Source organism: Cupriavidus sp. 01L415, from assembly GCF_056400065.1.
Genome location: NZ_JBFTSP010000022.1, coordinates 1 through 90921, shown reverse-complemented (window position 1 = coordinate 90921; position 90921 = coordinate 1). Strand labels below are relative to the sequence as shown.

Annotated in this window: 78 protein-coding genes, 1 tRNA gene and 1 rRNA gene; 28 read left to right on the top strand and 52 right to left on the bottom strand. The window is 65.7% G+C overall.

Annotated elements, in window-relative coordinates; all coding sequences use genetic code 11:
* Window positions 1–9 precede the first annotated feature (9 nt).
* The 3 genes from AC1DOX_RS23890 (at window position 10) to AC1DOX_RS23880 (ending at window position 4039) form a co-directional block, all read left to right on the top strand.
* Window positions 10–1401: a GntP family permease gene (locus AC1DOX_RS23890; RefSeq protein ID WP_477101522.1), complete on the top strand. Its 1392-nt coding sequence runs from the start codon at window positions 10–12 to the stop codon at window positions 1399–1401.
* A 168-nt stretch (window positions 1402–1569) separates the two neighbouring features.
* On the top strand, window positions 1570–2403 hold the full coding sequence (locus AC1DOX_RS23885) for an aldo/keto reductase (protein ID WP_441621611.1): 834 nt from the start codon (window positions 1570–1572) through the stop codon (window positions 2401–2403).
* A 25-nt stretch (window positions 2404–2428) separates the two neighbouring features.
* Window positions 2429–4039, top strand: coding sequence for an MFS transporter (locus AC1DOX_RS23880; RefSeq protein ID WP_441621609.1), 1611 nt, complete (start codon window positions 2429–2431; stop codon window positions 4037–4039).
* Window positions 4040–4052: 13 nt separating this feature from the next.
* On the opposite strand, the gene AC1DOX_RS23875 is transcribed toward AC1DOX_RS23880, so the two are convergent.
* Window positions 4053–4595 (bottom strand): hypothetical protein, encoded by a 543-nt coding sequence (locus AC1DOX_RS23875; protein ID WP_441621607.1) that lies wholly within the window; start codon window positions 4593–4595, stop codon window positions 4053–4055.
* Window positions 4596–4777: 182 nt separating this feature from the next.
* On the opposite strand from AC1DOX_RS23875, the gene AC1DOX_RS23870 reads away from it, so the two are divergent.
* Together AC1DOX_RS23870 and AC1DOX_RS23865 are read left to right on the top strand one after the other, a co-directional pair.
* On the top strand, window positions 4778–5377 hold the full coding sequence (locus AC1DOX_RS23870) for a BPSL1445 family SYLF domain-containing lipoprotein (RefSeq protein ID WP_092142162.1): 600 nt from the start codon (window positions 4778–4780) through the stop codon (window positions 5375–5377).
* Between the two features lie 166 nt (window positions 5378–5543).
* Window positions 5544–6494: a recombination-associated protein RdgC gene (locus AC1DOX_RS23865; RefSeq protein WP_441621604.1), complete on the top strand. Its 951-nt coding sequence runs from the start codon at window positions 5544–5546 to the stop codon at window positions 6492–6494.
* A 122-nt stretch (window positions 6495–6616) separates the two neighbouring features.
* Here the strand turns inward: AC1DOX_RS23865 and AC1DOX_RS23860 are convergent, their stop codons facing one another.
* On the bottom strand, window positions 6617–7261 hold the full coding sequence (locus AC1DOX_RS23860) for a hypothetical protein (RefSeq protein ID WP_441621602.1): 645 nt from the start codon (window positions 7259–7261) through the stop codon (window positions 6617–6619).
* A gap of 549 nt (window positions 7262–7810) precedes the next feature.
* Here AC1DOX_RS23860 and AC1DOX_RS23855 point away from each other — a divergent pair.
* A complete protein-coding gene (locus AC1DOX_RS23855; RefSeq protein WP_441621600.1) occupies window positions 7811–8767 on the top strand; it encodes a tripartite tricarboxylate transporter substrate binding protein in 957 nt (318 codons plus the stop codon).
* Window positions 8768–8952: 185 nt separating this feature from the next.
* On the opposite strand, the gene AC1DOX_RS23850 is transcribed toward AC1DOX_RS23855, so the two are convergent.
* The 7 genes from AC1DOX_RS23850 to AC1DOX_RS23820 form a co-directional block, all read right to left on the bottom strand.
* Window positions 8953–10140 carry a ribonucleotide-diphosphate reductase subunit beta gene (locus tag AC1DOX_RS23850; RefSeq protein ID WP_441621598.1) on the bottom strand — a complete coding sequence of 396 codons (1188 nt, stop codon included), beginning with the start codon at window positions 10138–10140 and terminating at the stop codon, window positions 8953–8955.
* Between the two features lie 70 nt (window positions 10141–10210).
* Window positions 10211–13144, bottom strand: a complete 2934-nt coding sequence (locus AC1DOX_RS23845) for a ribonucleoside-diphosphate reductase subunit alpha (protein WP_477101520.1) — start codon at window positions 13142–13144, stop codon at window positions 10211–10213.
* A gap of 518 nt (window positions 13145–13662) precedes the next feature.
* Window positions 13663–14256, bottom strand: a complete 594-nt coding sequence (gene ampD, locus AC1DOX_RS23840; RefSeq protein WP_441621594.1) for a 1,6-anhydro-N-acetylmuramyl-L-alanine amidase AmpD — start codon at window positions 14254–14256, stop codon at window positions 13663–13665.
* Window positions 14249–15901, bottom strand: a complete 1653-nt coding sequence (locus AC1DOX_RS23835) for a sigma-54-dependent transcriptional regulator (RefSeq protein ID WP_441621592.1) — start codon at window positions 15899–15901, stop codon at window positions 14249–14251. The genes ampD and AC1DOX_RS23835 overlap by 8 nt, the downstream gene beginning before the upstream one ends.
* Window positions 15902–15952: 51 nt before the next feature.
* Window positions 15953–17968, bottom strand: a complete 2016-nt coding sequence (locus AC1DOX_RS23830) for a sensor histidine kinase (protein ID WP_092142141.1) — start codon at window positions 17966–17968, stop codon at window positions 15953–15955.
* Complete coding sequence (locus AC1DOX_RS23825) at window positions 17965–18249, bottom strand: PP0621 family protein (protein ID WP_441621590.1); 285 nt, start codon at window positions 18247–18249, stop codon at window positions 17965–17967. Before AC1DOX_RS23825 ends, AC1DOX_RS23830 begins: the two co-directional genes overlap by 4 nt.
* A gap of 24 nt (window positions 18250–18273) precedes the next feature.
* Complete coding sequence (locus AC1DOX_RS23820; RefSeq protein WP_441621588.1) at window positions 18274–19212, bottom strand: cytochrome C assembly family protein; 939 nt, start codon at window positions 19210–19212, stop codon at window positions 18274–18276.
* A 106-nt stretch (window positions 19213–19318) separates the two neighbouring features.
* On the opposite strand from AC1DOX_RS23820, the gene ffh reads away from it, so the two are divergent.
* Complete coding sequence (ffh, locus tag AC1DOX_RS23815; protein ID WP_092142133.1) at window positions 19319–20710, top strand: signal recognition particle protein; 1392 nt, start codon at window positions 19319–19321, stop codon at window positions 20708–20710.
* A gap of 57 nt (window positions 20711–20767) precedes the next feature.
* Window positions 20768–21310 carry a hypoxanthine-guanine phosphoribosyltransferase gene (locus AC1DOX_RS23810; RefSeq protein WP_441621585.1) on the top strand — a complete coding sequence of 181 codons (543 nt, stop codon included), beginning with the start codon at window positions 20768–20770 and terminating at the stop codon, window positions 21308–21310.
* 24 nt (window positions 21311–21334) lie between these two features.
* On the opposite strand, the gene AC1DOX_RS23805 is transcribed toward AC1DOX_RS23810, so the two are convergent.
* The 4 genes from AC1DOX_RS23805 to AC1DOX_RS23790 all read right to left on the bottom strand — a co-directional run bounded on the left by AC1DOX_RS23805 (window position 21335) and on the right by AC1DOX_RS23790 (window position 25570).
* Entirely contained in the window at window positions 21335–21964 is a 630-nt protein-coding gene (locus tag AC1DOX_RS23805) for a LysE family translocator (protein ID WP_092142128.1), read from the bottom strand.
* A gap of 128 nt (window positions 21965–22092) precedes the next feature.
* A complete protein-coding gene (locus AC1DOX_RS23800; protein ID WP_441621583.1) occupies window positions 22093–23079 on the bottom strand; it encodes a 2OG-Fe(II) oxygenase in 987 nt (328 codons plus the stop codon).
* Window positions 23076–23843 (bottom strand): lytic transglycosylase domain-containing protein, encoded by a 768-nt coding sequence (locus AC1DOX_RS23795; RefSeq protein ID WP_092142122.1) that lies wholly within the window; start codon window positions 23841–23843, stop codon window positions 23076–23078. The genes AC1DOX_RS23800 and AC1DOX_RS23795 overlap by 4 nt, the downstream gene beginning before the upstream one ends.
* Before the next feature lie 5 nt (window positions 23844–23848).
* On the bottom strand, window positions 23849–25570 hold the full coding sequence (locus AC1DOX_RS23790) for a proline--tRNA ligase (RefSeq protein WP_441621580.1): 1722 nt from the start codon (window positions 25568–25570) through the stop codon (window positions 23849–23851).
* Between the two features lie 185 nt (window positions 25571–25755).
* Between AC1DOX_RS23790 and AC1DOX_RS23785 the strand changes: the two genes are divergently transcribed.
* Complete coding sequence (locus AC1DOX_RS23785) at window positions 25756–26427, top strand: RNA pyrophosphohydrolase (RefSeq protein ID WP_441621578.1); 672 nt, start codon at window positions 25756–25758, stop codon at window positions 26425–26427.
* Window positions 26420–27016, top strand: coding sequence for a CNP1-like family protein (locus tag AC1DOX_RS23780; RefSeq protein ID WP_092142113.1), 597 nt, complete (start codon window positions 26420–26422; stop codon window positions 27014–27016). The genes AC1DOX_RS23785 and AC1DOX_RS23780 overlap by 8 nt, the downstream gene beginning before the upstream one ends.
* 132 nt (window positions 27017–27148) lie before the next feature.
* On the opposite strand, the gene proB is transcribed toward AC1DOX_RS23780, so the two are convergent.
* The 4 genes from proB to rplU form a co-directional block, all read right to left on the bottom strand.
* A complete protein-coding gene (gene proB, locus AC1DOX_RS23775; RefSeq protein ID WP_441621576.1) occupies window positions 27149–28267 on the bottom strand; it encodes a glutamate 5-kinase in 1119 nt (372 codons plus the stop codon).
* Window positions 28268–28346: 79 nt separating this feature from the next.
* Window positions 28347–29444, bottom strand: a complete 1098-nt coding sequence (obgE, locus tag AC1DOX_RS23770; RefSeq protein WP_092142107.1) for an Obg family GTPase CgtA — start codon at window positions 29442–29444, stop codon at window positions 28347–28349.
* Between the two features lie 104 nt (window positions 29445–29548).
* Entirely contained in the window at window positions 29549–29809 is a 261-nt protein-coding gene (gene rpmA / locus AC1DOX_RS23765; RefSeq protein ID WP_092142104.1) for a 50S ribosomal protein L27, read from the bottom strand.
* 51 nt (window positions 29810–29860) lie between these two features.
* Entirely contained in the window at window positions 29861–30172 is a 312-nt protein-coding gene (rplU, locus tag AC1DOX_RS23760; RefSeq protein ID WP_006576525.1) for a 50S ribosomal protein L21, read from the bottom strand.
* Between the two features lie 583 nt (window positions 30173–30755).
* On the opposite strand from rplU, the gene ispB reads away from it, so the two are divergent.
* From ispB to AC1DOX_RS23720, 8 genes are all read left to right on the top strand, one after another.
* Window positions 30756–31685, top strand: a complete 930-nt coding sequence (gene ispB, locus AC1DOX_RS23755) for an octaprenyl diphosphate synthase (RefSeq protein WP_092142101.1) — start codon at window positions 30756–30758, stop codon at window positions 31683–31685.
* 27 nt (window positions 31686–31712) lie between these two features.
* Window positions 31713–31789: transfer RNA gene (locus AC1DOX_RS23750), tRNA-Pro, on the top strand.
* A 417-nt stretch (window positions 31790–32206) separates the two neighbouring features.
* Window positions 32207–33928: a type IV-A pilus assembly ATPase PilB gene (gene pilB / locus AC1DOX_RS23745; RefSeq protein ID WP_092142098.1), complete on the top strand. Its 1722-nt coding sequence runs from the start codon at window positions 32207–32209 to the stop codon at window positions 33926–33928.
* 29 nt (window positions 33929–33957) lie between these two features.
* Window positions 33958–35223 (top strand): type II secretion system F family protein, encoded by a 1266-nt coding sequence (locus tag AC1DOX_RS23740; protein WP_477101519.1) that lies wholly within the window; start codon window positions 33958–33960, stop codon window positions 35221–35223.
* Between the two features lie 3 nt (window positions 35224–35226).
* Entirely contained in the window at window positions 35227–36120 is an 894-nt protein-coding gene (locus tag AC1DOX_RS23735; RefSeq protein WP_441621571.1) for a prepilin peptidase, read from the top strand.
* Window positions 36121–36197: 77 nt separating this feature from the next.
* Complete coding sequence (gene coaE, locus AC1DOX_RS23730) at window positions 36198–36833, top strand: dephospho-CoA kinase (RefSeq protein WP_441621569.1); 636 nt, start codon at window positions 36198–36200, stop codon at window positions 36831–36833.
* A 263-nt stretch (window positions 36834–37096) separates the two neighbouring features.
* Window positions 37097–37855, top strand: a complete 759-nt coding sequence (zapD, locus tag AC1DOX_RS23725; protein WP_441621567.1) for a cell division protein ZapD — start codon at window positions 37097–37099, stop codon at window positions 37853–37855.
* Window positions 37856–37864: 9 nt separating this feature from the next.
* A complete protein-coding gene (locus AC1DOX_RS23720) occupies window positions 37865–38053 on the top strand; it encodes a DNA gyrase inhibitor YacG (protein WP_092142083.1) in 189 nt (62 codons plus the stop codon).
* Window positions 38054–38113: 60 nt separating this feature from the next.
* Here AC1DOX_RS23720 and AC1DOX_RS23715 read toward each other — a convergent pair whose 3' ends face one another.
* The 6 genes from AC1DOX_RS23715 to AC1DOX_RS23690 all read right to left on the bottom strand — a co-directional run bounded on the left by AC1DOX_RS23715 (window position 38114) and on the right by AC1DOX_RS23690 (window position 46876).
* Window positions 38114–40147, bottom strand: coding sequence for an OPT family oligopeptide transporter (locus AC1DOX_RS23715; RefSeq protein WP_441621565.1), 2034 nt, complete (start codon window positions 40145–40147; stop codon window positions 38114–38116).
* Window positions 40148–40210: 63 nt separating this feature from the next.
* Window positions 40211–40648 (bottom strand): NUDIX domain-containing protein, encoded by a 438-nt coding sequence (locus AC1DOX_RS23710; RefSeq protein ID WP_441621563.1) that lies wholly within the window; start codon window positions 40646–40648, stop codon window positions 40211–40213.
* On the bottom strand, window positions 40645–41547 hold the full coding sequence (locus tag AC1DOX_RS23705; RefSeq protein ID WP_441621561.1) for an ATP-binding protein: 903 nt from the start codon (window positions 41545–41547) through the stop codon (window positions 40645–40647). The genes AC1DOX_RS23710 and AC1DOX_RS23705 overlap by 4 nt, the downstream gene beginning before the upstream one ends.
* Before the next feature lie 69 nt (window positions 41548–41616).
* Entirely contained in the window at window positions 41617–42843 is a 1227-nt protein-coding gene (gene argJ, locus AC1DOX_RS23700; RefSeq protein WP_092142072.1) for a bifunctional glutamate N-acetyltransferase/amino-acid acetyltransferase ArgJ, read from the bottom strand.
* Between the two features lie 100 nt (window positions 42844–42943).
* Window positions 42944–45736 (bottom strand): preprotein translocase subunit SecA, encoded by a 2793-nt coding sequence (gene secA, locus AC1DOX_RS23695; RefSeq protein WP_441621559.1) that lies wholly within the window; start codon window positions 45734–45736, stop codon window positions 42944–42946.
* Between the two features lie 228 nt (window positions 45737–45964).
* Window positions 45965–46876 carry a M23 family metallopeptidase gene (locus AC1DOX_RS23690; protein ID WP_441621557.1) on the bottom strand — a complete coding sequence of 304 codons (912 nt, stop codon included), beginning with the start codon at window positions 46874–46876 and terminating at the stop codon, window positions 45965–45967.
* Window positions 46877–46979: 103 nt separating this feature from the next.
* Here AC1DOX_RS23690 and AC1DOX_RS23685 point away from each other — a divergent pair, with 103 nt between their 5' ends.
* Complete coding sequence (locus AC1DOX_RS23685; protein ID WP_441621555.1) at window positions 46980–47489, top strand: DciA family protein; 510 nt, start codon at window positions 46980–46982, stop codon at window positions 47487–47489.
* Between the two features lie 108 nt (window positions 47490–47597).
* Here the strand turns inward: AC1DOX_RS23685 and lpxC are convergent, their stop codons facing one another.
* From lpxC to coq7, 18 genes are all read right to left on the bottom strand, one after another.
* Window positions 47598–48515, bottom strand: a complete 918-nt coding sequence (lpxC, locus tag AC1DOX_RS23680; RefSeq protein ID WP_092142060.1) for a UDP-3-O-acyl-N-acetylglucosamine deacetylase — start codon at window positions 48513–48515, stop codon at window positions 47598–47600.
* A gap of 154 nt (window positions 48516–48669) precedes the next feature.
* Window positions 48670–49176, bottom strand: a complete 507-nt coding sequence (locus AC1DOX_RS23675; protein WP_441621553.1) for a peroxiredoxin — start codon at window positions 49174–49176, stop codon at window positions 48670–48672.
* A 385-nt stretch (window positions 49177–49561) separates the two neighbouring features.
* Window positions 49562–50752: a cell division protein FtsZ gene (ftsZ, locus tag AC1DOX_RS23670; protein ID WP_092142056.1), complete on the bottom strand. Its 1191-nt coding sequence runs from the start codon at window positions 50750–50752 to the stop codon at window positions 49562–49564.
* 164 nt (window positions 50753–50916) lie between these two features.
* The gene (gene ftsA, locus AC1DOX_RS23665) at window positions 50917–52149 is read right to left on the bottom strand and encodes a cell division protein FtsA (protein ID WP_477101518.1); all 1233 of its coding nucleotides are present in this window, start codon (window positions 52147–52149) and stop codon (window positions 50917–50919) included.
* On the bottom strand, window positions 52146–53036 hold the full coding sequence (locus AC1DOX_RS23660; protein ID WP_092142052.1) for a cell division protein FtsQ/DivIB: 891 nt from the start codon (window positions 53034–53036) through the stop codon (window positions 52146–52148). The genes ftsA and AC1DOX_RS23660 overlap by 4 nt, the downstream gene beginning before the upstream one ends.
* A gap of 44 nt (window positions 53037–53080) precedes the next feature.
* The gene (locus AC1DOX_RS23655; protein WP_441621548.1) at window positions 53081–54064 is read right to left on the bottom strand and encodes a D-alanine--D-alanine ligase; all 984 of its coding nucleotides are present in this window, start codon (window positions 54062–54064) and stop codon (window positions 53081–53083) included.
* Window positions 54061–55482: a UDP-N-acetylmuramate--L-alanine ligase gene (gene murC / locus AC1DOX_RS23650; RefSeq protein WP_092142048.1), complete on the bottom strand. Its 1422-nt coding sequence runs from the start codon at window positions 55480–55482 to the stop codon at window positions 54061–54063. Before murC ends, AC1DOX_RS23655 begins: the two co-directional genes overlap by 4 nt.
* Before the next feature lie 13 nt (window positions 55483–55495).
* Window positions 55496–56566, bottom strand: a complete 1071-nt coding sequence (gene murG, locus AC1DOX_RS23645) for an undecaprenyldiphospho-muramoylpentapeptide beta-N-acetylglucosaminyltransferase (RefSeq protein WP_441621545.1) — start codon at window positions 56564–56566, stop codon at window positions 55496–55498.
* Window positions 56563–57804, bottom strand: a complete 1242-nt coding sequence (ftsW, locus tag AC1DOX_RS23640; protein ID WP_092142044.1) for a putative lipid II flippase FtsW — start codon at window positions 57802–57804, stop codon at window positions 56563–56565. Before ftsW ends, murG begins: the two co-directional genes overlap by 4 nt.
* On the bottom strand, window positions 57801–59312 hold the full coding sequence (gene murD / locus AC1DOX_RS23635) for a UDP-N-acetylmuramoyl-L-alanine--D-glutamate ligase (RefSeq protein ID WP_441621543.1): 1512 nt from the start codon (window positions 59310–59312) through the stop codon (window positions 57801–57803). Before murD ends, ftsW begins: the two co-directional genes overlap by 4 nt.
* A gap of 68 nt (window positions 59313–59380) precedes the next feature.
* On the bottom strand, window positions 59381–60550 hold the full coding sequence (gene mraY, locus AC1DOX_RS23630) for a phospho-N-acetylmuramoyl-pentapeptide-transferase (protein ID WP_441621541.1): 1170 nt from the start codon (window positions 60548–60550) through the stop codon (window positions 59381–59383).
* A 15-nt stretch (window positions 60551–60565) separates the two neighbouring features.
* Window positions 60566–61975 (bottom strand): UDP-N-acetylmuramoyl-tripeptide--D-alanyl-D-alanine ligase, encoded by a 1410-nt coding sequence (locus tag AC1DOX_RS23625; RefSeq protein ID WP_441621539.1) that lies wholly within the window; start codon window positions 61973–61975, stop codon window positions 60566–60568.
* Entirely contained in the window at window positions 61972–63525 is a 1554-nt protein-coding gene (locus AC1DOX_RS23620; protein ID WP_441621537.1) for a UDP-N-acetylmuramoyl-L-alanyl-D-glutamate--2,6-diaminopimelate ligase, read from the bottom strand. Before AC1DOX_RS23620 ends, AC1DOX_RS23625 begins: the two co-directional genes overlap by 4 nt.
* Window positions 63522–65339, bottom strand: coding sequence for a peptidoglycan D,D-transpeptidase FtsI family protein (locus AC1DOX_RS23615; RefSeq protein ID WP_092142030.1), 1818 nt, complete (start codon window positions 65337–65339; stop codon window positions 63522–63524). Before AC1DOX_RS23615 ends, AC1DOX_RS23620 begins: the two co-directional genes overlap by 4 nt.
* Window positions 65336–65656 (bottom strand): cell division protein FtsL, encoded by a 321-nt coding sequence (gene ftsL / locus AC1DOX_RS23610; RefSeq protein WP_092142027.1) that lies wholly within the window; start codon window positions 65654–65656, stop codon window positions 65336–65338. Before ftsL ends, AC1DOX_RS23615 begins: the two co-directional genes overlap by 4 nt.
* Window positions 65653–66636: a 16S rRNA (cytosine(1402)-N(4))-methyltransferase RsmH gene (rsmH, locus tag AC1DOX_RS23605; RefSeq protein WP_441621534.1), complete on the bottom strand. Its 984-nt coding sequence runs from the start codon at window positions 66634–66636 to the stop codon at window positions 65653–65655. The genes ftsL and rsmH overlap by 4 nt, the downstream gene beginning before the upstream one ends.
* Window positions 66637–66643: 7 nt before the next feature.
* Window positions 66644–67072 (bottom strand): division/cell wall cluster transcriptional repressor MraZ, encoded by a 429-nt coding sequence (mraZ, locus tag AC1DOX_RS23600; protein WP_092142021.1) that lies wholly within the window; start codon window positions 67070–67072, stop codon window positions 66644–66646.
* 497 nt (window positions 67073–67569) lie between these two features.
* The gene (gene coq7 / locus AC1DOX_RS23595) at window positions 67570–68193 is read right to left on the bottom strand and encodes a 2-polyprenyl-3-methyl-6-methoxy-1,4-benzoquinone monooxygenase (protein ID WP_441621532.1); all 624 of its coding nucleotides are present in this window, start codon (window positions 68191–68193) and stop codon (window positions 67570–67572) included.
* Window positions 68194–68529: 336 nt separating this feature from the next.
* Between coq7 and AC1DOX_RS23590 the strand changes: the two genes are divergently transcribed.
* From AC1DOX_RS23590 to AC1DOX_RS23575, 4 genes are all read left to right on the top strand, one after another.
* Window positions 68530–69714 carry a porin gene (locus AC1DOX_RS23590; protein WP_092142015.1) on the top strand — a complete coding sequence of 395 codons (1185 nt, stop codon included), beginning with the start codon at window positions 68530–68532 and terminating at the stop codon, window positions 69712–69714.
* A 167-nt stretch (window positions 69715–69881) separates the two neighbouring features.
* The gene (locus AC1DOX_RS23585) at window positions 69882–70895 is read left to right on the top strand and encodes a Bug family tripartite tricarboxylate transporter substrate binding protein (protein WP_441621529.1); all 1014 of its coding nucleotides are present in this window, start codon (window positions 69882–69884) and stop codon (window positions 70893–70895) included.
* Between the two features lie 90 nt (window positions 70896–70985).
* Entirely contained in the window at window positions 70986–71492 is a 507-nt protein-coding gene (locus AC1DOX_RS23580) for a MarR family winged helix-turn-helix transcriptional regulator (RefSeq protein ID WP_441621527.1), read from the top strand.
* Complete coding sequence (locus AC1DOX_RS23575; RefSeq protein ID WP_441621525.1) at window positions 71489–71938, top strand: hypothetical protein; 450 nt, start codon at window positions 71489–71491, stop codon at window positions 71936–71938. The genes AC1DOX_RS23580 and AC1DOX_RS23575 overlap by 4 nt, the downstream gene beginning before the upstream one ends.
* Before the next feature lie 95 nt (window positions 71939–72033).
* Here the strand turns inward: AC1DOX_RS23575 and AC1DOX_RS23570 are convergent, their stop codons facing one another.
* From AC1DOX_RS23570 to AC1DOX_RS23555, 4 genes are all read right to left on the bottom strand, one after another.
* Window positions 72034–73716: a long-chain fatty acid--CoA ligase gene (locus AC1DOX_RS23570; RefSeq protein WP_092142003.1), complete on the bottom strand. Its 1683-nt coding sequence runs from the start codon at window positions 73714–73716 to the stop codon at window positions 72034–72036.
* A 186-nt stretch (window positions 73717–73902) separates the two neighbouring features.
* Window positions 73903–74568, bottom strand: coding sequence for a TetR/AcrR family transcriptional regulator (locus tag AC1DOX_RS23565; protein ID WP_441621523.1), 666 nt, complete (start codon window positions 74566–74568; stop codon window positions 73903–73905).
* Window positions 74569–74649: 81 nt separating this feature from the next.
* Window positions 74650–75786, bottom strand: a complete 1137-nt coding sequence (locus tag AC1DOX_RS23560; RefSeq protein ID WP_477101517.1) for an aminopeptidase — start codon at window positions 75784–75786, stop codon at window positions 74650–74652.
* Window positions 75783–77906 (bottom strand): molybdopterin-containing oxidoreductase family protein, encoded by a 2124-nt coding sequence (locus AC1DOX_RS23555; protein WP_477101516.1) that lies wholly within the window; start codon window positions 77904–77906, stop codon window positions 75783–75785. The genes AC1DOX_RS23560 and AC1DOX_RS23555 overlap by 4 nt, the downstream gene beginning before the upstream one ends.
* Window positions 77907–78250: 344 nt before the next feature.
* Here AC1DOX_RS23555 and AC1DOX_RS23550 point away from each other — a divergent pair, with 344 nt between their 5' ends.
* Both AC1DOX_RS23550 and AC1DOX_RS23545 read left to right on the top strand, forming a co-directional pair.
* The gene (locus AC1DOX_RS23550; RefSeq protein ID WP_441621517.1) at window positions 78251–79447 is read left to right on the top strand and encodes an ABC transporter substrate-binding protein; all 1197 of its coding nucleotides are present in this window, start codon (window positions 78251–78253) and stop codon (window positions 79445–79447) included.
* Between the two features lie 121 nt (window positions 79448–79568).
* Entirely contained in the window at window positions 79569–80885 is a 1317-nt protein-coding gene (locus AC1DOX_RS23545; protein ID WP_441621515.1) for an IS4 family transposase, read from the top strand.
* A 63-nt stretch (window positions 80886–80948) separates the two neighbouring features.
* On the opposite strand, the gene AC1DOX_RS23540 is transcribed toward AC1DOX_RS23545, so the two are convergent.
* From AC1DOX_RS23540 to AC1DOX_RS23520, 5 genes are all read right to left on the bottom strand, one after another.
* Window positions 80949–81986, bottom strand: a complete 1038-nt coding sequence (locus AC1DOX_RS23540; protein WP_441621613.1) for an ABC transporter ATP-binding protein — start codon at window positions 81984–81986, stop codon at window positions 80949–80951.
* A 47-nt stretch (window positions 81987–82033) separates the two neighbouring features.
* A complete protein-coding gene (locus AC1DOX_RS23535; protein WP_092141988.1) occupies window positions 82034–83032 on the bottom strand; it encodes an ABC transporter ATP-binding protein in 999 nt (332 codons plus the stop codon).
* A 16-nt stretch (window positions 83033–83048) separates the two neighbouring features.
* Window positions 83049–83978 carry an ABC transporter permease gene (locus AC1DOX_RS23530; RefSeq protein ID WP_441621512.1) on the bottom strand — a complete coding sequence of 310 codons (930 nt, stop codon included), beginning with the start codon at window positions 83976–83978 and terminating at the stop codon, window positions 83049–83051.
* Window positions 83979–83981: 3 nt separating this feature from the next.
* Window positions 83982–84959, bottom strand: a complete 978-nt coding sequence (locus AC1DOX_RS23525) for an ABC transporter permease (protein WP_092141982.1) — start codon at window positions 84957–84959, stop codon at window positions 83982–83984.
* Window positions 84960–85224: 265 nt separating this feature from the next.
* A complete protein-coding gene (locus AC1DOX_RS23520) occupies window positions 85225–86823 on the bottom strand; it encodes an ABC transporter substrate-binding protein (RefSeq protein ID WP_441621510.1) in 1599 nt (532 codons plus the stop codon).
* A gap of 49 nt (window positions 86824–86872) precedes the next feature.
* Between AC1DOX_RS23520 and AC1DOX_RS23515 the strand changes: the two genes are divergently transcribed.
* From AC1DOX_RS23515 to AC1DOX_RS23505, 3 genes are read left to right on the top strand one after another with little or no spacing between them, the layout of a single operon-like run.
* On the top strand, window positions 86873–87196 hold the full coding sequence (locus tag AC1DOX_RS23515) for a hypothetical protein (RefSeq protein WP_441621508.1): 324 nt from the start codon (window positions 86873–86875) through the stop codon (window positions 87194–87196).
* Window positions 87193–88386, top strand: a complete 1194-nt coding sequence (locus tag AC1DOX_RS23510; protein ID WP_441621506.1) for a M20 aminoacylase family protein — start codon at window positions 87193–87195, stop codon at window positions 88384–88386. The genes AC1DOX_RS23515 and AC1DOX_RS23510 overlap by 4 nt, the downstream gene beginning before the upstream one ends.
* A gap of 32 nt (window positions 88387–88418) precedes the next feature.
* Entirely contained in the window at window positions 88419–89447 is a 1029-nt protein-coding gene (locus AC1DOX_RS23505; protein WP_441621504.1) for a DUF2891 domain-containing protein, read from the top strand.
* Between the two features lie 22 nt (window positions 89448–89469).
* Here AC1DOX_RS23505 and AC1DOX_RS23500 read toward each other — a convergent pair whose 3' ends face one another.
* Together AC1DOX_RS23500 and rrf are read right to left on the bottom strand one after the other, a co-directional pair.
* On the bottom strand, window positions 89470–90453 hold the full coding sequence (locus AC1DOX_RS23500) for a DUF3047 domain-containing protein (protein ID WP_441621502.1): 984 nt from the start codon (window positions 90451–90453) through the stop codon (window positions 89470–89472).
* Between the two features lie 366 nt (window positions 90454–90819).
* Window positions 90820–90921: ribosomal RNA gene (gene rrf, locus AC1DOX_RS23495) — 5S ribosomal RNA — on the bottom strand; the annotation flags it as partial.

Here is a 90921-nt window from a genome sequence, read left to right as displayed (position 1 = left end):
GGAGACCTCATGTCTTTTGTTGTCGTGCTCGCCGCGCTGGCGTTCCTGATGTTTGCCGCCTATCGCGGACTCAGCGTGATCCTGTTCGCGCCGATCGCCGCGCTCGGCGCCGTGCTGCTGACCGATCCCTCGGCCGTCGCCCCGGTGTTCTCCGGCATCTTCATGGAGAAGATGGTCGGCTTCGTGAAGCTCTATTTCCCCGTGTTCCTGCTCGGCGCCGTCTTCGGCAARGTCATCGAGCTCTCGGGCTTTTCCGARTCGATYGTCGCCGCCGCCATCCGCTACATCGGCCGCTCGCGCGCCAATGCGGTCATCGTCGCGGTCTGCGCGCTGCTCACCTACGGCGGCGTGTCCCTGTTCGTGGTGGTGTTCGCGGTCTATCCGTTTGCCGCCGAACTCTATCGCCAGAGCAACATCCCCAAGCGCCTGATGCCGGGCGCCATCGCGCTGGGCGCGTTCTCGTTCACGATGGACTCGCTGCCGGGCACCCCGCAGATCCAGAACATCATCCCCACCACCTTCTTCAAGACCACCTCGTGGGCCGCGCCGGCGCTGGGCGTGGCGGGGTCGCTGTTCATCATCCTCGTCGGCCTGTCCTACCTGGAATGGCGCCGCCGCGCGGCCGCCGCGCGTGGCGAGGGCTACGGCACCAACCTGCTCAACGAACCTCAGCGCGTCGAGGGCGGCAAGCTGCCGCCGCCGCTGCTGGCCATCCTGCCGCTGGTGGTGGTGGGCGTGGCCAACTTCTGGCTCACGCGCATGATTCCGCTCTGGTATGGCGAGGCCAACAGCGTGTCGCTGCCGGGGCTGRCCAAGCCGGTGGAGACCAAGATCGCCAGCGTGACRGCRATCTGGGCGGTGGAGGCGGCGCTGCTGCTGGGYATCGTGGTGGTGCTGGTGACCGCGTTCGGCGCGGTGCGCTCGCGCTTTGCCGAAGGCACCAAGAGCGCCGTGGGCGGCGCGCTGCTGGCGTCGATGAACACCGCCTCGGAGTACGGCTTCGGCGGCGTGATCGCGGCGCTGCCGGGCTTCCTGGTGGTGAGCGACGCGCTGCGCAGCATCCCCAACCCGCTGGTCAACGCRGCGGTGTCGGTGAGCACGCTGGCGGGCATCACGGGCTCGGCCTCGGGCGGCATGAGCATTGCGCTGGCGGCCATGTCGGACGTCTTCATCCAGGGCGCGCAGGCCGCGCAGATCCCGCTGGAGGTGCTGCACCGCGTGGTGTCGATGGCCAGCGGCGGCATGGACACGCTGCCGCACAACGGCGCGGTGATCACGCTGCTGGCTGTGACCGGCCTCACGCACCGCGAGTCCTACCGCGACATCTTCGCCATCACCGTCATCAAGACGATGGCCGTGTTCTTCGTGATCGCCGTGTTCTACCTGACTGGTACGGTCTGAGCGTCAGGGCCTGAGAACCCGGGTCTGTGTGCACGGTTCCCTGAGCACCCCGCCCTCGCTGCAATGCTGACCCCGCCTTGTACTTCGCGGCAATGTTCACTAGTGTGAAAGGCTGGTGTGGCCCGCGCGCCGCCCGAGACACATGAGTCATTGCACTGGAGTCGATGCATGAAATACGTCACGCTCCCCGGCGGCGAGCGCGTTCCCGCGCTTGGCATGGGCACCTGGAATATCGGCGATGCCCGTTCCACGCGCGCGGAAGAAATCGCCACGCTGCAACTGGGGCTGGATCTCGGGGTACGTCTGATCGATACCGCCGAAATGTACGGCGAGGGTCTGGCCGAGTCGTTGATCGGCGAGGCCATCGCGGGCCGCCGCGACGATGCATTCCTGGTCAGCAAGGTCTACCCCCACAATGCCAGCCGCAAAGGCGCTGTCGCGGCATGCGAGCGCAGCCTGCGCCGGCTGGGCACCGATCGCATCGACCTCTATTTGCTGCACTGGCGCGGCGACACGCCCTTCGACGAGACGATGGAGGCGTTCCTGGCACTCCGGCAGGCCGGCAAGATCCGGCACTTCGGCGTCAGCAACCTGGACCTGGCCGACATGGAGGAGCTCACGGAAGTGCCCGGCGGGGATCAGGTTGCCGTGAACCAGTTGCTCTACAACCTCGGTCGTCGCGGGATGGAGTTCGACCTGTTGCCATGGCTGCGCGAGCGCAACGTGCCCGTCATGGCCTATTCGCCAATCGAGCAGGCGCGCCTGTTGCGCAACGCCGGCCTGCAACGATTTGCGCACGCGCACGGCATGACGCCGGCACAGGCCGCGCTGGCCTGGCTGTTGAGGACTGACGACGTCATTGCCATCCCCAAGACCAGCCATCGCGATCGCTTACGCGAGAACCTGGGTGCACTCGACGTGACGCTGACGCCCGCACAACTAGCCGAACTCGACCAGCTCTTCCCACCGCCACACAAGGCGCATCCGCTGGCGATGCTGTGAAACCCACGATACGCCGCAGCTGACCATGTCCACCACACCGCTGGCCCAGAGCCCATGCGACGACGCGGTGCTACGCGCCGGGCCTGACGCCACGCCATGTTCGCGCCGACAGGCGCCCTGGGTGCTGGCGGCGACGATCCTGGCATCGAGCATGGCGTTCATCGATGGCACCGTCGTCAACGTGGCGCTGCCCGCGTTGCAGCGCAACCTGGGTGCGAACCTGGCTGACGTGCAATGGGCCGTGGAATCCTACGCGCTATGCCTGGCGGCATTGTTGCTGGCGGGCGGCGCCGCCGGCGACCGCTTTGGCCGGCGCCGCGTGTTTGCGACTGGCGTGGCGATCTTTGCGGCGGCATCGGTCTGGTGCGGACTGGCGCCCACCATCGGCCACCTGATCGCGGCACGCGCGGTGCAGGGCATCGGCGCGGCATTGCTGGTGCCGGGAAGCCTGGCGTTGCTGTCCGCATCGTTCGACCCGGCCTCACGCGGCAAGGCCATCGGGACCTGGTCGGGCGCCACCGCGATGACGGCGGCGCTGGGGCCCGTGGCGGGCGGCTGGCTGATCGACCATCTGTCGTGGCGCGCGGCATTCCTGATCAATGTGCCGCTGGCGGCCGCGGTCCTGGTCATCACGCTATGGCGCGTGCCGGAGAGCCGCGCGCCGAGCCCGGGCGCGATCGACTGGACTGGCAGCGGGCTGGCCACACTGGGGCTCGGCGCCCTGGTCTACGGTCTGATCGAATTCCCGATGCTGGGAGGCCGGCATCCCCGGGTATGGGGGCCGATCGCCAGCGGTCTGGCGATGCTGGCAATGTTCGTATGGCTGGAGGCAAACCCACGCCGCAACGTCAGCCCAATCCTGCCGCTGACCTTGTTCCGCTCCGACCGCTTTGTCGGTGCGAATCTTCTGACATTCCTGCTCTATGCCGCGCTGGGCGGTGGACTCTTCTTCTTTCCCCTGAACCTCATCCAGGTACAAGGCTATTCCACGACCGCGGCTGGCGCGGCCTTGCTGCCGTTCATCCTGCTGATGTTCGTGATGTCCGGCTGGGCCGGCGGGCTGGTGGACAAGTACGGCGCGCGGCGACCGCTCGTGGCGGGCCCACTGGTGGCAGCCGTCGGCTTCGCGATGTTCGCGGTGCCAGGCATCGGCGGCAGCTATTGGCTGACCTGGTTCCCGGCGGTGCTGGTGCTGGGTCTGGGCATGTCAATCAGCGTCGCACCGCTGACCACGACCGTCATGAATGCGGTACCGCCTGGCGCCACGGGCGCGGCATCGGGCATCAACAACGCGGCCTCGCGCGTAGCGGGGCTGCTGGCCATCGCGGTGCTGGGTATCGTTCTGGTAGCGGCGTTTCAACCGGTATTGATCCGGGGCCTGGCCGCTACCGGCGCGCCACAAGAAGTCGTGCAGGCCATCTTGGTGCAGCGCCACAAACTCGCGGCAATCGACATTCCGACGCAGGTCGACCCGACGCTGCAGGCCGCGCTGCGGCATACCGTGGGCGAGGCCTTCGTAGCCGGATTCCGATGGGTGATGGGATTGTCCGCGCTACTCGCGGCGGCTGGCGGATTGTGTGCGTGGATCTTCGTGCACGACGACGACAACGCGCCGGCTCCAGCGCGTCATCCGTGACGACCTGTGGGATCTAGCGCTGGTTGGCCTTATATCGCTCGACTTCCACATAGCGCGTGAGGTAAGTACGCGCTTTCTCGCGCGTATCGGTCGTGACGCGGGCGGCAGCCTGACGGGCGCCGGCCTGACCGTGCGAGGAACTCATCTGCGCCGACAAGTAGGACTGGAAGGCGTCATGCATGACGCCAAGCTGGCCCTTGCAGGACTCCAGCGCGCTGGCGGCCACGTCCTTCGGCGCGGCCTTGCCCTTGACGCCGTCGTCGGCCTTGTCCTGCACACAATCCATGTACTTGGCGCGCTCGGCCTGCCATCCGGAATTCAGCGCAGCAGTTTCCTGTTTGGATTCCGCCGATTCCATCGTCGGTTGCGACGAGCAGGCGGCCAGCAGCAGCGCTGCGACGGGCACGCTCAGCGAGCCGAGCCTTGCGGCCAACCGGCGGCTGCCGCGCGGGCGATTGATGGATGCCCTGGCGTCAGCGGAAGTCGCCGGAATGACGGATGAAAGGGAAGCGGCCGACGGGGCCGAAGCGAGAATGGGGGCGATTTTCTTTTGCATCTTCAAAAGACTCGGTCATTTAAGGTGGGTTCCGGAGCTTTTCCGGCGAATTGCAAGAAAGTATGTCTGTGCCATGTCAGAGACTCTCCCAGGCCAAGTCAGACAAAATCGCATTTGCCTATGTGCTTTGCACGCCTATGCTGTAGAGGCGGTTGCAACACACGACCATCCTGGAGGAAATAATGAAACGTCGAACCTTCCTGTCCGGCGGCGGCGCTGGGCTTGTCAGTCTCTCCGGTTTGTCCCTCGGCGTACTGTCGCTCGCCGGATGTACCACCACGGGCCCCAGCGCAGCGACCGACAAGGCTGCCAAACGGCGCGAGATCGATGCGGGCGCCAACGATACGCTCAATCGCCTGTACACCTCGGTCAAGGGCTCCCATGACCTGGCCAACAAGGCGCGCGGCATCCTCATCTTCCCGAAGCTGCTGTCCGCCGGCTTTGTGGTGGGCGGCGAGTACGGCGATGGCGTGCTGCGCTCCGGCGGCGCCGACCGTGGATATTATCGCGCGATCTCGGGCTCCGTCGGCTGGCAGGTTGGCGCGCAATCCAAGGCCTTTGTGCTGATGTTCCTGACGCAGGACGCCTACGACAAGTTCGTCAGGAGCAATGGCTGGCAGGTTGGTGCGGATGCAACGGTGGCCCTGGCGACGATCGGTGCCAACGGCCAGCTGGACACCAACACGGCCCAGCAACCGATTGTCGGCTTCGCGCTGACCAATGCGGGCCTGATGGCGGGCCTGAGCCTGGAAGGCACGAAGATCTCGAAGCTCGATATCTGACGCGGTCACTGACCCCGCAAGCCCCGCTCTCGCCACCAAGGCAGGCGCGCATCGCCGGGACATCTGGTCTCGTGCGATGCGCGCTTTTTTCTGTCTCCCTTTCCGGATCGCCTGCCGCTCAACCGGGATAGAATTCGTCCCTTTCCATTCTCCTGGCCGAATTCTCATGTGGTTTAAGAATCTCCAGATTCACCGTTTTTCCGCCCCGTGGACGCTCAGCGCCGAAGACGTGGAAGCTTCCCTGGCCAAGCATGCCTTCTTCCCCGGCACCAGCCTCGAGATGCAGACCCAGGGCTGGGCGTCGCCGCGCGACAATGGCCAGTTGGTGCACTGCGTCAACCGCCAGATGCTGCTGGTTCTCCGCACAGAAAAGAAGCTGCTGCCCGCCACCGTGGTCAATCAGGTCACCAAGGCGCGGGCCGTGGAACTGGAAGAACAGCAGGGTTTCAAGCCCGGACGCAAGCAGTTGAAGGAGTTGAAGGAGCAGATCACTGAAGAACTGCTGCCGCGCGCCTTCAGCATCCGCCGCGACACCCGCGTGTGGATCGACCCCGTCAATGGCTGGCTGGCCATCGACGCAGCCGCCACGGCCAAGGCCGACGAAGTACGAGGCATGCTGTTCAAGGCCATCGACCCGCTGCCCGTGGTCGGCCTGCACGTCAACCAGTCGCCCGTCGCGGCGATGACGGAATGGCTCGCCACCGATACCGCCCCGGCCGGCTTCACAGTCGACCAGGAGATCGAGCTGCAATCGAGCGCCGAGACCAAGGCCACCGTCCGCTATGTGCGCCATCCGCTGGACCCGGAAGACCTGCGCCGGCACATCGCCGCCGGCAAGCGCTGCACGCGCCTGGCCATGACCTGGAACGACCGCGTGTCGTTCGTGCTGACCGACACATTGGCCGTCAAGCGCGTCGCCCCGCTGGACGTCATCAAGGAACAGGCTGATGGCACGCTGCATGATGAAGACGAGCGCTTCGATGCCGACTTTGCCCTGATGGCCGGCGAACTCGCCGCCATGCTGGGCGACCTGACGGACGCGCTCGGCGGCGAACGCAAGGCCGAGGGCGCGGCGGAAGCCCCCGCCCTTGCCACCGACGTGCGCAAGGCCGCCTGAGGCCTGCACACCCTGGACCCGCGCGCGCCAGCGTGCGGGTTCTCTCCATGGCTTCCCGGGCTCTCCGCCCGCTCTCCGCCCCCTCACTGGCCACTGACTGGCCCCCCCGCTCCGTCAGCCGCTCACGCCACCATCAGCACCACAGGCCGTTCCTGCAGCGTGGCACGCCCCCAGGCCTCCGTCACATCGGCCATGCGCATCGATTCCACCTCGACGGACAGATCGCCCTCCAGCGCGTGCAGCAGGATATCTCCGACGAACGTCTCCAGATGCGCGAAGGACGGATAGTTGGCCGGACCGCTGCCCATCAGCCTGAGCCGCGAGTCTCGCAGCGCCGCCGACGGCAGCGTCAGGCTGCCCGACACCTGTTCCGCCACCGATACCAGCCGGATACCCCGATCGTCCTCGATGGGCGGCCCCAGGTCTGACCGTACGAGAGCGGCCATCAGCAGCTCGACCGGATCGCCCCACAGGAAGTCGACGATCACGTCGATCCCCTCCGCTGCATAGGCCGAGAACGCCTGATGCAAGGCGGCGGGCGGCATGCGCAGGTCGATCGTCGCATCGGCGCCCAGCGTGGCCAGCGCGTCCTGCCCGCGCCCCGCGGCGATGATGCGGCCCGCGCCGAGCAACCGTGCGGCCTGGACTGCCATCCGTCCCGCCGCGCCGGTGGCACCCAGGATCAGCACGGTTTCGCCAGGCTCCGGATTCGCCTGCACGGCCAGGGGCATCCAGGCAGCCAGGGCGGGCCGCCGCGGCTGCGTCATCGAGTCCGTCCGGCACTGGCACCACCCATTCCGCCGGCGCGTATTCCGCCATGGCGCCGAACGGCTGGCGCGCGACCGTAAAGTAGACGCGCACGCCCTCCACGGTCTCGCCCACACCATCCGTGCCGCAGATCGCCGGCAAATCGAGCGGCATGCTGTGATGGCGGCTGGCGGCCGCCGCGAGGTCCACCGGGCTGATGGCCGCGGCGCGCAAGCGGACCAGCGTCTCGAGGTCGAACGGGTCGGGGTCGTCGAAGGTATCGAATCTCGGCGCGTCGCCCAGGCGGTGCAGGACTGCGGCTTGCATCGGTGAATCTCCTTGGTGGGCCTCCACCGCGCAGGTGATCGGCCGTTGAAACGTCCCCGGGACAGATGACGGTTGCCGACCATGTTAGGAAGCCGCGGCCTGACGGTCTGTGAGACCGTTCTGAAAACGCATGTTGTCGCTGCTGCAGCACTGCAGGGCACCGCGTGGGCAGCAACGACGCACGACAACCCCGTAGAATCTCCCTGGGCCACCCGAGCCCGAACAAGACAGAGGAGATTCCCGTGAAGACGTTGCGCCTGTTCGCCGCCGCCCTGCTGCTGGCGGCCACTTCCGCCCATGCCGCCTATCCGGATCGGCCCATCAAGCTGATCGTGCCATTCCCGCCGGGTCAGGCGACGGACATCTTTGCCCGTGCGCTGGCGGAGCGGCTCGGCAAGCAGCTTGGCCAGTCGGTGGTGGTGGACAATCGCGCCGGCGCGGGCGGCAACATCGGCATGGAAGTCGTCGCCAGGTCCCCGGCGGATGGCTACACGCTGGTCATGGCCGGCAGTGCGATGGCGATCAACCAGACGCTGTACAAGAAGCTCAACTACGATCCGCGCCAGGACTTTGCACCGATCTCGGGCGTGTTCTCCGTGCCGCTGGTATTCCTGGCGACGCCGGCGTCGGGCTTCACGTCATTGCACGACCTGATCGCCAAGGCGAAGACCGCGCCGGGCAAGTACAGCTACGCCAGTGCCGGCATCGGCGGCACGCAGCATCTCTCCGCGGAGATGCTCAAGGCGCAGACCGGCATCTTCCTGGTCCACATTCCGTACAAGGGCAGCGGCCCCGCCCAGGCGGATTTCCTCGGCAATCAGATTCCGCTGATGGTGGATTCCGTCACCGCCGCCATGCCATTGATCCAGTCGAAGAAAGCCGTGCCGCTGGCGGTGACAGTCGCGCAACGCGTGCCGCAGTTGCCGTCGGTGCCCACCGTGCGCGAGGAAGGCGTGCCGGGCTTCGAGGCGCTGGGCTGGGCCATCCTGATGGCCCCCGCCGGCACCCCGCCGGCCATCGTCAGCCAGCTCAACGCGGAGACGGTGAAGGCGCTGCAATCGCCAGAGCTGCAGAAGTTCATCACGGATCGCGGCTCCGAGCCGATGCCGATGACGCCCGCCGAGACCGGCAAGTTCGTCGACAGCGAGATCCGGAAGTGGTCGACGGTGGTGAAGCGGTCCGGCGCGTCGGCGGATTGAGCCGAAACGCAGCAGGGCAAGCCGGCTGGCCTGCCCTGTGCGATACAACACCGGTCGCCCGCGTACCCGGTCCCGGCGGTTATCGGGCGGGTCGGGATGCGGACCATGCTCCGGAATGAAAAACGGACTGCCAAGGCAGTCCGTTTCCAAAGGTGGCAGCGGCACGCGATGCCGTGCCAGCCTCATCAATCCCAGCTCAGCGCCCCGCCCGTCTGATACTCGATGACGCGCGTCTCGAAGAAGTTGCGTTCCTTCTTCAGGTCGATCATCTCGCTCATCCACGGGAACGGGTTTTCCTCGTTCGGGAACAGCTGGTCCAGGCCGATCTGCTGGCAACGGCGGTTGCAGATGAAGCGGAGGTAGCCCTTGAACATCGGCGCGTTCAGGCCCAGCACGCCGCGCGGCATGGTGTCCTCCGCGTAGCGGTATTCCAGGTCCACGGCCTTCTGGAACAGCTCCGTGATCTCGGCCTTGAATTCGGCCGTCCACAGATGCGGATTCTCCAGCTTGATCTGGTTGATCAGGTCGATGCCGAAATTGCAGTGCAGCGACTCGTCGCGCAGGATGTACTGGTACTGCTCGGCAGCGCCCGTCATCTTGTTCTGGCGGCCCATCGCCAGGATCTGCGTAAAGCCCACGTAGAAGAACAGCCCTTCCATGATGCAGGCGAACACGATCAGGCTCTTCAGCAGCTTCTGGTCGTTTTCCGGCGTGCCGGTCTTGAACGACGGATCGGTCAGCGTGTCGATGAACGGGATCAGGAACTCGTCCTTGTCACGGATCGACTGCACTTCGTGATACGCGTTGAAGATCTCGGCTTCGTTCAGGCCGAGCGACTCCACGATGTACTGGTACGCGTGCGTGTGGATGGCCTCCTCGAAGGCCTGGCGCAGCAGGTACTGACGGCATTCCGGCGCCGTGATCTGGCGGTAGGTGCCCAGCACGATGTTGTTGGCGGCCAGCGAATCGGCCGTCACGAAGAAGCCCAGGTTGCGCTTGATGATGCGGCGCTCGTCCTCGGTCAGGCCGTTCGGGTCCTTCCACAGGGCGATGTCGCGGGACATGTTGATTTCCTGCGGCATCCAGTGGTTGGCGCAGCCAGCCAGGTACTTTTCCCACGCCCACTTGTACTTGAACGGCACCAGTTGGTTGACGTCGGTGGAGCCGTTGATCACGCGCTTGTCGGCGGCGTTCACGCGGCGGGTGTCCTGCGCGGCGGCGGCGTTCGGATTGTTGCCGAGGATGCCGGACGGCTGCGTCGCCGACGGGGGCAGCGCACCCTGCTGGTCAGCGGTGACAGGGGTGGCAGGTTGCAGCGCGGGCTGCGGGGCAGCCTGCGGCGTGGCTTGAACGTCGTCGTCCCAGCTCAGCATGTTGGTGTTCTCCGTGAATTCTTTCAGCAGCCGTTCCCGCGCTGGCGGGAACGGCACATCGACTATTGGCTTACTGGCAGGCTTCGCACTCGTCGAAGCCGGCGTCGCCCGGGCGCATCGTGCAGACCGGACCATCGGCTTCCGGCATTGCCGGGGCCGCTGCCGGGGCGGTGGACATGCCACCTTCGCTGCCCGACGACACCGCGTTCAGCGAACCGCGCGACACGGTGGACTTCTCCACGTGCGTGGCGGCCATCGTGCGCAGGTAGTACGTGGTCTTCAGGCCGCGCAGCCAGGCTTGCTTGTACGTGTCGTCCAGCTTCTTGCCCGAGGCGCCCGCCATGTAGATGTTCAGCGACTGGGCCTGGTCGATCCACTTCTGGCGGCGGCTGGCGGCTTCCACCAGCCAGCTCGGCTCCACTTCGAAGGCCGTGGCGTAGATGTCGCGCAGGTCTTGCGGAATGCGGTCGATACGGGCCAGCGAACCGTCGAAGTACTTCAGGTCGGCAACCATCACCTCGTCCCACAGGCCGCGCTCCTTCAGGTCGCGCACCAGGTAGTCATTGACCACCGTGAACTCGCCCGACAGGTTCGACTTCACGTACAGGTTCTGGAACGTGGGCTCGATGCAGGCCGACACGCCGATGATGTTCGAAATGGTCGCGGTCGGGGCGATCGCGATGCAGTTCGAGTTGCGCATGCCGTGCTGCTTGATGCGGGCACGCAGGCTGCTCCAGTCCATCGACGACGACATGTCGACTTCCAGGTAGCCGCCGCGCTCTTCGGCCAGCAACTTCAGCGAGTCTTGCGGCAAGATGCCGCGATCCCACAGCGAACCCTCGTAGGTGCTGTAGCGGCCGCGCTCTTCGGCCAGTTCCGTGGAAGCTTGGTAGGCGTAGTAGCACACCGCTTCCATCGAGGTGTCGGCGAACTTCACCGCGGCGTCGCTGGCGTACGGCGTGCGCAGCACGTGCAGGCAGTCCTGGAAGCCCATGATGCCCATGCCGACCGGACGGTGGCGCAGGTTGGAGTTGCGCGCCTTGTCCACCGCGTAGTAGTTGATGTCGATCACGTTGTCGAGCATGCGCATCGCGGTGCGGATGGTCTTCTGCAGCTTGGCGTGGTCGAGCACTTGCGTACCGTCGGCCTGCTTCTTCAGGTGCGCCACCAGGTTCACGGAGCCCAGGTTGCAGACGGCGATCTCGCTCTCATTGGTGTTGAGCGTGATTTCCGTGCACAGGTTGGAGCTGTGCACCACGCCCACGTGCTGCTGCGGGCTGCGGATGTTGCACGGATCCTTGAAGGTGATCCACGGGTGGCCGGTTTCGAACAGCATGCCCAGCATCTTGCGCCACAGCTGCATGGCCGGGACCTTCTTGAACAGCTTCAGTTCGCCATTGGCGGCCTTGGCTTCGTAGCCCAGGTAGGCTTGTTCGAATGCACGGCCCACCTTGTCGTGCAGGTCCGGGCAGGTAGCCGGGGAGAACAGCGTCCATTCGCCGTTTTCCATCACGCGCTTCATGAACAGGTCCGGAATCCAGTTCGCGGTGTTCATGTCGTGCGTGCGGCGGCGGTCGTCACCGGTGTTCTTGCGCAGCTCCAGGAATTCCTCGATGTCCAGGTGCCACGTCTCCAGGTAGGCGCAGACCGCGCCCTTACGCTTGCCGCCCTGGTTCACGGCCACGGCCGTGTCGTTGACCACCTTCAGGAACGGCACCACGCCTTGCGACTTGCCGTTGGTGCCCTTGATGTGCGAGCCCAGCGCGCGCACGTTGGTCCAGTCGTTGCCCAGGCCGCCAGCAAACTTCGACAGCAGCGCGTTTTCCTTCAACGCTTCGTAGATGCCTTCCAGGTCGTCCGACACAGTGGTCAGGTAGCACGACGACAGCTGCGAGCGGCGGGTACCCGAGTTGAACAGCGTCGGCGTGGACGACATGAAGTCGAACGACGACAGCAGCTGATAGAACTCGATCGCACGGGCTTCGCGATCCTTTTCCTCGAGCGCCAGGCCCATGGCCACGCGCATGAAGAAGGCCTGCGGCATTTCAATGCGGACTTCGTCCACGTGCAGGAAGTAGCGGTCGTACAGCGTCTGCAGGCCGAGGTAGTTGAACTGGAAGTCGCGCGAGGCATCCAGCGCGGCGCCCAGGCGGGCCAGGTCGTACGTGGCCAGCTTTTCGTCGAGCAGTTCGGCCTGGATACCGCGGGCGATGAACTTCGGGAAGTACTCGGCGTACTTCGTGGACATCTCGGCCTGCGTCACCTCGGCGCCCAGGATTTCCTTGCGGATCGTGTGCAGCAGGATACGAGCGGTGACCTGGCTGTAGGCCGGATCCTTTTCGATCAGCGTACGCGCGGCCAGGATGGCCGAGTCGTAGACCTGCGTCATCGGCACGCCGTCGTACAGGTTCTTCAGCGTTTCCTTCAGGATCGGCTCGGCGCTCACGGCGTTGCCCAGTCCGCTGCAGGCGGTGTCGATCAGGTCATGCAGGGCCGCCAGGTCGAGCACACGGGTCGCGCCGTTGTCGGTCACGTTGAACGACACGCCGCCTTCCTGCACGCGGGCCACGGCCTGCGCGTTGGCCTGGGCGCGTTCCTGCGTGCGCTTTTCGCGGTACAGCACGTAGGCACGGGCCACCTCGTGTTCGCCCGAACGCATCAGCGCCAGTTCCACGTGGTCCTGCACGTCCTCGATGTGGAACGTGCCGCCGTTCGGACGGCTGCGCAGCAGCGCGCGCACGACGTTCCCGGTCAGTTGCTCCACCAGCTCGCGCACGCGCGCGGAGCCGGCGCCCTGGCCGCCGTTCACGGCCAGGAAGGCCTTGGTCACGGCCACGGCAATCTTGTTCGGCTCGAACGCCACCACGGCCCCATTGCGGCGAATGAGCTTGTAGTCCTGATAGTTGGCGCCCGCAGCGGCGGGGGTCTGCTGCGACGTACCGGCTGCTGCGCCGACAACGCCAGTCACGCCAGTGTTTTGTTGTTCGTTTTGGGCCGTTTGCATGAGGTAACTCCTGTTTTAACCCTTGTATTGAAGTGACAAAGTCCCTAGCAAAATGCGCTTCAGAAGACACTCGACTCGGCTGGGGCCGGGCGAGAACCAAACTGCACAGGCGTTCATTCTGCTAGGGACTCTTGCGATACCGCCGGCCATGTCGCTGCTGTGGCGTCAACGTCGCAAACTGCTGCGGCGCTGGCTTCACACCTAGGCCGGTTCCCCGGAAGTACTACTAGATATAGTGGTCACCGCGAAAAACTGGGCTAAGTATAGTGAAACGAAGATGAAAGACCAGTCTTGACAATCGCATCCGCGAGACAGTTCGCGACTGTGCGGCGGCGCCACATTCCCGCCAACCGCGCTACGGCAAGGGATCCCGGTTTCCTGTGCGCCACCGCACAAATTTTTTTAAATTTTTTTATCCAAAGTGGCCACTCGATAGGTGGCCCTGGCATGGGGTTTTCACAGGGCTGTCACGGTGTGCCCTGCCCCCATATGAGGCGTGCTGCACAAAGAGGGGACGCTCAGGGGCGAGGCTGGTACGGGAGTAGCGCCGGCGGCACTTGGGCGAGGCGCGCGAAGCGATTCCAGTCGAAATGCGGGCCGGGATCGGTCTTGCGGCCGGGCGCGATATCGCTGTGTCCGGCGATGGCCTGGACGGGATATGCCGTGCGGAGGGCGGCGACCAGTGCGGCAACAGTGTCGTATTGTGCCAACGTGAAAGGCTGATCGTCGGCGCCCTCGATCTCGATGCCCACCGAAAAATCATTGCAGCGCTGGCGACCGCAGAAATCCGATTGGCCCGCATGCCATGCACGTTGCGTGCACGCCACAAACTGGACGAGTTCGCCGGTGCGCGCGATCAGGAAATGCGCGGACACACGCACGTCGCGGATGGTCTCGAAGAACGGATCGCGCGTGATGTCGAGCCGGTTCTGGAAGAACGCCTCGATGTCACCGGTGCCGAACCGTCCCGGCGGAAGGCTGATGTTGTGCAGCACCACCAGGTCCACGGGCACGCCTTCGGGCCGGGCGTCGAAGTTGGGGGATGGCACGCGGCGCGCGGCCGGCACCCAGCCATCGGCGTCGGGCAGGTAGTCGCGCGGCGCATCAGCCATCGCGACCCTCCCCTTCGGCCAGCGATTCGCTATCGTCGCTGCCATCGCGCCCCTCGCGTCCTTCGCGCTCGTCGCGGATCCCGAGTTGCTGGATCCGGTAGCGCAGCTGGCGGAAGTTCAACCCCAGCAACGGCGCCGCGGCCGTCCGGTTGAAACCGGTCTGGCGGAGCGCGCGCTGGATCAGCTCGCGCTCCAGCGCCTCCAGCCGGGCCGGCAGATCGATCGGGAAAGTCACGTCGCGCAGCGCGTCGGCCATCGGGTCCGGCTCGGGAGCCGGCGCGCGGGCCGCTTCGGCCGGCGGCATCCCTGGCGCCGCTGGTGGCTGGGCGGCGCTGGCGACCGCGGACCAGGCCACGGCGCTGCCCCACGGATGGTAGGCGGCGGGTGCCGGCGCACTGGCTGGCGTGCCCGGCGGCAACAGGCTGGCGCGGTCCATGCCGGCGTCCAGCGGCCCGAGATCGGCCACCGCGATTTCCTCGGCTTCCGCGAAGGCGTAGGCGCGTTCGAGCAGGTTCTCCAGCTCGCGCACGTTGCCCGGGAACGGATAGGTCGACAACCGTGCCAGCGCGGCGCCCGACAGGCGCCGGGGGTGGGCGTCGCCATAGCGCACGGCCAGGTGCTCCAGGATCGCGTGCGCCAGCACCGGAATATCTTCGGCCCGTTCGCGCAGCGTGGGCATGCGCAGCTCCAGCACGTTGAGCCGGTAATACAAGTCCTGCCGGAACGCCCCGGCCGCCACCATCGCGGCCAGGTCCTTGTGGCTGGCGCACATCACGCGCACATCCACTGTGTCTTCCTTGCTCGCGCCGATCTTGCGCACGCGCCGCTCCTGCAGCGCGCGCAGCAGCTTGACCTGCATGGCCAGCGGCAGGTCCGCCACCTCGTCCAGCAGCAGCGTGCCGCCGTGGGCCGCCTGGAAGAAGCCGCCACGCTCGGCGTCCGCGCCCGTGAACGCGCCTTTGACGTAGCCGAAGAACTCGGACTCCATCAGCGTCTCGGGAATCGCGCCACAGTTTACGGCCACGAACGGATGGGCGGATCGCGCGCTGACTGCGTGGATGGCGCGCGCGGCGCGTTCCTTCCCGCTGCCGGACTCGCCGCTGATCACCACGGGCGCCATGCTGCGCGCCAGCCGCGATAGCGACCGGCGCACCTCCTGCATGGGTGCCGACAAGCCCGGCAGCAGCCCGGCGGCGCGATCCGCGGCCTCGGCCGCTTCCGCCGCCTCGGCGTTGACCACGGCGCCATCGGTTGGCGCGCGCTGCTGGCGGCCCAGCGCATTCAGGATCAGGGTGCGTAGCTGGTCCAGCGATACCGGCTTGGCGATGTAGTCGAACGCCCCGGCCTTGAGCGCATCCACGGCGTTGTCGGCGCTGCCGTAGGCGGTGATCACGGCCACCGGCGTGCGTTCCGGTGACGTGGACAACTGCCGCACGATCTCGATGCCGAGCCCGTCGCCCAGCCGCATGTCGGTCAGCACAAGGCAGTAGCGGCGTTCGGCCAGCCGCAGCCGCGCCTCGGCCAGCGATCCGGCCATCACCACGTCATGGCCCATCCGCCGAAGCGAGATATCGAGCAGCTCGCGCAGGTCGGCCTCGTCGTCGATGACAAGGATCGGGTCGAGGGCGGGCGGTCTGGCGGGCATAGAGGGCGTGGGTTTCGGCGTTGCCGGAAAGGGTTGCGGGCGCTGGGCGCGTTAGGCGGCGGTCACGACGTCGGGCGTCTCGATCCGCATGGTCAGCACGAAAGCTTTGGCCGGGAGTGTATCGCGTGCGCCGCCTGCCAGCAGCCCCGTGCGTTCCAGCAACGCTTCCAGGCCGATGGCGCCGTAGCGCACCTGGGCATCGTTGGCGCCGCAGAGCTCGCGCGCCATGAACAGGCCCAGGCCGGTGCCCTGCGCATTGCTGGTGAAGAACGGCTCGAACAGGCTGCGCTGCTGGTCGCGGGTCACCTCGGCGCCGTCGTTCCAGACAATCAGTTCGGCGTGATGCTGGTCCAGCGCGTGCGCCAGCATCCGGATCGAACCCGGCAGCCGGCTGCAATAGCGCCAGGCATTGTCGAGCAGGTTGCCCAGGACCTGCTGGAGCTGCGCGCCGTCGAAGATGACCGGGCGGTCCACGTCCACGATCAGCCGGATGGCGTTGGCATTGATGTCGGAACGGGCGCCGGCGCGCGAGCGCATCTCCAGCCGCCAGCGGTCCAGGATCTCGGGCAGCGCCTGGCTCAACTCCACGGCGCTGTGGCCCGTGCGCGGCCGGCGCGACAACTGCAGCACGTCCGACACCACCTGGTCCAGGCGCCGCACGTTGTCGCTGATGATGCGCAGCAGCCGCGCATCGATATTGCCCTCGCCCGCGCCGGAGTCCGCCAGCAGTTCGTTGGCCTGGCTGATCGCCGCGAGGGGATTGCGGATCTGGTGCGCCACGCTGGCCACCAGCCGGCCCATGGCCGCGAGCTTTTCCTGCTGAACCTGCTCGGCAATCCGTTCCCAGCTTTCGATATGGACCAGCACCGTATCGCGCATCTCGCTGCGCAACAGGGTCTCGTCCTCCGGGCTCCATGCCATCGCCTCGTTCTGGGCGATGGCCAGCCGCAGGCGCGCCGCGCCCTCGGGCGACAGGTCGTTCCAGCCGGCGGTATCCAGGGCGGCCGGCGAGGTCATGACGCCCGCCAGCGTGGAGCGCAGCCCGGCCAGGCCCGGCAGCACGAAGCGCAGCCGCAGGCGGGTGTGCAGCAGCGGGTTGCCGGCCGCCGACGGGCGCGATGGCAGCGGCAGCAACTGCAGGATGCGCGGCACATCGTCCTTGCGCCGGATCCAGTCGCGCAGCATTTCCATCAGCGGTTGCAGGCGCGCAATGCGGCGCAGGTCGAACAGCACGTTGTCGCTCTCGCCCGCGCGGACCTGGCCATCGCGGAGGCGCTCGTGCGGCTGCACGCCCAGCAGCACCACGGCGGCCGGGTTGGCGGCCACCACGGCCCCGTTGGCGCGCACCAGCATCACGCCGTCCTGCATGTCGTTGACCATCAGGCGGTTCACCAGTTGCTGCAACCGCAGCTCCTGCTCGCGCGCCAGCGCCAGCCGCTCCTGCGCGATCTGCCGGTTGGCCAGCATGTACATCACCAGCGCGGCGATCATGAACACCAGGCCGAACAGCCCGGACCCGAGCAGGTTGGCATCGGGTTGCCGGGCCAGCAAGGTCTGCAGGAACGGCTGGCCCATCACCACCAGCGCCGACAAGGCCGCCGTAAACAGTGCAAACAGCAGGCTCGTCAGCGCGCCCGCCTCCAGCGCGGGCAGCAGGAAGATCATCGCCATGCCTTCGCCATGGCTGCCGATCTGCCCCAGCACGGCGTAGATCGCCGTCAGCAGGAACATGTCCGTAAGGACCTGGCCGCGGACCCGCATGTGGAAATGACGCCGCCACATCGTGCCGATCAACGCCACCACCGCGATCGCGATGTAGGGCAGCACAACCGGCAGCGCCGCGGCGGTGCGGGCATTGGCGGCGACATTGACCACAGCCACGCCTGCCACCGACCGTTCCAGCGGCAGCCACGCGTAGCCGAGCAGCAGCAGCGCCACGGCCAGCCGGGTCCAGCAGAAATAGCGCAGCAGGCGCCAGTGGAATTCGGGCGGCTCGGGCTGCCGCCAGAGATCAACCAGCAGGCGCCAGCCGCTCAGGCGGGACCAGACCGATGCCCGCGGCCTCATGAGCGCGCGCCGCTATCGCCCTGGCCTGGCACATCGGGAAGATGGCTGCGGCGACAGTAGTGCAGGCCGTGCCAGGCAATGGCCTCGCCGCGCGGCAGGTGCACGCCGCACTGGGCGCACTGGACCATGGGCTCGCTATCGTCTGAATTGCCCGTGGCTCCCGAATTCGGCGCGGCGCGGCGCCGGGCCGTTGGCCGGTCGGCCGCCTCCCGTGCGGCGCGGCTGCGCAGCCACCAGAAAATGCCCAGCACGATAGCCAGAAGGATAAGGATTCTTGCCATGAAATGGCTCAGGGGCTCAGGGGTTCAGGAAAGGCGGTGCAGCACCACTTCGATCACGAAGCGGCTGCCCACGTACGCCAGCAGCAGGATGCCGAACGACGCGATGACCCAGCGCAGCGCGGTGCGTCCGCGCCAGCCGCGGAAATGCCGGCCGATCAGGATGCCGCCGAACATCGCCCACGAGATGATCGCGAATACGGTCTTGTGATCCACGCGGAATGCGCGGGCAAACAGCTGTTCGGAAAACAGGAAGCCGGACACGATGGTCAGCGTCAGCAGCACGAAGCCCGCCGCGATCAGGCGGAACAGCAGCTTTTCCAGCGTCAGCAGCGGCGGCAGCAGGTCCAGCCAGCGACCGAGCCACTGGCCGGACGCCGGCTCGCCCGCCAGCGGCCGGTTGAAGCCGTGCAGGCGCCGTTCGGCCAGCAGCATCAGGAACGCGTGGAACGCGGCCAGCGTGAAGAGGCCATACGCCACGTTGGCGATGATGAAGTGCAGCTTGAACAGCGGCCGTGCCGCGTAGCCCAGGATCTGCGCGCCCGGGAACGCCAGCGGGATCAGGCTCGCCAGCATCGCCACGGGGAAGACGATCAGGCCGAGCCCCGCCAGCGAAAAGAAGAAGCTCTCAATCCAGTAGATACCCACGCCCAGCCAGAGCATGGCGGAAAGGGCGAAGGCGAAGCCGAACACCATGCGGTCGGCCGGGAAGATCGTTTCGTGGAGCAGGATGCCGTGGCTGACCAGCGCCCCCAGAACCACGACATGCCACCAGGCAGGCTGACCTTCGCCACGGGCGCCGCCGGGCTGGGACATGAGCACCGCCGTGGCCGCGGCGCCGGGACGCCCCGGATGGCCGACCGTCGCCCCGCTGGCGGCCGCCAGCCGCGGATTGCGCGTTGCCCAGCCGTGAAAGGCCAGGCCGCAATAGAGAAGTGCCGTCAAGGCATACAGTACAATGGCCATTTGCGCAGTTTACCCTAGGGTCTGCCCCTGTGCCCTTGTCGGTGGATCGCCACCACAACGCCACGCGCGCCCCTCCCACAAGCCGAATTCCTCCCCCTTTCCTGCCATGCTGGATAACCTCACTCAACGCCTGGCGCGGGTCGTCAAGACCATGCGCGGCGAGGCCCGACTGACCGAGGCCAATACCGCCGAGATGCTGCGCGAAGTGCGCCTTGCCATGCTCGAAGCCGACGTGGCACTGCCGGTCGTGCGCGAATTCGTCGCCCGCGTCAAGGAAAAGGCGCTTGGCGAGGAAGTCGTCAGCAGCCTGACGCCGGGCCAGGCGCTGGTCGGCGTGGTGCAGCGCGAGCTGACCGCGGTCATCGGCGGCGACGAAGCCGTCAGCGGGGAAAAGTCTGCCGAGCTGAACCTGAACGTCCAGCCGCCCGCGATCATCCTGATGGCCGGCCTGCAAGGCGCCGGCAAGACCACCACGTCCGGCAAGCTGGCCAAGTGGCTGAAGGAAAACAAGAAAAAGAAGGTGCTGACGGTTTCGTGCGACGTGTACCGTCCCGCCGCTATCGCCCAGCTCAAGACCGTGTCCGAGCAGGTCGGCGCGGACTTCTTCCCGTCGCAACTGGACCAGAAGCCGGTGGACATCGCCCGCGCGGCGCTGGACTGGGCCCGCAAGCACTACCACGACGTGCTGATCGTCGATACGGCCGGCCGGCTGGGTATCGACGAGGCGATGATGCAGGAGATCGCCGCGCTGCACGCGGAACTCAAGCCCGTGGAAACGCTGTTCGTGGTCGACGCGATGCTCGGCCAGGACGCCGTGAACACCGCCAAGGCGTTCAACGACGCGCTGCCGCTGACCGGCGTGGTGCTGACCAAGCTCGATGGTGACGCCCGCGGCGGCGCCGCGTTGTCCGTGCGCCACATCACCGGCCGCCCGATCAAGTTCGTCGGCGTGGGCGAAAAGCTGGACGGGTTGGAGCCGTTCTACCCCGAACGCATGGCCCAGCGGATTCTGGGCATGGGCGACATCCTCGCGCTGGTGGAAGAGGCACAGCGTGGCGTGGACATGGATGCCGCCGAGAAGCTGGCCAAGAAGATCAAGAAGACGGGCGGCTTCGACCTGGAAGACTTCAAGGCCCAGATCGGCCAGATGAAGAAGATGGGCGGCCTGGGCAGCCTGGTGGACAAGCTGCCCGCGCAGTTCGCCCAGCAGGCGCAGGGCGCCAACATGGATCAGGCGGAAAAGCAGGTGCGCCGCATGGAAGGCATCATCAACAGCATGACGGCGGCCGAGCGCGCCAAGCCGGAACTGATCAAGGCCAGCCGCAAGCGCCGCATCGCGGCGGGCGCCGGCGTACCGGTGCAGGAGGTCAACCGCCTGCTGAACCAGTTCGACCAGATGCAAGGGATGATGAAAAAACTCAAGGGCGGCGGCATGATGAAGATGATGCGCCAGATGGGCGCGATGAAAGGCGGCATGAAGGGCCTATTCAACCGCTGATCGTTGTTGCTACCCTTCGATATCGCTTCCCCGCAAGACAAGAACAGGACAGACATCATGATGACCGTCGAACAGGCCCGCGAACTCTGGGCCAGCTCCGAGGAAATCGTCAGCGCCCAGGAGGTGCAGGACTCGCTGGACCGCATGGCCCAGGAAATCACGGAAAAGATGGGCGATGCCTTCCCGCTCGTCCTGTCCGTGATGGGCGGCGCCGTGGTCTTTACCGGCATGCTCCTGCCCAAGCTCCAGTTTCCGCTGGAGTTCGACTATATCCACCTGTCCCGCTACAACAACAAGACCGTGGGCGGCGAGATGCAATGGCGCGTGGCGCCGCGCGAATCCGTGAAGGATCGCGTGGTGCTGGTACTGGACGACATCCTGGATGAGGGCGAGACGATGGCGGCCATCCGCCAGCGGATCATGGACATGGGCGCCAAGGAATTCCACGCGGCGGTGCTGTGCGAGAAGACGCTCACCAAACTCAAGCCGATGCACCCGGATTTCTGCGGCTTCAAGGTGCCGGACCGCTATGTCTTTGGATGCGGCATGGACGCCAAGGGCTATTGGCGCAACCTCGGCGCCATCCGCGCGCTGGTTTGAAGCGGGGCCGACGCCCTTCGGCGCTCAAACCCCGTGGGGATGGGCGCCTAGGATCGGCCAGAGCGACAGCAACAGCAACACGGCCATCGTCACGTTGAAGACGCGCAGCACACGCGGCTGTGCCAGCCAGCGGCGCAGCGCGGCGCCGAATACCGCCCACGTCGCCACGCTGGGCAGGTTGATCACGGCGAACAGGCTCGCCATCCACAGCGCATTCACCCAGATATTGCCGTCCAGCACGTAGGTGCTGCACGCGCCCACCGCCATCACCCAGGCTTTCGGATTGACCCACTGAAAGGCCGCCGCGCGCAGGAAACTCATCGGCCGGGCCACCTCGCGATCCTGCACGCCGCCGGCGGTAGCCAGCTTCCAGGCCAGCCAGACCAGATAGGCCGTGGCCGCCACCCGGAGCAAATTCCAGGTCCACGGCAATGCCGTGAAGACTGAACCCAGCCCCAGCCCGACCAGCGCCACCATCACGGAAAAGCCGATGCTGATGCCCAGCAGGTGCGGCACCGTGCGCGCCAGGCCAAAGTTGACGCCCGAGGCCAGCACCATGGTGTTGTTCGGGCCCGGCGTGATGGAAGAAACCAGCGCAAACGCGCAGAAGGCAAGCAGCACGCCAGAGCTGGCGGCAAATTCGGGCAGAGCCATGACGGCGCTCCGGGAGATATGGGAGCGACCAGTTTATTGAGGCCAACCAATACAGTACCGATACACTTAGGCAGAAATGTACCGGTACGGATCTGGCAACCTCGCCGGCAATCGAACTTCCCTCCCGTTCAGGCCTTGCTGCGATAGGGTCGTTCGCGAAGCCACTTGGTGGCGATCCATTTCTCGCCGGCCTCCACCGGCAGGCCCGCGTGCAGGGTGCGATCGTCCAGCGTGCCGTCCGGCATCTGGTAGCTGAAGAAGACGGCATTGCCCTTGACGGGTGCCACTTCCAGCCCCAGACGCGGGAACGCCGTAGCGCCGCCTGCCGGCGGGCTGTTCAGGTAGATCACCAGCGTGGCGATGCGCTGGCCGCCGACGCGGAGTTGGCGCGCCTCGCCGGGACGTTGCGGGTTGAAGAAGTCGAAGTGCGGCTGATACTCGCCGCCCGGCTTGTAGTTGAGAATCTGCAGGCCCTCGCCGTGCTCGACCGGCACGCCGGTCACGGCGGCGATCCGGGCTTCGATGCGCTCGATCAGGGAGTGTTCGCCAACCTGGAACATCGCACCCATGCTGGTGCGGGCGTCGATCAGGTTCTCGTCGCCGGTATCGGGATTGACCACCGGCGATCGCTGCAACCGGCCTCGCGACAGCGCGACCAGCGCGTCGCACTCGGCATCGTTGAGCAGGTTCTGCAGCAGCAGGATGCGTGGCGCTTCCAGCGCAAACAGGATCGGGATCTCGCGATCCTGGTGGCGAAAGGTATTGCGGCCGGACGACGCCGATGCCTGCGCGGCAGGCGTGCTGACAGTGGCGGAGGTGGAAGCTGGCCCAGCGGTCCGGCCCACGGCAAGCGCCGGCGCGGTCGATGGCACCCTGCCTGCCGGCTTCGGCCGGTCGAGCGCCGCAGCCACGGTCGCCCGCGCGAAGGTGGCATCGTAGCCGGAGCGCAGCATCGACAACACCAGCGATTCGGCGTTGAAGCCCTGCTCGATATGGCGCGCCAGCCAGCGGTCCAGCTCCGGCGAGGACGCCCGGTAGCCGGCCTTGCCGGTGCCTTCGGACTGCACAGGTGTCGGCGAGAAAACCGAACGATCGGATCGGAAATCGCGCGTCATGACGGATTGGCCAGCCGTAACGGCGAGAACGGATTGCGCGCCGGGGATTCCGGCGGCAGCGCGCGGCGCGACGTCGCTGGCGCGGCGACCGCAGCCGCCGCTGCAGCGGGATCCGGATCGCCGGCAATCGTCACCGTGGATTCGGAATACTGCCAGCGCTTCCACGCCGCCAGCACGGCATTCGGATACTCGGGACGGCCCCGACTGCCGTTGTAGCGGCCAAGCGCCAGGAAGAGATCGCCGTTCTCGCGGTCCAGGTAATGGCGCAGGATCGTACAGCCGTAGCGCAGGTTGCTTTGCAGATGGAACAGCTTGCGGACGTCACCATCGCCAATGCTGCGCACCCAGAACGGCATCACCTGCATCAGTCCGCGCGCATCGGCGGAGCTGATCGCGTATTTCCGAAACCCGCTTTCCACCTGGACCAGCCCCAGCACGAGCGACGGTTCCAGGCCGGCGCGCTTGGCCTCGTAGTAGACCGTTTCGATCAGCTCGACGCGGATCTGCGGTTCGGGGATGCGGGCCTCCAGCCGGCGGGACATCTCGCCCAGCCACTTCAGATAGCCCAGGCGTTCCCCGCCCGATGCAAACGCCGGCCGCACCGGCCGGCCGTCGGCGATCGCCGCGGCCAGGGCGCCGCGCACGGAATCGGCCAGCGCCTCTTCCTTTTGCGCGCCGGCATGGGCAGTGGCCGCCACAACAAGCAGCAGCACGCTGGCCAGCGCTGGCCAGCGGCGACGGGTCGGCAGGCCGGATGCGCGCATCGGGATCAGTTGGCCAGCAGGTTGCGGACGTGACTGACCACGTCTGCAACGGCCACCGGGGTGGCCTGCGCATCGCGACGACCCTGGTATTCCACCTTGCCTTCCTTCAGGCCGCGGTCGCCCACGACCACGCGGTGCGGCACGCCGATCAGCTCCCAGTCCGCGAACATCACGCCGGGGCGCTCACCACGGTCGTCCAGGATCACGTCGACGCCGGCGGCCTGCAGTTCCGCGTGGATACGGTCGGCTTCGGCGCGCACTGCCTCGTTGCGGTCGTAGCCTACCGGGCACACCACCACGGCAAACGGGGCGATGGCGGCGGGCCAGATGATGCCGCGCTCGTCATAGTTCTGCTCGATGGCGGCACCCAGAATCCGGGTCACGCCAATGCCGTAGCAGCCCATCTGCATCGGCTGGGTCTTGCCGTTTTCGTCGAGGAACGTGGCGCTCATCGATTCGGAATAGCGCGTGCCGAGCATGAACACGTGGCCCACCTCGATGCCGCGGCAGATTTCCAGCGTGCCCTTGCCGTCCGGCGAGGCATCGCCCGCCACCACGTTGCGCAGATCCGCCACGAGCGGCTCGGGCAGGTCGCGCCCCCAGTTCACGCCGGTGTAGTGGTAGTCGCGGTCGTTGGCGCCACAGCAGAAGTCGCTCATGTTGGCGACCGTGCGGTCCGCCACCAGCTTGACGGGCTTCTTCGGGCCGATCGGGCCCAGGTAGCCCGGGGGCGAGCCGAACGTGTCGACGATCTCGTTTTCCGTCGCAAAGCGGAAGTCGGCCAGGCCGGGCACCTTCGACGCCTTGACCTCGTTCAGTTCATGGTCACCGCGGATCAGCAGCAGCCAGATCTCGGCACCCGCCTCGGTGTCCTTGGCCAGGACGATCGACTTGACGGTGCGCTCCAGCGGAATGCCGAGGAACTCGGCCACGTGCTCGCACTTGGACTTCTCGGGCGTCGACGTCTTCTTCAGGTCTTCGCCGGGGGTGGCGCGTCTGGCCAGCAGCGGCAGGGCCTCGGCGGCCTCCATGTTGGCGGCGTAGTCCGAGGTCGGGCAGTAGACGATGGCATCCTCGCCGGTGTCGGCGATCACATGGAACTCGTGCGAGCCCGAACCGCCGATGGCCCCGTTATCCGCCGCCACGGCACGGAACTCCAGGCCGAAACGCTGGAAGATGCGCACGTAGGCGTCGTACATGTTCTGGTACGAGGCTTTCAGGCCATCGGTGTCGCGGTCGAAGGAATAGGCGTCCTTCATCGTGAACTCGCGGCCGCGCATGATGCCGAAGCGCGGACGACGCTCGTCGCGGAACTTGGTCTGGATCTGATAGAAATTGACCGGCAGTTGCTTGTAGCTGCGGATGTCGCTGCGGGCGATGTCGGTCACGACCTCCTCTGAGGTCGGCTGGACGGCGAAGTCGCGCTCGTGGCGATCCTTCAGGCGCAGCAGCTCGGGGCCCATCTTGTCCCAGCGGCCGGTTTCCTGCCAGAGTTCGGCCGGCTGGATCACCGGCATGGACAGCTCCACGGCGCCGGCCCGATTCATTTCCTCGCGAACGATGTTCTCCACCTTGCGGATCACCCGCAGCCCGACCGGCATGTAACTGTAGATGCCGGCGCCCAGTTTCTTGATCATGCCGGCCCGCATCATCAGTTTGTGCGACACGATTTCCGCGTCGGCGGGGGCTTCCTTGAGGGTGGAAATGAAGAATTGCGAGGCTTTCATCCGTTGCTTTCTCGTAAGACCGGGCGCCGCCGGGCAGTACCCGGCCGCCGCGGTGCGGCATTCATTGGGCAGGACGCGCCTGAAACTGCGCTTGCCGCTCGGGGAAAACCAGCATTCCCGGCGTCAGGCCGTCTGGCGCGCTTCCTTTATAATCGTCGTAATTCTAAAGGATTCGAGGTGCAGTCATGCTCGATCGTGAAGGCTTTCGCCCGAACGTCGGCATCATCCTCATCAACGCACGTAACGAGGTTTTCTGGGGCAAGCGAATCGGCGAACACTCCTGGCAGTTTCCGCAGGGCGGCATCAAGTACGGCGAAACGCCGGAACAGGCCATGTACCGCGAGCTGCAAGAAGAAGTCGGCCTGCTTCCGGAGCACGTCAGGATCGTCGGTCGCACGCGCGACTGGTTGCGTTATGAGGTGCCGGACAAGTTCATCCGCCGCGAGATCCGCGGCCACTATAAGGGCCAGAAGCAGATCTGGTTCCTGCTGCGCATGGTCTGCCGCGATTGCGACATCCACCTGCGCGCCACGGACCATCCCGAATTCGACGCCTGGCGTTGGAGCCAGTATTGGGTCCCGCTGGACGCCGTCATCGAATTCAAGCGCGATGTCTACCAGATGGCGCTGACCGAGTTGTCGCGCTTCCTGCACCGGGGGCGCGCGCCGCTCAGCCCTTATGGTAACCACGGCCACCATGCCGGGCACGACCGGCATGGTGACGCTGCGCGCGCGGAGCAGACGGCCGTCGTCACGGTGACGGCCACGGCCGTGGTCACCATGCCAGTGGTCGCCCAGGACGCGTCTCTTGCTTCGCCGGCCAGCCCGGCAACTACCCAACGGAGTTCCGATGAATAGCTTCACCGGCCGGGGCGCTCGCGCCGGCCAGCCCGCCAGCCGCGCGCTGCGCGGTACCTGCCTGTTGCTGGCCGCCGCCTGCCTGACGCTTGCCGGCTGCAAGACCACCAGCAAGGGCATGCCCGAAGAGGAATCCCAGTGGATCAACCCGTTTGAGCCGAAGGATTTCAAGGAAGCCGAGACGCTGCTGCCCCCATTGCCCAAGGATGCGGACCTGATTCCCTTCTCGGTCAGCGGCACCGGTGACTTCCGCTTTGCCGTCGACGGCAAATCCATCGCCGTGGGCGCTGACAACGTGGTGCGCTACACCGTGGTCATCACCAGCCCGGGCGGCGGGCGCAATGTGAACTACGAGGGCATGCGCTGCGACGCTTTCGAGCGCAAGCTGTACGCCACGCTGCCGCAAGGCGCCACCGAGTGGGTACCGAACCGAAGCGAGGACCGCGATACCTGGTATCGCATGGAAACCCGCGCGCGCAACGCTTACTCCGCCACGCTGGCCAAGGATTTCTTCTGCGAGGGCCGCACGGTCGCCGGCAAGCCGGCCCAGATGGCGGCGGACCTGAAGGCACACGCGCCGAGCCGCTGAACCCGGCTCGACGGAAGTCGGACCATCCAAAACAAAACGGCGAGGCCTGCAGCCTCGCCGTTTTGCTTGGTGGCGCATCACCGGATAGCGTCCGATAGCGTCACGCCAGCGGTGCCGGTAACTATCGCACTTTCAGATCAGCACCAGGTTGTCGCGATGGATCAGTTCGGGCTCGTTCAGATGGCCCAGCACCGACTCAATCTCCGACGACGGCTTCCGGGCAATCAGCCGCGCCTCCGCGCTCGAATAGTTCGTGATGCCGCGCGCCACTTCGTGTCCCGCCGGATCGATACAGGCGATCACCTCACCGCGCGCGAACTCGCCCTGCACCTCCACCACACCGATCGGCAGCAGCGACTTGCCGCCACCGGTCAGTTTTTCCACCGCACCGCTGTCGATCACCACGCGGCCACGCAGCTGCAGGTGATCGGCCATCCACTGCTTGCGCGCGGTCAGTCGGCCCGTTGGCGCCAGCAATTGCGTGCCGATGGCCTCGCCCTCCGCCAGACGTCCCAGCACATCGGTCTCGCGGCCGGAGGCGATCGTGGTATGCGCGCCGGACTTTGCCGCGCGCTTGGCGGCCAGGATCTTGGTCAGCATGCCGCCACGGCCAATGGCCGTGCCCGCGCCACCTGCCATTGCCTCCAGTTCGGGCGTGCCCGCCAAGGCTTCGTCCACGAACCTCGCGTTCGGGTCCCTGCGCGGATCGGCGGTATAGAGTCCGCGCTGGTCGGTCAGGATCACCAGCGCATCGCCTTCGATCAGGTTGGTCACCAGCGCGCCGAGCGTATCGTTGTCGCCAAACTTGATTTCGTCGGTGACGACGGTGTCGTTCTCGTTGATGATCGGCACCACGCCCAGCGAGAGCAGCGTCAGTAACGTCGAGCGGGCATTGAGATAGCGTTCGCGGTCCGCTAGGTCGGCATGAGTCAGAAGCACCTGCGCGGTGCGGATGCCGTAGCGGCCAAACTGGCTTTCATAGACCTGCGCCAGACCCATCTGGCCCACGGCGGCTGCGGCTTGCAGCTCGTGGATTTCCTTCGGACGGCGCACCCAGCCCAGGCGTTGCATGCCCTCGGCGATGGCACCGGAGCTGACCAGCACCACTTCCTTGCCGGCGCCGCGCAGCTTGGCAATCTGGGCGGCCCAACGCGCGATGGCGTCGTGATCCAGCCCCTTCCCGTCGTTGGTGACCAGGCTGGAGCCCACCTTGACGACGATACGTTTTGCTTGGGCGATGACCGATTGCATGACGGGTATCCTGTCTCCGGGTGCCGTGTAATGCTGCTTGTTCGGGGAAAAACGTCGTGTCGGGCGCGGCAGCCGGGGGTCAGGCACCGCCGGCTTCGGGATCCACGTTGTGAAGCCGTTCGTCCAGACGGATATCCGGCTCAGCCAGCGCGGCGGCCTCTTCCGCCTTGATCGCGGCGAGGTGGTCCTTGATCGCGTAGATCAGCTCGCGGCAGCCTTCGCCGGTCAGGGCCGAGATATGGAACACCGGGCCCTTCCACTTGTAGCGCTTGACGAAATCCTTCACGCGTGCGGCGCGCTCGTCATCCGGCACCACGTCGAGCTTGTTCAGCACCAGCCAGCGCGGCTTGTCGTACAGCGTTTCGTCGTACTTCTTGAGTTCGTTGACGATCGCCCGCGCCTCGGCCACCGGGTCGACATTCTCGTCGAACGGGGCGATGTCCACGATATGGAGCAGCAGGCCCGTGCGCTGCAGATGGCGCAGGAACTGGTGGCCCAGGCCGGCACCTTCGGCCGCGCCTTCAATCAGGCCCGGGATGTCGGCGACGACAAACGACTGCTCGTGGTCGACGCGCACCACGCCGAGGTTCGGGTGCAGCGTGGTGAACGGATAATCCGCAACTTTCGGACGTGCGTTGGACACGTGCGAAATGAACGTCGACTTGCCGGCATTCGGCATGCCCAGCAGGCCAACGTCGGCCAGTACCTTCAGCTCGAGCCGGAGCATGCGGCGCTCGCCCGGCTTGCCGTCCACCTGCTGGCGCGGCGCGCGATTGGTACTGGACTTGAAATGCAGGTTGCCCCAACCACCCATGCCGCCTTCGGCCAGGCACACGGTCTGCCCGTGCTCGGTCAGGTCGGCGATGACCTCGCCGGTATCCATGTCGGTGATCAGCGTGCCCACCGGCATGCGCAGCGTGACATCTTCGCCGGCGGCGCCGTAGCAATCGGAGCCGCGGCCATTCTCGCCGTTGCGCGCCACGTGCTTCTTGGCGTAGCGAAAGTCGATCAGCGTATTGATATTGCGGTCGGCCTGCGCAAACACGCTGCCGCCACGGCCGCCGTCACCGCCATCGGGGCCACCGAAGGGCACAAACTTCTCGCGCCGGAACGACGCACTCCCGTTGCCGCCATTGCCGGCAATCGCTTCGATTCGGGCTTCGTCGATGAACTTCATGTTGGTCTTCCGTGTGGATCAGGCTGGCGCCATCAATACAGATAGATGCCAGAAATGAAAAAGCCCCGCAAGCTTTGCGGGGCCTTCGTGCTGCAAAGGCTGTATCAGGCCGCCGGAACGACGCTGACTTGCTGCTTCTTGGCAGGGCCTTTGACTGCGAACTGCACGTGGCCGTCCACCAGCGCGAACAGGGTGTGGTCCTTGCCGATACCCACGTTCTCACCAGCGTGCACGCGGGTGCCACGTTGACGAACGATGATGCCGCCGGCGTTGATGGCCTGGCCACCGTACACCTTCACGCCCAGACGCTTCGATTCCGAATCACGGCCGTTCCGCGTAGAGCCGCCGCCTTTTTTCTGTGCCATGTCTTAACTCCTGTTGACCTATTGCGATGCAAGCCTGTGTCCGAGCAATGCTCAGGCAACGATGGCTTCGATGCGCAGTTCGGTGTAATTCTGACGATGGCCCTGGCGCTTCTGGTAGTGCTTGCGACGGCGCATCTTGAAGATCTTCACCTTGTCGTGACGACCTTGGGAGATCACGGTAGCCTTGACGGAAGCCCCGCTCACCAGCGGCGTACCAAACTTGATTTGGTCGCCGGCGCCCACTGCGAGCACCTGGTCCAGCGTGATTTCTGCGCCAATGTCTGCCGGTATCTGTTCTACTTTAAGTTTTTCGCCAGCAGCAACCTTGTATTGCTTGCCGCCGGTTTTTACGACCGCGTACATTGTCGAACCTCTCGATGTGAATGAAACGTCGAATGCTGCCCCGGGAGTCCCCGGAGCCGGCGCCGTTTCCTGCGCCGTTTGAAAGGATCTCAGGCCGGCTGGCCGGGATCCCGCCCGTCAGTGGGTGGCGCGCATACAGGGCTGTATACGGCAAACGCAACCGAAGGAACCGGCAATTGTAAACCAGTTCCAGGAAAAGCGCAAAGAAAACAAGTAGATAGCCTGCCGGTGCGGAGGCAGCGGCGACCGGCGCACATGCCGGGGCACGGGAGTCAGGTCAGGTCGGCCAGCAGGAACCCGGCCAGGGCGGCAAACGCCACCCACCAGGCGGTGCGGCGGACATGCCGGCGGGATGCTTGTGGCTTGTCCATGCTGCAATTATAGGTGGGCACCCACCGTCCGGGCGACTACCGTGCGACGCACGCTTACATTGCCCGGAAATCACCCCGATATCTTCCCGCCTGCGCAAGCCGGCAGCCATGTGCACACCGCCATCGCATATAATCCTCCGGTTTTGCGTAACGGTGATTTCATCTTGTCCCAGTCTTCCGCCACTGCCTTGCTTGCCCCGGTCGCTGCCGACATGCGCGCCGTTGACGCCGTCATCCGTCGGCGCCTGTCGTCGGAAGTGCCGCTGATCGAGCAGATCGGCGAGTACATCATCGGGGCTGGCGGAAAGCGCCTGCGCCCGGTCATCCTGCTGCTCTCCGCCCGGGCATTCGGCTACGACGGCCATCGCCATCACGAGCTGGCCGCGGTAGTGGAATTCATCCACACTGCCACGCTGCTGCACGATGACGTGGTGGACGAATCCGAGCTTCGTCGCGGCCGCCAGACCGCCAATGCGGTGTTCGGCAACGCGGCCAGCGTGCTGGTTGGCGATTTTCTCTATTCGCGCGCATTCCAGATGATGGTGGAAGCCGGCAGCATGCGCATCATGGAAATCCTGTCCAACGCGACCAATGTGATCGCCGAGGGCGAGGTGCTGCAACTGCTGAACATGCACGACCCGGACGTCACCGTCGAGCGCTACCTGCAGGTGATCCGCTACAAGACCGCCAAGCTGTTCGAGGCTTCGGCCGAGCTTGGTGCAGTGCTCGCGGGCGCGGACCCGGCAATGGAAGAAGCCGCCGCCGAGTATGGCCGACGCATCGGCACGGCATTCCAGCTGATCGACGACATGCTGGACTACACCGCCAGCGCGGAGCAGATGGGCAAGAATGCGGGCGACGACCTGCGCGAAGGCAAGCCGACGCTGCCGCTGCTGCATCTGCTGGAACACGGCACCGCCGAGCAGCGCGAACTTGCGCGCGAAGCCATCGTGCAAGGCGGCACGGAACACTTTGATGCGGTGTTCTCCGCGATCCACGCGAGCGGGGCGCTGGAGGTAACCTTCGCGGCCGCGCAGCGCGAAGCGGAGGCAGCGGAAAGAGCGGCAATGCAATTTCCCTCTTCCCAACTGAAGGAAACGCTGATAGACTTGTGTGCTTTCTCGCTGCAACGACAATCCTGACGTCGCAACGCAGAAAAACAAGGAAATCGGGGTGTAGCTTAGCCTGGTAGAGCGCTACGTTCGGGACGTAGAGGCCGGAGGTTCGAATCCTCTCACCCCGACCAGATTTTCGGTGTTACGCGAGTCATCGCGATGCACCCAGCAAAAAAGCCGCACAGCAATGTGCGGCTTTTTTGTTTTTCACGCCCTCGTTTTCTCGAGGCGCTCCCGCGCTTCCTTTCGCACCCCCTCCTCCCGCCCCCCTCGTTTTCCCGGTGCTCATTCCACACGGCCCGCCACGCCCCGCGCCATCCTTCGTCGGCCCGCATCGCGCGCGTACTCCCTCCGTCAACAAGCGCCCCGCGCAAGTAGGGTTGCGGACCTGTCGCACAAACGCCAACGCGTACGCTGCCTCGCTTTACAAAAAGTGACCCCGGCGGCAAACTGCCCCGGTCCGGGACCCACGCCCCGCCGATCCCGCCGCAGTCAACCGCGCCGCCGTTCGATGTTTCGAACGCACGCATATCGCATCGTATTTCGCTATGACACTAGGCCTTGCGCTCGCACAGAGCCGGCGGATCGCACCAGCGCTGCTCGCCCAGCTGGAGCAATCGGCTCGGGAAAAGAAATCGCAGCTGATCGACGAGATCATCGGCAGCGGCACGATGTCCGCGCATGACGTGGCCATCTTCGCTGCCGACAAGTACCAGCTGCCCCTGCTCGACCTGTCGGAGTACAACCTCAACCGCGTGCCGCCCGCACTGGCCGGCAACCGGGAGTTCCACGCCCACCGCCTGCTGCCGCTGGGCCGGCGCGAAAACCGCCTGCTCGTGGCGCTTTCCGACCCCGCCAACCAGGCCGGCGTGGACGCGATCAAGCAGAAGTTCAACCTCCCGGTGGAAACCGTGGTGGTTGAGCACGACAAGCTGATGAAGCATGTGCGTGCCGCCGGTGAGGCGCTGGGCACGATGAAGAACATCTCGCCCACGACGCCCACCGCGCAGAAGATGATCGAATACGATCCGGTGGCCGCGGCCAGCGCCCGAAAGGGGCCGGGCAACGACATCGACGACGCGCCGGTCGTGCGCTTCCTGCAGAAGCTGCTGACCGAGGCGTTCCAGCGCGGCGCATCCGACTTGCACTTCGAACCGTTCGAATTCTTCTACCGCGTACGCTTCCGCGTGGACGGCGTGCTGCAGGAAGTCGCCCGGCCGCCGCTGGATATCCGCGACAAGGTCGCCACCCGGATCAAGGTGCTGTCGCGCCTCGACATCTCGGAAAAGCGCGTGCCGCAGGATGGCCGGATGAAGTTGCTCCTCTCGCTGCCCAAGGACAAGGAAGGCAAGGAAACCGTGGAAAAGGCGATCGACTTCCGCGTCTCCACGCTGCCCACGCTGTTCGGCGAGAAGATCGTGATGCGGATTCTGGAGTCCTCGTCCGACAAGCTCGACATTGATCAGCTCGGCTATGAGCCCGAGCAGAAGGCGCTGCTTCTGGAAGTGATCAAGCGTCCGTACGGGATGGTGCTGGTTACCGGTCCGACCGGCAGCGGCAAGACGGTGTCGCTCTATACGTTCCTGAACATGCTGAACCAAGGCGACATCAATATTTCCACGGCGGAAGATCCCGCGGAAATCCAGCTGCCCGGCATCAACCAGGTCAACGTGAACGACAAGGCCGGCCTGACCTTTGCCGCGGCGCTGAAGTCCTTCCTGCGGCAGGATCCGGACATCATCATGGTCGGCGAAATCCGAGACCTGGAAACCGCCGACATCTCCATCAAGGCCGCCCAGACGGGCCACCTGGTCTTGTCCACGCTGCACACCAACGATGCGCCGACCACGCTGACGCGCCTGATGAACATGGGCGTGGCGCCGTTCAACATCGCGTCGTCCGTATTGATGATCACCGCGCAGCGCCTGGCGCGCCGGCTCTGCACCTGCAAGCGTGCCGGCGATCTCTCGCGCGAAGTGCTGATGGACGCCGGTTTCAAGGAAGCCCATATCGACGGCACCTGGCAACCGTACCATCCGGTCGGCTGCGACCGTTGCAACGGCAGTGGCTACAAGGGCCGTTGCGGGATTTACCAGGTCATGCCGATCACGGAGGCGATGCAACAGATCATTCTCTCGCACGGCACCGCGCTGCAGATCGCCGAACAGGCGCGTCGCGACGGCGTGCTATCGTTGCGGGAAGCCGGCCTGCTCAAGGTCAAGCAAGGGGTCACGTCACTCGAAGAAGTGCTGGCCACCACCAATACGTAAAACAAAAGTCTTAGTCGAGGGGTCAAATCATGGCGACGCGCGCACCAGCGGCGGGCGCCCGGACGGCAGCGCCGTCGCGGGCCAAATCAGGGCGGAAGGCGCCCACGCAGTACATCTTCGAATGGGAAGCCAAGGACCGCAAGGGCAAGTCCTTCAAGGGCGAGCAGCGGGCCGAGAGCCAGGCGGAGGTCACCGCCACACTGCGCAAGCAGGGCCTCACCGTCGTCAAGATGAAGAAGCGCAAGGCGGCGCGCGGCAAGAAGATTACCGAGAAGGACATCGCGTACTTCACCCGCCAGCTGTCGACGATGCTCAAGGCGGGTATCCCGCTGCTGCAATCGATCGATATCATCGCGCGCGGCCACGCCAATCCCAATTTCACGCAACTGCTGGCCGAGATCCGCTTCGACATCGAGTCCGGCAGCAGCATGGCCATGGCATTCCGGCGCCAGCCGAAGTACTTCGACACGCTGTACTGCAACCTGATCGATGCCGGCGAGCAAGGCGGTATCCTGGACGCGCTGCTGGAGCGGCTCTCGCTCTATATGGAAAAGAGCATCGCGCTGAAGAGCCAGATCAAGTCCGCGATGATCTATCCGATCGCCGTGCTGACCGTGGCATTCGCCGTGACGGTGGTCCTGATGCTGTTCGTGATCCCGGCCTTCAAGGGCGTGTTCTCGAACTTCGGCGCGGCCCTGCCCGCGCCCACGATGTTCGTGATCAATATCTCGGACTTCTTTGTCCAGTACTGGTACCTGGTGGTTGGCCTGCCGATCGCCTCCATCATCACCTATGTCCGGGCGAGGAAATCGTCGGAGAAGGTGCAGCGCTGGCACGACAAGGCCCTGCTCAAGCTGCCGATCTTCGGCAGCCTGTTCCGGAAGGCCGTGATCGCACGCTGGACCCGCACGCTGGCAACGATGTTCGCGGCCGGCACGCCACTGGTGGAGTCGATGGAATCGGTGGCCGGCGCGGCCGGCAACTGGCTCTATTACGATGCCACGCGCGAGATCGAACAGGCCGTGCGGATCGGTACCAGCCTGACCAACGCCATGCAGGCCACGCACGTGTTCGACAACATGGTGCTGCAGATGACGCAGATCGGTGAGGAATCCGGCGCGCTGGACAACATGCTGCTCAAGGTGGCGGAGTTCTACGAGCGCGAGGTCGACGACGCCGTGGCAGCCATCTCCAGCCTGATCGAGCCGCTGATCATCGTGATCCTGGGCGTCCTGATTGGCGGCATGGTGGTGGCCATGTACCTGCCGATCTTCAAGCTGGGACAGGTGGTGTAAGGCATGCAGTCAGTCTTTGGCGCCGCTGGCGCCGCAACGCTGCCGGTGCTGGCGGCCCTGCCGCCGGCATTCCTGGTGGCAGTGGCCGGGCTGCTGGGCCTCGTGGTGGGCAGTTTTCTCAACGTGGTGATCCATCGCCTGCCCCGGATGATGGAGTACGACGAGGCCAATTACCTGGCCGAATTGCGTAATGAACCGCTGCCGCATCCAGGGCGCTACAACCTGATGGTGCCGCGATCGGCCTGCCCGCATTGCGGCCACCAGATCGCGGCATGGGAGAACATCCCCGTCATCAGCTATCTGTTCCTGCGCGGCAAGTGCTCGTCCTGCAAGGCGCCGATCGGCATCCGCTATCCGCTGGTCGAACTGGCGACGGCCGTGCTCAGCGCCCTGGCGATGTGGCACTTCGGCCCGACGGCTCAGGCACTGGCCGCGATCGTCATGGTCTGGGCGCTGGTCTCGCTGACGATGATCGACGCCGATACCCAGCTGCTGCCGGACCAGATCACGCTGCCGCTGCTGTGGCTGGGGCTGCTACTGAATCTCCAGGGCCTGTTCGCCACGCTGGCCGATGCCGTGATTGGTGCGGCGGCCGGCTACCTGCTGCTGTGGAGCGTCTACTGGTTGTTCAAGCTCGTACGCGGCAAGGAAGGCATGGGCTACGGCGACTTCAAGCTGATGGGTGCCCTCGGTGCCTGGTTCGGCTGGCAGGCACTGCCCGCGCTGGTGTTGCTGTCGTCGGTCGTCGGTGCGTTGTTCGGCCTGGGACTGCTCGTCGTGCGGCGCCAGGGCAGCGAAACGCCCTTCCCCTATGGACCATTCATCGCCGGCGCCGGCCTGATCGTCCTGTTCTTCGGCGCCGATGTGCTACCGCTGGGACTCGTGACCAGCCACTGACAGCACGCCGACAGGCCGCCAACGATCGCAAGCTGGTATCGTTGGCGGCATTCGCCACGATTGTTCAACACCGCCCCATGCTGGAAATCGGACTCACCGGCGGCATTGGCTCCGGCAAGACCCGCGTCGCCGACTTGTTCGCCGCGCGAGGCGCCGCGCTGATCGATACCGACCTGATCGCCCACGAGATCACGGCACCCGGTGGTGCCGCCATCGCGCCACTGGTGGCCGCCTTCGGCCCCGGCTGCCTGCGCCCGGACGGCGCAATGGACCGCGACGCCATGCGCGCGCTGGTTTTCTCCGACCCAACCGCCAAGGCCACACTCGAGGGCATCACCCATCCGCTGATACGAAGTGTGACCGAGGCGCGCGCCGTGGCCATCCGCGCCGCCGGCCAGCATCCGTACCTGATTTACGTGGTGCCGCTGCTGGTGGAATCGGGCAAGTGGCGCGGACGCGTCGGGCGCGTACTGGTGGTGGACTGCCACGAGGAGACGCAGATCTCACGCGTGATGGCGCGCAACGGATTCACGCGCGAGCAGGTGTTGTCGATCATGCACCGCCAGGCGACGCGCGCAGAACGACTCGCACAGGCGGACGACGTGGTCGACAACGATGGCCCACCCGACGCGCTGCCGCCACAAGTGGCCCGGCTGGATGCGCTGTATCGCGCGCAAGGCGCCGTGCCGGCGGCACCGGGCGGGGAAGAATAGCGGCCCGCGCGGGTTGCACGGGCCCTGGGTCCATCGCGGGCAAGTCCTGCACACGTCCCGAGTACGTCGCACGGCCACGTTGCATTTGTCCTCAGCGCCCGACTCGCATAGAATGCGCTGAACATGCCGGGAAATGAGCGCTTACTGACGGCTTCCGGCCTGTGTGCCACCTCCCGCGCGCGGGTGTTGCCGGCCACGGGCAGGCCCCGAACGCCCACCGGCTGAAACGACCCGCCAACCGCCGCGCCGCACGGACACCGCACTTGATCCTGTACGAATATCCTTTCAACGAACGCATCAGGACGCTCCTGCGCCTGGAAGACCTGTTCGATCGGCTGGATTATTTCCTCGTACAGGAACATCCCCAGCAGCATCACGTCGCCATCACCACGCTGTTCGAAATCATCGACGTGGCCGGCCGTGCCGACCTCAAGACGGACCTGATCAAGGAACTGGAGCGGCAACGCCAGGCGCTGTCGCCGCTGCGCGCCAATCCGCAAATCGACCAGGACGCGCTCGCCAATGTCATCACCGAGATCGAGCAGGGCATCGCCGCGCTGAACCAGACCGTGGGCAAGGCCGGCCAACTGCTGGCCGACAACGAGTGGCTCACGAGCATCCGCAGCCGCGCGATCATCCCCGGCGGCACCTGCGAATTCGACTTGCCCGCCTACTATGCGTGGCAGCATCGCCCGTCCGAGGATCGCCGCTCGGACATCCTCAAGTGGGCCCGCCCGCTGACTTCGCTGCGCATGGGTGCCTCCATCGTGCTGCGCCTGCTGCGTGAGTCCGGCCAGAGCGGCAAGGTGATTGCCACGGGTGGCAGCTATCAGCAGATGCTGTCTGGACGAAGCTATCAACTGATGCAGGTCTACCTGGATGAATCGCTGCTTGCATTCATCCCGGAGATGAGCGCCAACAAGTACATGCTGTGGGTGCGCTTCACCCAGCAGGACGGCGACATGCGGCCGCGTTCGGTCGACGCCGATATTCCGTTCCTGCTCAAGCTCTGTAATTTCTGAAGTCCGCCGATGCCCGCCGTCGTTAAATGTCCCACCTGCGGCAAGGATGTCGCATGGGTGCCGGAAAACAAGTTCCGCCCATTCTGTTCCGATCGCTGCAAGCAGATTGACCTGGGCGCCTGGGCGGCCGAGAAGTACGTCATCGGCGGCAAGCCCGGCGAGACGCCGCAGGATTCGCCGGAAGACGAGGAAGACTGAGGGCCTCGCCTCGCCTTCCTGCTGTCACCTTCCTGCCTGATATCGTGTCCGACCGCCCGCCTACCGGGCGGCAAGCACGCGCTGGCAGAATCCCACGCAAACCAGCACAAAGACCGCCAGGCCCAGCCATTGCGCGGTCGCGCCGAACCCTTCGCCGACCAGCGCCAGCGGCGCCTCCTTGCCTGACAGGCCAATCACCGCGGCCAGCGCCACACCCACCAGGCTCTCGCCGACAATCAGGCCGGAAGCCAGCAGCGTGCCGCGCCGTTCGGCATGCTCAACCGCCAGCTTCACGTCGTCGCCACGCGCAGCGGCACGTCGGCGCTCAGCGCGCAGCAGCCACCAGGACAGCACCGCCCCCACTACGAGTGCCGAACTGATCGTCGGCGGCAGATAGATGCCAATGCCCACAGCCAGCACGGGCAACCGGGCCACGCCGCCCCGGCGGCGCAGCATTTCGTCGATCGTGATCAGCACCACACCCAGCGCCACGCCGATCAGGATCATGGTCCAGTTGAGCTGGTGCGTGAAGATGCCCGTGGCGATGGCCGTCATGAGCGTGGCCTGCGGCGCGGCAAGGGCCTGGCCCGGATCCATGTCGGCCCTGGGCAGCGCGCCCGCGAAACCATAGGCGTGGTACAGCAGCTCCAGCACGGGCGGGATCACGGCCGCACCGACCGCGCAGCCGATCAGCAGGGCCACCTGCTGACGCCATGGCGTGGCGCCGACGATCCAGCCCGTCTTCAGGTCCTGCAGGTTGTCATTGGAAATCGACGCCACGGCCACGACGGCCGAGGTCGTGAAGATGGCCAGCGCGATCGCGAACTTGCCGCCCTCCGCCGTGCCGAGCAGGCCGTCCAGCGTACCGATGCCCAGGATCAGCAGCGAAACCAGGATCACGGCGATGATGCCGATTCCGGAAATCGGGCTGGCGGACGATCCGACCAGGCCGGCCATATAGCCGCATGCGGCCGCCACCAGGAAGCCGAACACGAACGCGAACAGCACAGCGCAGGCCACGAGGCGCCAGCTCGCCCCCGCATCCAGCGGTGCCAGGGCAAGGAAGTGACCGAACGTGATGGCCAGCACGACCAGCAGCACCAGCGTGATGACACCGATCCAGACGGCAGGCAGATCGCGCTGCGTACGCGGAACCGGACCGCCCTCGCCCACGCCGCTGCCGCGCAGCGCACCCATCGACGCGCGAATGCCCTCCATCATCGGCTTGAACAGCGTGCCGAGTGTCCAGATCGCCGCGATGCCGATGGTGCCGGCACCAATAAAGCGTGCCTGCGTACTCCACACCGACGTGCCAAAGCTGGCCAGCGTGGCGCCGGACGGCATCGGCGTGACGGCCGTGAGCCACGGCACGGCGATGCCCCAGGTCAGCGCCAGCCCTAGCAGCATGGCCAGCCCGCCGACGATGCCGACGAGATAACCAGCCCCGACCAGCGCAAGCGAGAATCCCATCGACAGCCGCACCACCGACGCCCCCGCTGCCAGCCACGCGTTGGCGCCCTCGGCCAGCACGCGCAGACCACCCGCGGCGAAGCTGAACACGCCCGCGGCCACGCCGCCCGCCAAGAGATCGGCCAGGCCGGTTGCCTGTTTCTTGCCGGCCGCATCGGCCGGGGCGGCGCTACCCACACGCAGGATTTCCGCGGCGGCCACGCCTTCGGGATACGGCAGGTCGCTCTTCACCACCATCGCATGGCGCAAAGGGATGCTGAAGATCACGCCGAGCATGCCGCCAGCGGCGCAGATCGACAGCGTCTGCCAGAACGGAAAGCCTTGCCAGTGCCCGAGCATGACCAGCCCCGGCAGGATAAAGATGATCGACGACAGAGTGCCCGCAGCGGACGCCTGCGTCTGCACCATGTTGTTCTCGAGGATGTTTGCGCCGGGGAAGAGCCGCAGCACGGCCATGGAGATGACGGCGGCGGGAATCGCGGACGAGAAGGTCAGGCCGACCTTGAGTCCCAGGTAGATGTTCGAGGCAGTGAACACCACCGTGATCAGCGCGCCCAGAATGACGCCGCGCAGCGTCAGTTCGGGCAGCGAAACAGCGTCATCGATGCGGTCAACACGTTGCATTGAGCCTCCAGTGTTTGTTGTTCAGGTTCTGGCGACGGGGGCGACGGGACTGCAAGTTCTGCGCTAGCGGGATTCCTCCGACAGCCATTCCACCACTGGGATCGTCGCCGGCAGCAGCGGCCCCACGGTCACGGGCACGGCCTGCCAGGAGAAGGCCTGGCCTTCGCGGCCGACGGGATCGCCGCGCCAATCCGTGACCTTGCAGAAGTAGAGCCGCACATAGGCGTGCGGATAGTCATGTTCCAGCGTGTGCCAGCGTTCGCAGCGGGTCACGTCGAGGCCCAGTTCCTCGTGCAGCTCACGCGCCAGCGCGGCCTCCACCGATTCGCCCGGCTCCAGCTTGCCGCCCGGAAATTCCCAGTAGCCCTCGTACGGCTTGCCGGCCGGCCGTTGCGCCAGCAGGAAGCGGCCATCGGGCTGGATCATCACGCCGACGGCCACCTCGGTTACCTTGCGTGGCTGCCCGTCGGTCGTCACGATCGTTTCCGACTTGGCGCTCATGCCTGGCTGCCATCCACGTCTGGCAAGAACGGCTTGCCGTGCTTGCCGCCCCAGTCGCGCGCGAACTGCCACGCCACACGGCCCGAGCGTGAGCCACGCTCGAGCGCCCAGACCAGTGCATCGCCGCGTGCGGCGGCAATGTCCTCCGCGCTGCAGCCAAAGTGCGACAGCCAGTGGCCGACGATGGCCAGGTATTCGTCCTGCTTGGGCGGATAAAACGACAGCCACAGGCCGAAGCGCTCGGACAGCGAGATCTTTTCCTCGACCACCTCGCCCGGATGGATTTCGCCATCGGCGGTGTGCTGGTAGGTCTCGTTGTCCTTCATGTACTCGGGCAGCAGGTGCCGGCGGTTGGACGTAGCGTAGATCAGCACATTGTCCGATTGCGCCGCCACGGACCCGTCCAGCGCCGACTTCAGCGACTTGTAGCCCGACTCGCCTTCCTCGAACGACAGGTCATCGCAGAAGATCACGAACCGCTCGGGACGCTGCGACACTTGTTCGACGATATCGCCGAGGTCGCCGAGGTCGTCCTTGTCGACTTCGACCAGACGCAGGCCATCCTTCACATAGGCATTCAGGCAGGCCTTGATCAGCGACGACTTGCCCGTACCGCGCGCGCCGGTCAGCAGCACGTTGTTGGCCGGCAGACGGGCCACGAACTGACGCGTATTGGCGACGATGGCGTCCTTCTGGCGCTCGATGTTCTTCAGGTCGTCCAGGTGGATCGGCGGCAGCTGGCGAATCGGCTGGAGGTAGCCAATGTTGCCAAACAGGCTTTGCCGCTTGCGCCAGCGGAACGCTACCGCCTCCTGCCAGTCCGCGTCGGTCAGTTGCGGCGGCAGCCATTGTTCGAGTCGGGCAAGGAAGGAGTCGAGGCGGGAGGCGAGGTCAGACATGGCGAGGCGCGAAAGCGAGAGATGACAGCTGGGATGCCGACCCGCGTGGCGGGCCGGCGGGGCAACGCATCAGGAACGATAGTCGGCGTTGATCGACACGTAGTCGTGCGAGAGGTCGCACGTCCATACCGTGGCTTCGGCATTGCCGCGGCCCAGGGCGATGCGCACCGTGATCTCGGCCTGCTTCATCACGCGCTGGCCATCCTCTTCACGATAGTCGGGATTACGGCCGCCGTCGCGGGCAACCCAGACATCGTCGAGCCACAGGTTCACGCGGTCCACATCCAGGTCGTTCACGCCCGCGTAGCCCACCGCGGCCAGGATGCGGCCGAGGTTGGGGTCCGATGCGTAGAACGCCGTCTTGACCAGCGGCGAGTGCGCAACGGCATAGGCGATCTGGCGGCACTCGGCCACATTCTTGCCGCCTTCCACGCGGATCGTCATCAGCTTGGTGGCGCCTTCGCCGTCGCGGACGATCATCTGCGCCAGCTCCTGCGCCAGCGCCGTCACGGCGTCGCGCAGCGCTGCAAACGCCGGGCCGTCGGCACGGTCGACGACCGCGCCCGACTTACCCGTGGCGATCAGCACGAAGGAGTCGTTGGTCGACGTGTCGCCATCGATGGTGATGCTGTTGAACGAATGGTCAGCGGCGTGCGAGACCAGCGCCTGCAGCACCGGCTGGGCCACGGCGGCGTCCATGGCGATAAAGCCGAGCATGGTGGCCATGTTCGGGCGGATCATGCCGGCGCCCTTGCTGATACCGGACAGTGTGACGGTCTTGCCGTCGATCTGCACCGTGCGCGACGCGGCCTTCGGCTGCGTGTCGGTGGTCATGATCGATTCGGCGGCGGCCAGCCAGTTGTCTGCGCGCGCGTTGGCGATGGCGGCGGGCAGGGCCGCGGTCAGGCGATCGACCGGCAATGGCTCCAGGATCACGCCGGTCGAAAACGGCAGCACCTGATTCGCCGCGATTCCGAGTTGTGCGGCCACGGCATCGCACGTGGCGCGCGCGGCCACCAGGCCCGGCTCGCCGGTGCCGGCGTTGGCATTGCCGGTATTCACCACCAGGGCGCGGATGCCCTTGCCTGCGGCCAGGTGCTCGCGGCAGACCTGGACCGGTGCGGCGCAGAAGCGGTTCTGGGTGAAGACGCCCGCCACGGTGCTGCCTTCGGCCACCCGGACCACCAGCACATCCTTGCGGTTGGCCTTGCGAATTCCGCCTTCGGCCCAGCCGAGCTCCACGCCGGCGACGGATTTGAGGTTTTCTGCCTGAGGCAGGGGCAGGTTGACGGGCATGTGCGTTTCCTCTCTGCTTTGACGAACATGCCCGCTTGCGCGGGCATGTTGCATTCGATGATGACTTCAGTCAGTGACTGTCAGGTGTCGCGGCTTGCGCTCAGCTCAGCTTGCCGTGGCACTGCTTGAACTTCTTGCCGGATCCGCACGGGCACGGATCGTTGCGGCCGACCTTGGGCATGCCGGCAAGGGCCACATCGCCGCCCATCGCTGCCATTGCCGCCGCGGCCGTGCTCCGGCGCGCCAGCGACGCGTCCTCGACCGGCTCGCCGCCTCCGGCAAACTCGTCGTGCTTGTACTGCACGTTCTCCAGGTGCGACAGGCCTTCCTCGATCTGCTCCGACGCCTGCTCCAGTTGCTCCGGCGACTGGATCTGCACGTTGAAGATCACGCGCGTGACCTCGCTCTTGATCACGTCCAGCAGACGTGCGAACAGCTCGAACGACTCGCGCTTGTATTCCTGCTTGGGATCCTTTTGCGCATAGCCGCGCAGGTGGATGCCCTGGCGCAGGTGGTCCAGCGCCGCCAGATGCTCGCGCCAGTGCGTGTCGATGCTCTGCAGCATGACCGAACGTTCGAAGCCGGCAAACGACTCGCGGCCCACCTGGCCGACCTTGGCGTCGTAGTGTTCGCGCGCCGCGGCCATGATCAGGTTCAGCAGTTCCTCGTCCTCGATGCTTTGCGCGCCCTCGATGGTCTTGGCCAGCGGCACGTCCAGGCCCCAGTCGTCGCGCAGGCGCGCTTCCAGGCCCGCGACGTCCCACTGCTCTTCCATCGTATCGGCCGGCACGTGGTCGCGGAACAGCTCCACCAGCACGCTTTCGCGCAGGTTCGCCACCATCTCGCCGACGTCCTGCGATTCCAGCACATCGTTACGGAGCTTGTAGATCTCCTTGCGCTGGTCGTTGGCCACGTCGTCGTATTGCAGCAGTTGCTTGCGGATGTCGAAGTTGCGGCCTTCCACCTTGCGTTGCGCGGATTCGATGGAGCGGGTCACGATGCCCGCCTCGATCGGCTCGCCTTCCGGCATCTTCAGGCGTTCCATGATCGCGCGCACGCGATCGCCGGCGAAGATGCGCAGCAGCTGGTCGTCGAGCGACAGGTAGAAACGCGATGAACCCGGGTCACCCTGGCGACCGGCACGGCCACGCAGCTGATTGTCGATCCGGCGCGACTCATGGCGCTCGGTGCCCACGATGTGCAGGCCGCCCGCCGCCTTGACCTGATCGTGCAGCGACTGCCATTCATCCTTGAGCTGGGCGATGCGCACGGCCTTCTCGGCATCCGACAGATTCGCGTCGGCTTCGATGAAGCTCGCTTGCTTTTCCACATTGCCGCCCAGCACGATGTCGGTACCGCGACCGGCCATGTTGGTGGCGATGGTGACCATCTTGGGGCGGCCGGCCTGGGCCACGATTTCGGCCTCGCGGGCGTGCTGCTTCGCGTTGAGCACCTGGTGCGGCAGCTGTTCCTTGTTCAGCAGGTCCGACAGGTATTCGGACGTCTCGATCGATGTCGTGCCCACCAGCACCGGCTGGCCACGGTCGAAGCAATCGCGGATGTCGCGCACCACCGCGTCGTAGCGCTCCTTGGACGTCTTGTAGATCTGGTCCTGCATGTCCTTGCGCTGGGCCTGACGGTTGGTCGGGATCACGACCACTTCCAGGCCATAGATCTCCTGGAATTCATACGCTTCCGTATCGGCCGTGCCGGTCATGCCGGCCAGCTTCTCGTACATGCGGAAGTAGTTCTGGAACGTGATCGTGGCCAGCGTCTGGTTTTCCTGCTGGACGGTCACGCCTTCCTTCGCTTCCACGGCCTGGTGCAGGCCGTCGGACCAGCGGCGGCCCGTCATCAGGCGACCCGTGAATTCGTCGACGATCACCACCTCGTCGTTCTGCACCACATAGTGCTGGTCGCGGTGGAACAGGCTGTGCGCACGCAAGGCTGCGTACAGGTGGTGCATCAGCGTGATGTTCTGCGGCGCGTAGAGGGATTCGCCCTCGCCAATCAGGCCCTGTTCCGCCAGGATCTGCTCGGCCTTCTCGTGACCGGCCTCGGTCAGGTAGACCTGGTGGCCCTTCTCGTCCACGAAGTAGTCGCCCGGCTTTTCCACACCCGTGCCATCGGCCTTCTCTTCGCCGATCTGGCGCTCGAGCAGCCGGGGAATGTGGTTCATGCGCTGGTACAGGTCCGTCTGGTTCTCGGCCTGGCCGGAGATGATCAGCGGCGTGCGGGCTTCGTCGATCAGGATCGAGTCCACTTCATCGACGATCGCGTAGTTCAGTGGCCGCTGTACGCGCTGCGACGGGTCATAGACCATGTTGTCGCGCAGGTAGTCGAAACCGAACTCGTTGTTCGTGCCGTAGGTGATGTCGGCGTTGTAGGCAACCTGCTTCTCGTCGTGCGGCATCTGCGAGAGGTTCACGCCCACCGACAGGCCGAGGAAGTTATACAGGCGGCCCATCCACTCGGCATCGCGCTGTGCCAGGTAGTCGTTCACCGTCACCACGTGCACGCCCTTGCCCGTGATGGCGTTCAGGTACACCGGCAGCGTGGCGGTCAGGGTCTTGCCCTCGCCCGTACGCATTTCGGCGATCTTGTTGTCATTCAGGACCATGCCGCCAATCAGCTGCACGTCGAAGTGACGCATCTTCATGATGCGCTTGCTGGCCTCGCGGCAGACCGCGAAGGCCTCGGGCAGCAGCGAATCGATCGATTCGCCCCCGGCGTGACGCTGACGGAACGTCTCGGTCATGCCGCGCAGCTCGTCGTCCGACAGTTTCTCGAACTTCGGCTCAAGCGCGTTGATCTGCGCCACCGTGCGGCGGTATTGTTTGATCAGCCGTTCGTTGCGGCTGCCGAAGACTTTCTTGAGAAGGCCCGTGATCATCGAGTGCTTTCACCTGCGCGCGTAGCCCGAAGCGACCCGGGGCGACGGCGCGAGGAATGGGTGGATTGGCGCGAAACGCCGAGTTTATCATGTGCCGGTGTCGTGGCCGGGGCCACGCCGGCACCGATTCTGCGCAGGAGCAACAGCCGCCCGGACATCGGCCGGGTACCTTGCGGGTCAGGTTGGGACAATGGAGCCGACTTCAATGTTCCGCGCGGCAACAAGCGGCTACCGGATTGCCGTGCGATCGGTCGGTGCCGACGCCGCGGCCGTCAGGAAAGCGGTCGGGTTACGTGGCACACCATTCACATGCACCTCGAAGTGCAGGTGCGACCCGGTCGATCGCCCCGTGCTGCCCACCCGGGCAATCAGCTGGCCGGGCCGGACCAGATCCCCCACTTTCACCAGCGACTTCGACGCATGCGCGTAGCGCGTCTTGAGCCCGTTGCCGTGGTCGATGTCGATCATGTTCCCGTATTCGTGGTGCCATTCCGCCGCAACCACGACACCGCCGGCCGCTGCCACGATCGGCGTGCCGGGCGGCGCGACGAAGTCGACGCCATCGTGCTGGGTACGCCGGCCGGAGAAAGGGTCGATACGGGCGCCGAAGCTGGAGCCATCGTAGCCTGCGGCCACGGGCATCACGCTGGGGATGCGGTGCTCACGAAGCTGGCGATCCATCAACGTCCCCTCGATCACGTCGAAGTAATCCACGCGGTGATCGGCCTGTTCGCCAAGGCGTAGCAGTTCGTCGCGCAGTTCTGGCAGCGTCAGATCGCGCGAAGTCCCGGCGGGCGCCGGGCCGCCCCGGGCGGGGCGGTGACGGAAATCGAAGTCTTGCGGCGCGATGCCGGCCAGGCCGGAGACCCGCTCGCCGAGGGCATCCAGGCGGACCATCTGCGCCTGGAGCTCGCCCACGCGGGCGGCCAGCACGGCCAGGTTTTCACGCAGATAGGCGTTGTCGCGCGCCTGCCGCGAAAGCTCGGGCGCCGCGCTGGCGCGTGCCAGGAGCCAGGTCAGGCCGGACGATGCGGTCGCCACGAGAGCGCACAACAGCATGCCAAGCAGCACGGCACGTGGCCGTGTGAGCTGGAAACGGAACACCCGCGGCTCGCGCGGATGGAGCACGATGATTTGCATGACCTTACCCCCAACGCAAAAAAGGGCCTGAACGGCCCCGGCGCGCATGCGGGCGTGGCATCCCGGCTCTCGGACGGGCGGGATTGCGCGCTAGAATGCGCGCATGCGCATGTTCACTCACCACGCTCTCCAGACCCCGGCTGCCAAGCCGCTCAATGATTGGCTGGCAAAGTCCGGGCCGGTCTCGGCGCTGATGCAGACGGCGCGTGAACTGGCGTCACTGGAAGCGGAAGTCCTGTCACTCCTGCCGCGAGGCTTGCAGGCCGGAATCGCGGTGGCCGGGGTCAAACACGACAACCGCGGCCCACAGCCGGAAGCGACATTGCTGTTGCTGGCCGCGCATGGCGCGGCGGCCGCGCGGGTACGGCAAGTGGTGCCGACCCTACTTACCCGGCTGCAACAGCGGGGATCGCAGGTTACCGCAATCCGTGTACGGGTACAACCTGAGGTCGGGCGCGGGGACTGGGACGCCCCCCCGGTGGAGCGCAAACCTCGCGCCGCCAACATGGCCCCGGCCGGGCTGGCCAGCATGGATGCACTGGCCAGGAACCTGCCGGAATCGCCGCTCAAGGATGCCGTGGAGATGCTGCTCGCCCACCACCGCGGCCGCTGAAGGCTCGACTGGCAAGCCGCCCGCGACACGAAAGACCCGCACCAAAGCAAGACGGCCTCCCGAAGGAGGCCGTTCTCGTTTCCGCGCCGGCGCCAGGCCGGGCGGCGATCAGGCAAATGCTGGCTGGATCTGCGGCAGGAATGCCGCGGGCGCTTCTTCGACCTTGTCGAACGTCACGAACTCATACGCTTCCTGGTCCGCCAGCAGCGCACGCAGCAGCTGATTGTTCAGGCCGTGGCCGGACTTGTTGGCAATGTACGCGCCGATCAGCGGATGGCCGACTACATACAGATCGCCAATCGCGTCAAGGATCTTGTGGCGGACGAACTCGTCGCCATAGCGCAGTTCTTCGTTATTGAGCATGCGATGCTCGTCGAGCACGATCGCATTGTCTAGGCTGCCGCCGCGGGCCAGGCCCATTTCGCGCAGCGCTTCCACTTCATGCGCAAACCCGAACGTACGGGCGCGGGCGATCTCGCGCACATAGCTGGTGTCGGCAAAATCGATCGAGAACGCCTGGCCAGTCTTGTCGACGGCAGGGTGGCGGAAGTCGATCGTGAACGAGAGCTTGAAGCCAAAGAACGGCTCCAGCCGGGCCAGCTTGTCGCCCTCGCGGACTTCCACGGCCTTCTTCACGCGGATGAAACGCTTGGCGGCAGGTTGTTCCTCGATGCCGGCCGACTGCAGCAGAAACACGAACGACGCCGCGCTGCCATCCATGATCGGGATTTCTTCGGCGTCGACGTCGACATAGAGATTGTCGATACCGAGGCCGGCGCATGCCGACATCAGGTGCTCGACAGTGGAAACACGCGCACCATCCTTCTGCAGCACGGACGCCAGACGGGTGTCGCCAATGGCCGAGGCGGCCACGGGGATCTCGACCGCCTCGGGCAGGTCGACGCGGGTGAACACGATGCCGGCATCGGTCGGAGCCGGTCGCAGGGTCAGCGTCACTTTGCGACCCGAGTGCAAACCGATGCCGACCGTCTTCACCAGGGATTTGATGGTGCGCTGCTTGAGCATGACAGCCTCAACTATTATAAAAAGCTATTGGGCACAAATTCTAATAACGCAATGCTACCACTGCTCTGTGTATTGCGCTGCACCACTTTGTTTCGGGGTGTTATTCAGCGCCACAAAAGCATCTTTTACATCACTTTGTGCCCGATCAATCGTGTCAGGCGCGCAACGCCTGCAAGACGGATTCGGCGCTGCTGACCTTGAATTCGCCTAGGGCTTCCACGAACAGGTGCGTGACGACGCCGTCGTCGAGCACCATGGCGTAGCGCTGCGCGCGCACGCCCAGGCCGCGCTGGCTCAGGTCCTGGTCGAGGCCCAGGGCCTTGGCCCACTGTGCCGCGCCATCGCCCATCATGCGGACCTTGTCGCCGGCCTTCTGCTCACGGCCCCACGCGCCCATGACAAAGGCGTCGTTGACCGAATGGCACCAGATTTCGTCGATCCCTGCCGCGCGCAGCTCGTCATGCAGCTTCACGTAGCCGGGCACATGCTTGGCGGAGCAGGTCGGCGTGAACGCGCCGGGAAGACCGAACACCACGATCTTGCGGCCCTTGACCAGCTCGGCCACGGGGAACGCATTGGGGCCCAGCGCGCAGCCCTCGGTCTCGACATCGAAGAACTCGTACAGCGTTGCGTCCGGGACGCGTTGGCCTACAGCGATCATGGTATGGTTTCCTCCGTAAAAACCCTGCCTGCATCATAGGGGCGGATCCCGCCTCAACCAAGCGGGATCGCATTCAGGTGCTCAGGAAACACCTTGCTACAAAAACGCCGCGCGGCACGTCCTGAGACGCGCCGCGCGGGCGACTGCACATCCCGCCGCGGGAAGGCGGGAAACCAGTCCGGGGAGGCGGCCGATGGCCTGCCTGTCCCGGCAACGGGATGCGGGCTGACGTACTCCAGCGCGGGCGCGCGCAGCCGGGCACGCTGACGGGTTGCGTCAGTCCGGGCGAATGCCGAGCGGATAGGGAGCGCTCAGGCGTCGCCGAAAGGACCTTGGACAACCTGCCAGGCGTGCGGCCGCTGCCGCCGCCCTGCCGGGGCCCAACTCAGTCTGCCTGCTTGCGCAGGAAGGCCGGGATGTCGTACGTGTCCACACCCTTTTCTTGCAGCGCCGCCACGTGGGCGGATGCCGATTCCCGCGAGCTGCGCCATACCGCCGGCGTGTCCAGGCCGCTGTAGTCCGGGGTCGCATGCGCCGGAGCCGCGGTCATCCCGCCCATCATCTGCACCGGGATGTTGTCCGTGCCAGTCTTCAGCAGCGTCATCGGCTGCTGCTTCTTGGCCGAACGGCCCAGGCCCGTGGCCACCACGGTCACGCGCAGCGCATCGCTCATCGAGTCATCGTACACCGTACCGAAAATCACGGTCGCATCCTCCGCGGCGTAGCTGCGGATGGTGTTCATGACTTCCTTGGTCTCCGACAGCTTCAGCGAACGGCTGGCCGTGATGTTGACCAGCACGCCACGCGCGCCGGACAGGTCCACGCCTTCTAGCAGCGGGCTGGCCACGGCCTGCTCTGCGGCCAGGCGGGCGCGATCCACGCCGGACACGGTCGCCGTGCCCATCATGGCCTTGCCCTGCTCGCCCATCACCGTCTTCACGTCTTCGAAGTCGACGTTCACCAGACCGTCCACATTGATGATTTCGGCGATGCCGGCCACGGCGTTGTGCAGCACGTCATCGGCGCACTGGAAGCACTTGTCCATCTCGGCGTCGTCGCCCATGACCTCGAACAGCTTCTCGTTGAGCACGACGATCAGCGAGTCCACCGACGACTCAAGCTCGCTCGAGCCATGTTCGGCCACCTTGGCACGGCGTGCGCCTTCGAATTCGAACGGCTTGCTGACCACGCCCACGGTAAGGATGCCCATTTCTTTGGCCACCTGCGCCACGATCGGCGCGGCGCCGGTGCCGGTGCCGCCGCCCATGCCGGCAGTGATGAAGACCATGTGCGCACCACGCAGGGAATCGGCGATCTGCTCGCGAGCCTGCTCGGCGCAGTTGCGGCCGACTTCCGGCTTGGCGCCGGCGCCAAGGCCAGTGTTGCCAAGCTGCAGCACGCGCGATGCCGAGGAGCGCTTGAGCGCCTGGGCATCGGTGTTCATGCAGATGAATTCCACGCCCTGGACGCCACGGCTGATCATGTGCTGCACGGCGTTGCCGCCCGCGCCGCCCACGCCCACCACCTTGATGATGGTGCCGTCCTGCATCTCCGTTTCGATCATGTCAAAGTCCATCACTGCCTCCGAGAAGAATCAGTCCCCAAACGCTGCAGCCTCCCCGCCGCAACCCTTGGTTCCTGAACAAGAAACCAACAATAAGAAACCTGCTCAACGTGCCATCGCGCGATCCGCTGACCGCGGCGCATGGCGGATATCAACAAGCCTGACCTGCCACGGCATCAGAAGTTGCCGACAAACCATTCCTTCATGCGCGTCCACACCTGCTTGACGGAGCCACTCTGCACGGCCACCTTGCGGCCACGCATGCGTTGCACGCGGCCTTCCAGCAGCAGGCCCATCACGGTGGAGTAGCGCGGGCTCTTCACCACCTCGTGCAGGTTGCCGCGATATTCGGGCACGCCCACGCGCACGGGCTTCAGGAAAATGTCCTCGCCCAGCTCCACCATGCCCGGCATCATGGCCGTGCCGCCGGTGATCACCACGCCGGACGACAGCAGTTCCTCGTAGCCGGATTCACGCACCACCTGGTGCACCAGCGAATACAGTTCCTCGATGCGCGGCTCGATCACGGCGGCCAGCGCCTGGCGGGACAGCGTGCGCGTGCCGCGATCGCCCACGCCCGGCACTTCGATCATGTCTTCCGGGTCCGCAATCGCCTGTTTGGCGATGCCGTACTGGATCTTGATGTCCTCGGCATCGGGCGTCGGCGTGCGCAGCGCCATCGCGATGTCGTTGGTGATCTGGTCCCCGGCGATGGGAATCACGGCCGTATGCCGGATCGCGCCTTCGCTGAAGATGGCGATGTCGGTGGTGCCACCACCGATATCGACCAGCACCACGCCCAGTTCCTTCTCGTCTTCGGTCAGCACCGCCAGGCTCGAAGCCAGCGGCTGCAGGATCAGGTCGTGCACCTCCAGGCCACAGCGGCGCACGCACTTGACGATGTTCTGCGCCGCGCTGACCGCGCCCGTGACGATGTGGACCTTGACCTCCAGGCGGATGCCGCTCATGCCGATCGGCTCGCGCACATCTTCCTGGCCGTCGATGATGAATTCCTGCGTGAGGATGTGCAGGATCTGCTGGTCGGTCGGGATGTTGACCGCCTTGGCGGTCTCGATCACCCGGGCCACATCCGTCTGCGTGACCTCCTTGTCCTTGATTGCCACCATGCCGCTGGAGTTGAAGCTGCGAATGTGGCTGCCGGCGATGCCGGTGAAGACCTCGGCGATCTTGCAGTCCGCCATCAGCTCGGCTTCTTCGAGCGCGCGCTGGATGGACTGCACGGTGGCCTCGATATTGACCACGACCCCCTTCTTCAGACCCTTGGACTCGGACTGGCCCATCCCGATCACTTCGTAGCTGCCGTCGGGGCGCAGTTCCGCGACCACCGCCGCCACCTTCGAGGTGCCGATGTCGAGACCGACCAGTAAGTCCTTGTATTCCTTGCTCATCGGGTTTTCTCCGCGTTCTTGCTCTTGAGTCGCGTCGGATTGTTGTTGGTATTGCCGGCCGAAGCCGCCTGGGGGGTAACTGCCTTGGCCGCTGCCTTCGCTGCCGCGGCAGCCTGGGCATCGGTCAGGAATCGCACATTGGCTGCGCGGATGGAAAAGCCGTTGGGGTAGCGCAGGTCCGCGTACTCGACCTGCTTGCCCCATTGCTCCGTCACCTGCGGCCACGCCGCCACGAAGCGCTTGACCCGCGCCTCCATGGCAGCCCTGTCCTCGTCCGTCTGTTCGCGACCGAGTTCGATGACCATGCCGTTCGACAACTTCGCCCGCCATGCATAGCGGGACGACAACGCCACGGCCAGCGGCTCGACCTTCAGCGGGCGGAACCACTCGCGCATGATCTCCAGCTTCTCGACCACGTCCTCCTCGCTGTCCGGCGGTCCGTCCAGCGCCAGCAGCTGGGCATCCTCTTCGGCTTCGGCGGTGTTGGCCACGAACACCTCGCCATAGGTGTTGATCAGCCGTCCGCCGTCCGTGCTGCCCCAGGTGCCAAGGGCTTCATGCTCTTCGACTTCCACCGCCAGGCCGTTCGGCCATTCGCGGCGTACGCTGGCGTGGCGCACCCACGGCACCGACTCGAACGCCTGCCGCGCCGCATTCAGGTCCAGCGTGAAGAAATTGCCCGACAGCTTGCCCAGCGCGTTGGCCCGCACGCTCGGGCCGTTGACGTGCCGCAGCGGCTCGCCGCCCATCGACGTCAGGTCGACATGGGTAATGGCGAACACCGGCCGCTGGGCCAGCCACAGCAGGCCGGCAGCGAGCGCCATCAGCGCCACCAGCGCGTAGAGCGCTGAGGCGATGAGGTTGAGCAGGCGCGCGTTATGCCACATGTCGTCAGGTCGGGGCGGTCAGGCCGGTTCCGGTTATTGCTGCGTTATTCGGGCTTCCAGTGCTCGTTCGGATGCAGGTCCAGCGTGGCCTGGGCCACCACCTGCATGACAAAGTCCTCGTAGCTGATGCCCACCGCCCGCGCCGCCATCGGCACCAGCGAATGGCCGGTCATGCCCGGGGACGTATTCATTTCCAGCAGGTAAGGCTTGCCGTCGCGGGTCAGCATCACGTCTGCGCGGGCCCAGCCGCGGCATCCCAGCACCCGGAATGCCTCCACCGCCAACGCGCGCACTTCCTGTTCCAGTGCTTCAGGCAAAGTTGAGGGGCACAGGTATTGGGTATCGTCAGTAAAGTACTTATTTTGATAGTCGTAGTTCGACTCGGGCGCGACAATCTTGATAACGGGCAGCGCTTCGGCCGTCGGACCCTCCCCCACAACGGGGCAAGTCAACTCGGCGCCGTCGATGAACGACTCGGCGATGACGTCGTTATCGAGCGCGGCAGCGCGCTCGAAAGCGGCTCGCATCTGGTCGGCGGCAGTGACCTTGGTCAGGCCGATCGACGATCCCTCGCGCGCCGGCTTGACAATCAGCGGCAGGCCCAGGTCCACGACCACGGCGGCAAAGTCGGTATCCGCGTGCAGCATGGCAAAGCGCGGCGTGGGCAGGCCGTGGGTCATCCACAGCCGCTTGGTGGCCTGCTTGTCCATGGCCAGCGCGGACGGCAGCACCCCGCTTCCCGTGTAGGGCACGCCGAGTTGCTCCAGCAGGCCCTGGATCGTGCCATCCTCGCCATAGCGGCCGTGCAGCGCGATAAAGACGCGGTCGAACTTCGCGGCGGCCAGTTCCGCCACCGACTGCAGGCCCGGATCGAACGGGTGCGCATCCACGCCGCGCGACTTCAGCGCGGCAAGCACGCCATTGCCGGAGAGCAGCGAGATTTCGCGCTCGGCCGAGCGGCCGCCCAGCAGCACGCCAACCTTGCCCAGCGATTTCGGATCGATATTGGGATGGGCGACGAAGCTCATGCCTGGCCTCCTGCCTGTTGCTGGTGCGAGACCAGTTGTCCTGGCACCCCGCCGATCGTGCCGGCGCCCATGGTCACGACCACGTCGCCGGGCCGCACGGCATTCAGGATGGCCTGAGGCATATCCTCGATCTGCTCCACAAAAACGGGTTCCACCTTGTTCGCCACGCGCAGCGCACGGGTCATCGCGCGGCCATCGGCAGCCACGATCGGCGCTTCGCCAGCGGCATAGACCTCGGCGAGCAACAGCGCGTCGACGGTGCCGAGCACCTTGACGAAGTCCTCGAAGCAATCCCGCGTCCGCGTATAGCGGTGCGGCTGGAACGCCAGCACCAGCCGGCGGTCCGGGAACGCGCCGCGTGCGGCGGACAGCGTGGCGGCCATCTCCACCGGATGGTGGCCGTAGTCGTCGACCAGCGTGAACGTACCCTTGCCATCGCTCGTCGCCACCTCGCCATAGCGCTGGAAGCGGCGGCCCACGCCATGGAACTCCCGCAGCGCCTTGACGATGGCGGCGTCCGGCACCTCCAGTTCGGTGGCGATGGCGATGGCGGCCAGCGCGTTCTGCACGTTGTGCAAGCCCGGCAGGTTCAGCACCACGTCCAGTGGCGGCTCGGCGTGGCCGTTGAGCTGGCGCAGGACCGTGAAATGCATCTGGCCGTCCACGGCACGCGGATTGATGGCGCGCACCTGGGCATCTTCTGCAAAGCCGTAGCGCACCACCGGCTTGGACACGAACGGCAGGATCTCGCGCACGTTCGGGTCATCGACGCACAGCACGGCAATGCCATAGAACGGCAGGCGCTGGGTGAACTCCACGAACGCCTGCTTGAGCCGGGCAAAGTCATGCCCGTAGGTGTCCATGTGGTCCGCGTCGATGTTGGTGATGACTTCCATCACCGGGAACAGGTTCAGGAACGACGCATCCGATTCGTCCGCCTCGGCCACGATGAAATCGCCCGTGCCCAGCCGCGCGTTGGCACCGGCCGAGTTCAGCCGTCCACCGATCACGAAGGTCGGRTCGAGCCCGCCTTCGGCCAATACGGACGCCACCAGGCTGGTGGTGGTGGTCTTGCCGTGCGTGCCGGCGATGGCCACGCCCTGCTTCAGGCGCATCAGTTCGGCCAGCATCACCGCGCGCGGCACCACGGGGATGCGGCGGGCGCGGGCGGCCAGCACTTCGGGGTTGTCGTTGGTGACCGCGGTGGAGACCACCACGGCGTTGGCGCCCTCGACGTTGGCGGCGTCATGGCCGTGGGCCACGCGCGCGCCGAGCGAGGCCAGGCGCCGCGTGGCGGCATTGCTGCCGACGTCGGAGCCCGAGACCTTGTAGCCCAGGTTCAGCAGGACCTCGGCGATGCCGCTCATGCCGGCGCCCCCGATGCCTACGAAGTGGATGTTCTTGACGATGTGTTTCATTGAATTCGTTGTTTCAGTCGCCCGCCATCTGGCGGCAAATCTCGGCGACGCGCCGGGTTGCCTCCGGTTTGGCCAGGCTGCGCGCAGCGCGCGCCATGTCCTTCAGTTGCGGCCGCGACAGGCTTGACAGCGTTTGAGCCAGTCCCTGCGCGGTCAGCTCGTTTTGTTGCACCAGCAACGCGGCACCCTGCTTCGACAGGAACTTCGCGTTGGTGGTCTGGTGGTCGTCCACCGCGTGCGGAAACGGTACGAACAGCGCCGCCACGCCGGCGGCCGCCACTTCGGATACCGTCATCGCGCCGGCGCGGCAGATGACCAGGTCGGCTTCGGCATAGGCCGCCGCCATGTCGTCGATGAATGGCACGGTCTCGCCGGCCACGCCCGCCGCGGCATAGTTGGCCCGCAGCGTGTCGATCTGCTTGGCGCCCGCCTGATGCTTCACGACCGGGCGCTCGCCTTCGGGCAGCAGCGCGATGGCCTTCGGCACCACGTCGTTCAGCGCCGCCGCACCCAGGCTGCCGCCCACCACCAGCACGCGCAGCGGGCCGGTGCGATCGTCGTAGCGCGACTCGGGCGCCGGCATGTGCGCCAGTTCCTCGCGCACCGGATTACCGGTCCATTCGCTGTTCGGTAGCGTGTCCGGGAATGCGCAGAGCACGCGGTCGGCAACCTTGGCCAGCACCTTGTTGGCCAGGCCGGCGATCGAGTTCTGCTCGTGCAGCACCAGCGGCCGGCCAAGCAGCGACGCCATCATCCCGGCCGGGAAGGTGATATAGCCGCCCATGCCCAGCACCACGTCCGGCCGCACGCGGCGCAACGCGCCGATGCTCTGCCAGAACGCACGCAGCAGGTTCAGGGGCAGCAGCAGCTTGGTCACCAGGCCCTTGCCACGCAGCCCGCCGAACTGGATGTACTCCATCGGGATGTCGTGCTTCGGCACCAGCGTGGCCTCCATGCCGGTACGGTTGCCCAGCCAGACCACGCGCCAGCCCGCGTCGCGCAACGCGTGCGCGACCGCCAGCCCCGGGAACACATGGCCCCCGGTGCCGCCAGCCATGACGAGCAGCGTGCGCGGCAAGCTCATACCTTCCCTCCGCGCATCATCACTCTGTTCTCGTAGTCAATGCGAAGCACGATGGCCAGCCCCACGCAGTTCATCAGGATCCCCGATCCGCCGTAGCTCACCAGCGGCAAAGTCAGCCCCTTGGTGGGCAGCAGGCCCAGGTTCACACCCATGTTGATGAAGGTCTGCCAGCCAATCCACACGCCAATGCCCTTGGCGACCAGCCCCGCGAACGTGCGATCGAGTTGCAGCGCGGTGCGGCCGATGTTGAACGCGCGTCGGACCAGCCAGTAGAACAGGACGATCATCACCAGCACGCCGATGAAACCGAATTCCTCGCCGATCACGGCCAGGATGAAGTCGGTGTGCGCTTCCGGCAGGTAGTGCAGCTTTTCGATGCTGCCGCCCAGGCCGACCCCCGTCCATTCGCCACGCCCGAACGCGATCAGCGAATGCGTTAGCTGGTAGGCCTTGCCCAGCGCGTTGCTCTCTTCCCAGGGATTCAGGTACGCGAAAATCCGCTCGCGACGCCAGGGCGACGCCGTGATCAGCAGCGCGAACGCGCCCACCGCCACCCCGACCAGCCCGGCAAACAGCTTGCCGTTGATGCCCCCCAGGAACAGGATACCCATGGCCACGGCAGCAATCACCAGGAACGCGCCCATGTCCGGCTCCAGCAGCAGCAGCATGCCCACCACAACCACGGCCACGCCCATCGGCAGGAAACCCTTGGACACCGTCTGCATCCATTCCTGCTTGCGCACCGTGTAGTTGGCGGCGTACAGCACCACGGCCAGCTTCATCAGCTCCGAGGGCTGGAAGTTCATGACGCCGAGCGGAATCCAGCGCCGCGCGCCATTCACGCCCTTGCCGACGAACGGCACCAGCACGAGCACCAGCAACACCAGCGCGAAGATGAACAGCTTCGGCGCGTACCGATCCCAGACCTTGACGGGAATCTGGAACGCCACCAGCCCGGCCGACAGCCCGATGAATAGCGCAAACGCATGGCGCACCAGGAAGTGGCTTTCGCGATAGTTGGCGTAGCGCGGCGAATCCGGCAGCGCGATCGATGCCGAATAGACCATCACCAGGCCGAGCGCCAGCAGCACGATCGCCACCCAGAGCAGGGGCTGGTCGTACTCCATCATGCGGGAACGGGTCGGCTTGACGCCCGACACCGCGTCACGCAGGCCACCCCAGGCATTGCCGATGGTGGCGCCGATGAAACCGCTGCGCTTGGCCGGTGCGTCGCTCATGGCAGGATCCCCCGGGACAGGGCGAGTTCTTCCACCGCGCTACGAAACACTTCCGCGCGATGGACGTAGTTGCGGAACATATCGAGACTGGCGCAGGCCGGTGACAGCAGCACGACATCGCCGGCTTCCGCCAGACTGGCCGACTTGTTGACGGCCTCTTCCAGCGTGGCGGCGTCGACCAGTTGCGTACCAGTGCCCTCCAGCGCGGCGCGCAAGGCGTCGGCATCCTTGCCGATCAGCAGCACGGCGCGTGCATACTGGGCCACCGGCGCCGCCAGAGGCGAGAAGTCCTGGCCCTTGCCTTCGCCACCGGCAATCAGGACCACGCGCTTGTCCAGCCCGGACAGCGCGGCCACGGTGGCGCCCACGTTGGTGCCCTTGCTGTCGTCGAAATACTCGACCTCATCGATCGTCGCCACCCACTCCACGCGATGCGGCTCGCCGCGATACTCGCGCAGGCCATGCAGCAGCGCGTTCAGCGGCAGGTCGATCGCACGGCACAGCGCCAGCGCGGCCATCGCATTGGTCGCGTTGTGCATGCCGCGAATATGCAAGGCATCGGCAGGCATCAGGCGCTTGTGGCGCACCGCCACGGCCTCCGTGGCTACGTCGGCACCCTTGCGGCGGCGCGGCTTGGGTTCGCCGTCGGACTCGCTGTCCGGCTCGGCCAGCACCAGCCAGGGCATGCCGCCTTCGCGCAGCACGCCATAGCTGCCCGGCATCTCCGGCAGATCCGTGCCGAACGTCACCGGCTGCGTGCCCGGGCGCGCCATGTCCATCGTCAGGCGATCATTGCGATTGAGCACCTGCACGCACGCCTTGTCCGCCGGGCCGAATACGCGCGCCTTGGACGCGGCGTAGGCTTCCATGCTGCCGTGCCAGTCCAGGTGGTCCTGGGTCACGTTGAGCACGGTGGCGGCATGCGGCGCCAGCGAGTGCGTGGTTTCCAGCTGGAAACTGGACAGCTCCAGCACCCAGACGTCCGGCAGCGTGGCGGTGGCGATGCACGCGGATAGCTTGTCCAGCGCGGACGGGCTGATGTTGCCCGCCACGGCGACGGTCTTGCCGGCACGCTCGACCAGCCGCCCCGTCAGCGCGGTGGTGGTGGTCTTGCCGTTGGTGCCGGTGATCGCCAGCACGCGCGGCGCGTAGCCGGAGGTGGCTTCCAGGTAGCCCAGCGCCTGGGCAAACAGTTCGATCTCGCCCCACACGGGAATGCCGCGCGCCTGGGCGGCGTCCAGCAGCGCCCGGGTGCCCGCTTCCAGCGGGGACAGGCCGGGGCTGATCGCCACCAAGCCGATATCGTCGAGCAGGCTGTCGGCAAACGGCGCGCCCACGAACCGGGCCGCCGGAAGCTCGGCCTGCAGCAGGGCCAGGTTGGCGGGCGCCTCGCGCGTGTCGGCCACGCGCACGCGGCAGCCGTTCAGGCCGCACCAGCGTGCCATGGCCAGCCCCGATTCGCCGAGGCCCAGTACCAGCACATGAGGTTTTTGCAACGCGCCAAACACTTCGATTTCCTGCCCTATGGTCTTGTTGATGCCTGTGTATCTATATAGAGAGCGTTCGCTCGCCCCGGTCAGCGCAGCTTCAGCGATGACAGCCCGATCAGCACCAGCAGCATGGTGATGATCCAGAACCGCACGGTGACCTGCGTTTCCTTCCATCCGCTCAGCTCGAAGTGGTGATGCAGCGGGGCCATGCGGAACAGCCGCCGGCCTTCTCCATAGCGCCGCTTGGTGAACTTGAACCAGGTCACCTGCAGCATCACCGACAGCGTCTCCACCACGAAGATGCCGCCCATCACGAACAGCACGATTTCCTGCCGCACGATCACCGCGACCGTGCCGAGCGCGCCGCCCAGCGCCAGCGCGCCCACGTCGCCCATGAACACCCTGGCCGGATGCGCGTTGAACCAGAGGAACGCCAGCCCCGCGCCGGCCATCGCCGAGCAGAAGATCAGCAGCTCGCCGGCGCCCGGGATGTGCGGGAACAGCAGGTAACGGCTGTACACCGAACTGCCCATCACGTACGCGAACACGCCCAGGCCCCCGCCCACCAGCACCACGGGCATGATCACCAGGCCATCCAGGCCATCGGTCAGATTCACCGCGTTGCTCGAGCCCACGATCACCAGGTAGGTCAGCACGATGAATCCGGCCACGCCCAGCGGATAGCTCACTTCCTTGAAGAAGGGCACGATCAGGTTGGTCTTGTACGGCACGTCGGCCCACATCCCACCTTCGATCCAGCTCAGGAACAGGCTCCACACCCGCACGTTGCTGGCTTCGGACACCGAGAAGGCCAGGTAGACCGCGGCCACCAGGCCGATCAGCGTCTGCCAGAAAAACTTTTCGCGGCTCGACATGCCGCGTGGGTCCCGGTAGACCACCTTGCGGTAGTCATCCACCCAGCCGATGGCGCCGTAGCCCAGCGTGACCAACATCACCACCCAGATAAAGCGATTGCCCCAGTCGCACCAGAGCAGCGTGGAAATGGCGATGGAAATCAGGACCAGCACGCCACCCATGGTGGGCGTGCCGGACTTCACCAGGTGCGTCTGCGGGCCGATCGTGCGCACGGCCTGGCCGATCTTCAGTTCGGTCAGCCGGCGGATCACCCACGGGCCAAACCCGAGTCCGATCACCAGCGCGGTGAGGTTGGCCATCACCGCGCGGAAGGTCAGGTAGTTGACGACCCGCAGGAAGCTGTAATCGTTTTGCAGCCACTGGGCCAGAGCCAATAACATCGTGTGTCTTATTCGTTAGCGAGCGGAAGGTGTTGCGACAAGCGCATCCACGATCCGTTCCATGCGCATGAAGCGCGATCCCTTCACCAGCACGGCCGCCGCACCGGCCACCGCGCCCTCGTTGTCTTGCCGCAGCGCCTGCGTCAGGTCCTCGACGCTGGCGAAATGCCGCGCCGTCGAACCGTAGGCCTGCACCGCGTGCTGCGCCAGTTCACCGGTTGCCCACATCGCCTCGATGCCGCGCATGCGCGCGTAGGCACCGATCTCGGTGTGGAAGGCCGGGCCCTGGTCGCCCACCTCGCCCATGTCGCCCAGCACCAGCAGGCGCGGCGCGGCAAACCCGGCCAGCACGTCGATCGCGGCGCGCATGGAATCCGGATTGGCGTTGTACGTATCGTCGATCACCACCGTGCCGCCTGGCGTGTGCTTGACCTGCAGGCGGCCCTTGACCGCCGTGAAGCCGGCGATGCCGGCCTGGATCGCGGCCACCTCGACACCCGCCGCCAGCGCGCAAGCGGTCGCAGCCAGTGCATTGCGCACGTTGTGCGCACCCAGCAGTTGCAGGCGCAGGTCGAACGCCAGGCCCGGCGCGGACACGTGAAGCACCTGCACGCCATCATCGAGCGAAATCGTCGCGCCTACGTCGGCCGACGCATCGGTGCCGAATGACAGCACACGCCGGCCGGCCGCGGCCTGGCGCCAGATCGGCGCATGCTGGCCTCCGCTCTCGCCGTCCACCGGGAACACCGCCACGCCATCGGCGGGCAGCGCGGCAATGGCGCTCGCGTGCTCATGGGCCACCGCCTCGACGCTGACCATGAATTCCTGATGCTCGCGCTGGGCGTTGGTGATCACGGCCACCGTCGGCTGGGCGATGCCGGCCAGATAGACCGTCTCGCCCGGGTGGTTCATGCCGAGTTCCAGCACCGCCAGCTTGTGATGCGCGCGCAGGCGCAGCACCGTCAGCGGCAGGCCAATGTCGTTGTTCAGGTTGCCGCCGGTGGCCAGGCGATCACCCTCCCCCACCGCCGCGGCAAAGATCGCCGCGATCATTTCCTTGACCGTGGTCTTGCCATTGCTGCCGGTCACGGCCACCGTGGGCGGCGTGAACTGGCGGCGCCAGCCGGCGCCGAGCTCGCCCAGCCCGATGCGGGTATCCGGCACGATGATGGCCGGCACATCGAGGCTGCCGATGGCCGATTCGCGGCTGATCAGCACAGCGGCCGCGCTGCGCGCGACCACATCGGCCAGGAAATCGTGGGCGTCGAAACGCTCGCCCGTGAGCGCGACGAACAGGTCGCCGGGCTCGACGGTGCGGCTGTCGGTATGTACACGCGAGAATGCGCGCGCGGCATCGCCGGTAATACGGGCGCCGGCCATCCAGCCGGCGGCTTGCTGCAGAGTCGTCATCGTCTTTGGGTTCATGCCGACACCCCCCGTGCGCCCAGCGTCAGGCGCACATGCTCGCGATCGGAGAACGGACGCTTCTTGCCGTGAATCTCCTGCGTGGCTTCGTGCCCCTTGCCGGCTACCAGCACCACATCGGCCGGAGCCGCGTGCTTGATGGCATAGAGGATGGCGGCGGCGCGATCCTCTATCAGGCGGGCGCGGGCACGGTCTTTCATGCCGTCGGCGATGGCCTCGAGGATGTCGCGCGGATCTTCGCTTCGCGGGTTGTCGCTGGTCAGGATGAGGTCATCCGCCAGACGCTCGGCCACGCCGCCCATCAGCGGGCGCTTGGTGGCATCGCGGTCACCGCCGCAGCCAAACACGCACCAGAGGCGGCCCTGGCGGGCCTCGGCCACGGGGCGCAGTGCGGCCAGCGTCTGCGCCAGTGCATCCGGCGTGTGGGCGTAGTCGACCACCGCCAGCGGCGCGTCGTGGCCACCGAACAGTTCCATGCGGCCATCGACCGGCGTCAGGTTGCGCAGTGCGGCGATGGCGGCATCCCATTCGACGCCCTGGGCCAGCGCCGCACCCAGCACGGCCAGCAGGTTGCTGACGTTGAAGGCGCCGATCATCGGCGTGGTCATGTCCGCCGCGCCGAAGCTGCCGTCGATGTGGAATGCGGTGCCGCTGGCCGTCGCGCGCACATTGGTGGCGCGCAGCCATTGGCCTCGTGTGCCGCCGACTGACGCGCCGGCTTTGCCGTCGATGCCATATTCGATGATGCGCGGCGCGCTCACTGCGGCGGCGTTGGTGGCTAGCAGGCGGCGCCCCATCGCGTCGTCGCGATTGATCACGGCGGCGCGCAGGCCCTCCCACCGGAACAGGCGCGCCTTGGCGGCCTCGTACTCGGCCATGGTGCCGTGGTAGTCCAGGTGATCCTGCGTCAGGTTGGTCAGCGCGGCCACCGCAAAACCGGTGCCGGCCACTCGGCCCTGTTCAAGGCCGTGCGAGGACACTTCCATCGCCACGGCACGCGCGCCGGCGTCGTTCAGGTCGGCCAGGCTGGCCTGCAACTGGACGGCGTCGGGGGTAGTGAAACCGGTGTGCTGGAGCGCATCCGGGAAGCCGGTGCCCAGCGTGCCGATCGTCGCGCACGGCGTGCCGGTCGCCTGCAGCAGGCGGGCCAGCCATTGCGCGCACGAGGTCTTGCCATTGGTGCCGGTGATGCCGGTCACGGTCAGGTCTCGCGCGGTGTTCTGGTGCCAGCCAGCGGCGATCGGCCCCGCCAGTTCGTGCAGGCGCGAAACCGCCAGATGCGGCACCGCATCGCCGTGATGCCATGCAAACCCGTCAGCCTCATAGACAATGGCTGATGCGCCCGCGGCAAGCGCCTTGTCGATATGCGGGCGGCCATCGGTAGCCAGCCGGTCGTTGCCGAGCACGTAGGCGAAGAACACATCGCCCGGCCGCAGGCGGCGCGTATCGCCCGTCAGCCGCGCCGTGGCGGGGACGTGCGTACGCAGCCAGGCCAGCGCGTTGCTGGCCTGGGCGGAGATTTCGATGGGGAGCAATGGCTTGGCCGTCATGGCGTGGCGCTCCAGGGCTCGCTTTCCTGAACCTTATCCGTCACCATCAGCTGGCGGATCGGCGAATCCGGCTGGACGTTGAGCGCGCGCAGCGCGCCGCCGGTGATGGCCGCGAAGGCCGGGCCGGCCACCGCGCCGCCGTAGTGGCTGCCGGAGGTCGGCTCGTCCACGCTGACGGCTACGATCACGCGCGGGTTGGACATCGGCGCCAGGCCGATGAACGATGCGCGGTACTTGGAACGGTCGTAGCCGCGGCCCACGTGTTTGTAGGCCGTGCCGGTCTTGCCGCCGACGCGGTAGCCCATGACCTGCGCTTCCGGCGCGGTGCCGCCCGGTGCCGTCACGGTTTCCAGCATCCCGCGCACGTCGCGCGCCACCTGCGGCGAGAGAATGCGCTCGCCCGTCGCCGGGCCGGTGGTCTTGAACATCGATACCGGGATCAGCTCGCCGTCATGGGCGAAGATCGTGTAGGCGTGAGCCACCTGGAACAGCGACACGGACAGGCCGTAGCCGTAGGACATCGTCGCCTGCTCGATCGGGCGCCAGCTCTTGAACGGTCGCACGCGGCCCGCCACGGCACCGGGGAAACCGATCTTCGGCGCCTGGCCCAGGCCCACGCTGGTGAACATGTCCCACATTTCCTGCGGCTTCATCAGCATGGCAATCTTGGTCGTGCCGATGTTGCTCGACTTCTGGATCACGCCGCCGACGGTCAGCGCGCCGTAGTTGTGCGTGTCGGAGATCGTCGCGCCTTCGAAGTTGTATTTGCCGGTCGTGGTCACCACGGTGGACGGCGTCACGCGGCCCAGTTGCAGGGCGAGGCCGATCGTGATCGGCTTCATCATCGAGCCGGGTTCAAACGTATCGGTCAGCACGCGGTTGCGCAGCTGCTCGCCGGACAGGCGGGAGCGGTCGTTCGGGTTGTAGGTGGGCCAGTTGGCCAGCGCCAGCACCTCGCCGGTCTGGGCATCGAGCACCACGGCGCTGGCGGCCTTTGCCTTGCTCCGCTCGACCACGGCCTTGAGCTCGTTGAACGCCAGGTACTGGATCTTGGCGTCGATCGACAACTGCATGTCCTCGCCGTCGCGCGGGGTCTTGAGGACACCGACGTCCTCCACCACACGGCCCAGACGATCCTTGATCACTTGCCGGGCACCGGAGCGGCCGGCCAGCACACTCTCACGCGCCAGTTCCACGCCTTCCTGGCCCTTGTCTTCCACATTGGTGAAGCCGACGATGTGCGCCATCGCCTCGCCTTCCGGATAGAAGCGCTTGTATTCGCGGGTCTGGTGCACGCCCTCGACCTTGAGCGCGGCGATCTTGTCGGCGGCGTCGGGCAGCACCTGGCGCTTCAGGTAAACGAAGCTCTTGTCCTCGGACAGCTTGCCACGCAGCTCCTTCTCGGACAGGTCCAGCAATTTGGCCAGCTGGCGGATGCGCTGCGGCTCGACGTCGTTCGGCACGTCCTCCGGCACGGCCCAGATTGCCTTGACCGGCAGGCTGGTGGCCAGCACCAGGCCGTTGCGATCGAGGATCTTGCCGCGCGTGGCGGGCAGCTCCAGCGTGCGCTGGAAGCGCTTCTTGCCCTCCATCTCATAGAACTGGTTGCCCGGGCCCTGGATCCACAGCGCGCGGGCGGCCAGCGCCGCGAACGCTGCGAACATCAGGAACACCACGAACTTGGAACGCCACATCGGCAGGCGCAGGCCCAGGACCGGGCTGGCCGAGAATTGTCCGGTGCGCGGGCGCGCGGCCTCGCCACGCGAGGTGCGGGCCGCTCGGGCACGGTTCAGGGTCGGGCGGGCCATGCTCATTTGGCTGACTCCCCCGTGGCGCCATGCTGGGCATCGGGCGGGCTCGACGGCAGGATCACGCCCTGCAGGTATTGCGTGCGACCCGCCAGCGCGGCGGACATCTTCAACTGGCTGCGGGCGGCATCGGCAATGCGCGCGCTCTTGCCGAGCGCGCTTTGCTGGTACTGCAGGCGCGACCAGTCGATATCGAGCTGCTTCTCCTCCGATTGCGCGCGCTCCAGCGCCACGAACAGCGTGCGTGCCTGGTGCTGCGCGCCGACCAGCGAGAGCGCGCAGAAAATCAGTGCGGCCAGGAGGAAGAAGGTCAGCCGGTTCATGCGGGCTGCCCTCCGGGAGCCAGCTTTTCGGCGACGCGCATGACGGCGGAGCGCGCGCGCGGGTTTTCGGCAACCTCTTCGGCGCCGGGCTTGTATCGGCCCAGCAGCTTCATTGTGGGTTGCGGCAGGTCGGCCGCGCGCAGCGGGGCGCGGCGCAGCGCCGGATCAGCATCCTGCTGCGGGCGGGCGTGCGCCTGCATGAACCGCTTGACGATGCGGTCCTCGAGCGAGTGAAAACTGATCACCACGAGGCGGCCTCCGACCTGCAGCAGTTCGTACGCCGCCTTCAGGCCTCTTTCGAGGTCCTCAAGCTCTTGATTGATGTGAATCCGTAGAGCCTGAAAGGTGCGGGTCGCAGGGTCCTGACCCTTCTCGCGTGTTTTGACGGCTTTCGCCACGAGCGCGGCAAGGTCTGAAGTAGTGGCGATTGCTCCGCCATCGCCGGGTTCGCGCCGGCGAGCAACAATCGCCTTTGCAATCTGTACAGCAAACCGTTCTTCCCCATAGTCTCGTATCACCCTGGCAATGTCTTGCTCGTCCGCCTGCGCCAGCCACTCGGCGGCGGTGACGCCGCGCGTGGTGTCCATGCGCATGTCCAGCGGGCCCTCGAAACGAAAGGAAAACCCCCTCGCCGCCTCGTCGATCTGGGGCGAGCTGATCCCCAGGTCGAGCAGTACGCCCGCCACGGGGCCCCGCCCGGCCAGACGTTCGGCCATGGCCCCAAAGCTCGCGTGCTCAATGGAGAAGCGGGCATCCCTGATGGTGCCCGCTTCTGCGATTGCTGCCGGATCCTTGTCGAACGCGACCAGGCTGCCGGCTGGCCCCAACCGGGCCAGCACGGCCCGGCTGTGCCCGCCCCTGCCGAACGTGCCGTCCACGTAGGCGCCGTCGGGCCGCCAGACGAGGGCGTCGACGGCCTCGTCCAGCAGCACGGTGCGATGGCGCAGGGCGGTGGTCCCCGGCGTTCCGGTAGGGGTCATGACCTCGTCAGAAAGAGAAATTCTTCAATGCTTCCGGCATGCCTTGCGCCATCGCCTGTTGTTCCTTGGCGGCGTAGGTGGCGGCATCCCAGACTTCGAAATGGCTGCCCATACCGAGCAGCATGACTTCCTTGTCGAGCATGGCGGCACTGCGCAGCTCCGGCGCGATCAGCACACGGCCTGCGCCGTCCATTTCCACGTCGGCGGCGTTGCCCAGGAAGATACGTTTCCACCAGTGGGCATCCATCGGCAATGCCGCAATGCGGCCGCGGAAGGTCTCCCATTCGGGGCGGGGAAAGAGCAACAGGCATCCATCCGGGTGCTTGGTCAGCGTCACCCGGCCCTCAGCCTGCTGTTGCAGCGCCTCGCGGTGCCTGGCCGGAATGGACATCCGGCCCTTGGCATCAAGCGACAGCGCCGATGCTCCCTGAAACAAGCTCGCCCCCCGGTTACCGCTGGCCTCGTGGCCTGGCGGCAGGTCGATCCATCCTGTCCCGCCTGCCGCGAATCATCGCAGAGCCGGGCCGCTTTTTCACACAAAAATACACTTCCTCACACTATTTCCCACTTTAGAGGAAGCGTTTTAGCGGGTCAAGGCTCGCCATCGGGCGATAAACGGGGTTTTTTTAATCAGAACAATGACTTAGCGCGCCAACTTCACGCACCACGAAAGTGAATCCCTAATGAAATGAAGATCTTATGGAGGAATGCAGAGAAACCACCTGAGAACCGCTGGGAGGGGAACTGCAGACAGCGAGAATTGAACAGAGTTCCACGCTGTGGGGAAGGATACAACGTTTTGCCAACAGGGCCGTCCGGACAAGGGCTTGCGGCAGTTTTCCACAGGGGAGCGAAGCAGTGCCAGACACGCGCGTCGAAACGCAAAGGGCGACGACGCGTTCGCACGCATCGCCGCCCTTCCGGACCCTGGTCTCAGATGCGATAGGCCGTGGTGGTCATCACGCGCGACGCGGCGCGCATCAGCGCGCGCACCGGGCCGGGCAGGGGCAAGCCGCCAGCATCGGTCGCGGCATTGCCGTGGCGGATCTCGTCATCGCGCATCTGTTCGAGGATTGCGCGCGAGCGGCCGTCCGCAGCGGGCAGCTGGTCCAGATGACCGGTGAGGTGGTGCTCCACCTGTCGCTCGGTCTCGGCGACAAACCCCAGGCTCACGCGATCACCTGTACGGCCAGCCAGCCAGCCGATTGCAAAGGCGCCGGCGTACCAGACCGGGTTGAGCAGGCTCGGGCGGGAACCGAGTTCGCGCAGGCGCTCGGCACACCAGGCCAGGTGGTCTTCTTCCTCCCGCGCGGCGGCATCCATCTGGGCGCGCACCGGCGCGCTGCGCGCCGTCAGCTTCTGGGCCTGGTACAGCGCCTGGGCGCAGACCTCGCCCACATGGTTGATGCGCATGAGCCCGGCCACATGACGGCGCTCTTCCGCGGTCATTTGTTCCGTGTCTGGCGCGAGCCTGTCAGCGGGGTTGTCGCGGTCGGGCCGTGTCGCGCCGGCGATGGCGCGCAGTGCCACATCGAATTCTCGAATCAGTGTGTCCATGTGTGTCTATGGAGAGGCGGGTAGCGCCTGGCGGCGTGCCCTACCAACGGGGTAAGCGCTGTCCGAAACGCGCCCTCGGGATTTCCCGCATTGTACCCGGCACACCGCGCGCGATGCCTTGCGACGACCCGCATGGCCGCGCCAGGACTGGCTCCAGGTACTCCAAAACCCTGAGTTGTGAAAACCAGACAAGACGTTTACCTCAGGGTCAACAAAATTCCGGCTTTTGCTAGAGTGATCGACAGCTTCCTTGGAAGTTAAGCGCCGAAGATGGAGAGAGGACTCAGGAGGTTCTTCCGCGCTTCACCTAATAATTTTAAGTGGAGATAACCCAGCATGAAAAAATCGCTTCTCGCGCTTGCCGCGTTGAGCGCGTTTGCCGGCACGGCAAGCGCCCAGACAAGCGTGACGCTGTATGGCGTCGTCGACCTGCCGATTGAATATAACAACCATCTGGCTCCGGGCTTCAACACCAACCCCGCAACCTGGGCGCCGAACGGCCGCCCGCCCTCGCTGGCCGGTGGCGGCAGCCGCGTCGGCCTGCAAACCGGTGGTGGCCTGTCCGGTTCGCGTTGGGGCCTGCGTGGCACGGAAGATCTCGGCGGCGGCCTGAAGGCCCTGTTCGTACTGGAAAGCGGTTTTGGCCTCGATGACGGCAAGTCGCAGCAAGGCGGCCGTCTCTTCGGTCGTCAGGCCTATGTGGGCTTGCAGAGCGATACGGTGGGCCGCGTGACCTTTGGTCGCCAGTACACGACGATGTTCGACATGTTCGCGAACTTCTCGCCGACCGGCTACGCCACGATCTATGAACCGGTGGTGGCCCAACTGGGCACCAACTTCCGTTCGGACAACACCGTCAAGTACACGGCCGTGGTCGGCCCCGTCACCGCCGAGGCGCACTGGAGCTTCGGTACCGGCGTGGCGGCGATCGGTCCGGTGCCGCTGGCTGGCGCCGGCGCGGGCGAAACCCCGGGCAACTTCAACAACAACGCGGGCGGTGGCGCCGGCGTGCTGTACCTGAGCGGCCCGCTGGGCTTCACGGTTGCCTACGACGAATGGCGTCCGACCGTCACGATCGGCCAGCCTGGCCGTTCGCGCAAGGTCGGCGCCGCCGGCAGCTATTCGTTCGGTCCGGCCAAGGTGATGGCTGGCTATCGCTACGGCCGCACCACGGACACCAACGGGGCGGAACTGCTGCGCGACAACTACTACTGGTTCGGCGTGAACTACCAGGTCACCGCACCGCTGGGTCTGACGCTGGCGTACTACTACGACGACGTGAAGACGATGCGCGCCTCGTCGGCGTTCCTGGCCGACAACCCCAAGAACCCGTGGCAGATCAGCTTTATTGCCGACTACAACCTCTCGAAGCGCACCGACGTCTACCTGACGGCGGGCTACGTGAAGAACTCGGGCCTGAACTTCGATACGTCGGCGGTCAGCTTTGCCAACGGCTACCCGCTGGAGCAGGGCAAGACCAGCCAAGTCGGCGTGGCGGTGGGTATCCGCCACAAGTTCTGATCCGCGGCACGCACATAGATCCTTGTCTTCAAGGCGCCTTCGGGCGCCTTTTTTCTTTGGGCCGCCGGCTTGCGCGCTAAGGGTCTCACCTCATGAGGATGTGCGGCCTGAACTACTAGAATGGCCCCGAGACCGGGACGTCCGGCCACCTACTCGGAGACACCCTCATGCACCACCCCCGCCGACGCGCCGTCGCGATGATCCTGTCCGCCGCTCTGGGCACCCTCTTGGGGCCGCTGGCGGCCGTGCCGGGCCATGCCGCAGATGCCTATCCGACCAAGCCGATCCGGCTGGTGGTGCCCTTCCCCGCGGGCGGCACCACGGACATCCTGGCGCGCGCGGTGGCAGCCGAACTGTCGAAGCTGCCAGGCTGGAACGTGGTGGTGGACAACAAACCCGGCGCAGGCGGCAACATTGGCACGGACATCGTCGCCAAGTCCGCACCGGACGGCTACACGCTGCTGATGGGGACCGTCGGCACGCATGGCATCAACCAGTCGCTCTACGGCAAGCTGCCGTTCGATCCGATCAAGGACTTCGCGCCGATCACCGAAGTGGCGTCCGTGCCGAACGTGCTGGTGGTCAATCCCGCGTTTGCGCAGAAGAACGGCATCAACAGCGTCAATGACCTGATCGCCTATGCGCGCGCCAATCCGGGCAAGCTGAACATGGCATCCAGCGGCAACGGCACCTCGATCCACCTGGCCGGCGAGTTGTTCAAGACGCAAACCAAGACCTTCATGGTCCATTTCCCGTATCGCGGCAGCGGCCCGGCGCTGACGGACTTGTCCGGCGGCACGATGCAGCTGATGTTCGACAACCTGCCCTCGTCGATGCAACTGATCAAGAGCGGCAAGCTCAAGGCGCTGGCGGTGACCAGCGCCAAGCCGTCGCCGGCCCTGCCCGACCTGCCGACGGTGGCCGCCGCCGCCAAGCTGCCGCAGTTCGAGGCCAGCTCGTGGTTCGGGCTGCTGGCACCGGCCGGCACGCCGCACGACATCATCAACCGCATCCAGCAGGAAGTGGCCAAGAGCCTGGCCACGCCGGCCATGCGCGAACGCCTGGTGGCCCAGGGTGCCGACCCGGTCGGCAATACGCCCGAGCAGTTCGCCGCCTTTATCCGTTCCGAGCACACCAAGTGGGCGAAGGTCGTGAAGGATTCCGGCGCGAAGGTGGACTAGGTCACGCGCACCAGCGCATATACTTGAGGCATCAAACGTTCAGCCGGCCCGCGTAACCACGTTGCGCGGACGGCACCGCCCTGAATCACGATGCCCACGCACCCTGCCGCCAGCGGCGCCACCGACGCCCTGCCGGTCGATCTCGAAACCCGTGCCGGCGAGACCAGCCACGAAGCCCTGCGGCTCTGGCTGCGCCTGTTGACGTGCACCAATCTGGTCGAAGGTGACATCCGGTCGCGCCTGCGCCAGAACTTTGCCGTCACGCTGCCTCGGTTCGACCTGATGTCGCAGCTGGACCGCCACCCGGAAGGACTGAAGATGGGCGAGCTGTCCCGCCGGATGATGGTGACGGGCGGCAATGTGACGGGCATCACCGATCAGCTCCAGCAGGAAGGCCTGGTGACCCGCGAGGCCCTGCCGACCGATCGCCGCGCCTACCTGATCCGCCTGACACCGGCCGGCCGCGAGGCATTCTCGCGCATGGCCCGGGCGCACGAGGAATGGATCGAGCAGTTGTTTTCAGGCCTCGCCGAGACCGACCGCCGCGCGCTGTTCCGCCTGCTCGGCCGCCTCAAGACCAGCCTGATCACGCCATGACGCCTTCCCTCTTCCGCCTGATTCCGGCGATGGCCGCAGCCGTTATCGTCGCCGCCTGCAACACGGCGCCATCGGCGCCGCAGGTCACGCCCGTGAATGCGACGGTCAAGCTCGGCCGCGTCACGGAGAAATCGTTCCTGACGCGCGTGGATGTGACCGACACCGCGAGCTATGGCGGCTATGGCGTGGGGGTTGGTGCAGCCGGCGTGGGCGGCGGCGGCGGTGGCGGCGTGGGGATGGGTTTCTCGATCGATCTCACGCGCCTGTTCAACCGGCAGCCGCCGCAGCAGATCGACCTGTTCCAGTACAAGGTACAGGCCACCGACGGCACGGTGGCCACGGTCAACGCCCCCGCCACGCCGGGGCTGGAGCCCGGCACCTGCGTGCGTCTGATCTATCCTGACGGCGCCGCGCAACCGCAGATGGGGCCGTCGAACGAATGCTGACACGGCAGTCGCCACAGGCGCTTGCAGTCAACCAAAGCAGAATGGCCTCCCGACTGGGAGGCCATTTCATTTCCGGCTAACCCCGGACCCTGATCCTAAGCAGCCTTGCGGCTATCGCGCAGTTCGCGGCGCAGGATCTTGCCCACGTTGGTCTTGGGCAGTTCGGTACGGAATTCCACGTACTTGGGACGCTTGTAGCCGGTCAGGCGCTCCTTGCAGAACGCGATCACGTCGGCCTCGGACAGCGCCGGGTCCTTCTTGACCACGAACAGCTTCACCACCTCGCCCGAATGGGTGTCCGGCACGCCCACGGCCGCCACTTCCAGCACGCCGGGGCACTCCGCCACCACGCCCTCCACCTCGTTCGGATACACGTTGAAGCCAGACACGAGGATCATGTCCTTCTTGCGGTCGACAATCTTCGTGTAGCCACGCTCGTCCATCACGCCGATGTCGCCGGTCTTGAAGAAGCCGTCCGGCGTCATGACCTTGGCGGTCTCGTCCGGACGCATCCAGTAGCCGGCCATCACCTGCGGTCCGCGCAGGCAGATCTCGCCCGGCTGGCCCAGCGGCAGCACGTTGCCATCGTCGTCGCGGATGGAGATCTCGGTCGACGGCAGCGGCAGGCCGATCGTGCCCGAGAACGCATCCGTGTCGGTCGGATTGCAGGTGGCCGACGGCGAGGTTTCCGACAGGCCGTAGCCCTCGATGATCGGGCAGCCGGTCTTGGCCAGCCAGTTCTTGGCCACCGCCTCCTGCACCGCCATGCCACCGCCGTTGGCCACGCGCAGGCCGGAGAAGTCGATCTTGCTGAAATCCGGATGGTTCAGCAGCGCGTTGTACAGCGTGTTCACGGCCGGGAACATGTTGAACTTGTACTTCTGCAGTTCCTTGATGAAGCCCGGGATGTCGCGCGGGTTCGGGATCAGGATGCTCAGCCCCCCGCTGCGCATGCCCAGCAGGCAGCAGACCGTCAGCGCGAAGATGTGATACAGCGGCAGCGCGGTAATCGTGATCGGCTGGTCGATATGGGTGCCCTTGTTCAGCGCCGGCTGCATCCACGCCTCGGACTGCAGCACGTTCGACACGATATTTCGGTGCAGCAGCACGGCGCCCTTGGACACACCTGTGGTGCCGCCCGTGTATTGCAGGAAGGCGATGTCGTCCGGGCCGGTGGCCACCGGCTTCAGCTGCATCTTGCGGCCTTCCGCCAGCACGTCGTTGAAGCGCACACAGTGCGGCAGCTCCCATGCGGGCACCATCTTCTTGACGTTGCGGACGACAAAATTGACGATCCCGCCCTTCAGCGTGCCCAGCATGTCGCCCATGCTCGCCACCACCACGTGCTTAACCGGCGTGGCGGGCAACACGGCCTGCAGCGTGGCCGCGAAGTTTTCCAGGATGACGATGGCCTCGGCGCCGCTGTCCTTCAGCTGGTGCTCCAGCTCGCGCGGCGTGTACAGCGGGTTGACGTTGACGACCACGTAGCCCGCGCGGAGCACGGCGGCGAGCACCACGGGGTACTGCAGCACGTTGGGCATCATGATGGCCACGCGCGCGCCGGGGCGCAGGCCGCGGGACTGCAGCCAGGCGGCAAAGTGGGCCGAGTACTGGTCCAGCTCGCCGTAGGTCATGGCGCGGTCCATGCAGATGAACGCACGCCGGTCAGCGTAGGTACGGAACGACTCCTCGAGCAACTGGGCGAGCGAACGGAACTGGCTGGCGTCGATTTCAGCCGGTACGCCTGCCGGATATTGTTTCAGCCACAGCTTTTCCATACCGTCTCCTGAATTTCTGAATGGTCGTTCGATTTTTGGGGAATGCTAAACGCGCGAGCCCCTTAAAGACAACACGTTAGACGAACTCCTCCACGAAGCGAATCGCAGAAATCGTGAATTATGCGTCACCCAGCGCGGTAAGCGAGGGAATACCCCTAGGGTTCCGGACGGGCCGCACGGCGGCGATCAGCTCGGCAGGACGAGCTTCATCATGTTGCTGGCCAACTCCCGCGCGAGCGTTTCGGTCTCCATGCGGCCGGGCTCGTGCCACGTGTACATGAATCCGATCACGCCGCCCATCGAATGGGCCGTCACGCGCGCGTCGCCGAAGGCAAAAACGCCTGCCGCGCGCCCTTCCTCCAGCAGGCCATACAGGTCGCGATAGAAGTCGCGCGCCATGTTGTTGAGCCATGCCACGGTGTCCGGCTTCAGGTACTGGTTGTCGCGGAAGCTCAGCGCGGCCGCCATGTGGCAGCTCACGCAGCGCCGCGCCATCTCCAGCAGGCAGGCATGCAGGCGCTCGCGCACCGGCAGCGACGGGTCGGCGGTTTCCCGGATGACCGGCAGGCAGGTCTGTGCGGATTCCCGGCACAGGATGTCGAAGATCTCGTTCTTGTCCGCAAAGTAATAGTAGACCGCGGGCTTGGTCACGCCGAGGGCGCGGCAGAGATCGTTCATCGTCATGCCGGGGTAGCCCTTGGTGTAGAAGAGCTGGGCGGCGGCATCCAGGATCTGGCGGCGGCGCGCTTCCTGCCGCTCGGCCACGTGCGAACGCGCCGGTCCATCGTCGGCCAGCGTGACGGCTTCCGTGGCGCGCGGAGTGGCGCCGGGTTTCCTGGGAACATGAGGCATGGGCGCAATTTTCGCATGCGCCGCGCGCGCCACCATCGGGAAACACGCGGCTTGACGGATGCGCCCGAACGGCGTCGGTTTCTACCGTCCGGTATCGGCCTTGTCTGCTTCGGTGCGTGCTGAAAGCGGCGTCACCTCCGTGGCCGGCGGTGCCAGCCGGCGCAAGGCTGCGTCGCGATCGGCCGCAGGCAGGTCGCCGATCTTGCGCGCGGCGGCATAGAAGCGGTCCCAGTCGCCGCCGGACTGCGCCAGCAGCGCGGTGAAGGCCGGCACCCATTGCTGGTACGTGGCCACGGCAGCCAGGTGCGCGTTGGTCAGCGGCTGGTCGAACCAGCGGTCGTAGCCGCTGTAGCCGCCCCACTCCGCCCGGGCGCGCGCGTACGACTCGCGCAGCTCGGCAAAGATGCGCGCCTTGCCCTCGCGCTTGGCGTCATCGTCCAGCGGGGACCGGTACAGCGCGACGAGCTTGTCGCGCGTGGAGAGCAGCATGGCGCGGAACTGGCGCCGCCGGTTGTCGTAGATCTGATAGCTGGCGCGCGCCTCCGGCGACGCCGCATGCGCCAGCCAGCGCTCCACGCCGGCCACCTCTACGGCCGTGGCAAAGGATTCGTTGAAAGCCGTGTCGTTGCGCACGTAGACCACCTGGTGCGCCAGTTCGTGGAAGATCAGCCGCGCCAGTTCGCCTTCGGGCAGGTAGACGAAGGTGTTGAGCAGCGGATCGTCAAAATAGCCGAGCGTGGAATAGGCCGGGATGCCGGCCACGTAGGTTTCCAGCCCCTCGCGGCGCAGGCCCTCGGCGTAGTGATCGGCATCGGCCTGGGCGTAGTAGCCGCGATACGTGATGCAGCCAACGACCGGGAAGCACCACTTGCGCAGGTCCATCGACAGTTCGGGCGTGGCGAAGACGCTCCACACCACATAGGGCCGATGCAGGTTGGCGTAGCGGCGATAACTGCCATTGTCAGGCAGCTTGAGTTCCCGCGACGCATAGTCGCGGATCTGGCGGGCCAGCGTGAGCCGCTGTGCCAGGCGCGCATCATTCGCGCCATTTGCCGTGGCGATGGCCTCGTCAAGCGACTGCGCCTGCGCCATCACGCCCAGATGGCCACCAATCGACTGATAGTAATAGCCGAGCGTGTCGCAACCGGCCGCCAGCGCCGCCGCGACGAGCACCACCAGGGCACCCGCCACGCGCCGGCGGGCCGGCCACCGGATCATGACGCGAGGACCTCCGCCTCGGTTGCGGCCTCCGCGGGCACCGCCTCCACTTCGACCAGGCAATCGTAGAACACCGGCGCGCGGCCCAGGTCCGTCAGCCGCTGGCTGGTCAGTTCGTTGGCGTTCTTGCCATCCGGCGCCAGCTTTTTCCACCAGATCGACAGGCCGACGACCAGCCCCTGCCTTGCGCGATCGGTCACGCGGGCCCGCGCCTGCAAGCTGCCGCGGTCGTTGTAGGCACGCACCAGCGCACCGTGGACGATGCCGCGCTCGGCGGCGTCCATCGGGTGGATGTCCAGGTGTGGCTCGCCTTCGGTGGCCCGCAGGCTGTCCACGTTGACGAAGGAGCTGTTGAGGAAATTGCGCGCCGGCGGCGAGATCATCGCCAGCGGGTAGCGGGCGGCCAGGTCCGGCGCGGACGACGCGGCTTCATACGGCGGCACGTAGGCCGGCACCGGGTCCAGCCCCTCGCGCGCCATCGTGTCCGAGTAGAACTCGCACTTGCCCGACGGCGACGGAAAGCCGCCCTCGGCGAACGGGGCGGCCGGGAGATTCAGCTTCTGCCAGCCCTGCGCCTTCAGACTGTCCCAGCTGATGCCGTCGGCGCGCTTGTCCCCGCGCTGGATGGCCTGCGCGGCGATGGCTTCGTCGCTGTCGGCGAAGCACGGCTCGGTAAAGCCCATGCGCGCGGCCAGCCTGCGGAAAATCTCGGTGTTCGGCAGCGCCTGGCCCATCGGCTCGACGGCCTGGTTGTTGGCCAGGAAGTACGTGTGGCCGTAGGCCTTGTGCACATCCACGTGCTCGAGCTGCGTCGTGGCCGGCAGCAGGATGTCGGCATAGTCGGCCGTATCGGTGCGGAAGTGCTCCAGCACCACCGTGAACACGTCTTCGCGCGCGAAGCCGGCGGCCACCTTCGACGATTCGGGCGCCACCGCCACCGGATTGCTGTTGTAGACGACCACGGCCTCGACCTTCGGCCCATGGCCCGTGGTGCCGTCGTCCAGCAGCGCATCGCCGATCGTGCTCATGTTGATGGTGCGCGGCAGACCGGGCCAGTCCGGCAGCAGGTCGGGGCGCTGCAGCGCCGCGTTGTCGACCGGGAAAAAGCCAGACGTCGACAATTGCAGGCCGCCGGCGGCGTGCCGCCAGGCACCCACCAGCGACGGCAGGCAGGCCACGGCGCGCACGGCCTGGCCGCCGCCGTGAACGCGCTGCATGCCGTAGTTCAGGCGAATGGCCACCGGCTGGCGCTCGCGCACCGCCAGCTGACCGTAGAGGCCGGCAATCCACTCGATATCCTCGACGGGGACGCCGCAGATCTCGGCCGCCCTGGCCGGCGGGAATGCCATCGCGCGCTCGCGCAGTGCGTCGAAGCCCACCGTGTGGCGATCGATGTAGTCCTGATCCAGCAGGCCATCGCGGATCAGCACGTGAATCATCGCCAGCGCGAAAGCGCCGTCCGTGCCCGGCATCGGCGCGATGTGGCGATGGCATTTTTCGGCCGTCAGCGAGCGATATGGATCGATGGCCACCAGCTTGGCGCCGCGCCGCTTGGCTTCCTGCGCGCGCGTCCAGAAGTGCAGGTTCGAGGCAATCGGGTTGCCGCCCCAGATGATCACAAGCTTTGCATCAGCCACGTGCTCCATGTCCATGCCGACACTGGCACCATACGTGTAGCGCAGTGCGGTGGCGCCGGCGCTGGCGCAAATCGTGCGGTCCAGCAGCGAGGCGCCGAGCTTGTGGAAGAACCGCGCGGCCATGCTCTCGCCCTGCACCAGGCCCATCGTGCCGGCATAGCTGTAGGGCACGATCGCTTGTGGATCGCGTGCGGCGATGGCCGACAGGCGCGTCGCCACCTCGTCGAGCGCCTCGTCCCAGGAAATCGGCTCGAACTTGCCCTCGCCTTTCCTGCCCACGCGCCGCATCGGCGTCAGCAGGCGGTCGGGGTGATAGGTCCGCTCCGTATAGCGGGACACTTTGGTGCACAGCACGCCTTGCGTACCGGGGTGGTCTGGGTCCCCCGCCACCTTGACGGCGCGGCCGTCCTCGACGGTGACGAGCAATGCACAGGTATCGGGGCAGTCGTGAGGACAGGCGGCGCGGACGATGCGGGTGGCCATGGCGGTGTCGGCAGGCTGAAGATGGGGGCGAAATACGATCGGATTCGCCCGGCAGGCGGGACCCGGGCGGCCCGCGCGGGGAGTCGACAATTCACGCCGGGGAGTGCGGCGGCGGCTTGTTTGCCGGCATGTCTGTGGCGCAACGGCCTCGCCCGGAGGTCCCGGACCGGGAGAAATTGTTTGGCTCCGATTGTATTCGATTATGATGTGCCGGCGCAGTCCGGCAAGCCGCCGGACGGTCCGGCCCCAGGCCGGAACCTCGCACTGGCGACAGACCGGGCAGAGGCGGCGTGGGGTTCCGAAGCAAAGCAACAAGAACTTTGATTTTTTTGACGGGGATTCACATGGTTTTGCAATCAGGGGTCAAGCGCCGGCGGCTTGCCGGCCTGCTGATGGCGTTCGCCATCGGTGCTTGCGGCGTACCTGGCGCCGCGTTTGCCGCCAACACCACGGCTGGCGAGGTGGGCGTGACCGCCGACACCATCCTGCTGGGCCAGTCGGCCGCGCTGACCGGTTCCACCTCGGTGCTCGGCAAGCAGATGAACGCCGGCGCGCGGATCTACTTCGACTACGTCAACAGCCAGGGCGGCGTGTTCGGACGCAAGATCGAACTCAAGGCGCTCGATGACATGTACGAGCCCGACGAGGCCGTCAAGAACACCCGGAAGCTGATCGAAGAGGATCGCGTCTTTGCGCTGTTCGGCTACGTGGGCACGCCGACCAGCCAGGCCGCCATGCCGCTGGCCAACCAGGCGCGCGTGCCGTTCTTTGCGCCGTTCACGGGCGCACAGTCCCTGCGCGAGCCGCGCAGCCGCTACGTGTTCCACGTGCGCGCCGGCTACGACGAGGAAACCGCCGCGATCATCCGCCAGATCCGCACCACGGGCCTGAAGCGCGTGGCCGTGGTTTACAACGACGACGCCTACGGCAAGGCCGGCATCGCGGGGATCGAGCACGCCATCAAGTCGCTGCCAGCTGACAGCGGCGTGCAACTGGTGGCGCAGGAAAGCGTGATCCGCAACACGGTGGAGATCGGCGACGCCATGCAGACGGCGATGAAGGCCAAGCCCGATGCCATCGTGCTAATCAGCGCATACCGCACTGTGGGCGCGTTCGTGAAGGAAGCGCTGCGCCGGGGCTACAGCGGCCAGTTCTACAACGTGTCTTTCGTGGGCACCCAGGCGCTGGCCAAGGAAGTCGGCCCGCAGGGCAGCGGCGTGATCATCTCGCAGGTGATGCCGCATCCGGGCAACGCCACGCTGCCGGTGGTGCGTGAATACCTGCGCCTGCTGCAGGCCACCGGCAAGCAGAACGACTTCGACTACGCCAGCATCGAGGGCTTTATCGCCGCCAAGGCATTTGTGGAAGGCCTGCGCCGCGCCGGGCGCGACCTGACGCGAGACAAGTTCGTCACGGCGATGGAGAGTATGCGCAACGTCGATCTCGGCGGCTTCATCATCCAGTTTTCGCCTGACAACCACGTGGGTTCCAAGTTCGTCGAGATGACGATCATCAACTCGCGGGGCGTGGTGATTCGCTGATTCCGGCACATCGCCAAAGAGAAAGGGGGCTAGCGCCCTAATGCCGTTCAGTTAAGTCTGGACGGCATTTTTGCTTTTTAGGGTTGTAAACCGGGTGTTGAGCTGTTAACTTCGCGTTCCGATGCTATCGGAACAAGTCCACGCCACCCTTGAGCTTAGTGAGCCGGCCAGTTTTGCCCGGCTGAGCGAGCATCTGCCGATGGCGTGGATTGAGCAGGCGCTGGCCGCCACGGGTACGGCGTCAGTCCGCCGGCGCCGGCTGCCGGCACAGCAGGTGGTCTGGCTGGTCATTGCACTGGCGCTCTATCGACATCAATCGATTCCCGATGTGCTCGAGACACTGGACCTGGCGCTGCCCAACGATGCCAACGCCTGTGTCAGCAAGAGCGGGATCGCTCAAGCCCGCGAGCGACTTGGCGACAAGCCTCTGTTGTGGCTGTTCGAGCAGACCGCGCGGGCATGGGTGGCGCAGGATGCAGCGCGCTACAAATGGAAGGGATTGGCGCTTTACGCCATGGATGGGACCACCTTCCGCACTGCCGATAGCCCCGAGAATCGCTTGCACTTCGGAGCCCAGAACTATGCCGGCGGCAAGGTCGCCAGCTATCCACAAGTCCGCGGTGTCTCGCTCACGGCTGTTCCCACCCATCTTGTTGCCGATATCGCTTTTGGCCGTTACGGGTGCAACGAGATGCTCTATGCCAAGGCACTTGTTGAGCGGGTCCCGGATGATTCGCTGACGATCTTTGATAAGGGCTTTCTGGCCGCCGAGATCCTGTGGGGCTTGCGCATGGCCGGCAAGGAGCGCCACTTCCTGATCCCTGCCAAGAAGAACCTGCAGTGGGAGCGACTATCAGGCAGCGAAGACGACGGCATTGTGCAGATGAAGGTTTCGCCTCAGGCTCGGCGCAAGAACCCGGCCTTGCCCGAGACCTGGAGCGCCCGTGCGATCCGGGTCGAGGGTACAGAGCGGATCCTGCTGACCTCATTGACGGATCGTCGACGCTTCAAGGCCGCCGATATCATCCGGTGCTACCAGCGCCGCTGGGAAATCGAAACCAGCTATCGTGAACTGAAGCAGACCATGCTCGGGGCAGAGCTGACCTTGCGCAGTCGCCAGCCTGAAGGCGTCTATCTGGAAATCTGGGGAGCGCTGATCGCGTATAACCTGGTGCGCCTGGAAATGGCCAAGGCTGCGCTCGAAGCCCGCGTTGAGCCCACGGACCTGAGCGTCATACTGGCCTTACGCTTGATACAGGGGGAGTTGGTCTGGGCTGCCGGTATGGCGCCGGGCAAGTTGCCAGCCCACCTGCAGCGCATGCGCCTCAAACTCCAATTGGCCATCGTCCAAAAACGACGGGGGCGTAAATGCCCCCGTGTGGTTAAAGCACTGCCCAAACGCTACACCGTTCGGGTCCTTAGCAAGGACACTAACTGAACGGCATTAGGCTAGCGCCCCCTTTTTTTATTAGCCCGGCAGCCCGGCCGGCAATGCGTGGCGCTAGGCCATGTCGTTGAGGTGACACGCCGAGAACCGCAATGGCGCGATCTCCTTCAGCACGGGTTGCTCCTCCTTGCAGCGCGGCATCGCGTACGGGCAGCGTGGATGGAAGTGACAGCCCGTAGGTGGATGCAGCGGCGACGGAATTTCGCCACGGATCGCCACATAGGTCTTCTTGCTGACCTCGAGCTTGGGGGCCTCCGCCAGCAGCGCCTGCGTGTAGGGATGGTTGGGCGCGGCGAACACGTCCTCGGTCGGCGCGGACTCCACCACGCGCCCCAGGTACATGATGACCACGCGGTCGCTGATGTGCTTGACCACGCCCAGGTCGTGGCTGATGAACAGGTACGTCAGGTTCAGCTCTTCCCGCAGGCTCATGAACAGGTTCAGCACCTGTGCCTGGATGGACACGTCCAGCGCGGCGACCGATTCATCGCAAACCAGGAATTCAGGCTTCACGGCCAGCGCGCGGGCGATGCCGATCCGCGCGCGCTGCCCGCCCGAGAACTGATGAGGGAAGCGCCGCAGCACGGTCGGGTCCATGCCCACCCGCACCAGCATGTCTTCCACATAGGCCTTCTGCGCCGCCTTTTCCACCATGCCGTGCACGACCGGCGCCTCGCCGACGATGTCGAGCACACGCAGCCGCGGATTCAGCGAGGCGTACGGGTCCTGGAAGATCATCTGGATGGCGAGTTGCTTTTCGCGCCGCTTGTCCGGCGGCAGACGGTCGAGGTCGGTGCCGCGCCACAGGCGCTCCCCTTCCGTCAGCGAATGCAGGCCCACCGCCATGCGGCCGAGCGTCGACTTGCCACAACCGGACTCGCCGACCAGGCCGACCACTTCGCCCGTGCGGATGGACAGGTCGACGCGGTCCACGGCGTGGACGACCTCGACGCGCTGCTTTGCGCCGAACACGTTGGCGATCTTCGCTGCGACGTCGAGCGATTTGACGAAGCGCTTTGACACGCCACGCAGCTCCAGCAGCGGCGCCGGCGGTGTCGCGGTGTCGGCGGGCGTGTCCGTGGCAACACTCATGGGATCACTGGCAGCGACGTTGGCGAGGGGATCGATCACGGGCGCACTCATGCTGCCTCCTGCTGGGCGAGGACCGGATGGAAGCAACGCAGGCTGCGGCCGTCCGGCGACAATCCCAGCGGCGGCTCGGTCTTGCAGATATCCGTGGCGTACGGGCAGCGCTCGCGGAACGAGCAGCCGCCGGGCAGGTTCAGCAGCGATGGCGTCATGCCCGGAATCTGGCGCAGCGGCGTGCCGCGCGGGTTGCGCGACGGCGCCGAGCCGATCAACCCGTGGGTGTACGGATGTTCCGGATGCTCAAGCACCTGGCGCACGTCGCCGGCTTCCACGATCTTGCCGGCGTACATCACGCAAACCTTGTCGGCCAGGCCGGCCACCACCGACAGGTCGTGCGTGATCCAGATCAGCGCCGTACCCGACTCCCGGCACAGCGTCTGCATCTCATACAAGATCTGGCCCTGGATGGTGACGTCGAGCGCCGTAGTCGGTTCGTCGGCGATGATCAGATCAGGCTTGTTGAGCAGTGCGATGGCAATGGCCACGCGCTGCCGCATGCCGCCCGAGAACTGGTGCGGGTAGGCCAGCAGGCGTTCGTCCGGCGACGGGATCCCCACGCGGGCCAGCGCATTGCGGGCACGCTCGCGCGCGGCAGCCTTGCTGACATTGTCGTGCGCGCGCACGGCCTCGATCATCTGGGTGTCGATGCGCAGGACCGGGTTCAGCGTCATCATCGGGTCCTGGAAGATCATCGCGATGCGGTTGCCGCGCACGTCGCGCTGCTGTGCCGGGGTGAGCGCGCGGAGGTCGCGCGTCACGCCGTCACGGCTGGTCAGTGCAATGCGGCCATCGACGACTTTGCCGGGCGGGTCGATCAGTCCCATGATCGAATAGCCGGTCATGGATTTGCCCGAGCCGGATTCGCCGACGAGGCCCATGATCTCGCCGCGCGCGACGGAGAACGATACGTCGTCGACGGCCTTGGCCACGCCGGCGCGCGTAAAGAACTGCGTCCTGAGGTGTTCGACGACCAGGGTTGGCTGAGTCATGTTCGCTCCTGGTCCGTTATTGCGTTTGCAGGCGCGGGTTCAGCACGTCGCGCAACTGATCCGCGACGAGGTTCATCGCCACAATGGTGAGGACCAGCGCGATGCCCGGGAAGAAACTGATCCAGTACTTGCCGGACAGCATGTATTGCTGGCCATTGGAAATCAAGGATCCGAGGGACGGCTCCGTAACCGGCACGCCGAGCCCGAGGAAAGATAGCGTGGCCTCCAGCGTGATTGCCGAAGCCACCTGCAGCGCGGCGATCACGATCAGCGGCGGCAGACAGTTGGGCAGCAAGTGCCGGAACATGATCCGGCCCGGCGGCAGGCCAAGGCAGGTGGCCGCCTCGATGTATTCCTTGCGGCGCTCCACCAGTGCCGCGCTGCGGGTGGTCCGCGCGTAGTACGCCCACTGCACGGCGACCAGCGCGATGACGATATTGCCGAGACCGGGGCGAAGAAATGCCAGCAGGATCAGCGCCAGCAGGATGGGCGGGAACGACAGCTGCAAGTCCGCCACGCGCATGATGAATGCTTCCGTGCGGCCGCCCAGGAAGCCGGCCAGCAGGCCCAGCGTGGCACCCAGCAGCAACGCGATCACGGTGCTGAGCACGCCAACGCCAATACTGATGCGCAGGCCGTACATCACGGCGGAGAGGATATCGCGCCCCTGCTCGTCCGAGCCGAGGAGGAACGTCATGCCGCTGCCGGCCTGCTCACCCGGCGCCAGGCGCGCATCGAGCACGTCGAGCGTGGCCAGGTCATAGGGGTTCTGCGGCGCGAGCCACGGCGCGAAGATCGCGATCAGGATGATGACAAGAAGCGTCGCCAGCCCCAGCACCGCCAGCTTGCTTTCGAAGAACTGCCGGACAAAGCGACGGAACGGCGTCTGCTCTTTCGCGCTGGCCGCCGGCTTTGCCGCGTCTTGGGATACGGTGTTGGTACTCATGGCTCAACCCTTGTTGTCGGCAATGCGCACGCGCGGATCGAGCATGCTGTAGACGATATCGACCATCAGGTTGATCAGGATGAACAGCGTCACGATCACCATCAGGTAGGCGACGATCACCGGACGGTCCAGCAACTGGATCGAGTCGATGATGAGTTTGCCCATGCCGGGCCACGCGAAGATCGATTCCGTGACAATGGCGAAGGCGATGATCGAACCAAACTGCAGCGCGATGACGGTGACGATCGGGATCAGGATGTTCTTGAGAACGTGTACGCCGACGATACGACTGTTGGAGAGCCCCTTGGCGCGCGCGAACTTGACGTAGTCCTGCAGCATCGCCTCCTGCGTGCCGGCGCGCGTGAGCCGGATCACCATGGCGATGTTCAGCAAGGACAGCGTGACCGCCGGCAGGATCAGATGGCGAATGCCATCCACGGTCAGGAAGGATAGCGGGATGCCGAGCACACGGACAGTCTCGCCGCGACCGTTGGACGGCAGCCAGCCCAGCTGCACGGCAAACACCATGATCAGCATCAGGCCAACCCAGAACGTGGGCAGCGAAAAGCCGAGGATCGATACCGTCATGATCGACTTGCCCGCGACGCCGTTCGGCCGCAGACCGGCCCACAGGCCGAGCGGGATGCCGAGCACGATGGCCAGCGTGATCGCGCACACGGCCAGCTCCATCGTCGCCGGCATGCGCTCGAAGATCAGCTTGAGCGCCGGCGTGCCATGCGCGAACGATGTGCCGAGATTGCCGTGGAGCGCGTTCTGCAGAAAGATCCAGTACTGCTCCCAGAGCGGCTTGTCGAGGCCGAGGGCGGCAATGGTGCGCTTGATGTCTTCCTGGTCCGCCTGCGGGCTGATCAGGATGTCGACGGGGTTGCCGATGGCGAAGACGCCAAGAAAGACGAGCAGCGACATGACCAGGAGCACAACCACGCTCTGCATCAGGCGCCGGATGATGAAGACCAGCATGTTCGAGACACTTTCCTTTCGCCGGCGCCCGCTACTGGCAGCCAGCGTGTTCGCGACCCACGGTGGGTAACGTGGGTTAAGAGGTGCTATCAAAAAGATTCTGGCGTCGTTGCCGTGGTCCCGCTATCGCTTCCTTTTGATAGCACCCCTAAGTCGCCCCGGCCGCGTCGGCAATCGTGCCGGGCCGGGGCCGCGATCATACCGGAGCCGGTTGCCAGCAGCAGTCCCGGTGAGGACTGCTGCCGGTCCGGCTTCCGCCGCCAGCTTACTGCGGCTTGAAGTTGTGCGCGTAGGTGCGTTCGTCGGTACGCGGCACGTACGTGATGCCCTTCTGCGTGGCCCACGTGGTCACTTGCTGGTGGATCGGGATGATGCCGCCGTCGTTGATGGCAATGGCGGTCGCTTCCTGCAGCAGCTTGGAGCGCTCGTTGTCATCCACGGTGGACAGCGCCTTCTCCAGCACCACGTCCATCTTGGGGTTGCAGTATTCGCCCCAGTTGGTCGTGCCGAAGCCCTTCTTGGAATCTTCGCATGCCAGCAGCGCACGCAGCGGCGAACTCACCTCGCCCGTCTGGGCGCCCCAGCCGAGCAGGCCGAACGACCACTCGTGCTTGATGCCCTTGGACGAGTACGTTGCCATCGGCATGCCTTCCACCTTGGTCGCGATACCGATGCGCGTCAGGTTCTGGGCGATGGTCTGGGCGATCTTCTCGTCGTTGACGTACCGGTTGTTCGGCGTGTGCAGCGTCACGCCAAAGCCGTTCGGGTAGCCGGCGTCGGCAAGCAGTTTCTTGGCGCCCTCGGGGTCGTACTTCACCGTCTTCAGCGCCGGGTTGTAGCCGAACAGCGTGGGCGGCACCAGGTTGTTGGTCGGCTCGGACAGGCCCTCCATCAGACGGTCCTTGATGCCCTGGCGGTTGATGGCCATGCTGATGGCACTGCGCACGCGCGCGTCCTTCAGCGGATTCTTGTCCATCGGCTGGCCGTCCTTGGTGGTGACGAACGGCGACTTGTCGCGCTTGGCATCGAAGTACAGGTAGATCACGCGGTGCGAGATCTTGGAGAAGAACGACAGCTTCGGATCCTGGCGTACCTTGGGCAGGTCAGGCGTCGGCACGTTCTCGATGGCTTGCACATCGCCCGAGAGCAGCGCCGCCAGGCGCGTGGCCGGGTTCGGGATGAAGCGCAGCGTCACTTTGTCCCAGGCGGGCTTCGGCCCCCAGTAGTCGGGGTGCCGCACGAGCTCTACCCGGTCGTCGCGCGCATAGCTGACGAACTTGAACGGGCCGGTACCGACCATGCCCTTGCCCTGCGCGAAGTCGTCGGAAGTCAGGCCCTGCGTGGCCTTCTTCTGCACGACGAAGATCGATGTCAGGTCGTTCAGCATCAGCGGATACGGCTGATTGGTCGTGAGCTGGATCGTGTACTTGTCGATCACCTTCTTGTTGATGATCGCCTTTGTGTAGACGTCGAACTTGCCGGGGCTGTTCTGGATCGTGGAAGGACGATCCAGCGACCAGGCCACGTCCTCCGTGGTCAGTTCGGAACCGTCGTGGAACTTCACGCCCTTGCGGATCTTGAATTCCCAGGTCAGGTTGTTGACGAGCTTCCATGACTCGGCCAGGCCCGGAATGATGCGGCTGTCCGGGTCGAGCTTCACCAATGTATCGAACATGTGCTCGGACACATTGATGTTGGAAAACAGGTTATAGAAATGCGGATCCATTGAGGTCGGCGGCGAGCTCATGGCGATCTTGAGATCTACCGCCTGAGCGGGCCCGGCCAGGCCGAGGCCGATGGCGCCTGTCAGCAGAACGGCGCCAACCGTCTTGCCGATTGCCGTCTTGACGTTGCGAAGGGACATCGCGCGATTCTCCCTGTGGGATGTCTTGAAATGACGATAAGGATCGGCCATGGCTGCCGTCAATGAGAATCGCCGCATTTTGGTGCGGCAGTTCTGCATGACGGACGACACGCGGCCGGCCGGGCACTTCAAGCATGAACTGTTCCAGCAGTGGAGGGCCTCCGCCATGCGGGGAAACCCACCCGGGATCGGCGCGCTGGCCCATGCTGCGCTGCGCCACGTATCGATATGCGATCGGCGGCGGATGCGTGCCGGCATGTCGCCGTCGGCGCGCCGCAATGCACGAAAACGTGACGACAGGTGCATGCTTTGGCGCTTTGCTGACAGGCATCGTATGATCTGGGGTATTCCATCGCCCGGTACGGCATCATGAAACTCATCCCCGAAATCCTCCACGCGCAAGCCGAAATCCGCACGATCCGACGCGACATCCACGCCCACCCAGAGCTCTGCTTCCAGGAGCAGCGCACGGCGGACCTGGTGGCGAAGAGCCTGGAATCATGGGGCATCGAGGTTCATCGCGGCCTGGGCACCACGGGCCTGGTCGGCGTCATTCGCAATGGCAACAGCGGCAAGTCGATCGGCCTGCGCGCCGACATGGATGCCCTGCCGCTGCAGGAAGCCAATACGTTCGGCCATCGTTCACAGCATGACGGCAAGATGCACGCGTGCGGCCATGACGGACACACGGCGATGCTGCTTGGCGCGGCACGCTATCTGGCCGAGCATCGCAACTTCGACGGTACGGTTCACCTGATTTTCCAGCCCGCCGAGGAAGGCGGCGGCGGCGCGCGGGAAATGATCAAGGACGGCCTGTTCAAGCGCTTTCCGTGTGACGCCGTGTTCGGCATGCACAACTGGCCGGGCATGCCGGTGGGAGCGTTCGGCACCACGGCGGGCCCGCTGATGGCGTCGAGCAACGAATTCAAGATTGTGATCCACGGCAAGGGCGCGCACGCTGCCATGCCGCACAACGGCTTCGACCCGGTGTTCACGGGCGCGCAGATCGTGTCGGCGCTGCAGGGCATCATCACGCGAAACAAGCGCCCGATCGATACCGCCGTGATCTCCGTGACACAGTTCCACGCCGGTGATGCGACCAATATCGTGCCGGACCAGGCGTGGATCGGGGGGACGGTACGAACATTCACCGTGCCGGTGCTGGACATGATTGAGCGGCGCATGGAGGAAGTCTCACGCGCCGTGGCTTCGGCGTTCGATTGCACGATCGATTTCGAATTCCACCGCAACTATCCCCCAACGATCAACAGCACCGCCGAGGCCGAGTTTGCCGTGGATGTGGCCGGCGAACTGGTGGGGCCCGCCAACGTCGACGCCAATGTGGAGCCGACCATGGGCGCGGAGGATTTTTCGTTCATGCTGCAGGAGAAACCGGGCTGCTACCTCTTCATCGGCAATGGTGAAGGCACGCACCGCGAGGCGGGTCACGGCATGGGCCCATGCATGCTGCACAACCCAAGCTATGACTTCAACGACGAGCTGCTGCCAGTGGGCTCGACGTTCTTCGTCAAGTTGGTGGAAAAGTGGCTGGCTCCGGCCTGATATTCAGAAAGCTCTGACAGGATGACGGGGCGATGACGCATACGCTGCTGGACGATGCAACGGCGGAAGGCTTTGCCAGGGTGGCGCTCGAGAATATCGTGCGCCGGTATCCGTACAAGGTAGACCACCTGATGACCAGCGCCGAGGACATCGGCGAGCCTGCGGCAGTACACCCGGTTTTCTACGGCAGCTACGACTGGCATTCATCCGTGCATATGCACTGGCTGCTGGTGCGGCTGCTGGCATTGCGCCCGGGGCTGGACGTCGCGCCTCGCATTCGGGAGGCGCTCGAAGCCCAGTTTCGTCCCGAATCCATTGCAGTGGAGCTTGAGTATTTCGAGCGCCCGGGTTCGCGCACCTTCGAGCGGCCTTATGGCTGGGCCTGGATGCTGCGGCTGCAGGCGGAATTGAATGTGCTGGGCGCGACCGATCCGCAAGCCGCGCGGTGGGCCACCGCCTGCGCGCCGCTGTCCGGTCATTTGGCGCAGCGGTTGATCGACTACATCGATATCGCCGACTTTCCTGTCCGCACCGGAACACACTTTAACAGCGCGTTCGCGCTGGTCATGGCGCTGATCTATGCGAAGGCAGACCAACACGTTGCGTTGCGCAAGGCGATCGTCCGCCGTGCACATCGTTGGTTCGGGCACGACCAGCGCTACCCTGCACGGTACGAACCCGGCGGTGATGAATTCCTCTCCGGCGGGCTGATCGAGGCCGTGTTGATGCGGCAGGTCATGGACGACTGCGGATTCGGTGACTGGTGGGAGATGTTTTCGCCGGGCCAGGCGGAACTCGCGACCTGGCTGACGCCGGTGGTCGTGGCGGACCGCACGGACCCGAAGATGTCGCATCTTGACGGGCTGAATCTTTCGCGCGCATGGTGCTGGCGACTGCTGGGCCCTGCCCTGCCGTCGCCGCTACAGTCGCTGGCTGTGCGAGCGTGGTCGGATCACCTGGAGGCGTCGCTGCCGCAGGCTGTTGGGGGTCACTACGTCGCCACGCACTGGCTGGCGTCGTTTGCGCTATTGGCGCTGGAAGACAGCGCCGTCATAGCCTAGTTCRTCGCAGAGGTGCGCACGTTCAGTCGAGGGCGATGTCGCCGTACCAGCTTTCGGCGCGACTCTTCGTGTTGTCGGTATCGGTCATGATGCCAACGGCCACAACCTTGCCCGGGTCGGCACCAAATGCCTGCCGATAGTCGGCGCGCAGATCACGCTCATGGCAACGCCACTCGTTGGTATGGCGCGTGCCCGAATCGACAACGATCATCCTCACGCGGTCAGTGTGCGGATTGTTCACGACACTGCCCTCCGGTCGACGTCCGCCCCAGATATACATCAGCGTCGCGTAGGGCATTTCGCGACCAGTTGTGATCCTGGCCATCTCATACATCAACTGATCACGGAGGGGCAACGTGCTGCGATCCCCCTCAAATGCCACAAAGATGCGCAGCGGCGCGTCTTCACGCTGGCCCATGCCGTTGTCCGCGCTACGAATGATGTCCCGCGTCTTCCACATCCAGCGCAGTGTGCCCGCATCGCGCTGGGCAAGTGGAACGTACAAGCCGGAGGCGGAACTCTCGGCCTGGGCATGCAAGACCAGACGCTGATCAACCTCTGTCAATGAGTACTGCGTCGGGAGCTTGTTCCGATTGACCGTCCAGGGCTGCCAGCCTGCGGGTAGCCGCGATGCGCCCTCGGATGTGGAGAACAACGGTAGATGGGAAAGCGCCGGCGCCGCGGTGACAGTAGGGTCTGCCTCCGCTTCGGCATCGCCACCGGCGTCCTGCTCGGGTCGGCCAAGGAGATTCGCGATCTCCAGCGGATCCGCTGCTGCGCCTCCTCTGGCAGTCATCATGCCGGCTTTTGTGCCAAACGTCTTGCAATCCACATTGGAGATTGCCGCCATCTTCGCCGACTCCGCGGGTGGGCTCCCCGCTGTCGACGCACATCCCGCAAGCAACAGCATGCCTGCAACGCCAGCCAGCGCTGGCAGAAACTTCATGGCCAACACCATGTAACCCCCTGAACCCCGAATCTCGTCACGTTCGTCGAATCCCAACATTCCTGCTTCTGGGCCCTTCGGCGCCGCGGCGTTGCTGTTGCAGACTGCTTCGCGCCAATACAGAGCGCTTGGGAGGAACATATCAGATGCATTTCTGCGCAGGAATGCTCCGCTACCCTGAATACAACAGCGGTGACATTGCTGTGGTTTCAGCGATTGGGACTAACGGCAGGGAAGACGTGAACTGAAGACTGCTTGAATGGCAGCTTGAATTGGGCAGAGAGCATGGAAATGCTCCCAGAGGGAGTGACATCGATTGGCGCCCGTCCGTGCGGACGTTACCGACATGCAAGCGTAAAAACGCGAAGTCTGACCCCTAAAAGCAAAACCCCCAGCTTTTGAGGGCTGGGGGTTTTGGGTATAAGAGCCTGGCGATGACCTACTTTCACACGGGTAGTCCGCACTATCATCGGCGCAAAGTCGTTTCACGGTCCTGTTCGGGATGGGAAGGGGTGGTTCCGACTCGCT

What these genes read in the sequence shown, in the direction of transcription:
- AC1DOX_RS23515 (WP_441621508.1), top strand. Translation starts at nt 86,873, where the DNA reads ATGGCTGCCGTCAATGAGAATCGCCGCATTTTGGTGCGGCAGTTCTGC.
- AC1DOX_RS23715 (WP_441621565.1), bottom strand. Translation starts at nt 40,147, where the DNA reads ATGCAACGTGTTGACCGCATCGATGACGCTGTTTCGCTGCCCGAACTG.
- AC1DOX_RS23520 (WP_441621510.1), bottom strand. Translation starts at nt 86,823, where the DNA reads ATGTCCCTTCGCAACGTCAAGACGGCAATCGGCAAGACGGTTGGCGCC.
- AC1DOX_RS23570 (WP_092142003.1), bottom strand. Translation starts at nt 73,716, where the DNA reads ATGGAAAAGCTGTGGCTGAAACAATATCCGGCAGGCGTACCGGCTGAA.
- lpxC (WP_092142060.1), bottom strand. Translation starts at nt 48,515, where the DNA reads ATGCTCAAGCAGCGCACCATCAAATCCCTGGTGAAGACGGTCGGCATC.
- ampD (WP_441621594.1), bottom strand. Translation starts at nt 14,256, where the DNA reads ATGGCTGATGCGCCGCGCGACTACCTGCCCGACGCCGATGGCTGGGTG.
- AC1DOX_RS23710 (WP_441621563.1), bottom strand. Translation starts at nt 40,648, where the DNA reads ATGAGCGCCAAGTCGGAAACGATCGTGACGACCGACGGGCAGCCACGC.
- coq7 (WP_441621532.1), bottom strand. Translation starts at nt 68,193, where the DNA reads ATGGACACACTGATTCGAGAATTCGATGTGGCACTGCGCGCCATCGCC.
- AC1DOX_RS23625 (WP_441621539.1), bottom strand. Translation starts at nt 61,975, where the DNA reads ATGAACCCAAAGACGATGACGACTCTGCAGCAAGCCGCCGGCTGGATG.
- secA (WP_441621559.1), bottom strand. Translation starts at nt 45,736, where the DNA reads ATGATCACGGGCCTTCTCAAGAAAGTCTTCGGCAGCCGCAACGAACGG.
- obgE (WP_092142107.1), bottom strand. Translation starts at nt 29,444, where the DNA reads ATGAAGTTCATCGACGAAGCCCGAATCGAAGCGATTGCCGGCAATGGC.
- AC1DOX_RS23805 (WP_092142128.1), bottom strand. Translation starts at nt 21,964, where the DNA reads ATGGCTCTGCCCGAATTTGCCGCCAGCTCTGGCGTGCTGCTTGCCTTC.
- AC1DOX_RS23720 (WP_092142083.1), top strand. Translation starts at nt 37,865, where the DNA reads ATGCCCGCCGTCGTTAAATGTCCCACCTGCGGCAAGGATGTCGCATGG.
- coaE (WP_441621569.1), top strand. Translation starts at nt 36,198, where the DNA reads ATGCTGGAAATCGGACTCACCGGCGGCATTGGCTCCGGCAAGACCCGC.
- AC1DOX_RS23845 (WP_477101520.1), bottom strand. Translation starts at nt 13,144, where the DNA reads ATGCAAACGGCCCAAAACGAACAACAAAACACTGGCGTGACTGGCGTT.
- AC1DOX_RS23550 (WP_441621517.1), top strand. Translation starts at nt 78,251, where the DNA reads ATGGTTTTGCAATCAGGGGTCAAGCGCCGGCGGCTTGCCGGCCTGCTG.
- ffh (WP_092142133.1), top strand. Translation starts at nt 19,319, where the DNA reads ATGCTGGATAACCTCACTCAACGCCTGGCGCGGGTCGTCAAGACCATG.
- AC1DOX_RS23850 (WP_441621598.1), bottom strand. Translation starts at nt 10,140, where the DNA reads ATGCTGAGCTGGGACGACGACGTTCAAGCCACGCCGCAGGCTGCCCCG.
- AC1DOX_RS23565 (WP_441621523.1), bottom strand. Translation starts at nt 74,568, where the DNA reads ATGCCTCATGTTCCCAGGAAACCCGGCGCCACTCCGCGCGCCACGGAA.
- AC1DOX_RS23835 (WP_441621592.1), bottom strand. Translation starts at nt 15,901, where the DNA reads ATGCCCGCCAGACCGCCCGCCCTCGACCCGATCCTTGTCATCGACGAC.
- AC1DOX_RS23530 (WP_441621512.1), bottom strand. Translation starts at nt 83,978, where the DNA reads ATGAGTACCAACACCGTATCCCAAGACGCGGCAAAGCCGGCGGCCAGC.
- AC1DOX_RS23705 (WP_441621561.1), bottom strand. Translation starts at nt 41,547, where the DNA reads ATGTCTGACCTCGCCTCCCGCCTCGACTCCTTCCTTGCCCGACTCGAA.
- AC1DOX_RS23810 (WP_441621585.1), top strand. Translation starts at nt 20,768, where the DNA reads ATGATGACCGTCGAACAGGCCCGCGAACTCTGGGCCAGCTCCGAGGAA.
- AC1DOX_RS23870 (WP_092142162.1), top strand. Translation starts at nt 4,778, where the DNA reads ATGAAACGTCGAACCTTCCTGTCCGGCGGCGGCGCTGGGCTTGTCAGT.
- AC1DOX_RS23590 (WP_092142015.1), top strand. Translation starts at nt 68,530, where the DNA reads ATGAAAAAATCGCTTCTCGCGCTTGCCGCGTTGAGCGCGTTTGCCGGC.
- ftsL (WP_092142027.1), bottom strand. Translation starts at nt 65,656, where the DNA reads ATGAACCGGCTGACCTTCTTCCTCCTGGCCGCACTGATTTTCTGCGCG.
- AC1DOX_RS23795 (WP_092142122.1), bottom strand. Translation starts at nt 23,843, where the DNA reads ATGCGCGCATCCGGCCTGCCGACCCGTCGCCGCTGGCCAGCGCTGGCC.
- AC1DOX_RS23620 (WP_441621537.1), bottom strand. Translation starts at nt 63,525, where the DNA reads ATGACGGCCAAGCCATTGCTCCCCATCGAAATCTCCGCCCAGGCCAGC.
- AC1DOX_RS23545 (WP_441621515.1), top strand. Translation starts at nt 79,569, where the DNA reads ATGCTATCGGAACAAGTCCACGCCACCCTTGAGCTTAGTGAGCCGGCC.
- AC1DOX_RS23615 (WP_092142030.1), bottom strand. Translation starts at nt 65,339, where the DNA reads ATGAGCATGGCCCGCCCGACCCTGAACCGTGCCCGAGCGGCCCGCACC.
- rpmA (WP_092142104.1), bottom strand. Translation starts at nt 29,809, where the DNA reads ATGGCACAGAAAAAAGGCGGCGGCTCTACGCGGAACGGCCGTGATTCG.
- proB (WP_441621576.1), bottom strand. Translation starts at nt 28,267, where the DNA reads ATGCAATCGGTCATCGCCCAAGCAAAACGTATCGTCGTCAAGGTGGGC.
- AC1DOX_RS23575 (WP_441621525.1), top strand. Translation starts at nt 71,489, where the DNA reads ATGACGCCTTCCCTCTTCCGCCTGATTCCGGCGATGGCCGCAGCCGTT.
- argJ (WP_092142072.1), bottom strand. Translation starts at nt 42,843, where the DNA reads ATGCCCGTCAACCTGCCCCTGCCTCAGGCAGAAAACCTCAAATCCGTC.
- AC1DOX_RS23740 (WP_477101519.1), top strand. Translation starts at nt 33,958, where the DNA reads ATGGCGACGCGCGCACCAGCGGCGGGCGCCCGGACGGCAGCGCCGTCG.
- AC1DOX_RS23685 (WP_441621555.1), top strand. Translation starts at nt 46,980, where the DNA reads ATGCGCATGTTCACTCACCACGCTCTCCAGACCCCGGCTGCCAAGCCG.
- AC1DOX_RS23780 (WP_092142113.1), top strand. Translation starts at nt 26,420, where the DNA reads ATGAATAGCTTCACCGGCCGGGGCGCTCGCGCCGGCCAGCCCGCCAGC.
- AC1DOX_RS23785 (WP_441621578.1), top strand. Translation starts at nt 25,756, where the DNA reads ATGCTCGATCGTGAAGGCTTTCGCCCGAACGTCGGCATCATCCTCATC.
- AC1DOX_RS23560 (WP_477101517.1), bottom strand. Translation starts at nt 75,786, where the DNA reads ATGATCCGGTGGCCGGCCCGCCGGCGCGTGGCGGGTGCCCTGGTGGTG.
- AC1DOX_RS23875 (WP_441621607.1), bottom strand. Translation starts at nt 4,595, where the DNA reads ATGCAAAAGAAAATCGCCCCCATTCTCGCTTCGGCCCCGTCGGCCGCT.
- ftsW (WP_092142044.1), bottom strand. Translation starts at nt 57,804, where the DNA reads ATGAGCGACGCACCGGCCAAGCGCAGCGGTTTCATCGGCGCCACCATC.
- AC1DOX_RS23655 (WP_441621548.1), bottom strand. Translation starts at nt 54,064, where the DNA reads ATGAGCTTCGTCGCCCATCCCAATATCGATCCGAAATCGCTGGGCAAG.
- AC1DOX_RS23690 (WP_441621557.1), bottom strand. Translation starts at nt 46,876, where the DNA reads ATGCAAATCATCGTGCTCCATCCGCGCGAGCCGCGGGTGTTCCGTTTC.
- pilB (WP_092142098.1), top strand. Translation starts at nt 32,207, where the DNA reads ATGACACTAGGCCTTGCGCTCGCACAGAGCCGGCGGATCGCACCAGCG.
- AC1DOX_RS23525 (WP_092141982.1), bottom strand. Translation starts at nt 84,959, where the DNA reads ATGCTGGTCTTCATCATCCGGCGCCTGATGCAGAGCGTGGTTGTGCTC.
- AC1DOX_RS23580 (WP_441621527.1), top strand. Translation starts at nt 70,986, where the DNA reads ATGCCCACGCACCCTGCCGCCAGCGGCGCCACCGACGCCCTGCCGGTC.
- AC1DOX_RS23865 (WP_441621604.1), top strand. Translation starts at nt 5,544, where the DNA reads ATGTGGTTTAAGAATCTCCAGATTCACCGTTTTTCCGCCCCGTGGACG.
- AC1DOX_RS23505 (WP_441621504.1), top strand. Translation starts at nt 88,419, where the DNA reads ATGACGCATACGCTGCTGGACGATGCAACGGCGGAAGGCTTTGCCAGG.
- AC1DOX_RS23825 (WP_441621590.1), bottom strand. Translation starts at nt 18,249, where the DNA reads ATGGCAAGAATCCTTATCCTTCTGGCTATCGTGCTGGGCATTTTCTGG.
- mraY (WP_441621541.1), bottom strand. Translation starts at nt 60,550, where the DNA reads ATGTTATTGGCTCTGGCCCAGTGGCTGCAAAACGATTACAGCTTCCTG.
- AC1DOX_RS23860 (WP_441621602.1), bottom strand. Translation starts at nt 7,261, where the DNA reads ATGACGCAGCCGCGGCGGCCCGCCCTGGCTGCCTGGATGCCCCTGGCC.
- AC1DOX_RS23675 (WP_441621553.1), bottom strand. Translation starts at nt 49,176, where the DNA reads ATGATCGCTGTAGGCCAACGCGTCCCGGACGCAACGCTGTACGAGTTC.
- ftsA (WP_477101518.1), bottom strand. Translation starts at nt 52,149, where the DNA reads ATGAGCAAGGAATACAAGGACTTACTGGTCGGTCTCGACATCGGCACC.
- rsmH (WP_441621534.1), bottom strand. Translation starts at nt 66,636, where the DNA reads ATGACCCCTACCGGAACGCCGGGGACCACCGCCCTGCGCCATCGCACC.
- AC1DOX_RS23510 (WP_441621506.1), top strand. Translation starts at nt 87,193, where the DNA reads ATGAAACTCATCCCCGAAATCCTCCACGCGCAAGCCGAAATCCGCACG.
- AC1DOX_RS23555 (WP_477101516.1), bottom strand. Translation starts at nt 77,906, where the DNA reads ATGGCCACCCGCATCGTCCGCGCCGCCTGTCCTCACGACTGCCCCGAT.
- AC1DOX_RS23820 (WP_441621588.1), bottom strand. Translation starts at nt 19,212, where the DNA reads ATGGCCATTGTACTGTATGCCTTGACGGCACTTCTCTATTGCGGCCTG.
- AC1DOX_RS23885 (WP_441621611.1), top strand. Translation starts at nt 1,570, where the DNA reads ATGAAATACGTCACGCTCCCCGGCGGCGAGCGCGTTCCCGCGCTTGGC.
- AC1DOX_RS23660 (WP_092142052.1), bottom strand. Translation starts at nt 53,036, where the DNA reads ATGTGGCATAACGCGCGCCTGCTCAACCTCATCGCCTCAGCGCTCTAC.
- AC1DOX_RS23540 (WP_441621613.1), bottom strand. Translation starts at nt 81,986, where the DNA reads ATGAGTGTTGCCACGGACACGCCCGCCGACACCGCGACACCGCCGGCG.
- AC1DOX_RS23500 (WP_441621502.1), bottom strand. Translation starts at nt 90,453, where the DNA reads ATGTTGGGATTCGACGAACGTGACGAGATTCGGGGTTCAGGGGGTTAC.
- AC1DOX_RS23830 (WP_092142141.1), bottom strand. Translation starts at nt 17,968, where the DNA reads ATGAGGCCGCGGGCATCGGTCTGGTCCCGCCTGAGCGGCTGGCGCCTG.
- AC1DOX_RS23585 (WP_441621529.1), top strand. Translation starts at nt 69,882, where the DNA reads ATGCACCACCCCCGCCGACGCGCCGTCGCGATGATCCTGTCCGCCGCT.
- AC1DOX_RS23880 (WP_441621609.1), top strand. Translation starts at nt 2,429, where the DNA reads ATGTCCACCACACCGCTGGCCCAGAGCCCATGCGACGACGCGGTGCTA.
- AC1DOX_RS23800 (WP_441621583.1), bottom strand. Translation starts at nt 23,079, where the DNA reads ATGACGCGCGATTTCCGATCCGATCGTTCGGTTTTCTCGCCGACACCT.
- AC1DOX_RS23735 (WP_441621571.1), top strand. Translation starts at nt 35,227, where the DNA reads ATGCAGTCAGTCTTTGGCGCCGCTGGCGCCGCAACGCTGCCGGTGCTG.
- ispB (WP_092142101.1), top strand. Translation starts at nt 30,756, where the DNA reads ATGCGCGCCGTTGACGCCGTCATCCGTCGGCGCCTGTCGTCGGAAGTG.
- rplU (WP_006576525.1), bottom strand. Translation starts at nt 30,172, where the DNA reads ATGTACGCGGTCGTAAAAACCGGCGGCAAGCAATACAAGGTTGCTGCT.
- AC1DOX_RS23790 (WP_441621580.1), bottom strand. Translation starts at nt 25,570, where the DNA reads ATGAAAGCCTCGCAATTCTTCATTTCCACCCTCAAGGAAGCCCCCGCC.
- ftsZ (WP_092142056.1), bottom strand. Translation starts at nt 50,752, where the DNA reads ATGGACTTTGACATGATCGAAACGGAGATGCAGGACGGCACCATCATC.
- murG (WP_441621545.1), bottom strand. Translation starts at nt 56,566, where the DNA reads ATGAGCTTGCCGCGCACGCTGCTCGTCATGGCTGGCGGCACCGGGGGC.
- AC1DOX_RS23535 (WP_092141988.1), bottom strand. Translation starts at nt 83,032, where the DNA reads ATGACTCAGCCAACCCTGGTCGTCGAACACCTCAGGACGCAGTTCTTT.